This window comes from Kaistella haifensis DSM 19056 (assembly GCF_000735695.2).
GTDB lineage: Bacteria > Bacteroidota > Bacteroidia > Flavobacteriales > Weeksellaceae > Kaistella > Kaistella haifensis.
Genome location: NZ_JASZ02000008.1, coordinates 1 through 84,355 on the forward strand (window position 1 = coordinate 1; position 84,355 = coordinate 84,355).

78 protein-coding genes are annotated in these 84,355 nt (G+C 36.5%); 46 read left to right on the top strand and 32 right to left on the bottom strand.

The genetic code is table 11. The features are described from left to right. Positions 1 to 491, bottom strand: a 491-nt coding sequence (locus AP75_RS05180) for a transposase (RefSeq protein WP_221404529.1), incomplete at its 3' end; no start/stop codon positions are given. A gap of 225 nt (positions 492 to 716) precedes the next feature. Between AP75_RS05180 and AP75_RS05185 the strand changes: the two genes are divergently transcribed. Further along, positions 717 to 1,505, top strand: a complete 789-nt coding sequence (locus AP75_RS05185) for a DUF5655 domain-containing protein (protein ID WP_185116474.1) — start codon at positions 717 to 719, stop codon at positions 1,503 to 1,505. 295 nt (positions 1,506 to 1,800) lie between these two features. Here AP75_RS05185 and AP75_RS05195 read toward each other — a convergent pair whose 3' ends face one another. Further along, positions 1,801 to 3,273, bottom strand: a complete 1,473-nt coding sequence (locus AP75_RS05195; RefSeq protein ID WP_088263758.1) for a Fic family protein — start codon at positions 3,271 to 3,273, stop codon at positions 1,801 to 1,803. Between the two features lie 901 nt (positions 3,274 to 4,174). Here AP75_RS05195 and AP75_RS05200 point away from each other — a divergent pair. From AP75_RS05200 to apaG, 5 genes are all read left to right on the top strand, one after another. Further along, entirely contained in the window at positions 4,175 to 5,443 is a 1,269-nt protein-coding gene (locus AP75_RS05200; RefSeq protein WP_031502217.1) for a glucose-1-phosphate adenylyltransferase, read from the top strand. A gap of 80 nt (positions 5,444 to 5,523) precedes the next feature. Then, on the top strand, positions 5,524 to 6,561 hold the full coding sequence (locus AP75_RS05205) for an SRPBCC family protein (protein WP_031502215.1): 1,038 nt from the start codon (positions 5,524 to 5,526) through the stop codon (positions 6,559 to 6,561). Between the two features lie 98 nt (positions 6,562 to 6,659). Further along, the gene (locus AP75_RS05210) at positions 6,660 to 9,470 is read left to right on the top strand and encodes a 2-oxoglutarate dehydrogenase E1 component (RefSeq protein WP_088263759.1); all 2,811 of its coding nucleotides are present in this window, start codon (positions 6,660 to 6,662) and stop codon (positions 9,468 to 9,470) included. A 34-nt stretch (positions 9,471 to 9,504) separates the two neighbouring features. Continuing rightward, on the top strand, positions 9,505 to 10,761 hold the full coding sequence (gene odhB, locus AP75_RS05215) for a 2-oxoglutarate dehydrogenase complex dihydrolipoyllysine-residue succinyltransferase (RefSeq protein ID WP_088263760.1): 1,257 nt from the start codon (positions 9,505 to 9,507) through the stop codon (positions 10,759 to 10,761). A gap of 86 nt (positions 10,762 to 10,847) precedes the next feature. Further along, the gene (gene apaG / locus AP75_RS05220; protein WP_031504062.1) at positions 10,848 to 11,234 is read left to right on the top strand and encodes a Co2+/Mg2+ efflux protein ApaG; all 387 of its coding nucleotides are present in this window, start codon (positions 10,848 to 10,850) and stop codon (positions 11,232 to 11,234) included. A 9-nt stretch (positions 11,235 to 11,243) separates the two neighbouring features. Here the strand turns inward: apaG and AP75_RS05225 are convergent, their stop codons facing one another. From AP75_RS05225 to AP75_RS05235, 3 genes are read right to left on the bottom strand one after another with little or no spacing between them, the layout of a single operon-like run. Continuing rightward, positions 11,244 to 11,801 carry a 3'-5' exonuclease gene (locus tag AP75_RS05225; protein ID WP_088263761.1) on the bottom strand — a complete coding sequence of 186 codons (558 nt, stop codon included), beginning with the start codon at positions 11,799 to 11,801 and terminating at the stop codon, positions 11,244 to 11,246. A gap of 18 nt (positions 11,802 to 11,819) precedes the next feature. Beyond that, positions 11,820 to 12,782: a glycosyltransferase family 2 protein gene (locus AP75_RS05230; RefSeq protein ID WP_031504064.1), complete on the bottom strand. Its 963-nt coding sequence runs from the start codon at positions 12,780 to 12,782 to the stop codon at positions 11,820 to 11,822. Positions 12,783 to 12,793: 11 nt separating this feature from the next. After that, positions 12,794 to 13,675 (bottom strand): lysophospholipid acyltransferase family protein, encoded by an 882-nt coding sequence (locus tag AP75_RS05235; RefSeq protein ID WP_031504066.1) that lies wholly within the window; start codon positions 13,673 to 13,675, stop codon positions 12,794 to 12,796. Between the two features lie 85 nt (positions 13,676 to 13,760). Between AP75_RS05235 and AP75_RS05240 the strand changes: the two genes are divergently transcribed. After that, positions 13,761 to 14,348 (top strand): thioredoxin family protein, encoded by a 588-nt coding sequence (locus AP75_RS05240; protein WP_242589765.1) that lies wholly within the window; start codon positions 13,761 to 13,763, stop codon positions 14,346 to 14,348. 35 nt (positions 14,349 to 14,383) lie between these two features. On the opposite strand, the gene AP75_RS05245 is transcribed toward AP75_RS05240, so the two are convergent. Beyond that, positions 14,384 to 15,745 (bottom strand): aldehyde dehydrogenase, encoded by a 1,362-nt coding sequence (locus AP75_RS05245; RefSeq protein ID WP_088263762.1) that lies wholly within the window; start codon positions 15,743 to 15,745, stop codon positions 14,384 to 14,386. A 56-nt stretch (positions 15,746 to 15,801) separates the two neighbouring features. Here AP75_RS05245 and AP75_RS05250 point away from each other — a divergent pair, with 56 nt between their 5' ends. The 7 genes from AP75_RS05250 to purF all read left to right on the top strand — a co-directional run bounded on the left by AP75_RS05250 (position 15,802) and on the right by purF (position 25,604). Then, positions 15,802 to 16,617, top strand: a complete 816-nt coding sequence (locus tag AP75_RS05250) for an SDR family oxidoreductase (protein ID WP_031504070.1) — start codon at positions 15,802 to 15,804, stop codon at positions 16,615 to 16,617. A 93-nt stretch (positions 16,618 to 16,710) separates the two neighbouring features. Continuing rightward, positions 16,711 to 18,138 carry an adenylosuccinate lyase gene (gene purB, locus AP75_RS05255; RefSeq protein ID WP_031504071.1) on the top strand — a complete coding sequence of 476 codons (1,428 nt, stop codon included), beginning with the start codon at positions 16,711 to 16,713 and terminating at the stop codon, positions 18,136 to 18,138. A 62-nt stretch (positions 18,139 to 18,200) separates the two neighbouring features. Next, a complete protein-coding gene (locus AP75_RS05260; protein ID WP_088263763.1) occupies positions 18,201 to 21,896 on the top strand; it encodes a phosphoribosylformylglycinamidine synthase in 3,696 nt (1,231 codons plus the stop codon). Positions 21,897 to 22,027: 131 nt separating this feature from the next. Further along, positions 22,028 to 22,633, top strand: a complete 606-nt coding sequence (locus AP75_RS05265) for a SatD family protein (RefSeq protein WP_031504072.1) — start codon at positions 22,028 to 22,030, stop codon at positions 22,631 to 22,633. Then, positions 22,633 to 23,334, top strand: a complete 702-nt coding sequence (locus AP75_RS05270; RefSeq protein WP_031504073.1) for a DUF3307 domain-containing protein — start codon at positions 22,633 to 22,635, stop codon at positions 23,332 to 23,334. Before AP75_RS05265 ends, AP75_RS05270 begins: the two co-directional genes overlap by 1 nt. Before the next feature lie 37 nt (positions 23,335 to 23,371). Beyond that, entirely contained in the window at positions 23,372 to 24,091 is a 720-nt protein-coding gene (gene purC / locus AP75_RS05275; RefSeq protein ID WP_031504074.1) for a phosphoribosylaminoimidazolesuccinocarboxamide synthase, read from the top strand. Positions 24,092 to 24,113: 22 nt separating this feature from the next. Next, positions 24,114 to 25,604: an amidophosphoribosyltransferase gene (gene purF, locus AP75_RS05280; RefSeq protein ID WP_088263764.1), complete on the top strand. Its 1,491-nt coding sequence runs from the start codon at positions 24,114 to 24,116 to the stop codon at positions 25,602 to 25,604. A 73-nt stretch (positions 25,605 to 25,677) separates the two neighbouring features. Here purF and AP75_RS05285 read toward each other — a convergent pair whose 3' ends face one another. Then, positions 25,678 to 26,298: a porin family protein gene (locus AP75_RS05285; RefSeq protein ID WP_031504075.1), complete on the bottom strand. Its 621-nt coding sequence runs from the start codon at positions 26,296 to 26,298 to the stop codon at positions 25,678 to 25,680. Positions 26,299 to 26,609: 311 nt separating this feature from the next. After that, positions 26,610 to 27,650 (bottom strand): 3-dehydroquinate synthase, encoded by a 1,041-nt coding sequence (gene aroB, locus AP75_RS05290; RefSeq protein ID WP_088263765.1) that lies wholly within the window; start codon positions 27,648 to 27,650, stop codon positions 26,610 to 26,612. A gap of 90 nt (positions 27,651 to 27,740) precedes the next feature. On the opposite strand from aroB, the gene AP75_RS05295 reads away from it, so the two are divergent. The 5 genes from AP75_RS05295 to kbl all read left to right on the top strand — a co-directional run bounded on the left by AP75_RS05295 (position 27,741) and on the right by kbl (position 36,383). After that, the gene (locus tag AP75_RS05295) at positions 27,741 to 28,910 is read left to right on the top strand and encodes a proline dehydrogenase family protein (protein WP_088263766.1); all 1,170 of its coding nucleotides are present in this window, start codon (positions 27,741 to 27,743) and stop codon (positions 28,908 to 28,910) included. A 106-nt stretch (positions 28,911 to 29,016) separates the two neighbouring features. After that, positions 29,017 to 31,464, top strand: a complete 2,448-nt coding sequence (gene priA, locus AP75_RS05300) for a replication restart helicase PriA (RefSeq protein WP_031504076.1) — start codon at positions 29,017 to 29,019, stop codon at positions 31,462 to 31,464. A 117-nt stretch (positions 31,465 to 31,581) separates the two neighbouring features. Continuing rightward, positions 31,582 to 33,030, top strand: coding sequence for a D-alanyl-D-alanine carboxypeptidase/D-alanyl-D-alanine endopeptidase (gene dacB, locus AP75_RS05305; RefSeq protein WP_088263767.1), 1,449 nt, complete (start codon positions 31,582 to 31,584; stop codon positions 33,028 to 33,030). Positions 33,031 to 33,111: 81 nt separating this feature from the next. Then, the gene (locus tag AP75_RS05310) at positions 33,112 to 35,046 is read left to right on the top strand and encodes a M1 family aminopeptidase (protein ID WP_088263768.1); all 1,935 of its coding nucleotides are present in this window, start codon (positions 33,112 to 33,114) and stop codon (positions 35,044 to 35,046) included. A 143-nt stretch (positions 35,047 to 35,189) separates the two neighbouring features. Continuing rightward, positions 35,190 to 36,383, top strand: coding sequence for a glycine C-acetyltransferase (gene kbl / locus AP75_RS05315; RefSeq protein WP_088263769.1), 1,194 nt, complete (start codon positions 35,190 to 35,192; stop codon positions 36,381 to 36,383). A 51-nt stretch (positions 36,384 to 36,434) separates the two neighbouring features. Here the strand turns inward: kbl and AP75_RS05320 are convergent, their stop codons facing one another. The 5 genes from AP75_RS05320 to AP75_RS05340 all read right to left on the bottom strand — a co-directional run bounded on the left by AP75_RS05320 (position 36,435) and on the right by AP75_RS05340 (position 41,230). Continuing rightward, positions 36,435 to 37,742, bottom strand: a complete 1,308-nt coding sequence (locus AP75_RS05320) for a TSUP family transporter (RefSeq protein WP_088263770.1) — start codon at positions 37,740 to 37,742, stop codon at positions 36,435 to 36,437. A 27-nt stretch (positions 37,743 to 37,769) separates the two neighbouring features. Continuing rightward, positions 37,770 to 39,011 (bottom strand): sulfate adenylyltransferase subunit 1, encoded by a 1,242-nt coding sequence (locus tag AP75_RS05325; protein ID WP_031501929.1) that lies wholly within the window; start codon positions 39,009 to 39,011, stop codon positions 37,770 to 37,772. Between the two features lie 58 nt (positions 39,012 to 39,069). Beyond that, positions 39,070 to 39,978, bottom strand: a complete 909-nt coding sequence (cysD, locus tag AP75_RS05330; RefSeq protein ID WP_031501928.1) for a sulfate adenylyltransferase subunit CysD — start codon at positions 39,976 to 39,978, stop codon at positions 39,070 to 39,072. A gap of 66 nt (positions 39,979 to 40,044) precedes the next feature. After that, a complete protein-coding gene (locus AP75_RS05335) occupies positions 40,045 to 40,737 on the bottom strand; it encodes a phosphoadenylyl-sulfate reductase (RefSeq protein ID WP_031501927.1) in 693 nt (230 codons plus the stop codon). Positions 40,738 to 40,822: 85 nt separating this feature from the next. Beyond that, positions 40,823 to 41,230 carry an RrF2 family transcriptional regulator gene (locus AP75_RS05340; RefSeq protein WP_031501695.1) on the bottom strand — a complete coding sequence of 136 codons (408 nt, stop codon included), beginning with the start codon at positions 41,228 to 41,230 and terminating at the stop codon, positions 40,823 to 40,825. Between the two features lie 84 nt (positions 41,231 to 41,314). Between AP75_RS05340 and AP75_RS05345 the strand changes: the two genes are divergently transcribed. Next, positions 41,315 to 41,743, top strand: a complete 429-nt coding sequence (locus AP75_RS05345; RefSeq protein ID WP_031501694.1) for a DUF4268 domain-containing protein — start codon at positions 41,315 to 41,317, stop codon at positions 41,741 to 41,743. Between the two features lie 50 nt (positions 41,744 to 41,793). On the opposite strand, the gene gldG is transcribed toward AP75_RS05345, so the two are convergent. Genes gldG through AP75_RS05360 form a run of 3 tightly spaced genes read right to left on the bottom strand, consistent with a single transcriptional unit; the run spans position 41,794 to position 44,776 of the window. After that, entirely contained in the window at positions 41,794 to 43,449 is a 1,656-nt protein-coding gene (gldG, locus tag AP75_RS05350; protein ID WP_031501693.1) for a gliding motility-associated ABC transporter substrate-binding protein GldG, read from the bottom strand. 24 nt (positions 43,450 to 43,473) lie between these two features. Then, a complete protein-coding gene (locus AP75_RS05355) occupies positions 43,474 to 44,202 on the bottom strand; it encodes an ABC transporter permease subunit (RefSeq protein ID WP_031501692.1) in 729 nt (242 codons plus the stop codon). A gap of 31 nt (positions 44,203 to 44,233) precedes the next feature. Beyond that, positions 44,234 to 44,776 (bottom strand): CopD family protein, encoded by a 543-nt coding sequence (locus AP75_RS05360; RefSeq protein ID WP_031501691.1) that lies wholly within the window; start codon positions 44,774 to 44,776, stop codon positions 44,234 to 44,236. 150 nt (positions 44,777 to 44,926) lie between these two features. On the opposite strand from AP75_RS05360, the gene AP75_RS14645 reads away from it, so the two are divergent. Further along, positions 44,927 to 45,319 (top strand): hypothetical protein, encoded by a 393-nt coding sequence (locus AP75_RS14645; RefSeq protein ID WP_242589766.1) that lies wholly within the window; start codon positions 44,927 to 44,929, stop codon positions 45,317 to 45,319. Next, a complete protein-coding gene (locus tag AP75_RS05365; RefSeq protein ID WP_242589767.1) occupies positions 45,298 to 47,085 on the top strand; it encodes a M12 family metallo-peptidase in 1,788 nt (595 codons plus the stop codon). The genes AP75_RS14645 and AP75_RS05365 overlap by 22 nt, the downstream gene beginning before the upstream one ends. Before the next feature lie 70 nt (positions 47,086 to 47,155). Here the strand turns inward: AP75_RS05365 and AP75_RS05370 are convergent, their stop codons facing one another. Beyond that, entirely contained in the window at positions 47,156 to 47,983 is an 828-nt protein-coding gene (locus AP75_RS05370) for an SAM hydrolase/SAM-dependent halogenase family protein (RefSeq protein ID WP_088263771.1), read from the bottom strand. Positions 47,984 to 48,112: 129 nt separating this feature from the next. Between AP75_RS05370 and AP75_RS05375 the strand changes: the two genes are divergently transcribed. From AP75_RS05375 to AP75_RS05395, 5 genes are all read left to right on the top strand, one after another. Beyond that, positions 48,113 to 49,072, top strand: a complete 960-nt coding sequence (locus AP75_RS05375; RefSeq protein WP_088263772.1) for a PhoH family protein — start codon at positions 48,113 to 48,115, stop codon at positions 49,070 to 49,072. Positions 49,073 to 49,218: 146 nt separating this feature from the next. Beyond that, on the top strand, positions 49,219 to 49,785 hold the full coding sequence (locus tag AP75_RS05380; protein WP_088263773.1) for a porin family protein: 567 nt from the start codon (positions 49,219 to 49,221) through the stop codon (positions 49,783 to 49,785). Positions 49,786 to 49,890: 105 nt separating this feature from the next. Further along, complete coding sequence (locus AP75_RS05385; RefSeq protein WP_088263774.1) at positions 49,891 to 50,598, top strand: porin family protein; 708 nt, start codon at positions 49,891 to 49,893, stop codon at positions 50,596 to 50,598. Between the two features lie 123 nt (positions 50,599 to 50,721). Further along, entirely contained in the window at positions 50,722 to 51,315 is a 594-nt protein-coding gene (locus AP75_RS05390; RefSeq protein ID WP_031503220.1) for an outer membrane beta-barrel protein, read from the top strand. 136 nt (positions 51,316 to 51,451) lie between these two features. After that, entirely contained in the window at positions 51,452 to 51,943 is a 492-nt protein-coding gene (locus tag AP75_RS05395; RefSeq protein WP_088263775.1) for a porin family protein, read from the top strand. A gap of 83 nt (positions 51,944 to 52,026) precedes the next feature. On the opposite strand, the gene ffh is transcribed toward AP75_RS05395, so the two are convergent. Next, the gene (ffh, locus tag AP75_RS05400; protein WP_031503224.1) at positions 52,027 to 53,394 is read right to left on the bottom strand and encodes a signal recognition particle protein; all 1,368 of its coding nucleotides are present in this window, start codon (positions 53,392 to 53,394) and stop codon (positions 52,027 to 52,029) included. Positions 53,395 to 53,499: 105 nt separating this feature from the next. Here ffh and AP75_RS05405 point away from each other — a divergent pair, with 105 nt between their 5' ends. From AP75_RS05405 to AP75_RS05455, 11 genes are all read left to right on the top strand, one after another. Beyond that, complete coding sequence (locus AP75_RS05405; protein ID WP_088263776.1) at positions 53,500 to 53,778, top strand: AtpZ/AtpI family protein; 279 nt, start codon at positions 53,500 to 53,502, stop codon at positions 53,776 to 53,778. Between the two features lie 100 nt (positions 53,779 to 53,878). Continuing rightward, positions 53,879 to 54,160, top strand: coding sequence for a hypothetical protein (locus AP75_RS05410; RefSeq protein ID WP_143755817.1), 282 nt, complete (start codon positions 53,879 to 53,881; stop codon positions 54,158 to 54,160). A 64-nt stretch (positions 54,161 to 54,224) separates the two neighbouring features. Then, on the top strand, positions 54,225 to 55,367 hold the full coding sequence (gene atpB / locus AP75_RS05415) for a F0F1 ATP synthase subunit A (protein ID WP_034767217.1): 1,143 nt from the start codon (positions 54,225 to 54,227) through the stop codon (positions 55,365 to 55,367). A gap of 24 nt (positions 55,368 to 55,391) precedes the next feature. Further along, positions 55,392 to 55,580, top strand: coding sequence for an ATP synthase F0 subunit C (atpE, locus tag AP75_RS05420; RefSeq protein WP_031503230.1), 189 nt, complete (start codon positions 55,392 to 55,394; stop codon positions 55,578 to 55,580). Between the two features lie 104 nt (positions 55,581 to 55,684). Then, positions 55,685 to 56,182, top strand: a complete 498-nt coding sequence (gene atpF, locus AP75_RS05425; RefSeq protein WP_088263778.1) for a F0F1 ATP synthase subunit B — start codon at positions 55,685 to 55,687, stop codon at positions 56,180 to 56,182. Position 56,183: 1 nt separating this feature from the next. Further along, entirely contained in the window at positions 56,184 to 56,723 is a 540-nt protein-coding gene (atpH, locus tag AP75_RS05430; protein ID WP_088263779.1) for an ATP synthase F1 subunit delta, read from the top strand. Between the two features lie 17 nt (positions 56,724 to 56,740). Continuing rightward, positions 56,741 to 58,318: a F0F1 ATP synthase subunit alpha gene (gene atpA / locus AP75_RS05435; protein WP_031502125.1), complete on the top strand. Its 1,578-nt coding sequence runs from the start codon at positions 56,741 to 56,743 to the stop codon at positions 58,316 to 58,318. Positions 58,319 to 58,387: 69 nt separating this feature from the next. After that, complete coding sequence (gene atpG, locus AP75_RS05440; protein ID WP_088263780.1) at positions 58,388 to 59,245, top strand: ATP synthase F1 subunit gamma; 858 nt, start codon at positions 58,388 to 58,390, stop codon at positions 59,243 to 59,245. 138 nt (positions 59,246 to 59,383) lie between these two features. Further along, positions 59,384 to 60,742 (top strand): hemolysin family protein, encoded by a 1,359-nt coding sequence (locus tag AP75_RS05445; RefSeq protein WP_031502124.1) that lies wholly within the window; start codon positions 59,384 to 59,386, stop codon positions 60,740 to 60,742. Between the two features lie 18 nt (positions 60,743 to 60,760). Beyond that, positions 60,761 to 61,078: an ATP-dependent Clp protease adaptor ClpS gene (locus tag AP75_RS05450; RefSeq protein WP_031502123.1), complete on the top strand. Its 318-nt coding sequence runs from the start codon at positions 60,761 to 60,763 to the stop codon at positions 61,076 to 61,078. A 40-nt stretch (positions 61,079 to 61,118) separates the two neighbouring features. Beyond that, complete coding sequence (locus tag AP75_RS05455) at positions 61,119 to 61,775, top strand: rhomboid family intramembrane serine protease (protein WP_088263781.1); 657 nt, start codon at positions 61,119 to 61,121, stop codon at positions 61,773 to 61,775. 4 nt (positions 61,776 to 61,779) lie between these two features. On the opposite strand, the gene prmC is transcribed toward AP75_RS05455, so the two are convergent. Further along, positions 61,780 to 62,628, bottom strand: a complete 849-nt coding sequence (gene prmC / locus AP75_RS05460; RefSeq protein ID WP_088263782.1) for a peptide chain release factor N(5)-glutamine methyltransferase — start codon at positions 62,626 to 62,628, stop codon at positions 61,780 to 61,782. A 164-nt stretch (positions 62,629 to 62,792) separates the two neighbouring features. On the opposite strand from prmC, the gene AP75_RS05465 reads away from it, so the two are divergent. The 4 genes from AP75_RS05465 to AP75_RS05480 are packed head-to-tail and all read left to right on the top strand — an operon-like array spanning position 62,793 to position 65,965. After that, on the top strand, positions 62,793 to 63,329 hold the full coding sequence (locus AP75_RS05465; protein ID WP_088263783.1) for a C40 family peptidase: 537 nt from the start codon (positions 62,793 to 62,795) through the stop codon (positions 63,327 to 63,329). Between the two features lie 34 nt (positions 63,330 to 63,363). Continuing rightward, the gene (locus AP75_RS05470) at positions 63,364 to 64,176 is read left to right on the top strand and encodes a 2,3,4,5-tetrahydropyridine-2,6-dicarboxylate N-succinyltransferase (RefSeq protein ID WP_031503946.1); all 813 of its coding nucleotides are present in this window, start codon (positions 63,364 to 63,366) and stop codon (positions 64,174 to 64,176) included. 32 nt (positions 64,177 to 64,208) lie between these two features. Next, complete coding sequence (locus tag AP75_RS05475; RefSeq protein ID WP_031503945.1) at positions 64,209 to 64,859, top strand: glycosyltransferase family 32 protein; 651 nt, start codon at positions 64,209 to 64,211, stop codon at positions 64,857 to 64,859. Continuing rightward, entirely contained in the window at positions 64,859 to 65,965 is a 1,107-nt protein-coding gene (locus AP75_RS05480) for a glycosyltransferase family 4 protein (protein ID WP_031503943.1), read from the top strand. Before AP75_RS05475 ends, AP75_RS05480 begins: the two co-directional genes overlap by 1 nt. 8 nt (positions 65,966 to 65,973) lie before the next feature. Here the strand turns inward: AP75_RS05480 and AP75_RS05485 are convergent, their stop codons facing one another. From AP75_RS05485 to AP75_RS05530, 10 genes are all read right to left on the bottom strand, one after another. Then, entirely contained in the window at positions 65,974 to 67,149 is a 1,176-nt protein-coding gene (locus tag AP75_RS05485) for a M28 family peptidase (protein WP_088263784.1), read from the bottom strand. 84 nt (positions 67,150 to 67,233) lie between these two features. Further along, complete coding sequence (gene rplT / locus AP75_RS05490; RefSeq protein WP_055042814.1) at positions 67,234 to 67,578, bottom strand: 50S ribosomal protein L20; 345 nt, start codon at positions 67,576 to 67,578, stop codon at positions 67,234 to 67,236. Positions 67,579 to 67,697: 119 nt separating this feature from the next. After that, complete coding sequence (gene rpmI, locus AP75_RS05495; protein ID WP_031503941.1) at positions 67,698 to 67,895, bottom strand: 50S ribosomal protein L35; 198 nt, start codon at positions 67,893 to 67,895, stop codon at positions 67,698 to 67,700. Positions 67,896 to 67,966: 71 nt separating this feature from the next. After that, entirely contained in the window at positions 67,967 to 68,473 is a 507-nt protein-coding gene (gene infC / locus AP75_RS05500; protein WP_123247979.1) for a translation initiation factor IF-3, read from the bottom strand. Between the two features lie 81 nt (positions 68,474 to 68,554). Beyond that, positions 68,555 to 70,474 (bottom strand): threonine--tRNA ligase, encoded by a 1,920-nt coding sequence (gene thrS, locus AP75_RS05505; RefSeq protein WP_031503939.1) that lies wholly within the window; start codon positions 70,472 to 70,474, stop codon positions 68,555 to 68,557. Positions 70,475 to 70,663: 189 nt separating this feature from the next. Further along, positions 70,664 to 70,843 (bottom strand): hypothetical protein, encoded by a 180-nt coding sequence (locus tag AP75_RS05510; RefSeq protein WP_031503937.1) that lies wholly within the window; start codon positions 70,841 to 70,843, stop codon positions 70,664 to 70,666. Between the two features lie 10 nt (positions 70,844 to 70,853). After that, positions 70,854 to 71,465: a DUF4230 domain-containing protein gene (locus tag AP75_RS05515; protein ID WP_088263785.1), complete on the bottom strand. Its 612-nt coding sequence runs from the start codon at positions 71,463 to 71,465 to the stop codon at positions 70,854 to 70,856. Between the two features lies 1 nt (position 71,466). Then, positions 71,467 to 72,027 (bottom strand): TlpA family protein disulfide reductase, encoded by a 561-nt coding sequence (locus AP75_RS05520; RefSeq protein ID WP_031503936.1) that lies wholly within the window; start codon positions 72,025 to 72,027, stop codon positions 71,467 to 71,469. 47 nt (positions 72,028 to 72,074) lie between these two features. Then, entirely contained in the window at positions 72,075 to 72,542 is a 468-nt protein-coding gene (locus AP75_RS05525; RefSeq protein WP_031503934.1) for a pyrophosphohydrolase domain-containing protein, read from the bottom strand. 130 nt (positions 72,543 to 72,672) lie between these two features. Then, positions 72,673 to 73,797, bottom strand: coding sequence for an acyl-CoA dehydrogenase family protein (locus AP75_RS05530; RefSeq protein ID WP_394335369.1), 1,125 nt, complete (start codon positions 73,795 to 73,797; stop codon positions 72,673 to 72,675). A gap of 202 nt (positions 73,798 to 73,999) precedes the next feature. On the opposite strand from AP75_RS05530, the gene AP75_RS05535 reads away from it, so the two are divergent. Next, positions 74,000 to 75,871, top strand: a complete 1,872-nt coding sequence (locus AP75_RS05535; protein WP_031503930.1) for an endonuclease — start codon at positions 74,000 to 74,002, stop codon at positions 75,869 to 75,871. A 63-nt stretch (positions 75,872 to 75,934) separates the two neighbouring features. Here the strand turns inward: AP75_RS05535 and AP75_RS05540 are convergent, their stop codons facing one another. The 3 genes from AP75_RS05540 to AP75_RS05550 form a co-directional block, all read right to left on the bottom strand. Next, entirely contained in the window at positions 75,935 to 77,332 is a 1,398-nt protein-coding gene (locus tag AP75_RS05540) for a helix-hairpin-helix domain-containing protein (protein WP_088263786.1), read from the bottom strand. A gap of 87 nt (positions 77,333 to 77,419) precedes the next feature. Further along, complete coding sequence (locus tag AP75_RS05545; protein WP_031503928.1) at positions 77,420 to 77,761, bottom strand: MerR family transcriptional regulator; 342 nt, start codon at positions 77,759 to 77,761, stop codon at positions 77,420 to 77,422. Between the two features lie 55 nt (positions 77,762 to 77,816). Continuing rightward, positions 77,817 to 79,124 (bottom strand): DEAD/DEAH box helicase, encoded by a 1,308-nt coding sequence (locus AP75_RS05550; protein WP_088263787.1) that lies wholly within the window; start codon positions 79,122 to 79,124, stop codon positions 77,817 to 77,819. 226 nt (positions 79,125 to 79,350) lie between these two features. Between AP75_RS05550 and rpsA the strand changes: the two genes are divergently transcribed. The 3 genes from rpsA to AP75_RS05570 all read left to right on the top strand — a co-directional run. Then, positions 79,351 to 81,135 (top strand): 30S ribosomal protein S1, encoded by a 1,785-nt coding sequence (gene rpsA, locus AP75_RS05560; protein ID WP_088263790.1) that lies wholly within the window; start codon positions 79,351 to 79,353, stop codon positions 81,133 to 81,135. A gap of 204 nt (positions 81,136 to 81,339) precedes the next feature. Further along, positions 81,340 to 83,955, top strand: coding sequence for a T9SS-dependent M36 family metallopeptidase (locus tag AP75_RS05565; protein WP_242589768.1), 2,616 nt, complete (start codon positions 81,340 to 81,342; stop codon positions 83,953 to 83,955). Positions 83,956 to 84,168: 213 nt separating this feature from the next. Beyond that, positions 84,169 to 84,355, top strand: a 187-nt coding sequence (locus AP75_RS05570) for a transposase (protein ID WP_143755819.1), incomplete at its 3' end; no start/stop codon positions are given.

The window sequence follows — 84,355 nt, forward strand, 5'->3', positions numbered from 1 at the left end:
ATCACTTTTTTGCACAATTTTGCATCGGTAGGAAAAGAGGTATTATTCTCCTGAACGGTAGTATCGGACAAAACAAAATTTGAGGTGTTCGTCTTGGCATCGTGCATTCTTACGCTGTAGGCAAAGATTTTTTCGATACCTTTTTCGCCAATTCTTTTTCGGAAATGAACAAAATTACTCGGGTCACAAGGAAATTCGTGTTCAAAGAAAACCCTGCCACAAAAATACTGCATATAAGGATTCATGATCCAGGCTTTTTCCAACGTCTCATCGCCCAAATTATACAAATGTTTCAGTAGCAAACAACCCACCATAAACCGAATCGGATGGCTCGGATTGCCCACTTTGGAATACAAGGGCGAAAATTCTTTCTCAAAATAATTCCAATCTATTTTTTCTGAAAGTAGAACAAGTTCATGCTCGTGGTCAATAAAATCCACCAACATTGGGCGGAATAATTCTGGCTTCTTTTCTGGATTTTTCCCCAACATATTTGCAAGGTTTTAAAGCTCTAAGATACAAATTCTTGCAATAAAAAACAAGCTATTTTAAACCCAAAATACTAATAATCAGTAAATTATAGGTGGTTTAAGGAGAGACTATATATTGCGTTGGAGCATTTAGAGCCAAATTTTCTGCTGTTGTCATTTTGTAATATAAAGGAAATCCAAGCAATATTTGAGAAGAACATCTTTTCAATTACAGGATTTCATTTTGTGAAATCTGAATTCACAATAAAAAGTAACAGGATTTATACTTTGGCTTTTGATGAGGATAGTAATTCATTCGTGATCATCAAATATAAGAGGAATCAGAATTATAGTGTGGTTGACCAAGGTGTTTCATACCTCAATCTAATGCTGGAATACAAAGCGGAGTTTATTGTGGAATACAATGAAACACAAAAGAAAAATTTAAAACGTTCTGATGTTGATTGGTCTCAAAGCAAAATTATTTTCGTTTCTCCATCTTTTAATGATTTTCAGAAGCAATCCTCGAATTTCAAAGATTTGGCAATAGAATTATGGGAAATAAAGCAGTTTGAAAATGATGTTTTAGTCATTAATCCTGTGAAAAAATCAAAATCTGCTCCAAGTATCAAACAGGTTCAGAAAAATGATAATTCAGAAATCAGTAAGGTCATTCAGCAAACTAAAGTTTATACGGAAGATGATCATCTGCAAGGTAAACCCGATTATACTATTGAACTTTATGAAATTTTCAAAACAGCAATTCTCAATTTAGGAAATGACCTTGATATAAAGCCTAAAAAACAAGAAATTGGCTTTATTTCGAAAGGAAAAATGTTTGCCGATGTTTGTATTCTTAAAAACAGTTTAAAATTTTGGATTAATCTTAAGCGCGGTCAATTGGATGACCCGAAAAAAATTTCGCGTGATGTTTCATCCGTTGGACATTGGGGAAATGGTGATTATGAAGTTGTTGTAGATGATACACAAAATTTGAAGTATGTGATGAGTTTAATAAAACAAGCCATACAATAAACACATATCGATGGCAGAATTTCTAAATAAAAAGAAACTATTAGAGTGGGTCCCAAAACTTATTGAGACCGCTGGAAAAGAATTGGTTATCATCAGTCCTTATATACAAATTTCAGAGAAGATTTTTAAACTTTTAAAAGAATCTGAAAAAAGAGGAGTTGAAATAACCTTGATCTATAAGACCTCTCGTTTCATATCCAATTCCAAAACTTTCTCTTAGATAATTAATATTGAATCCTCTGTACACCTTTTATTTATAATTTTAATATGAATTTTGCCTTATAATTTGATTTTTCTAAAATTTCAAAACCGCTTCATCAGACTCCTTAAAAGCATTCGTCTTCTCAAGTTGTGTTTCTAAATTCAAAAAATCGGAAGCATCCAATTGACTTGAAAATTTCTGGGCTCTTTGAAGCATTTTGATATAAACAGATGGATCGCTGCTTCTTGTAAGTTTTCGTAAAGCTCCCAAATAATCCTCTCGGTAAACAGTAGGAATCATTATCCTACTTTGACCTGCATGGACGAATTCGGCATTCATCATTACTCTGGCAATTCTGCCATTCCCATCTAAAAAAGGGTGAACCTCGCTAATTAAGAACATTATAAATGCAGCACGGGAGAAGGCATCTGTAAGAGCCTGATAAAACTCAAAGCCTTTTTTGAGAGTTCCTCTAACCATTGTGAAGTCCACAAAATGTGTTTCACCAGCCCGATTATTTTTATCCTTAAATTCTCCTGGTTTTTTAGATTGCCGGGCATCTAATAAAACTTTGTGGCGATAAGAGAGGATATCGAATAGTTCATCAACATTAGCCGGAATCAGCGACATTTCTTTTTTGCTGCTCACTAATTTATAGGTTCCGATAATATCGTGCGAATCTTCGCTACGGTTTTTGATGGGTATTTGACTGTCAACAATTTGTTTTGCTTCCTCAATTTCAAAGACCGTTCCTTCAATGTAATTTGAAAAGTAAGCCTCAAAAAAAGCAAAATTTCTGAATGATTCAGGAGAAAGGTTTTTATCTTCAATATTCTCAAAAATATCTTGTTTAAGATGAATAAATAGCTTTTCAAAAAGTTTCAACCTTCCTTCATCATAAGGCTCACCAAGGGCTCTTGCTTTTGCGATAGGAGAGGATAGAAGATTGGAAGGGCGTGTTTTTAATAATGCCCCAATAATTTTATTAAGCTTTGCATACTCACTTTGCATCCCTGTTTTTACTGATATTTCTCTTGCATTATCTCTAAAGTCATTTAAGCCATTTTCGCCTTTGATTAAAAAAATCTTTTCCAGTTTATTTTCTAATTCCTCAACTGGGAGATTTTTGGGAAGTCTTCCTGTCTTTCTGGCAGATTGAAGATTCTCAAGAAATGCTCGTCCCTGGCTTGCGACATAGAGCTCACCAACAAATTTGGAATCTCCCTCAACAGGCTGTTCTCCCTTGAAAAAATTTAAAGTAATACCAGGTAATTCAATTTTTTTTGAATAAGAATAAGTTAGAAATATTTGTGAATCTTCAGTCGGTTTAAATTCCAAAGCAGATCGATGGCTTAATACTGCTCCGGGATACAAGTTTCCCAAAATTTGAAAAATATTTCTCTGAATAATTTTTGCAGCAGACTCCTCAAGATTAGATGTGTAAATACGTGGGGCAATTTTTCTGATAATGCCCTTATTTTCCATTTTGGAAATTTCTCTGCTAACTTCCGGATTACTTGAAGAAAAAATAAGTTCTTGTAGTCTCAACTGCATATTTTTTTCCATTAAAAAGTAAAATATTATTCAAATTTACAAATATTTTCTATTAAAATATAAAAAATAGCATTTTTTTTATATTAATAAATTTTATTTGCTATTAAGACGGGATAGGAAGTAAAAACTTTATGATCCACGATTTGAAGGTAATACAATCACTTGTTCAAAAAATAAAAATGTTTGTTTGGAAATAACCAAAAAAACAATATATTTGAACCATTGAAAACGACGCTCTTATTGGTATATTTTCAGTGACCTATTTAGTGACCTGTCAAAAGCCAAAGCAGCATAAAGATGATGGATAGGGCATTTACGAAAATAAATTAAGTCCCGTCCGGATCGCAACCGCAATATCAAAGTAGTATAAAAGCTTTAAAACGTTTGTTTTAAAGCTTTTTTCGTTTTATATTTATATCGAACAGGAGCAGAATCTCGCACGCAATCCGAAAAAATTCAGCAACACTAGTTTCATTGATCGATATCATTCATCTCGAAAACTATATTATTACTTGCCGGTTTTGTCTCAGTTACGATGATAGTTTAATATAGATGGATTAAAAATTTATTATTTCTCCGATAATCTATTGGACTTCTATTGGACTTATAATGGGATAACTAAAAATGAGATATAAACCAAAATAAATACTGAGCTTTGCTAAAAACACAGTTCAAGACTCTGCATATTGATAAGCATTTCTTCGATGTTAAGTGAGAGAGCGTGTCATATATTGTTTCGTCAATTTCAAGCAGCTTTTGAGAAAGGTTGCTTTTTCTATTTAAAGATTTTGCTGGGTTTGTTAAAATTTCTTTAAACTAACAATCATCATCAAATAATATTTTGTGGGATGCATAAAAAATGCTAATATTGTTATGAAACCCAACTCATTAAAAATATTAAAAAATACCCAAAATGAAACCCAGTGTGATCTCTATAGTTCTAGGTGGTGGCAGGGGAACCCGGCTGTTTCCATTAACTTATACTCGTTCGAAACCCGCGGTGCCTATCGCCGGAAAATACAGGTTGGTGGATATTCCGATTTCCAACTGCCTGAATTCGGGATATAACAGGATTTTGGTACTAACCCAATTCAATTCTGCTTCGCTTAATTCACATATCAAAAATTCTTATCATTTTGATATTTTCAGCAAGGGCTTTGTGGATATCCTCGCCGCCGAACAAAATGTGGAAAATGACCAATGGTACCAAGGTACTGCAGATGCGGTCCGACAGTCGATGAAGCATTTGGAAAAATATGAATATGATTATATTTTAATTCTTTCTGGTGATCAGCTTTATCAAATGGATTTCCGCGAAATGATTGATTTCCATTGCAAAAATGAAGGGGATATCACCATTGCAACCATTCCGGTTAACTGCAAAGATGCGCCTGGATTCGGGATTTTGAAGTCAGATGATCAGGGAAATATTACCTCATTCGTAGAGAAACCATCTCATGATATCCTCGAAGATTGGAAATCGGAAGTGTCAGAAAAAAGTAAATCTGAAGGGAAAGAATACCTCGCTTCTATGGGAATTTATGTTTTTAGTAAGAACGTTCTTAAAAAAATGTTTGAAAACATGCCAGGCGATGATTTCGGAGGAGAATTAATTCCCAATGCCCTGGGAACTTATAAAACACTCAGCTTTCAGTACGACGGCTATTGGACGGATATCGGTACCATTGATTCTTTCTTTGATGCCAATATTGACTTGACCAGAGACTTTCCTCATTTTAATCTTTTTAGCAATGCTCCAATCTACACAAGAGCGAGAATGTTGCCTCCTTCTAAAATCCTTGGTTCTTATGTGAGCAAAGCGATTTTCGGGGACGGATGTATCGTGATGGCCGATAAAATAGAAAATTCTATTGTAGGAAACCGAAGCCGCATCGATAAAGGAAGTACGTTGATGAATACCTACATGATGGGGGCGGATTACTACCAAGACACCAAAGATATCGTGGCGAATGATCAAAGCGGAACGCCTAACCTTGGCGTTGGGAAATATTGCTACATCGAGCGAGCAATTCTCGATAAAAACTGCTACATCGGTGATAATGTAAGAATTATCGGTGGAAAACATCTTCAAGATGGCGATTTCGAAAATTATTCTATTAAAGACGGAGTTGTGGTGGTGAAGAAAAATGCAGTCATTCATCCCGGTACGATTATTCCATAGAATTTCATTCAAAAACATAGTGCACGGCAATATTTTTATTGTCGTGTTTTTTTTGCAGTGGTTTTTTGTATTTTTGCCCCATGCGTTGGTTAAAATTAGGGAGTTTATTGATACTTTTTGCGGTGGCGGTTTATGCGATTGCGATGACTTTTGTGGAGGATGCAAAAAGTTTTACCATTCAAAAAGAAATTTCATATCCTGTAGATCGGGTTTTTCCGCAGTTTAATAATTTGCAGAATTTCACCCGTTGGAATGCCTTTTTCTCCGAAGATCCGGATTTTACCTTCGATTATTTCACTCCGTATGAAGGGCAGGGAAGTTCAATGAGTTATCACGACAAAAAAGATCCGGATCAATTCGGAGATCTCTTCATCCGTTACGAAAATCCGAACCGAACGCTTCGTTACCAGCTTTTTGAAGGCAAAAAAAATACTCCATACTTAATTGATGTGAAGTTTCGTTCCCTAAACGATAAAACATCCATTACATGGTTTATTCATACTCCGAAACAACCTTTCCTGAAGCGATCTTTAAACTTAATAACCGAAGATTTGGTTGCCGAGAAGATTGATTTAAGCATGAAAAATCTCATGGAGGTTCTTGGAAATAAAGTGCAGAAAGAGCAGTTATTGGAGAATTTGAAGTTTGATAGTTTGATGGTAGAAGAACAGGAAGGTCAGCTCCTTCTGGGCGTAAATGTAAATTCTAAAAACACCAAAGACGCGCTCTTCAAAAACATCGTCATGAATCACAACAAAACCCTGAATTACATCAAAATGGATTTGGGAAAAAGAAATGACGAATACGGAGAACCAGTCCTCATCACCGATGCAGACAATTTCAAGGATAAGGAAGTTTCTTATTACTACGGAATTCCGCTTTCGAAAAGAATCGCAGTTTCCGATAATAATTTCAGTTTCAGAACTGTCAATGCTTCCCGAAATTATGTGATTTACTATCGAGGCAACTATTCCGGACGCGTTAAGGCCATTCAACAGCTGCTTTTGAAAGCAAAACGCGATACAATGAGAACGGGAGATTTACAGCAAACTTTCTTAGAAGAGCCAACTTCCGAGGCAAATACTTTACTGAAATTATCGTTGCCGGTTTTCCGATAAATATTTAACTAATTTTTAAAGAGTTTTCGGCTTTAGTACTTCACTTTTTTTTGCTAAATTTGTCTTTTAAATAAAAACCAACAGTTAATCTGTAAATAATGGACAAATTTTCATTTCTGAATGCTGCGCATTCGCAGTTAATAGAAGACTTATACCAACAATATTTAAAATATCCCGACAGTTTAGAGCCTTCCTGGAAAGCATTTTTCCAGGGATTTGATTTTGCGCTGGAGAACTATGGCGATGAAATTCCGGGAGATAACAACTTTGCAGCTTCTGCTCCGTGTGCAGTGCAATTGGCAAATAATGCTGCAGCTAACGGACAAATTCCGGATGATATTCAAAAGGAGTTCAAGGTGCTTAACCTTATTGAAGCTTACAGACAAAGAGGTCACCTCTTTACCAAAACCAATCCGGTAAGGGAAAGAAGACATCACGAACCTACCTTGGCAATTGAAAATTTCGGGCTTTCTAAAGAAGATTTGAATAAAAAATTCAATTCTGCTACCGAAACCGGAATGCCTGCAGCGGCAACATTGCAAGAAATTATCAATCACTTAGAAAAAATTTATTGCGAGTCTATCGGGGTAGAGTACATGCACATTAATAATGTTAATGAGAAAACATTCATCAGAGAATGGATTCAAGTTAACGAAAATCATCCAAAGCTGAATGCTGCCGAGAAAACTGAAATCTTAGGAAAGCTTAATCAGGCAGTTGCTTTTGAAAATTATCTTCATACCAAATTTGTTGGGCAAAAAAGATTTTCCCTTGAAGGCGGTGAGTCTTTGATTCCTGCTTTGGACCAGTTGATTACCCGTTCATCTCAATTGGGTGTTGATGAGGTTGTGCTTGGAATGGCTCACAGAGGCCGATTGAATGTTTTAACCAATATTTTCGGGAAATCGTACAAACAGATTTTCTCTGAATTTGAAGGGAAAGAATTTGAAGAAGATGTATTCTCCGGTGATGTGAAGTATCACTTGGGTTCATCTAAAAAAATAAAAACTGCTTCCGGCGAAGAAGTATCTATCAATTTAACACCAAACCCGTCTCACCTGGAAACGGTTGGTGCTTTGGTGGAAGGAATTTGTCGCGCGAAAGTGGATAATAAGTATAAAGATTACAAAAAAGTCTTGCCAATCGTTATTCATGGTGATGGAGCAATTGCCGGACAGGGAATTGTGTATGAAATTGCACAAATGATGACTCTGGAAGGCTATAAAACCGGTGGAACTGTTCATATCGTGGTTAATAACCAAGTTTCGTTTACCACCAATTATTTGGATGCACGATCTTCAACTTATTGTACTGACATCGCAAAAGTAACCGAATCTCCTGTGATGCATGTGAATGCAGATGATGTGGAAGCGGTAGTTCATGCAATAAGATTTGCTGCTGATTTCCGTGCGGAATTTGGTAAAGATGTATACATCGATCTTTTGGGTTACAGAAAATATGGTCACAACGAAGGTGATGAACCCAGATTCACTCAACCGAATTTGTATAAACTCATCTCTAAACATAAAAACCCGAGAGAAATTTACAAAGAACAACTTATCAAAGAAGGAATAGTTTCCGATGAGGTGTTGAAGAAAATGGAAACCGAATTCAAAACTCTTCTAGATGCTGATTTCGATGCTTCCAAAGAAATTGAAAAAAATACCATGGACATCTTCATGGCGGAAGATTGGAAGCAATATCCACTTTGTCCAAGAGGAGCTATGCAAAAGACGGTAGATACAGGATTTGATCTTGATAAACTGAAAAAACTGGCAGTGGAAATGAGCACTTTGCCGGCTGATAAAAAGTTTATAAATAAGATTACCCGACTTTTCGAAAACCGTTTGAAAATGATCGAAGGCAATTCTTTGGATTGGGCTTTGGGTGAATGGTTGGCTTATGCAACCTTATTGGTAGAAGGCAATAATGTGAGGATTTCCGGGGAAGATGTGGAAAGAGGAACTTTCTCTCACCGCCATGCCGTTATAAAAACGGAAGATACGGAGGAAGAATACATTCCGTTAAGACATATTTCTGATAGTCGTTTTGATGTTTACAATTCTCATCTTTCCGAATACGGAGTTTTAGGGTTCGATTATGGTTATGCAATGGCTTCACCGAATACATTGACGATTTGGGAAGCTCAGTTTGGTGATTTTGTGAATGGTGCGCAAGTTATTGTAGATCAATATTTAGCGGCTGCAGAAGAAAAATGGAAAATCCAAAACGGATTGGTAATGCTTCTTCCTCACGGTTTCGAAGGACAAGGTGCAGAACACTCTTCCGCAAGACTCGAAAGATTCTTGGAGCTTTGCGCTAATGAAAATATGACAGTAGCCAATGCGACTACTCCTGCGAACTTTTTCCATCTTCTGAGAAGACAAATGAAATGGAATTTCAGAAAACCTCTTATTGTAATGTCTCCAAAATCATTGCTAAGACATCCGCAAGTAATTTCACCTCTTGAAGATTTTGCAAATGGAAGCTTCCAACCAATTTTGGATGATGTCGCTGCAAACCCTGAAAAAATTGAAAAGTTGGTGCTCTGTTCTGGTAAAATTTACTACGAACTTTTAGCCAAAAAAGAAGAATTAGGTTGCGAAAACATCGCTTTGGTAAGATTTGAGCAATTGTATCCACTTCAGCAAGATAAGATAGAGGAAATTTTTAACAAATACAGCAACAGAAAACAATTGCTTTGGGTACAGGAAGAACCGGAAAATATGGGCGCATGGAGTTATATTTTACGTAATTTCAGAAAGTCTGATATTGATGTAATTGCGCCAGTAGCGAGCGGATCACCAGCTCCGGGAAGTCACAAAATGTTTGAGAAAAATCAAAATAGCGTAATAAACAGAGTTTTCGACCGAGAAGATGCGCCTGCAAAAAGACCGGTTACCGCATAATTTCAATTTTAAATAATAAAAAAAAATATTCACGATGTCAATATTAGAAATGAAAGTCCCGTCTCCGGGAGAATCCATCACCGAAGTTGAAATCGCATCTTGGTTGGTAAAAGACGGCGATTATGTAGAAAAAGATCAACCGATTGCTGAAGTAGATTCCGATAAAGCAACACTAGAATTACCTGCTGAACAAAGTGGCATCATCACTTTAAAAGCTGAAGAAGGCGAAGTGGTACAAGTTGGTCAGGTGGTATGTCTTATCGATATGGATGCTGCAAAACCAGCTGGTGAGGCTGCTCCGAAAGCGGAAAATGCTGAAGCTCCTCAAGCGGAACAAAAAGTTGTTGAAAAACCGGCAATCATTCAGGAAGCTAAAAAAGAAGAACAACCTGCTGCTACTTCTTACGCTACAGGAACTCCTTCACCTGCTGCTAAAAAAATACTTGACGAAAAAGGAATACCAGCTGCACAAGTTTCAGGTACTGGAAAAGATGGAAGAATAACCAAAGAAGATGCCCAAACTGCGCAAGTTGCTGCAATGGGAACTCCTTCTTCTACTGGCGGATCCAGAGGTTCTAATACCACTAAACTTTCTGTCCTAAGAAGAAAAATTGCTGCAAGATTGGTATCTGTGAAAAACGAAACCGCTATGCTAACCACTTTCAACGAGGTGGATATGTCTGAAATCTTCAGAATTAGAAAACAATATAAAGAGGAATTCGCTGCGAAACACGGCGTTGGACTAGGTTTCATGTCATTCTTTACCAAAGCAGTTACCCGCGCATTGCAAATGTACCCAGACGTGAACGCTTCAATTGATGGGGATTACAAAATCAACTACGATTTCTGTGATATTTCTGTTGCTGTTTCCGGACCGAAAGGTTTGATGGTTCCTGTTCTTAGAAACGCTGAGAACATGACTTTCAGAGGAGTAGAAGCAAATATTAAAGATCTTGCGGAAAAAGTAAGAAGCGGAAAAATTACGGTAGACGAAATGACCGGAGGAACTTTTACCGTAACCAACGGAGGAACTTTCGGTTCCATGATGTCAACTCCAATTATTAACCCTCCACAATCCGCAATTTTAGGAATGCACAATATCCTGCAAAGACCGATGGCAATTGACGGACAAGTAGTAATTCGCCCAATGATGTATGTTGCACTTTCTTATGATCACAGAATTATCGACGGAAAAGAATCCGTAGGTTTCTTGGTTGCAGTAAAAGAAGCAATTGATAATCCGGTAGAATTCCTCATGAACGGCAACGAGAGAAAAGCTTTGGAACTTTAATTAATCTTAAAGTTTTCAAGATCAATAATATCCCGTCTAAAAAGGCGGGATTTTTGTATTATTAATTTTAATAAAATTCCAACCCTATGTTTTCTACGACTACTTTCGATATTAAGGTTTCCGTGAAACCAGAGTACGATCCAAGAAATAGTTTTCCGTCCGAAAACCGATTTGTTTTCCGCTACAATATTAAAATCGAAAATCTAAGCGAAAATCCTATTGTTTTGTTGAAAAGAAGATGGCTGATTTATGATTTAGGTTTCGGTTTTACCGAAGTTGCAGGAGAGGGAGTAATTGGGTTGACACCCGAAATTTTGCCTGGAGAGGAGTTTAGCTACTTCTCCAATGTCGTGTTGCGCTCCGGTGTAGGAAATATGACCGGACAGTATTTTTGTATGAATCCTTTAACGAAAGAAAATCTGGAAATCAATATTCCGAAATTTGATTTAATGGCGGAAGTATTGAGTAACTAATGATTAAATTTAAAGAATTTTCAAATTCTTTTTTAAAACCTCTTTCACTTCATCGTTTCTTGTAATCATTAAATTATTAAATGCCAAAAGCGAAATTTTCGCACAAACTTCCGCATCATCTCCCGCGCGGTGGTGGTTAAAGGTTAACTGATGCTGCTCTGCAAGACTTTTCAAACCATATCTAGGTAAGTTTTTCCAGGATTTTTTAGCAATTTGAATGGAACACAAATACTCCATCTTCGGTTTGAAAAATCCGTGATAATCCAGACAACTTCTCAGTACACCTGCATCAAAGGATGCATTGTGTGCAATCATCAGATTTCCGTACATCAATTCTTCGGCTTCATGCCAAACATCCTCGAATGTAGGAGCATCTTGCACATCTTCGGGGTGAATACCGTGAACTTCAATGTTTCTTCTATTAAAGTAAGGAAAACTTGGTGGTTTAATGAGCCAGGTCTGGGTTTTCACAATTTCTCCATTTTCGACCACACAAATCCCCATTTCACAAGCGGAATTTCGCTCGTGAGTTGCGGTTTCAAAATCAATGGCACAAAAATCAAGCATCTTTTTGGTTTTAAATATTTAAATAAAATGTTTGAAAATCAACCATTTTGATTGGTAATAATGATCGATCTGAAATTTTTTTCTTCGCTTTATGGTCCCGGGAAGTTGACAATAAAAACCGTAATGTGCTCTAATCACCGCCCAAAGATGAGCCGGGCCGTTTTTGTAACCAAAATACAAACCGGCAATTCCGTCCAAACATAATCTGAAAAATATCAACCAAATCAGTTTGGGAAATGGCAAGTTTTTCAACAGCATTGAAAGATTATTTCGGATGTTGAGATAAGTTTTCTGTGGATTTTCTTTGTTTAAAGTTCCTCCTCCGACGTGATAGACAGTGGATTTTCCTGTATAAAAAATCTTTTTTCCTGAGTTCTTTAAACGCCAACATAAGTCGATTTCTTCCTGATGAGCGAAAAATCTTTCATCAAAACCGTTTTCTGCCCAAAAATCTTCCGAACGAATAAACATACAGCAACCTGAAGCCCAAAAAATCTCGGTTTCATCATCGTACTGACCTTTGTCTTCTTCAATTTCGTCAAAAATTCTTCCGCGGCAATAAGGGTAACCAAGGTTATCGATCAATCCTCCACCAGCACCTGCAAATTCAAAGAAATTCTTTCGATGATAAGCCAATATTTTTGGTTGAATGGCCGCAATGTTTTGATTTTTTTCGAATAATTCAAGAACGGGATTTAACCAATTTTCAGTTACTTCAACATCGGAATTCAGAAGGCAATAAATATCTGCATCGATTTTTTTTAATCCTTCATTATAACCGCCTGCAAATCCTGTATTGGAAGGGTTTTGTACAATTTTAACTTCGGGAAAATGAGATCGTAAAAAATTTACGGAATCGTCGGTAGATGCGTTGTCGATGACGTAAATATCGGTGTTTTGGGAATGTGAAATCACATTGGGAAGAAACTTTTCTAACCAATTTTTTCCGTTCCAATTGAGAATTGCTATGACTACTTTCAAATCAATGAGAATTAAATTCGGGTTTCCATTACTTTTATTGAATCCTGATATTTCCACCTTCTGTGCGACCAAAGATAATTATCGGGTCTTTTATTAATCGTAGTTTCAAGCATTTTATGGAATTTTCTTACCACCTCATATTCCTGAAATTTTTCACCATCGGGGTAAATCCGGTGATAATTTATTTGGTAATACCCGCGTTTTACCTTTTTCATTTCGCAATATACAAATACCAAATCCATTCTAGTGGAAAGCTTGTCGTAGCCTACGAATGCTGGTGTTTTCTGGTGCAGGAATTCCAGTCCGTATGTAACTTCAGAGGAATGCGGAGTTTGATCTGCAACAAACATGTACACCGAATTTCCATCATTGGTATTTTTGAAAATATGACGAATGACTTCTTTGGCTTCTAAAGCGTGATTACCAAACCTGTTACGAATTGCTTTCACTTTTTGTTCCCAAAAACTGCTCTGAACTTTTCGGTAAACCGGAAAGCTTTTTTCCTGAGGAATAATTGTTGCCAATGCGTTAAACCATTCCCAATTGAAAATATGCCCTGCTAGAAGAATGATATTTTTGTTTTCTTTTTTGGCCTCATGAAATACATCTTGATTTAGGTGTTGCACGCGAACCCGCAATTCATGGGAAGGAATGGTGAAAGATTTCAAAGTTTCTACAAGATAATCGCAGAAATTATGATAAAACTTCTTTCTAATAATTTTCAGTTCCGAGTCGCTTTTTGCAGGAAAAGAATTTTTCAGATTTTGCAAAACCACATCTTTCCGATAACCTACCACAAAGTAAAGTATCACGAAAATAAAATCGGACAGCCCATACAAAACCTTTAATGGTAATTTTGAAAAAAGGATAATTATTTTAAATAAAAAATTCATAAATGGTTTGCAAATTTAGCAATTATAAAGTTTATTGTTGGCGTAATTTTTGTTATTTTGTGGCATTAATTTAATTGAAAAGTCAATGAGAAATAATAGAATAAAATTGATGATGTTTTCGGCACTTTGTTTTGGAGGTGCAACCTTTGCACAAACCACAGAAATTAAAACCGAAAAATCGGTAGCGATAGCTGAAGGTGCAGCAAAAGAAGATAGCGCAGCGATACTAGCGGCCAATAAAAAAAGAGCAGCCGAAGAGAAAGCAAAACTTCCGAAGCCGTATGACGCAACAGAAAATGCTGAAGCTAAAATTGCTGAATTGGTAAAAAAAGCAAAAACTGAAAATAAAAATATCATTTTACAAGCCGGAGGAAACTGGTGTATTTGGTGTTTAAGGTTCAATAATTTCGTGCAAACAACTCCGGAACTGAAAGAAATTGTGGATGCAAATTACCTTTATTACCATTTGAATTATTCGCCGGAGAACAAAAACGAGAAAGTTTTTGCGAAATATGATAATCCGGGAGCGAAATTCGGATACCCGGTTTTTGTCGTTTTGGACCAAAATGGAAAGATGATTCATACCCAGGACAGCGCAGTTCTGGAAGAGGGGAAAGGGTATAGCAAAGAAAAAGTGAAAGCGTTTTTCGAGAAGTGGGCTCCAAAATCATAAATCAAAAAAGTTCCGGAAATTTCCGGAATTTTTTTTTATAGCAATTTTTTAATCCAATTCATTTTCTTCTCCGTGTAAGGCGGGTATTTCAAATCGGGCTCGCCCCAATTTACACGCTCGAGAACGGCTTTTTGATGGGAAAAAGTTTCAAAGCCAAATTTTCCGTGGTAATTTCCAATTCCCGAATTTCCAACGCCTCCGAATGGTAAATTTTCATTGCTCAAATGCATCACCACATCGTTAATACAGCCGCCACCAAAGGAAATTTTCGAAGTGAAACTTTCTTTTTCTTCTGAATTATTGGTGAAAAGATAAGCCGCCAAAGGTTTTTCTTTTTTTGAGATTTTAAGCAAAGCTTCATTAAAATTTTTAAAAGTGAGAACCGGCAAAATCGGACCAAAAATTTCTTCCTGCATTACAGCGTCCTCCCAGCTGATTTCGTGCATAATCGTAGGTTCGATGTGAAGTTTTTGAGAATCGTGGTTTCCACCGAAATAGATCTTATCTTTTTCGATATAATTTACCAATCTGTCGAAATTTCTTCGGTTGATTATTTTTGTATAATGTTCCGAATCCGGTTGGTAATTGAATTTTTGAATATAAGATTTTAAGGTGTCCAGAAAACTGTCTTTCACTTTCTCATCCACCAAAATATAATCCGGAGCCACACAAGTTTGTCCGGCGTTGAGGAATTTTCCCCAAACAATTCTTTTTGCTGCGACCTCAAAATCAGCATTCGCAGTTACAATAGCTGGACTTTTTCCACCCAATTCCAAAGTTACCGGTGTTAAATTTTTCGCAGCAGCTTCATATACGATTTGCCCAACCTTCGTGCTTCCGGTAAAAAATATTTTGTCGAATTTGAGTTTTAAAATTTCTGTGATTTCTTCCACACCACCTTCAAGCACAAACAGATATTCTTTTGGGAAATTTTCGTTGATTATTTTTGCCATGGCTTTCATGGTGTGTTCTGCCACTTCGCTGGGTTTTACGATACACGTATTTCCGGCTGCCAACGCAGCAATCATGGGCGAAAGCGAAAGTTGGTAAGGGTAATTCCATGCACCGATCACAAGGGTACAACCGAGTGGTTCGCTGTGGATTTTACTCGTTCCAAGTTGATTCGCAAGGTTGGTTTTTACTTTTTTGGGTTTTGATAGCGAATTGAGGTTTTTCAGGTAAAAATCGATGTCTTTTAAAATGAAAGAAATTTCCGTAGTATAAGTATCAAATCTAGATTTTCCGAAATCTTTGTAAATGGCGGCATAAAGCAGTTCTTTATTTTTGATGATCAAATCTCGCAGTTTTTCCAGATACATTTTTCTGAACTTGATGCTTTTGGTTTTCTGGCTGTTAAAAAAGGTACGCTGATCTGCTAATATCTTTTCAAAATTCATTACATTTATTTTATAATTCAAACAAATTTACTCCAAATTAAACAGATAAAGACAAAATGGATTTCAGAAATAAAAAAATTCTTATTACCGGCGGATGTTCCGGAATTGGTAAAATCATGGCAAGAAAATCTCTGGAAAGAGGCGTCGAAAAACTGGTAATTTGGGATATTAATGAAGAAGCTTTGGTGAAAACTAAGCAAGAGTTTGCAAAATTTGGCCATGAAATTTTCACCTATAATGTGAATGTTTCGAATTTGGATGAAATTAAAATTGCTGCGCAGCGAGTGCGTACCGAAGTCGGTAAAATTGATATCTTAATTAATAATGCTGGAATTGTTGTCGGAAAATATTTTCATGAGCATACGCACGACCAGATTCAGAAAAGCATGGTCATTAATTCTAACGCATTTATGCATATTGCACTGGAATTTCTGCCGGGAATGATGGCGGATAATTCAGGAGCGATCTGTAATATTGCTTCATCTGCGGGATTGATTTCCAACCCCAAAATGTCTGTTTACGCCGCGTCAAAATGGGCGGTAGTTGGTTGGAGTGACAGTGTTCGGCTGGAAATGGAACAACTTGGTAAAAATATTTCTTTTACTACCATAATGCCTTTCTACATCAATACAGGAATGTTTGATGGGGTGAAATCTAAATTATTGCCCATTTTGGAACCTGAATCCACCGCTGAAAAAATCATTAAAGCCATTGAAAACAAAACAAAAATGCTTGCAATGCCTCTTCCGTATTGGTTTATTCGACTTTCTCAAGGAATTTTGCCGTTGCCGATATTTGATTGGATGATGAAAAATGTTTTCGGAGTTTACGATACCATGAAGGATTTCAAAGGAAGAAAATTATCTAAATGATTTGTTCATTTTATCATTAAAAAATACAAATGCAAGTCCTCAGATTCTTATAATTTTCTTAAATTTGTGCATCTAAAAAAGTAAAAAGAAAGAATGAATTCCTACAAAAACCCTCTTGAAGAACGCTATTCAAGTGAGGAAATGCTCTATAATTTTTCGCCGAACAACAAGTTCAGAAACTGGCGAAAATTGTGGATTGCTCTTGCCGAAATCCAAAAAGATCTTGGTTTGGATATTTCCGATGAACAAATTTCAGAACTCAAAAATAATGCAGATGACATCGATTATGTGAAAGCTGCAGAATACGAAAAAAAATTCCGTCACGATGTGATGGCGCATGTTCACACGTATGGCGATGCCGCTCCTTCCGCGAAAGGAATCATCCATTTGGGTGCGACGTCCGCATTTGTAGGTGATAATACCGATTTAATTCAAATGCGCGACGGATTGCTGATTTTGAGAAAGCAATTGGTGAATGTCATTAAAAACTTGTCGGATTTCGCTTTGAAATATAAGGATTTGCCGACTTTAGGGTTTACGCACTATCAACCGGCGCAATTGACGACCGTTGGGAAACGTGCTACACTTTGGTTGCAATCTTTGATTTTGGATTTTGAAGAACTCGAATTTTTTCTTGAAACTTTAAGATTCCGCGGTGTGAAAGGAACTACCGGAACTGCAGCTAGTTTTTTAGAGCTTTTCAACGGCGATTATTCTAAAGTAAAACATTTGGATACCGAACTTTCAAAACGTTTTGGATTTGATAAAGTTTTCGGAGTTTCCGGGCAAACCTACGATCGAAAAATCGATGCGAAAGTTTTGGCTTTATTGTCGAATATCGCTCAATCTGCTCATAAATTCACTAATGATTTACGACTATTGCAGAATTTAAAGGAAATTGAAGAACCTTTCGAGAAAAACCAAATCGGTTCCTCGGCGATGGCGTACAAAAGAAATCCGATGCGTTCCGAAAGAATCGGCTCATTAGCGAAATTCGTGATGTCGCTTTCCTCAAGTTCCGCAATGGTGGCAGCAACGCAATGGTTTGAAAGAACTTTGGATGATTCAGCGAACAAAAGACTCGCAATTCCGCAATCTTTCCTTGCTGTGGATGCTATTTTGTTGATTTGGAACAACATCATGAACGGAATTGTGGTTTACGAAAACCGAATCAAGAAACATATCATGGACGAACTTCCTTTCATGGCGACAGAATACATCATCATGGAAGAAGTAAAAGCAGGTGGCGACCGTCAGGAAATCCACGAAACTATCCGTGTTCATTCGATGGAAGCTTCCAAGAAAGTAAAAATGGAAGGCAAAGAAAACGATCTGATTGAAAGGATTTTGAACGACGATTCCCTGAAAATGGATAAAGCCAAATTCATGGAAATGCTCGATCCTAAAAACTTCATCGGATTCGCACCGATTCAAACTGAAGAATTTGTCCAGAACGAAGCACAGCCAATTCTTGATAAATATTCCGACTTAATCGGCTTAGAAGCTGACCTTAAAGTATAAAGTGATGCAGGCAATTTTGTCTGCATTTTTTAATGAATTACTCCCTTTAAAATTGACATAGAATGTCTGATAAGAAAAGAATTTTTGTAGAAAAACGTGGAATTTTCGATGTAGAAAGTCCAAAAATTTTTAGTGAAATAAAAACCATCGTTCCTCATATTCAGGATGTGAAAGTTTATAATATTTATGATCTGTTCGGGATTGAAGAAAATGAACTTAACAAAGTGATTTTCAATACTTTTGTAGATCCTGTGGTTGATATTCTTCACACCGAAAATCCTGCTAAAGACCTTCATTTTGCCACCGAATTTTTACCTGGTCAATATGATCAAAGAGCAGATTCTGCCCAACAATGTATCGCTTTGCTCACAGAAAATGAAAATTCAAAAGTGAGAAGTGGAAAACTGATCGAACTTTTTGGCATTACTGAAAATGAAGTTGAAAAAATTAAAAATCATTTAATTAATAAAGTCGAAAGTCAGGAAAAAGATTTGTCCAAACTTGAAATTCCGGCTGAAGAAACTCCAGATCCGGTTATTATTCATGAGGGTTTTATTGATTTTTCTACAGACGAACTTAAGAATTTTTATCATCAACATGGTTTTGCTTTGGGATTTGATGATTTGGAGTTTATTCAAAATTACTTCAAATCTGAAAAGCGAAATCCTACAGAAACCGAACTTAAAGTTCTCGACACTTACTGGAGCGACCATTGCCGACATACCACTTTCGAAACAGCATTAACTGATATTCAGTTTAATGATTCGTTTAAAGATACTTTAGAACGTATTTTTAATGATTATTTAGAGAAAAGAAAATTTCTCGGAAGAGAAGCAAAACCGATTTCTTTGATGGATTTGGCGACGGTTTGTGCGAGATATTTCCACAAAACCGGAAAGCTTGAAAACCTCGTTGTCTCCGATGAAATCAATGCATGTACCATAGAAATTGAAGCTGAATTTGATGGTAAAAAGGAACCTTGGTATCTTTTATTTAAAAATGAAACCCACAATCACCCTACAGAAATAGAACCTTTTGGTGGTGCTTCTACGTGTTTAGGTGGCGCAATTCGTGATCCATTGTCGGGTAGAGCGTTTGTTTATCAGGCGATGCGACTTTCCGGAGCTGCTGATGTTTTAGAACCTATTTCCGAAACTTTAGCCGGAAAACTTCCGCAAAGAACTATCTCTAAACAAGCTGCAAATGGTTATTCATCCTATGGAAACCAAATTGGTTTAGCGACTACTTTGGTGAATGAGATTTACCATGATGGCTACAAAGCAAAAAGAATGGAAGTGGGTTTTGTAGTGGGAGCTGTAAAAAAAGATTGGGTCCGACGGGAGAAACCACAACCTGGAGATTTGGTGATTTTACTCGGCGGAGCAACCGGAAGAGACGGAGTTGGAGGTGCAACTGGAAGTTCAAAAGAGCAAGATGAAACCTCTATCCATACACTTTCCACGGAAGTTCAGAAGGGGAACGCGGTGGAAGAACGTAAAATTCAGCGTTTATTCAGAAATCCTGACGTTACTACTTTAATTAAAAAATCCAACGATTTCGGTGCAGGTGGTGTTTCTGTTGCGATCGGGGAAATTGCTGATTCGTTGGAAATCAATCTTGATATTTTGCCTTTGAAATATGAAGGTCTCAACGGAACTGAACTCGCTATTTCTGAATCTCAGGAAAGAATGGCAGTCGTAATTGAAGCTAAGGACAAAGAAAAATTCATCAAATTCTGTGAAAAGGAAAATATCAAAGCTGTAGAAGTGGCGAAAGTTACCGATTCCGGAAGAATGCAGATGTTTTGGCAAGGCAATAAAATTGTGGATTTAAGCCGCGAATTTTTAGATACCAACGGTTGTGCAAAATCTCAACGTGCAGAAATTTCACATTTGCAAAAGATTAAAAATCAGAATATTGAATTCAATGAAGTAAACTTTTTGAAGGAAATTTCTAGGAAAAATAGTGCTTCGCAAAAAGGTTTGGCAGAAATGTTTGACGCATCCGTTGGCGGAACTTCCGTTGCGATGCCATTTGGCGGAAGATTTCAGGAAACGGAAATGGAAGGAAGTGTACAGACGCTTCCGGTTTTAGACGCGGAAAATATTGAAACTGTTTCTTTGGCAAGTTGGGGTTTTGATGCGGAAATTTCTTCGCAAAACTCGATGATTGGAGCTGCAAATGCGGTCGTAGAGAGCGTTGCCAAAATCGTGGCAATGGGAGGAAAATATCAAAATATCCGTTTGAGTTTCCAAGAATATTTCGAAAAATTGGGAAATCAACCTGAAAAATGGGGCAAGCCTTTAGCCTCGCTTCTGGGTGCTTACGATGCACAAATGAATTTGGAACTCGCTGCAATTGGCGGAAAAGATTCGATGAGTGGAAGTTTCCAGGATATCAATGTACCGCCAACGCTGATTTCTTTTGCTTGTGCAAATGGCGAAAAGAAAAATATCATTTCTCCGGAACTGAAAAAAGCGGGAAACAAATTGTATTTTTTCCAACATGTTCCTCAGGAAAATGGCTTGCCGAATTATGAAAATTTGAAGAAAGTTTTCAATGATATTCATGAAAATATTCAGTCAGGAAATATTGTTTCTGTGAAAACCGTGAAAGATGGCGGAGTAGCGGTGTCATTGGCAAAAATGAGTTTCGGTAATCAGTTAGGAGCGGAAATTTCTTTGCAAGAAGATTTACTTTTAAATAAAAATATTGGAAGTTTAATTATTGAATCTACCTCAGATTTGAAAAATGATTTGTTTCAATTTATTGGTGAGGTTAAAGCTGATAAAGTTTTAATGATTAATGATTTAAAAATTTCTATCTCAAGTTTATTTGAGGCTTACAAAGGAACTTTTGAAGAGCTGTTTCCTACGGTTGAAAAGGAAAAAATTGTGGTAGAACTCGATGAAAAATTCAATGCTACAAAAGCAGAAACCATAATAATTCGAAAACACGGAATTGCAAAACCTCGTGTTTTTGCACCTATTTTTCCGGGAACCAATTGTGAATATGAAACTCAAAATGCCTTCCGAAAAGAAGGTGCCGAAGTTGCCAGTTTGCCGCTGATCAATTTGAATCATCAGCTTCTTAACGAAAGTTTGGATGCGTGGATTTCGCAAATCAATCAGTCTCAAATTTTGGTGTTTTCTGGAGGTTTCTCTGCAGGTGATGAGCCGGATGGTTCTGCAAAATTCATTGTGAATGTTTTGAAAAACGAGAAAATGAAAAATGCTGTTCACGAATTATTGAACCGCGATGGTATGATTCTCGGGATTTGCAACGGGTTTCAGGCGTTGGTAAAATCCGGGCTTTTGCCTTATGGTGAGATTATCGATTTGGATGAAAATTCACCTACTTTGGCGCACAATGCGATTGGAAGACATATTTCTCAAATGGTTGATGTAAAAGTAGTCAACGATCATTCGCCTTGGTTAAAAGGGATGAAAGATCAGGTTTTTACCATTCCGATTTCTCACGGGGAAGGAAGATTTATGGCCTCTGAAGAAGTGATTAAAGAATTGTATGAAAACGGACAAATCGCGACGCAATACATTGATTTTGAAGGTAAAATTGCACACGGAATGCCTTTTAATCCAAATAATTCTTTATTCGGAATTGAAGGTATTGCAAGTAAATCCGGGAAAATTTTTGGTAGAATGGGTCATCCGGAAAGATTTTCGGAAGGTTTGTTGAAGAATATTCCGACAGCCAATTATCATAATATTTTCAAAAATGGTGTGGAATACTTCAAGTAATTAGTGTTTTTTGATTTATGAGGATTTTAAAATTTAAAAATAAATTATAAGTAAATTTCCTTATAAAATAAATTTATTAGCGATTTAGCTTATATTTATGTTTTATAAGGGTAATTGCTTATATTTGTGAAATGATTGCTATTGTTACCGGAGATATTATCAATTCTCAAAATACCGATTCCGAAGTGTGGCTTCCTAAGTTGAAAAATTTATTAGGAAGTTGGTCTGCAACTCCCGAAAACTGGGAAGTTTATCGTGGCGACGAATTTCAGTTAAAATGCAGTGTGGATGAAGTTTTTGCAAAATCATTGATGATAAAATCACTCATCAAAACTTTTGAGAATCTGGATGTAAGATTGGCAATCGGCATCGGAAATGAAGTTTTTCTGTCTGAAAAAATTACCGAATCGAACGGCTCTGCTTACGTAAATTCCGGGCGACTTTTGAATGATATAAAAATCGAAGGACGAACCTTGGCGATAAAAACCGAAAATGATAAAGTGAACCGCGATTTGAATATTCTTTTTAAATGGGCTTCGATCGATTTTGACAGTTGGTCAGTCGCCACTGCGGAAATAATTCACCGCTTGCTGATCAATCCGGAACTTACGCAAGAAGAATTAGCAAAAGAACTTAATATTACTCAATCATCAGTAAGTCAGCGAATTAAGCGATCTAATTTCGATTTGATTCAGGAAACCGATTTATTTTTCAGAAAAAAAATAGCAGAACTCTAATGATTTTTATACCTCTCATATTGGCACATTTGTTAGGAGATTTTCTTCTACAGCCCAATTCGTGGGTTGCTGATAAAGAGCGGAAAAAAGCGGGAAGCGTTTATTTGTATTTGCATATTTTGCTTCACGCGGTTTTGGCTTTTATTTTTTTATGGAATATTGAACTTTGGTGGATCGCTGTAATCATCGGGGTTTCGCATTTTTTGATCGATTGGGCAAAGCTGAATTTTCAAAATGCAAAAACTAAACGAACCTGGTTTTTTGTGGATCAATTGCTTCATGTTTTAGTTATCGTCGCGCTGTCGATGTTGCATTTTCCATATTTCCGGTTGGATGATTTCTTTAATTCTGAATCTTTAAAACTCATCACGGCCGTGGTTTTTTTAACGGTTCCATCTTCTATTTTTATCAAAACATTAATCTCGATTTGGACTCCCGTTACCATAGAACACAGCAAATTACAAACGGAATCCCTTGTTAATGCGGGGAAATACATAGGAATTCTCGAAAGACTTTTGGTTTTTGTATTCATCCTTGTCGACCATTGGGAAGGCGTAGGTTTTATGATTGCCGCAAAATCGGTTTTCAGATTTAGTGATTTGGCAGAAGCAAAACAAAGAAAACTGACCGAATATGTATTGATAGGAACTTTATTGAGTTTCGGAATCGCTGTTTTGACAGGGATCTTAGTTAAAATTTAAATTAAAAATAGTTGAAATAATCAAATAAAAAGTAAAAATGACAAAAGGAGCAATGCTTTATGAAGGAAAAGCAAAACAAGTTTTCGAAACCGATCAGCCGAATGTAGTGATTGTACGTTTCAAGGATGATGCAACCGCCTTTAACGCGCAAAAAAGAGGAAGTGTAGATTTGAAAGGTGAGATGAATAACGCCATCACCACCTTGATTTTCGAATATTTGAATGAGAAAGGAATTCCGACTCATTTCATCAAAAAAATCGATGAAAGAGAGCAATTGGTAAAAAAAGTAAACATAATTCCTTTAGAAATGGTGGTTCGAAACTATTCTGCCGGAAGTATGGCGCAAAGATTAGGGGTGGAAGAAGGTATCAAATCGCCAGTGACTATTTTCGATATTTGCTATAAAAAAGATGAGTTGGGAGATCCGCTTATCAATGATCATCACGCAGTTTTTTTAGGTGCAGCTACCTATGAAGAACTTGATGAAATGTATGAACTTACTTCAGATATCAACGAAATTTTGATCGATCTTTTCGATAAAATGAATATTATCCTGGTCGATTTTAAAATCGAATTGGGAAAAACTGCAGACGGAAAAATTGTTCTTGCCGACGAAATTTCACCAGATACTTGCAGACTTTGGGATAAAGATACCATGAAAAAATTGGATAAAGACCGTTTCAGAAGAGATTTGGGCGAGGTGACAGAAGCTTACGTTGAAATCTACGAACGATTGAAAAAGGTACTGAACAAATAATTTTTTTGGAGACAAGTAAAAAATGAAAGATTTACAACAACATAAAGTAAATTATTTAAACCAGTTCAAAGAAAGAACCTACGGAAGAAATTTGCTGAAATCAGAAGACCCTTTTGATGCACCCTCTGAAGAATGCGGAATCTTCGGGTTGTATTCCGACACCGATTTAGATACCTTTTCGCTTTCGCAGTTTGGGCTTTTTGCATTGCAACATCGCGGTCAGGAAGCTTGCGGAATTTCGGTGATGAAAAACGGAAAAATAGTCAATGTGAAAGATGAAGGTCTCGTGCTCGATGTTTACAAAAACATCCGCGAACCCGAAAATTTCATGGGAAATTCCGCGATTGGACATACCAGATATACTACCGCGGGCGACAAAAAAAAGTATAATTTTCAACCTTTCTTCGCGAAAAACGAATACGACCAAATTATCCTTTCGATTGCTCATAATGGTAATTTGACCAACGCTGAGGTACTCAAAAAAGAACTTGAAGCAGAAGGAGTTGTTTTCAAGGCAACTTCCGATTCTGAGGTAATTTTAAGACTCATTCAGAAAAACTTGGATCTCGGGTTGCGAGGAGCCATCAAAGCGACGATGGAAAAAATTGAAGGTGCTTATTCAGTGGTGGGAATGACGCGAAATAAATTTTTTGCTTTCCGAGATTTTCACGGGATTCGTCCTCTGATTTTGGGAGCGATTGACGAGAAAACCTTCGTTGCAGCATCGGAATCTGTCGCTTTAGACGCTGTTGGTGCGCAATATGTTCGAGATATTTTGCCGGGAGAAATCGTTTATACCAGCGAAAATGAAAAAGGTTTAAAATCTTTCTTGGTTAAAGAAAATTGCGAAAACAAAATCTGTGCTTTCGAATATATTTATTTTGCTAGACCCGATTCTGTCCTGGAAAACATCAATGTTCACGAGATCCGCGAAAAATCTGGGATGAAAATTTGGGAACAAGCTCCTGTAGAAGCTGATATTGTGATCGGTGTTCCCGATTCAGGAGTTCCGGCGGCGATTGGTTTTTCTATTGCTTCGGGTATTCCTTTTCGTCCGGTTTTGATTAAAAATCGGTATATCGGAAGAAGTTTCATCGTTCCAACCCAGGAAATGCGGGAAAGAATTGTGAACTTAAAACTCAACCCAATTCTTTCAGAAATCAAAGGAAAAAGGGTGGTAATCATTGATGATTCGATTGTTCGGGGAACTACTTCGAAGCGTTTGGTGAAAATTTTGAAAGATGCGGGAGTAAAGGAAATTCATTTCCGAAGCGTTTCTCCGCCGATTATTGCGCCATGTTATCTGGGGATCGATACGCCTTCGAAAGACGATTTAATTTCCGCCAATATGTCGGTAGAGGAATTGCGTGATTACTTGGGGGTAGATTCCTTGGAGTTTTTGAGTATGGATAATCTGAAAGTTATCCTAGGAAGTTCCAACCATTGTTTCGGTTGTTTTACTGAAGAATATCCGGTTCCGGCGGGGCCAAACCCTGATTATACTGATGAATAAATAAAAAAAGGTTGGGAAATTTCCCAACCTTTGTAATTTTAAGTGTAATATGAGTGTTGTGTTTTTTCAGCAATTATTTTGCAAATTTATAAGCTAAACCTACTTGGAAAACATTGTTCTTAGAGTCTTTGTAAGGTTGTCCGTAAACATTATCATCCTTTCCGATTTTAGTCATACCCGCTACATATCTAGCAGTAAGACCAAACTGAGGAGTGAAATAGTAACCAGCTCCTAATCCAAGACCAAAATCAAAGGTGTTCAGATTGTCTTTAGCTAACTTTGTCCAGTCATTCACCAAGATATTATTATTACCATCCTTCAGTTTATTATTAGCATTTACCAAAAAGCTAAACTGTGGACCTGCTTCTAAATAAAACTCTGGAGTTGCATTATACTGGAACATTACCGGTACAGAGATATAACCCAAATTAGTACTGTAGGAGTTATTGTCATTTTGTCCGTAAGTAATTTTTGAGCCAAGATCATTGTACAGAACTTCTGGCTGAATGCTGAAGTTTTCTGCAAGCGGAGCATTCATGAATACACCTGCATTAAAACCAATTTTAGAAGAGGTATCACTCAAGGTACCATCCTTGGAAATTGAAGCTACGTTCATACCTCCTTTAATACCAAATTGTTGTGCGAATGTTAATGAACTCATTGCGATTGCTGCACCTAAAAATAACTTTTTCATAATTTTTAAATTTTAATTAATTTTTTTTAAAACTTGATAATCGTTTCTTTTAAAATAAGTAAGCGGATTAATTTTTCAGGCTTACTATCAGAAACGCTTCTCAAATCTCACGTTTTTTAAATTTGTTTTACGAGAGGGATGTTTCAAATGCTGTGCCAAAAAACATAAATTTTACAAAAATTTAAACAATGGTTTAATCATGTTTTTATTTAAAGTGCTAATAATCAATACTATAAATTAATCATTTCTAAATATTTTATGGTGTAAATTTTCTTTAACATTATGTGCAAAATAATATTATTTTCTGCTTTTTACGCCAAACTTTGATAAAAATGCAATGCTGAAATGATGTTTTCTTCCGAAACCGCACAGTCAAATTGGCAATTTCCAATCTTGTCAATCAGTGCAAAACTTATTTTTCCGTCGGAATTCTTCTTATCATTTTTCATTAAAGCCAGCAATTGCTCGGTCGAGAAAGCATTAATGGGGATGAAAGGATAGAATTTTCGGATTTTTTTGATGATTTCTTCTTCAGTTTCCGCGTTGATGAGGTTTTCCAGACAAGAAAGATGCGTCTCGCAAATCATTCCTAGCGCAACGGCTTCGCCATGAGGAATTAGCTGATTGCTTTGCAAAAATAAGCTTTCCACAGCATGACCAATCGTGTGTCCGAAGTTTAATGTTTTGCGGATATTTTGTTCTTTAAAATCAATTTCGACTACATTTTGCTTAATCTTCATCGAAGTTTCTATGAAAGGATAAATGCTCTCTGGATTCAAATTTTCGATAGAACTAAGGTCTTTCCAATGTTTTTCATCCGCAATTAAACCATGTTTCATCATCTCGGCAAATCCGCTTCGAAGCTCAACGAAAGGCAACGTTCGTAGGAAATCCGGGTAAACAAAAATTTGTTGTGGTTCGGCAAAAGTTCCTACAATGTTTTTTAAAAATTGATGATCAATTCCTGTTTTTCCGCCAATAGAAGCGTCGCACATCCCCAAAAGCGTGGTTGGTACATTGATAAAAGGTATTCCACGTTTGTAAGTGGAAGCAACGAATCCTCCCAAATCGGTGATCACGCCGCCGCCAAGATTCAACATTAATGATTTTCTATCGGCCTCAAATTCGGAGAGGATTTCCCAGAGTTGTGTCGCCGTTTCGATGGTTTTCAGTTCTTCGCCTGCTTCAATTTCGATGATTTCAAACGGGATTTCGGTTTCTAAATTTCCCAAAACTGTCGGAAGGCAATATTCATGCGTATTTTCATCAACTAGAATGAAAAGTTTCGAAGGTTTTAAATTCTTTAAAAATTGATTAAGTTGAGAAAAATTCTGGTCTAAAACGGAAATCATATCGAGAAAAATTTTACGCAAAATTAAACTTTAAATTCGTTTTATCAATTCATATAGTATTATTAAATTTGCGCGTATTAAAAAGTATCAATGAGTATTTTCAACAACACAGCATTGGCATTTGCCGACAAATCAGATTATCAGTTAAAAAAAGCTTACTGGATGTTCAAATTAATCGAGCAACCGGCTTTAACCAAAATAGGAACCAGAATTTTGAATTTTACGGTCCACAATAATTTTCCACTTGCCGGTGATTTAGTGAAAGCTACGTTGTTTGAGCAATTTTGCGGTGGCGAAACTAGGGAAGAGAGCATGAAGGCCGTGATCAGAATGTTCAAGCGAGGCGTGGGAAGTATTTTCGATTATTCCATTGAAGGCAAAGAAGAGGAAGAAACTTTTGATGCGGTTTGCCAGGAAATTAAAGATATCGTACGTTTTTCTGTTGGAAATCCTGCGATTCCTTTTATTGTTTTTAAGCCCACTGCTTTTGGAAGAATTGATATTTACGAAGCCGTGGGGAAGGGAACTGAATTGACTGAAAGCCAAAAAGAAGAATGGGCGCGTGTGGTTAAAAGATTTGATGAAGTATGTGAACTTTGCCATGAAAACAACAAAAAAGTGATGGTGGATGCAGAAGAATCTTGGATGCAAGACGCAGCGGATCAGTTGGTCGAAGATATGATGGAAAAATACAACCGTGAAAAACCCATCGTTTGGAATACCATTCAAATGTACCGAACCGGACGCATCGAATATATGCAGGAAAACCTCCAACGTGCGAAAGAAAAAGGATATTATATTGGATACAAAATTGTTCGTGGTGCGTACATGGAAAAGGAAAGAGAAAGAGCCGCCGAAATGAATTATCCGGATCCAATTCAACCCAATAAAGAAGCTTCCGACAGAAATTACAATGCAGCGATCGATTTTGTGATGCAAAATATAGATCGTGTTTCAGGATTTTTCGGAACGCATAACGAGATCTCCACCGAATTGGTGATGAATAAAATGCAGGGAAAAGATCTAGAAAACAGTTCCGAAAGCATTTATTTCGGGCAACTTTACGGCATGAGCGACAATATCACGTACACCCTTGCCGACCAAAAATACAATGTGGCGAAATATTTACCTTATGGCCCGGTGAAAGATGTGGTGCCTTACCTCACGCGCCGCGCCGAAGAAAATACCTCTGTAGCAGGTCAAACCGGCCGCGAATTGTCTTTAATTAGCAAAGAATTGAAAAGAAGAAAAGGAAATTAATCTTTTTTCTTACAATTTTAAATAGATCGGAGTTGGATTTTTTTCCAACTCTTTTTCATTAAATTTGTCTTTCGATGTTGCATGAATTTTCAAAAAATCTATTGAATTGACTTTTGCCCAAATTATTTTACCGCTCAATCTTGCAGGGACTTTCACTTATAAAGTTCCTGATGATTTGGTTGAAATCTTACAACCCGGAATGCGCGTTTTGGTTTCATTTCGTGGCAAAAAAATTTATACAGGAATCGTCACGGAAATCCACGATCGCAAACCCGAAAATTTTGTACCAAAAGAAATTCTGAACATTCTTGATGATTCTCCAATTCTGCCGGAAGAGCAAATTGCTTTCTGGCAATGGATTTCGGAATATTATCTATGCAATTTGGGTGAGATTTATAGATACGCATTTCCTTCCTCATTAAAGCTGGAGAGCGAAACTTATCTAAAATTAAAACCCAATATCACGGTAGATTTTCAGAATTTGGATGTGAATGAAATGTATCTTATTCAAGCTTTGGAGGTTCGGCAATTGATCAATTTAACCGAGATTGAAGCGTTTATCCCGAAAAAAGAAATCGTGAAAACCATTAATTCTTTAATCGACCTTCAATACATTGAAATTGATGAAAAAATTGCAGAGAAATATCGGGCGAAAGAAGTTGCTTACTTGAAAATCAATGAAGTAGAAATTTCAAAACGGAAAATTCCGGAAATTCTTTTGGAGCTGAAACGTTCGCCGAAGCAACAGGAATTGTTTCTTTATTTACTTGAAAAACATACCGAAAATCCCGAAAAAGATTTAAAAAAATCTGAAGTTTTCGAAGTAGGAAATTTTTCGCAGCCACAATTGAAATCTCTGGTGGAAAAAAATTTGGTTCAGGAATATTATCTTCAAAAAGATCGTTTGGAAGTGTACGATGGCGAAATAGAAAATATTGAAAAGCTCACGGAAACCCAGTTGCAGTCGAAGAAAGAGATTGATGAAGCTTTCGAAATCGGAAAAAATGTTTTGCTCCACGGCGTGACTTCTTCGGGGAAAACGCATATCTATTTAGAGAAAATTGAAGAAACAGTTTCCGAAGGAAAAAACGTCCTTTTTTTGCTCCCGGAGATTGCACTTACCAAACAAATTGTACAGCGGTTAGAAAAAAAATATGGTAAAGAACTCGGTTTTTATCATCAAAAACTGACGGATTTTGAGAAGGTTGAAGTATGGCGAAAAATAAAGAATAATCAACTGAAAATACTTATTGGAACAAGGAATTCGTTGTTTCTTCCGTTCTCGAATTTAGGTTTGGTTGTGGTTGATGAAGAGCACGATTCTGCGTACAAACCAAGAGAAGTTTCTCCTTTTTTTAATGCAAAAGATGCGGCCCAAGTTTTGGCAAAATTGTATCATGCTCCAGTAATATTGGGTTCGGCGACTCCTTCAGTTGAATCTTACTATTTGGCCAAAACCGAAAAATTGAAATATATTTTTTTATCCGAACGTTTCGGAAAGGTGAAACTTCCTGAATTTGAATTGATTAATTTTAAAGAAGCGCAGGATTCCAAAAAAGTGATTGGGAATTTTTCTCTGCAATTAATCAGCGAAATAAAAACTGAACTAGAACGGAAAAAACAAACCATGATTCTCCACAATCGCCGTGGATACGCCAATGTAGTGGAATGTGAAAGTTGTGGCTATGTGAATTATTGCTCGAATTGTGATGTGGTGATGACGTATCACAAGTTTTCGAATGAGATGAAATGCCACTATTGCGGGCAAAAATCGGCTAAACCGAAAGTGTGTCCGAAATGTCATTCCGAAAATTTGAATGAACGTGGAGTTGGTGTGGAACAGGTTCACGAAGAGGTTTCGCGTCTTTTTCCTGATTCGGAAGTCGACCGAATGGATGTAGATTCGATGCGAAAAAAATTCGCTTATGAAAAATTATACGAAAAAATTGAAAGTGGCGAAACCGATATTTTGGTAGGAACGCAAATGATTTCCAAGGGTTTAGATTTCGATAATATAGAATTGGTTGCGATTCCGAGAGCAGATTCGATGTTGTATGTACAGGATTTTCGTGCGGAAGAAAGGGCTTTTCAGTTGATCACCCAAGTTTCCGGAAGAGCCGGGAGAATTTCCGGAGAAGGAAAGGTTTTGATTCAAACTTATAATCCACAGCATTCTGTTTTTCAATTAATTAAAGATAATAATCAGGAGAAAATCTACCGACATTTCCTGGAAGAAAGGAAAAAATTTCTCTATCCGCCTTTTGTGAAGTTAATCATGATTGAACTAAAACATCGAAAAGAAGATAAAGTGAACCGCGCCTCTCAGTTTTTAGGTTCAATTCTTAGAAAATATCTTCCTGAAGAATGCATTCTCGGTCCGGAAAAATCGCCCATTGGAAAACTGAATTTGATGTATCAATATCAAATTTTGCTCAAATTTCCACGAGGGAAAAAGTATAAGGAATTCAAAAATATTTTACTTCAAAGTTTTGATGAATTTGAGGAAATTACTGCATATCAGAGCATTAAAAAACTGATATTTGTCGACTTTTAACATTTTTTAACATAATTAACTGTGTTTTATAAGGGTGAAAACACGGTAGCTCGGTAATAATTTATATTTTTGAACGTTGAATAAAGAGCATTATTCAGATCATCAAATAAAATGTAAATGATTAGACTTAAAAATATATTGGTCTCGTCTGCTTTTGCGCTATCTGCGATGGCATTCGGACAAGGAACTTTTGCTTCTTCAAACTATCCTCAATCTTACGAAACTCACTCCTCAAATATTTCCGCACCAGAAAAATTAATGTCAGCTAAAGAATTGGTTGACATTAAAATCAATTCGTTAATGAACGATCCGGTGCTTCGAAATGCGAATTGGGGTTTTGTGATATATGATCCTAAAACCAAAAAAGTGGTCAATTCCTACAATGAAAACGCTTCTTTGGTTCCGGCATCTACCACCAAACTTCTAACTACTGAAACCGCGATGAATCTTTTGGGAGAAAAATTTCGTTGGAATACTCAGTTAGAACATTCCGGAACTATTGATGCAGACGGAGTTTTGCAAGGAAATTTGTATATCGTTGGAAGCGGCGATCCATCATTAGGAACTAATAAAGCGGGAGCTTCTTCCTATAGTGCAATCATTGCCGATTTCATGAGCGCAATTTCACAGAAAGGAATTAAGAAGGTTAATGGCGATATCATCATCCAAACTGCGGTTTTCAAAATGAATAAAATGCAAAGTTTGCCCGCGAATATCGTTTGGTTGGAAAATGGAAGCTATTATTTGCCGGTGGGTTCTACCTATGAAATTAGTCCGCAAAATGAGAAATTAATTGCCAAACAAGCCAATCCTTTTGCCGAAAACAAGAACTTTTATTATGTTTCGCCATACATCAACCAAATGGTGTATGCTGATAAGTTTAACGGATCTGGACTTACCACAAAATTGCCCGATGCACCAGCTTATCTTGCCAATAATTTAAGAACGACCATGATCAAAAGAGGTTTGCCTGTAACCGGAAATGTGGTTCCCAGAACGATCGATCTGAATCCTGAAAAAAGAGAGATCATTACCAACTATCAGTCGCCGACTTTATCCGAAATTGTTTATTATACCAATCAACACAGCGATAACGGTTTGGCAGAAGCAACTTTGCGAATGGTGGGTTTTCAGAAAAACGGAGATCAAACTTTAGAAAGCGGTAGGAAAGTAGTGGTGGATCATCTGAAGGAAATTTCTTTTGATACCAACGGCCTGAATTATATGGATGGAAGCGGTTTATCACGAAGCAATTTGGTAACACCCATTTCACAGGCGAAATTTTTAACCAATTTAATGAATGAAAAATATTATAAAACGTATTTTGAATCTTTACCGATTGGCGGACAAACCGGAACGTTGAAGAGAATGTTTTTAGGAAACGGCAACGGACAAATTTTTGCCAAAACCGGTACATTAAATAAAGTAAAAACTTTGGCAGGTTACCTGAAAACCTATAGTGGCAAAACATTGGTTTTCTCTTTGCTCATCAATAATTACGCTGGTTCCGTAGATCAGGTGAAAAGCCGAATGGAACAACTTTTGGAGCCGGCTCTTAATCTTTAGTAAATAATAAATTAATGATATCATTAACCTTTCAATAATAATTGAGAGGTTTTTTTTAACTTTAGCCAAAAATCTACCTTAATGAAAAAACTTTATTTAATTGCTTTTGCAGTATTTTTTGTGCAGGCATTTTCTCAGAAAAATGAGGAGGCCAAAAGAAAAAGCATGATTCGAAATGAGCTTCAAAAGTATTCGAAAATGGTTGACTACAATGTCAACCCGAATACGCTCAATTATGACTTAAAATATCAAAGACTGGGATTGGATTTGGATCCGGCCCAACATTTCGTGAGCGGAATGGTTACCAGCTATTTCGTTCCAAATCAGAATATTTCAAGCATTTATTTTGATCTTTCTAATGTGCTTTCTGTTTCAGAAGTGAAATATCACGGTTCTAATCTTCCTTTTACGCAACTGAGTACAAAGGAAATTAAAATAGATTTTCCGTCAAATATTCCTGCAGCGACTTTGGATTCGCTTTCCATTAAATATTCCGGCACTCCGGATACCGGCGGAAGTGCAGGCGATGCTTTCACTGTTTCTACGCAAGGTGGAACACCTGTTTTGTATACACTTTCCGAACCTTACGGAGCTCAGGAATGGTTTCCGACAAAGCAAAGTTTGAATGACAAAATTGAAAAAGTTGATATCAAAATCAATACACCATCGCAATACAGCGTGGCAGCGAATGGGAAATTGATTTCTGAAACTTCATTGACCGGAAGCAGAAAACTCACTTTTTGGCAAACCAATTATCCAATTCCTGCTTATCTAATTGCATTGGGAATAACGAATTATACGAAACTTAACGATACGATGGGAACACCGCCGTTTCCTTTCGTTAATTATTTATATCCTTCCACAGCTACCAATACAACTACGATTTCGAATATCAACTGGACAAAAACAGTGATGAATACTTTCGAAGAATATTTTGGACCTTATCCTTACCGAAACGAAAAATACGGTCATATGCAATTTAGTTGGGGAGGCGGTATGGAACATGCTACAATGTCTTCAATGGGATCGTGGGGACGCGGAATCATCGCTCACGAACTTGCGCATCAATGGTTTGGTGATAAAGTTACTTGTGGAGCATGGAATGACATTTGGCTCAACGAAGGTTTTGCGACTTTTGGGGAACATCTTGCCAACGAAAAATTATTGATGACGAATTCTCAATTTCTAAACTACCTGAGTTCTGAAATGAGTTATATTACAGGCTCTCCGGGCGGAAGTGTGTATGTAGCAGATGGTAATCTTGGAAATACAGGAACTATTTTCAGTGGAAGATTAACTTACTCTAAAGGCGGATATGTCGTACGAATGCTTAAGTGGATTTTGGGTGATGAAGCATTTTATTCAGCAATCAAAGATTATCATGCAAGACCGGAATTGGCATATGGATATGCGAAAACAGCCGATTTGAAGAACTCTCTGCTTCAATCTACCGGAAAAGATTTTACTGAATTTTTCAACGATTGGATCTACGGACAAGGTTATCCGACTTATCAAATCCGTTGGAACCAAACCTCTGATGATATGTTGAGAATTAAAGTAAGTCAAACGCAAAGTCATTCGTCTGTCAGCTTCTTTGAAATGCCATTGCCGATCAAGGTGAATGGCAACGGTGGTCAGGTTGCGTATTTAACATTAGATCATACGACAAATAATCAGAATTTTGCTAACCTGATCAACTTTCCGGTTTCTAGCATTCAGTTCAATTATGAAAATCAAATTATTCAAAGAAACTCGACAGTAACCAAAGACACGTCGATTCTTGCTGTTGATGATTCTTCTAAGGACGCCGTGAAAATTTATCCAAATCCGGTGAAAAATCAATTGTCAGTTTCAGGAATTTCTAAAGATCAAAATTTCGAAATCTTTAGCATCGACGGGAAATTGATTAAAAAAGGAAGTATTTCTTCAGGAAAACCGGTGGATGTTACATCGCTTTCGAAAGGAGTTTATATCTTCAAAATTGATATTCAGAATCTCAAATTCGTTAAACAATAAAAATCAGAAACCTTCAGCAATGAAGGTTTTTTTTATGACTTTTTTTTAAGTAACTCAAATAAATTCTTTTTTAAAAACCATTGCTTTGGTCTTTCCATCAAGGCATTTTTTTGTTAAATTAGCATTTCTAAATAAATTCTATTATGATTTCTAAAAATTATCTGGAAACCCTTCAGAACGAATTACAAAATATCAAAAACGACGGACTTTTTAAAACTGAAAGAATTATCACTTCCCAACAATCCGCCGAAATCGAGGCGAATGGGAAGAAATTGCTCAATTTTTGTGCAAACAATTATTTAGGACTTTCCAATCATCCTGAAGTGATGAAAGCTTCCCAAGATATGATCGAAAGCCATGGTTACGGAATGTCTTCGGTTCGTTTTATTTGCGGAACTCAGGATATCCATAAAGAACTTGAAGCGAAAATTTCAAAGTTTTTGGGAATGGAAGATACAATCCTTTACGCGGCTTGTTTTGATGCGAACGGCGGTGTTTTCGAACCATTATTTTCAGAAGAAGATGCCATTATTTCTGATGAACTGAATCACGCTTCCATTATTGATGGAGTTCGTCTTTGCAAAGCTGCAAGATACCGCTACAAAAATAACAATATGGAGGATTTAGAAGCACAGCTAAAGGCAGCTTCCGAAAAAAATCACCGTTTCAAAATCATCGTTACCGATGGAGTTTTCTCTATGGATGGAATTGTTGCTGACTTAAAGAGAGTTTGCGATCTTGCAGAAAAATATGACTGTCTGGTAATGGTTGACGATTCCCACGCTACCGGATTTATCGGAAAAACCGGCCGCGGAACGCACGAAGCGAACGACGTGATATGTAGAGTTGATCTTATTACTTCAACTTTAGGAAAAGCTTTAGGCGGTGCTTTGGGGGGATTTACTTCCGGAAAGAAAGAAATTATTGATATGCTGAGACAGCGCTCCAGACCGTATTTGTTCTCAAATTCATTGGCTCCGGGAATTGTTGGGGCGGCGATGAAAGTTTTGGATATGATTTCTGAAGATACATCGCTCAGAGATCGCGTGATGGAAAATGCCGAATATTTCCGAACCGAGATGAAAGCCAAAGGATTTGACATTCCCGATGGTGACGCTGCGATTGTTCCGGTAATGCTTTATGATGCTCCTTTAGCCCAAAAAATGGCAGAAAAACTGATGGATGAAGGAATTTACGTAATCGGATTTTTCTATCCCGTTGTGCCAAAAGGAAAAGCGAGAATCCGCGTTCAGCTTTCTGCGGCACATACGAAAGAACAGTTGGATAAAGCGATTGCCGCATTTGAAAAAGTGGGAAAAGAATTGAGTGTTATTTAATTTAGAGCGAAAAAAAATGCTAAAAACCTTCCGTTTCGGGAGGTTTTTTATTTAGAAAAATATTTTATAAAGATTTCTGGCACTCGAAACAATTAGTAGAAGTGCAACCAAGATCAGCGCAGTTTTTCGGGGCATTTTTCCTGCTAATCGAGCTGCAATGGGTGCAGCAAGAACTCCTCCGATAATTAATCCCAAAATGATTTCTATATTTGAAACTCCAAGGCTCGAAAAGAAAACAATCGCTGCGGCAAGAGTAACGAAAAATTCCGCCATGCTCACCGTTCCGATGACATAATTGGTTTTTCGCCCTTTGGAAAGTAGGGTGGAAGTCACAATTGGACCCCAACCTCCGCCACCGAATGCATCCATCATTCCGCCCAAAAAACCGAGTCTTCCGATATTGGTTTTCTGTTTCACTACAATTTTTTTGAAGGCCAATCGGGTGATTCTATAGCCCATAATCAGGGTATAAGTTGCCATTAAACCTTTTGCAAGATTCTCATATTCACTGCCCAAATAAATTAGTAATAATGATCCTGAAATCGCTCCAATAACGCCGGGAACAGCGAGATAAAGCAACATTTTTTTATTTACATTTCCATATTTATAATGAGAATAACCACTCATCGCGCTCGAAAACATTTCTGCGGTGTGGATTGAGCCAGAAATCGAAGGAAGTTTTACGCCCATTCCCATCATCAATGTAGAACTCGTCAAACCATAACCCATTCCCAAAGCGCCATCCACCATTTGGGCGAAAAATCCGATCGCAAGCATCCAATAAAATTCATTGGGAATTTCGTAAACAAAATCTTTCGCTTGCGTGTACGAAAAGTAATTATCAAATGCAATTCCCAAGAAAAAAGCAGCAAAAGCAAGTGATAAATAGATCACAAGTCGCCGGTATTTTTTCGCTTCTTTGGAATATTGCCATTTCAGTTTTTGTTCTTCCTGAATGGATTCTTTATTTTTTGAAATGAAATTTTCAAGTTGAAAATCACTTAATTCCGGTTGATTGGCGATACTGATAAGAATATTTTTCTTCTGAACAATATCGATGATTTCGGTGTAAAATTCGACTCCCAAATCGTTAATCAGCGCGATATGAGCATTATAAAAATCGTCTTCGAAAAACCGTCTTTCTTGAATTTTAATGGTATCTTTTCCTTCAGCGAATCGTTTAATCTCATCAGAAACCGATTCGAAAATCAAATTAATTTTAGTATTCGGAAAGCTATTAATAATTGTTTTAAGGCTTTCCAAAGCTTCTGTTCCACCGCCTACAATAAGCACTTTCAGGTTTTCCAGATTCAGGAAAACACTCAAAGATTGATGTTGAATATTGTGTTCGGACGACATTGAATTCGGTAAATATTTTGTTAGAATTTACAAAAGCATTACCGCTCCAACGGTTGAATTGCTGGTTTCATCAACCAAAATTGCACTTCCTGTTGAATTATTTTTTTCAAAAGCATCAAAAACTAATGGTGATGCTGTTTTCAAACGTACTTTTACAATTTCATTCAATTTTACTGAATCCGAAACCGGAGTTTGTTGCAATGTATTGACATCGATTTTGTATTCGATTTCTTTCACAACGGTTTTTATAAGTCTGCTTTTATGTTGAATAAAATACTTGTTTCCTTCGGTAAGTTCGCGTTTATCGAGCCAGCAAACTAAAGCTTCAAATTCATTTTCAACACGTGGTTTGTTTTCAGATTTCACAAAAAAATCGCCACGACTTACATCGATATCATCTTGTAAATGTAAAACGGCAGGTTGCAATGCGAACACTTCATCCACTTCGTTTCCGCCGGTTTCCACTTTAGAAATCGTAGTTTCTATATTTTCCGGAAGAATTGTGATTCTGTCTCCTTTTTTATAGGTTCCTGAGATAATTTGTCCGGCATATCCGCGGTAATCATGAAGTTCATCGGTTTGCGGACGAATAACATACTGAACCTGAAATCGTGCGTTTTCGTAATCTACATCTTCATTAACTTCGACATTTTCCAGGAATGTAAGCAATGGTTCGTCATTAAACCACGTCATTTTCTCGGATTTGTCTACAATATTGTCTCCATTAAAAGCGGAAATAGGGAAGTAAGCTACGTTTTTCAAACCAAGACTATTTGCGACTTGATCATAATCTTTTTTAATGCTATTGAAAACATCTTCAGAATAATCTACCAAATCCATCTTGTTTACGGCCACTACTACGCGTTTCATTTTCAAAAGTGAAGCGATGATGGAATGTCTTCGGGTTTGTTCGATAACGCCTTGTCGGGCATCAATTAAAATGATGATTAACTGCGAATTGGAAGCTCCCGTGATCATGTTTCTGGTATATTGAACATGTCCCGGAGCATCTGCGATAATAAATTTTCTATTCGGAGTGGAAAAATATCGATAAGCAACGTCGATGGTAATTCCCTGTTCTCTTTCGGCGCGTAAACCGTCGGTAAGGATTGCTAAATCTATCCCGTCTGCGTTTTTATTTTTCGATTGTTTTTCTAGGGCTTCAAGCTGGTCTACCAAAATGCTTTTGCTGTCATAAAGCAGTCTTCCGATCAAGGTGCTTTTTCCATCATCTACACTTCCGGCGGTAATAAATCTTAATATATCCATGTTGATTTTGAGTAAAAATTGGGTGAAAATGAGTTGGGTTTTGTCCTAAAGAAAAAACTTAAAAATAACCTCCTTTTTTTCGGTCTTCCATTGCAGCTTCGGTCACTTTATCATCAATTCTGGTTTCGCCACGTTCGGAAATTCTGGACGCCATAATTTCATTCACCACTTCGTCCAAAGTTGCGGCATCACTTTCTACAGCAGCGGTACAAGTCATATCACCCACAGTTCTGTAACGTACTTTTTTGTTGATAATGGTATCGTTTTCATCAATCGTAATGAAATCGGAAACGGCGATTAATTGACCATCGTATTCAATAACATCTCTTTGATGCGCAAAATAAATCGATGGCAGCTGGATTTTTTCTTTTTTAATGTAATTCCAAACATCAAGTTCAGTCCAGTTTGAAATTGGGAATACCCTCACATTTTCACCTTTTTGAATTCTTCCGTTGTAGATATTCCAAAGTTCTGGCCGTTGAAGTTTCGGTTCCCATTGCCCGAATTCATCACGAACAGAGAAAAATCGTTCTTTTGCTCTGGCTTTTTCTTCATCTCGACGCGCTCCGCCGATACAAGCATCAAATTTGAATTCCTCAATCGTGTCCAAAAGTGTATGGGTTTGAAGCCAGTTTCTGGAAGCAAATTTGCCTTTCGGTTCGGTCAGTTTTTTCTCGCGAATCGTATTTTCAACTTTTCTTACGATCAGTTCAGCACCGATTTCTTGGGCCAAATGATCACGATATGCTAATGCTTCCGGGAAATTGTGTCCGGTGTCAATATGTACCAACGGAAATGGAATTTTCATTGGTGCGAAAGCTTTTTTTGCCAAATGAACCAGCGTGATGGAATCCTTACCACCACTGAAAAGCAATGCTGGATTTTCAAATTGTGCTGCTACTTCGCGCATAATGAAAATACTTTCGGCTTCTAATTGTTCCAGATAGTCTAATTGATATTTGCTCATATTGATCACTAAAAATTTTTTGAAAATTTAATTAAATAAAAAAAATAAAGAAGTTTGGCCAGCGATTTATTTCGAGTGCAGTCCACATTCCTTCTGGGATTCTTCCCAAAACCACCGGCCGGCTCTCGGGTTTTCACCTTCTGCTATGGCTCTGGTACACGGTTTACAGCCAACGCTGATAAATCCTTTTTTATGAAGAGGCAAATCCTGAACATTATGCTGTTCGATATAATCTAAAACATCCTGATAGGTCCAGTGAATCAACGGATTGAATTTGAAAAGCTTTCTATCCTCGTCCCATTCGATCATTTTCATGTTTTCGCGGTTTTCAGATTGTTCACTGCGCAATCCGGTAATCCAAATTTTTGCACCTTCCAAAGCTCGATTCAATGGTTTCACTTTGCGGATGTAGCAACATTCTTTTCGATTTTCCACGGAATGAAAAAAAGCGTTGATTCCTTTTTCATTCACATATTTTTCTACATCATTTGCATCGGGAAAATAAACTTCAGTTTTGGTTTTATAGCGTGAATTGTTCTGAGAAAGCAATTCGTAATGTTCATAAAATAGTCTTCCCGTATCCAAAGTGAAAACTTTAATATTCAGTTTATTTCGAAAAATCATATCCGTAATTACCTGATCTTCTTGCCCTAACGACGTCGAAAAAACCACTCCTTCAGATATTTTTTCGGTGATGAAGAGAAGACTTTCCTCGGTGGATAAATTTTCGAGATGTACAATATCGTCGGTTGAAAGCATATTGAATTCTTTGTTTATGGGGGCAAATTTACTTTAATAATATTTAATCTACAAAATTGGTAGACTTATATTGCACAAAAAAAGCTTAGTCTTTTAATTCTAGAAGCGATTTTTTTTCCAAAATAGCCAGCGTCGCATCGCGAACTTCGATCAAAACATCGTGTAGCGAACAGTGATCTTCCGTACAATTGGTGCACTTTTCATAGAAATTAAGACTTACACAAGGCAACATTGCAATCGGACCATTTACCAATCGAATGATTCTCGCTAAGGAAATATCTCGTGGATTTTTACTGAAAAAATAGCCGCCACCTTTCCCTTTTTTACTGTCAAGAATTTCTGCTTTTTTGAGTTCTAAAAGTATGTTTTCTAAAAATTTAAGAGGAATTTTCTTTTTTTCTGCAATTTCGGAAATCAAAATCGGACCTTCACTTTGCTTTTCAACAAGATATGAAAGTGCCTTCAGTGCGTATTGCGATTTTTTGGATAACATTTAGCAAAAGTAATAAAAATAGAAAATATAAAATTTCGACTTCCATTTAAAATTGATTAAGTTCGCATAAATTTACTTTAGATTATGTTCAGTAAACAGGAAGCACAACAACTAAAAAAAGATTTTTGGATCGCATTTGGGAAAAGTTTTCCTAGAAAATGGTTATTGTATGACACGAAAATTAAAGATTTTTCTTTTAAATTTTACGCAGACAACAAGAAAGCTGAAGTTTCTATCGATATCGAAATGAAAGATGAACTCTTCCGAAATGCTTATTACGAGAAGATTTGGTCGCTGGAGGAAATGCTCAGAGAAGAAGTTGGCGATTTTTATAAAGACGAATTTTACACTTTGGAAAACGGTAAAGTAATTTCCAGAATTTGGGTTTCCAAAGAAAATGTTTCGATTTTCAACAAAAATTCCTGGCAAGAAATTTTCGAGTTTTTTGTGGAGAAAATGGCCGGTTTCGAAAGGTTTTTTTACGATTACGAAAATTTTATCAAAGATGTTTGAATAATAAAAAGGTTTCAAATTTTGAAACCGTTTTTAATTTAAATGAATTTTTAAGCAAATTTCTTTTTTCTAAGCCAGAAGAAAAAACCTCCTAGAAGTCCGATCAATGAAATAGGAATCAGTAAATTAATCCATTGCCATTTCGATCTTTCTTCGTCAATTCTTTGTCGGTCGAGCAAGCGTGCTTCGATATTTCGGTTTCGGAGTTCCATTAAATTAGAATCATCCAAAAGAAAATCGAGTGCGTTTCTCAGGAATTGTTCGTTTCCGTAGGTTTGTTTAGTGAGCAAATCTTCGCCCAAAGGCAGTGCTTTTCCTTTGTAAACCTGGTTTCTTCCGATATCGCCGTCGGCAATTACGATCATTTTATTGTCTGCACTTTGCGCTTTAAAATTTGGGAAATTTGTTCTTTCAATTCTCGAAGCGTACGCAGAATTGAATTTTCCTTCTAAACTTACCGCGAAAATTTTTGGACTGCTTGGTTGGTCGAACTCACTAAGGGAATCTGTACGTACAATCTCGCTTAAAGCAATATAATTCGGGACTTGTTTCACATTGGTTCTTTCGCTGGATTCGAAAAGAACATTTGTTTTAATATTTTTTCTTCCCAAAGTGTCGATGGAAGTCGGAAATTCGAATTTTACAGGATTGATATTTTTGGTAATCGGGTTTTTGTTTTCAGCAATTCCGAGTGGGAAATAAGGCCAAAGAAAACTACTGAATTGTGGATTTCCTGCCACTTCACCTGAAACAATTCTGATCAGTGCGGATTTCTGCATATCCTTCACCAATCCTGGATTGATGCGGATTCCGTAATTGAAAAAAAAATCCGTAAGATTGGTATCCATCGGGTAAGCCATGATTTTTTTTGATTGAAAAAGAGTGTCCATTTCAGTATTTACGGCATCAATCATCCACAAAGTTTTTCCGCCATTCATGATGTATTGATCAAGGATTACTTTTTCGTTTTCGGTGAATGGTTTTCGTGGTTTTGCGATTACTAAAGCGTCCATATTTTTCAATTTAGGAACGTCGGCTAAGGTTAATTCTTTTTCGTTTGCCGGGATTATCGGACCTGCGTTGTAATTTTCGAGCGCCATTTCCATAAAACCTTGAAATTGTTCCGGCCCCAATTCGTCTTGATTGATCAGAATTCCGATATTTTTCTTTTTTTCTTCGGTAATGGCTTTAATATTTGAAGCAAAATTATATTCCAAATTTTCGATCGAGCGGGTGAGTTGTTCGGAAGCATCGATTCCTGTTTGGTTGATGATTAAAGGAATTGATGTGCCGTAAGAATTATATTTAATGGCAGCAAACGGAAACATCACGATTTCCGAGATTTTCCCGTCTTTCATGTCCGGAAGGATCGAAGGTTGCATTCCCATTGCGGCCAAAGTATCTTTCGACATTTTGGTTTTAATCGGATCGATGAATTTGTAATCGATTTTCGGATTGATTTTTCGAAATTCTTCTAACATAAATTTCGTTTCATTCTGCAATTGACGGAAACTTGCCGGGAAATCACCTTCCAGATAAACATCGACTGTTAAAGGTTTTTCAACCGATTCCAAAATCTTAATGGTAGCATCGGAGAGGGTGTATCTTTTTTCCTGAGTAAGATCCAGTCGTTTCGAGAAAATTCCGAAAACTCCGGCCAATAAAACGAGTGCGAGAATGCTATATATAATGTTCTTTTTATTCATTTTTAAATGTCTAAACGGTTCAGATTATTTTTTCTTTTCTACAAAAATTTTTGCCAAAAACAAACAAATTCCTATTACTAAAATGAAATAGAAAACATCTTTGGTATCGATTAAACCGCGTGTGAAAGCTAGAAAATGCTGATAAAATCCAAGTTTGGAAAGCACATAATCTGCACCGCCCAATAATTTATAACTTGCCAATTGCTCGATCCCGAAATAGAAAATAAAACATAGGAAAACGCCGAGTAAATAAGCCATAATTTGGTTCTGAGAAAGGGAAGAAGCCAAGATTCCGACAGCCGAAAATGCTGCGGTAAGAATGACTAATCCAAAATAACTTCCGAAAGTTGCTCCCAAATCGATATTGCCTTCCGGAACGCCCAAAACGTAAACCGTGTATAAGTAAAACAGCGAAGGAATTAGGCAAAAAATCCCAACCAGCCATACGGAAAGAAATTTTCCGACGATGATTTCGGAGATTTTAATTGGTTGTGAGAAAAGCCAGTTCAAAGTTCCGTATTGTTGCTCTTCTGCCAAAGTTTTCATCGAAATTGCGGGAATGATGAACATGAGCAACCAAGGAACCAAAACGAAATAACTTTGAAGAGAAGCAGTTCCGATATCGAAAATATTGGAATCGTTTTCGAAGAAAAACAGAAAAAGGGTTCCGATTAAACTGAATGCTGCGATAATCAGCCACGCGCTCCAATTTCCGAAATAACTCCAAAGTTCTTTTTTAAATATTGCGATCATTTTTTATAATGAATTTATTTGAAAATAAAATTTATTTTTTCTTGTTGACCAATTTTACCGTCGTCATAATGAGCACAACCAAAACGATAAATCCTACAATTAATTGCCACCAATATTCGATGATCATTGATTTGAGAATTACCGTAAACACTACTAGAAATAAAATGAAAGTAGCAATTTCATTAGCTTGCCGAAGTTTGATGTTTGCTATAGGAAGAGTTTTTCCGGCGAGAGTTTTCATTTGTAAAACTTTTTTCCAGCACCAGAAATGATAAAATGCAAGTCCAATCAAAAAGGTCAGTTTTAGGTGGAACCAGGGCGTTTTCATTAACCCGAAATTTAGAATAATCATCGTTAAACCACTTGCAAGCATGATGATTCCTGCCGGAACGGTGATGATATTCCATAATCTTCTCGCCATGAAAATGTATTGTTCTCGTAGGATTTGTTTTTTTTGATCCTCAAAACTATCGGTGTCTTTATAATAGACGAACAGCCGAACCAGGTAAAAAATTCCTGAAAAATAACTCACCATGAAAATGATGTGAATGGCTTTGATAATGGTATAAAGCATCTGAAAAATTTATGTGCAAAGATAAAAGATTTATGTTTAGGAAATGGTATGGATACGATTGTCTTATTATTAATGTTAAAATTGCCTTTTTAAGGGAGAATTCCATTTTTTTTAGTTTTTTTGTAAACTAATAATGTTTAAAATATCAATATGAAAAGAATTTTCCAATTGTGTTTTGGTTTGGCCTTTTTCTCATTCGGTTTTTCTCAGGAATTAAAACCGGTTGCTGAAAAAGTGAAAAACGCGCACGTTGCCAACAAAACTTTTGTAAAGTACAGTCCCTTCACTGTGGATTCGTCACCGAATAAGCAGATTGCTTACCGCACTGCAGCAGAAGGTATTACAGTAATGAAACTGCAAAACGCTGAATTGCTGAGGATTAATACTGAAAAACCCGAAGCTTTAGAAATGGATTTTCCTTTTGAAGGGAAAAACATCACTGTAGAATTGGTGAAAAACAATTTTTTCACACATGTTTCAAAGTTAATACCGATAAAGGCTACATCAATTACACGCCGGGAGTGTACTATCAGGGAATTGTGAAAGGTGATCAGGAATCGCTTGTAGCAATTAGTTTTTTCAAAGATGATGTGGTTGGCGTAACTTCCATTAAAAATATTGGGAACATTGTTATCGGTAAATCCAAAAACGCGGATGAATTTGTTTCTTATAATGACCAAAAACTGAAAGGCGAAAATCCTTTTTCGTGCTCCGCAGATGAGTTGGTTGAAAATAAAAAATTGGCAGCTCCATCTTACGATCCGAAAACGATGACGGCAAAGAAAACCGATAACTGTGTGAGAATTTATTACGAAGCAGGTTACGGTCCTTACACCCAAAATGGTTCTAACGTTACTACAACGACCAACTGGGTTACTTCAATGCACAATAATATTTCGACATTATATGCAAATGACGGAATTACCGTCGCTTTGAGTGAAATTATGGTTTGGACAAGTACCGATCCTTATTCAGGAACTCCATCGAATATCTTGAATCAGTTCCGAACTACAAGAACTTCATTTAATGGAGATGTTGCACAATTGTTGAGAAACCCAGCTACAACAAGTATCGCATGGGTGAATGCTTTATGTAGTTCTTACAAATATTCTTACTCAGGAGTGAATTTCAGCTATCAGGATGTTCCTACTTATTCATGGAATATCGAAGCAATGACCCATGAAATTGGACATAATTTAGGATCTCCCCATACGCATGCCTGTAACTGGAACGGAAACAATACCGCGATTGATGGTTGTGGACCTGCTTCCGGAAATAATGAAGGTTGTGACGCTCCACTTCCAACAGAAACCGGAGGTACAATCATGAGTTATTGCCATTTGGTTTCCTCTGTCGGAATAAATTTTGCCAACGGATTTGGTCCTCAACCGGGTGCTTTGATTAGAGCCACTGTGAACTCTAAAGAATGTCTAGGTACAGATTGTGTGGCATCTTGCGAATCTACCATTACTGGACTTACTTTGAGCAATGTTACAACCAATTCAGCTACAGCTACAATTGTGGATAATGTAGCAACAAGTTGGAAATATAAACTTTCTAAAATGGACGGAACTGTAATTTCTTCCGGGACAACTACAAATAAAGTGTTGCAATTCAGTAATTTAAGTGCGGGAACTTATTATAACGTTGCTGTGGGAACCGAATGTTCAGGGCCGCAAGCTTTTGCTTATGAACAACTTATTCTTACCGATGCAAACTGGTGTAGTGGTGTTGCATTTACCGATCCGGGAGGTGCGGATACCAATTACGGAGATAGTCAAATTATTACCAAAACTTTCTATCCATCAAATTCAAATGAAAAATTGAAACTTACTTTCTCTTTATTTGATACCGAAGCCGATTATGATTTTATGAATGTTTATAACGGACCAACGACTGGCTCCCCAAGATTTAGCGGAGGTACACAACTTTCCGGAACTACAATTCCAGGTCCATTTACTTCTACCCATGCAACCGGCGCGATTACCGTAAGATTTATTTCGGATGCCGGAGCTACTGCAGCAGGTTGGAACGCTACTTTTGAATGTACTACTTTGGCTACAGGCGAAACTACGGCTGCAAATTCCGTAAGCATCACTCAATCATCAGTAAAAGGAATTTTCGACATCAAATCTAAAGATAAAATTCTTTCTTACTCGGTGTTTGATACATCAGGAAAATTGGTGAAAAATAACTTGAAATCTAATTCAACTGATAAAAAAGTAGATCTTTCCACTTTCCCAAAAGGAACTTATGTGGTAAGTGTGACCACTTCAAAAGAAACGGTTACCAAAAAATTAATCAGATAAAAGAACTGAAATCAATGAAAAAGCCGTCTCGAAAGAGGCGGCTTTTTTTATTTTTAATAATTAAATTTAATTAAAAAAATTCAATATAAATACTTTCGCCAACCTTCATGCCGAATAATGTTTTTGCACCATTTTGGTTATTCCCTTTGTAAATAGTAAGCTCCAGTAAACCCGCATCATTGAAGATTGCTACAGATTTGCCATGATATTCGTGCTCATTTTGCCAATCGCTGACAAACTCGGTATATTGATTGTAAATTCTAGAAAGTGCCAAATTTCTGAACTTCACGATGAAATTTTCATAACCAACGCCGTTTTTTTCGAAGAATTTTTTGCTGATGTTTGAAATTACATTCCCGAAATTATCGATATACATGATTTCACCGATGATCATTCTTTCACTTTCATTGTACACCGCTCTCGGAAACGAAAGTTGCTTCGGATTTTTGTACTTTCTACCGATAACTTCTGGTAAACCACCATTTTTTAAATGCACCGCTGCAGGCGCAAAAATATCGGTTGAGGTGAAATTAACTTCGTCATCAAATCGATTGTTAAAAGTAATTTCGTACACAGCTTCCGGCTTGATGTCGTAGAAAATTAAACTTAAAACTCCATTATCTGCCGCGATAAAATAATGCCCATCTGCTTGATAAAGAATGCATTTTCTGTCTTTGGTATAAAAACTATCTACGGCAATGATATGAACAGTGCCTTTCGGGAAAAAAGAATAGGCATTTCTTACGATGTACGCGGTTTGAAGAAGGTTATAGGCTTGGATTTCATGGGAAATATCTGCAATTTTTACATTTTCATTTAAGCTCAGGATTTTTCCCTTCACAGAAGGAACCCTGTGATCTACCAACCCATAATCTGATGTGAATGTAATAATAGACATGATGATTTGTAAAGAATCGCAAATTTAGTTTAAAAAAATATTTTTCTTCTCATTGTGGAAAATAAAAATGCCGTATTTGAAATTATTTCGATAATTTTAGGGAAAATATTAATATTAAAGAACACTTAAATGTTTGAACTGAACTACGAAATTACAGGCATCGATTCCAAAACTTTTTACGGAGTTAATAATCAGTATTTCAATCTTTTAAAATCGACTTTTCCGACCCTTAAAATTACAGGAAGAGATCATTTTATCTTTGCTTTAGGAAACAATGAAGCACTCGATGTACTGAAAAATAAGCTGGATGATCTCGTCAGTTTCATCTCTAAACACAATTCAATTACTTTAAAAGATGTTGAAAATATCTTGAATATTAAGAACGAAACCGAAAAACAACTGGTTTTTGATCAAGATATTATTGTAAAAGGCGTGAACGGCAAGATTATTAAGGCGAAGACGACTAATTTGAAAAAACTCGTAAAAGAATGCGAGAAAAAAGATATGGTTTTCGCGATAGGACCTGCGGGAACCGGAAAAACTTATACCAGTGTGGCGTTGGCAGCGAAAGCCCTGCGCGATAAGGAAGTGAAAAGAATTATTTTAACCCGTCCGGCTGTAGAAGCCGGCGAAAGTTTGGGATTTCTTCCCGGAGATTTAAAAGAAAAACTCGATCCTTATTTACAGCCACTTTACGATGCACTTCGCGATATGATTCCTCACGAAAAACTGGAAGGATTTATTGAGAAAAAAGTAATTGAGGTTGCTCCGTTGGCTTTTATGCGTGGGCGTACTCTGGACGAAGCATTCGTAATCCTTGACGAAGCACAGAATACAACGCATTCTCAAATGAAAATGTTCCTTACAAGAATGGGAATGAATGCGAAATTCATCATCACCGGGGATCCGAGTCAGGTGGATTTACCATTACGACAAAAATCCGGTTTGAAGGAAGCGATGAGAATCTTGAAAGATGTGCAGGAAATCGGTTTTGTGCACCTTACCGAAGAAGATGTGGTAAGACATCCAGTGGTTCGGAAGATTATTAATGCGTATGGGAATGAAGAAAAAAGACAGAGAGAAGAGTAGTTACTAACATTTTCACATTAAGTTAAATTATAAATAATGTGATTGATTATTAGATAATTAGATGAAATGTTAATAAAAATTGTTAATAACTTGGTAATTAAGAAAATATTTTTATATTTGTTTGACTAATTTAAAAATATTTAATCATGAAGAAAATTTTTTTAGTAGGTGCTGTTGCACTTTTTGGTGCTTTAAATGCACAGTCTTTTGGTGTAAAAGCCGGAATGAACATTTCAAGTGTATCTAATTTGGAGGAAGCAAGCTCTAAAGTAGGTCTTAACGCAGGCGTTTTTATGAATGCGCCAATTGCCGAAAATTTCAGTATCCAGCCAGAATTGCTGTATAACTCAAAAGGAGTAAAGTGGGACTTTGGTAGCGAGGGTAGTGGTTCTACAGTTGAGAATTATCTCTCTATTCCTGTGATGTTTCAGTACAATGCAATGCCCAATTTTTATTTAGAAGCTGGTCCTGAATTTAGTTTCTTGGTTAGCGCTAAAGATAAATGGGAAGGTGAAAGTGAAGATGTAAAAGATGAATTTAATGGTTTCGACTTAGGAATTGGCTTAGGTCTGGGTTATTATTTTACTCCTAATGTAGGTGTGAACGCAAGATATGTTGCTGGTTTCACAGATATTATGAAAAACAAAGATACCGATGACACATATAAAAATAATGTTTTCCAGATAGGTTTATCTTATAAATTTGGAAAATAATTTTTCCCTTTATATCTATTAATCCCGCTTTATCATGGGATTTTTTTTGGAATTGTTTCAAAGAACTATAAAATAAATATTAATAAACAACTTACTTAAAATTTTATGAAAAAAGTATTATTGGTTGGTGCATTAGCACTTTTTGCAGCGGTAAACGCACAACAAACAAAATTTGGTTTGAAGGCAGGTTACGCACTTTCAAGCATTAATTCAAAAGTATTGGAAGAGAGTCTAGAAGACGAGTTTGGTGTAAATGGCGACAACAAATCCAAATCTGGATTTTTTGTAGGAGCTTTTGTAGAGCATAAATTGAATGAAAAATTTGCATTGCAAGGAGAAGTTCAGTACGCAAATTTAGGAGGTCAAGTTGAAGCGAAATATGATGAAACGGTTGATGGTGAAAATATCAAATTTACCATTCAAGATAAGATGAATTTTAATCAAATTTTGATTCCAATTTCTGCTAAATATTTCGTTACGCCTCAATTTGCATTGTTTGGTGGGCCTTCTATTGCGTTTAATGCACGATATAAAAGTGATTTTAAATTAAAGGATCATAATATTCCTTCGGAATTTATGGGGGAAATTAATGACGAACTTTCAGATCTTGAAAATACTCAAGATGAAGTATTTGAAGATGAACTTAAGTCAACTAATTTTAATATTTTCTTTGGTGGTGAATACACTTTTTACAAAGAATTATCCCTTGATGTAAGATATACTGTTGGTTTGACGAATTATATTAAGAAACCAGTAGATAACGAAGAATTAAAAATGAATTATCTTCAAATTGGTTTAGGTTACAAATTCTAATAAAGGAAATTAAATACTAACAAATATTCCCGTTTCGCAAGAAGCGGGATTTTTTTATGACAAAAGTCATGTTAAGAGAATGTTAAATAAACTTATCTTTGCAGCCAAATTAAATTAAAATTTATGAAAAAATTAATGTTAGTTGGTGCATTAGCACTTTTCGCAGCGGTAAACGCACAAGTATCTACTTCAACAGAAGGTTTCGCACAAGGTAGTACTTTCATTACAGGTGCTGTGGGTTTTGCTTCAGAGTCAATAGCTGAGGAAAAAACAAGCGGATTTACTATTGCTCCAAGTGTTGGTTATTTTGTTACTCCAAACATTGCGATAGGTGCGAAATTGGGATACACAAGTCTCAAAAATGAAGAAGGTTCTTACGAAGAAACTACAGATCTTTTGACTGCCGGTGTTTTTGGTAGATATTACTGGATGCCTGCTTCTAAATTCTCTATTTTTGCTGAATTAGGTGCAGATTACAGAAGTCTTACTGAAGATGATAATACAACATCTAATGAGTATAAAACTAATGGTTTTGCTATTCAACTTGCTCCAGGTATGAACTATTTCCTAAACAACAACTTTGCTCTTGAAGCTAAAGTAGGAGTTCTTGGATATAGCTCTGACAAACCAGATTACACAGGTGCTGAAGCTACAGATAACTTCAATATTGGTTTAAACTTAAATGATATTACTTTAGGATTGGTTTACAAATTCTAATCATATATTTAAATCACATAAAAGACCCGATTCTCCCGAATCGGGATTTTTTTTGCGGTAAAGCTTTAAGAGAAAGTTTCCTTATCATTTTCGGGTCGGGAATTAAAATGATATTTTTGGTGAAAATTAAAAATTTATGAAAAGAGTAGTATTGGCTTTCGCCATGATGATGTTTGGGCTTACAAATGCTCAGGTTAAATTTGGGATCAACGGTGGATTTTCGTCGGCTGTAGTTTCTGATGATTTTGATGAGCTTACTGCAGGTTATTATGCGGGAGTTTTTACAGAATTCGGAATTCCTGGATTTGCCAAAATGCAACCGGCCGTTAATTATGTGAATTTCAAAGATCATTCTTACCTGCAGATTCCGGTGATTATGAAGTTCTATTTCCTTCCCAAAGTTAATGTTCAGCTGGGTCCGCAATTCGCTTTCAGATTAGGTGAAGTTCCAGATACGATCAACAAAACGAATTTTGGCGCAGCAGTTGGTTTAGGAGCTGATTTGTTTTCCGGTTTGCTCATCGAAGCGCGATACGCCTTTCAGTTGAATAATGCTTTTAAAAGCCCTGCAGCAGGCGAGAAATTGCATTTCAACTTATTTAATGTAGGTTTAGGTTTGCGACTTTAATTATTTAAAAATATTCCAAAAAAAATCCCGAATTATTACAATTCGGGACTTTTCTTTATTTATTAATACCAGAAATTTAATGGTTATCTTCCGAACAGGTTGCCTCCCATTCCTGGCATTTTTGGCATTCCTTTGCTCATCATTTCCATCATTTGTTTTCCTTGTGGACCTTGCATCATTTTCATCATTTTTCCCATTTGGTCAAATTGTTTCATTAAGGCATTTACGTCTTCAATTTTTCTTCCGGAACCTTTTGCAATTCGGTTTTTTCTTTGGGTATTGATGATGGATGGTCGTCTTCTTTCCTCCGGCGTCATCGAGTAGATGATGGCTTCGATGTATTTGAAAGCATCATCTTGAATGTCCACATCCTTGATCGCTTTCCCAACTCCCGGAATCATTCCCATCAAATCTTTCATATTTCCCATTTTTTTAATCTGGTTGATCTGTTTTAGGAAATCATCAAAACCGAATTCGTTTTTAGCGATTTTTTTGTGAAGTTTTTTTGCTTCTTCTTCATCAAATTGTTCCTGAGCTCTTTCTACGAGGGAAACAACGTCACCCATTCCCAAAATTCTGTCCGCCATTCTTTCAGGATAGAAAACATCAAGTGCTTCCATTTTTTCACCGGTAGAAATGAACTTAATAGGTTTTTCAACCACGGAACGAATTGTTAAAGCAGCTCCACCACGAGTATCACCATCTAATTTGGTTAAAACAACCCCGTCGAAATTTAATGCGTCGTTGAAAGCTTTTGCTGTATTCACCGCATCTTGCCCGGTCATGGAATCTACCACGAACAAAGTTTCCTGAGGTTTGATAAAGTAATGAACCGATTTTATTTCGTTCATCATCTGCTCGTCAATTGCCAATCGACCTGCGGTATCTACAATCACGACATCGTGGTTGTTTTCTTTCGCAAATTTCACGGCATTTTCAGCAATAGAAGATGGGTTTACAGCGCCTTCTTCTGTATAAACTGGGATTCCTATTTGGTTTCCTAAAACTTTCAATTGTTCTATCGCGGCAGGTCTGTACACGTCGCAAGCGACCAATAGAGGCTTTTTGTTTCTTTTTTGTTTAAGATAATTTGCCAATTTTCCCGAGAAAGTGGTTTTACCGGAACCTTGTAATCCAGCAATTAAAATTACGCTTGGTTTCCCGGAAAGATTGATTCCTTCCTGGGTTCCGCCCATTAATTCTACCAATTCATCGTGAACGATTTTGGTCATCAATTGTCCCGGAGTTAAACTGGTTAAAACATTTTGTCCTAAAGCTTTTTCCTGAACTCTCTTGGTTAAATCTTTTGCAACTTTATAATTAACATCGGCATCCACCAATGCACGGCGAATTTCCTTTACCGTTTCTGCAACGTTGATTTCAGTAATTTTTCCGCGTCCGGAAATATTATGAAGTGCTTTATCTAACTTATCCTGTAAACTATTGAACATTGTTTTTTATTTAAGATGCGCAAAAATACAGAAATTTGATGAATTTTAAAATTCTAAATTTTTCTATTGTCTTATAATCATTAGATTTGCAAAAATGTAAATAGGATGTCCGACGAAAAATCCACCGAAGAGGAGTTCAGCAAAGAAGACCAAGAAAATTTCGAAAAGAATGGTTTGCGGCAGTATGGCGTCTATTCGGCGATTGTTTTTCAGATGCTCGCAACGATGGGACTCGCGTTTTGGGGTGGCAAAAAAATTAATGATCATTTCGAAATTGAACGAAATCTTTTGACTATTGCCATCGGGTTTTTGGGAATGGGACTTGCGTTTTATAATCTTCTTCATCAGCTAAAAAATATCCGTAATAATGAAAATAAAAAGTAATACCATATATGTGATTTTGTTTTTTTTAATGTTTGCCTTGCATTTTTTTATTTGGCAAAACTTAAATATTGGTTTTGAAACCACTTTTATTAAGTATTATTTGTTTCTTACCTTACTTTTTATGATGGTAGTGACGGTGATTTCAATCATCAAAAAAATATATCCAAATTATGTGGGATTTGGATTTATGGGTTTGGTGATGTTTAAATTAATGCTGATGCTATTGGTAATGAAAAAACTTAATTTAAATGAAGTTCCTAATTATAAGGTTCATTTCATCATTCCATATTTAATCGCTTTAGTGCTGGAAACATTGTACGCGGTAAAAATTATTCAGGATGGAGAGGTTTCCGAATCCTCGAAAGATGAAAAAAATCAGTAAAAATTGATTTTTATATTATGATTATTTGTTCTATTTTTGCAAAACTTTAAAATAAGATATAGCAATGCTGAAAAGAGTAGTTCTTGTACTAGGTTTTTTATCGACATTTTCAACATCGTTTGCACAGCACGACGCTGTTGTAGTAAGCGAAACACCTGTTGCTACGGCTCCTGCACAGGCGACAGAAGTGCCTGCGGCGGTTACTGAAAAAGACAAAATTAAGAAAGAAAACAAGGACTTTATTAATCATCACCTTTTGGATGCGCACAGCTTCGATATCATGGTGACTAAAGAGGGAAAGCATATTGGTTTTCCGCTTCCTGTGATTTTTTATGATAAAGCTAATGGTTTTCATGCGATGATGAGTTCCGCTTTTCATCACGGTGAAGAAGTGGTAGAAAGTAAAGGTGGACACTACAAACTTTTCCACGAAAAAATCTATAAAACCGATGCTTCAGGAACAATTAACCTAGATGCAGAGCACCATCCAACCAATGAAAAAGTCTTGGATCTATCCATTACTAAAAGTGTACTAATGATTGTTTTGGTATCTTTATTAATGATTTTTATTTTTGGTGGAATTGCTAGAAGCTATAAAAATTCTTTAGTACCAAGTGGTGCTGGGAAACTCCTAGAACCATTGATTCTTTTTATAAGAGACGATATTGCTAAACCAAACATCGGTCCGAAATACAAGAAATACATGGGTTATTTGCTCACTATTTTCTTCTTTATTTTGTTCTTGAATATTTTGGGATTGTTGCCATTTGGGATTAACGTAACTGGAAATATAGCAGTTACTGCGGCTTTAGCAATATTTACATTCTTTATTACACAATTTACGGCAAACAAAACATACTGGCAACACATTTTCTGGATGCCGGGATTGCCTTGGCCAATGAAAATTGTAATGATGCCAATTGAAATTATTGGAATGTTCATTAAGCCATTCGCACTTTTGATACGTCTTTTTGCGAACATGACCGCGGGACACATTGTAATCATGTCACTTATCGCGATGATCTATGTTTTCAAAAATATAATCGCGGGAGTAGCATTCCCTTTCTTAACATTTGTACTTTATCTTCTTGAAATATTAGTTGCTTTCTTGCAGGCATATATCTTCACCATGCTTTCTGCCGTATATTTCGGTATGGCAAACGAAGAACATGCGCATGAAGGCGAAGAAGGAGTAGCACATCATTAATAAAACCTTTTAAATTTTTATATTATGGATCTTAAATTAGTAGGAGCAGGTTTAGTAGTAATCGGAGCAGGTCTTGGTATCGGTAAAATCGGTGCTGCGGCTCTTGAAGGTATGGCTAGACAACCAGAACAAGCTGGTAAACTTCAAACTGCAATGCTTATTGCTGCTGCACTTGTTGAAGGTCTTGCTTTTGCTGCACTTTTCGCAGTTTAATCAAGCTATTCAGCCACCAAAAATCATCTGCCGGGAACGGTTGGTTACGGCAGATGTTTTTCTAAAAAAAACAAAATCAATTACAATATATATCATAACTCATTATGGGATTATTAGAAAATTTTTCATCAGGTTTATTCATCATACAATCCGTGGTTTTTATCATTCTGTTATTGGTACTAAGAAAATTCGCATGGAAACCAATTATGGATGCTTTGAATGAAAGAGAAGTAACAATTGTTGATTCTCTTAATCAAGCTAAATTGGCAAGACAGGAAGTGCAGAATTTGAAGGCTGAAAACGAAAACATTATCCGTGAAGCTAAAATTGAGCGCGACAATATCTTGAAAGAAGCAAGAGAAATCAAAGAAAGAATTGTAGGTGATGCCAAGAATGTTGCTCAAACCGAAGCTGATAAAATTATCGAGCAGGCAAGACAATCAATCCAAGCAGAGAAAACTGCGGCAATGGCAGATATTAAAAACCAAATCGGTGCTCTTTCCGTAACCATCGCTGAGTCTATCCTGAAGCAAAAATTAGATAACGACGGTGCTCAAAACGCTTTGGTAGAAAACATTCTTAACAAATCTAATTTGAACTAAAATGCTTACAAGTAAAGTAGCAAAAAGATACGCACAAGGATTGCTTAATTTTACCCAAGAAACAGCTCAAACTGATGCTGTTTTCGGGGAAATGGGCGATATTGTGAAAACGATTAAAAAATCAAAAGAACTACAGAATTTTTTTGATTCTCCGATTATTGATAGTAAGAAAAAAGCAAACATAGCTTTAGAAGTTTTCAAGAACTTTTCTCCTGTTACCAAAAGTTTTCTTCAGTTGATCATTAAACAAGGTCGTGAAAGTCAATTGCAAAACATCGCTCAAGAATTCATCAATAAAGTGGAGGATATGAAAGGTGTTCAGCGAATTACTTTAACTTCCGCCGCACAGTTGTCTGATGAAAATATTAGCAACATCTTGAAATCATCAGATTTGGTAAATCATAACCAGACTTTCGATGTAAAATCGATCATCAACCCAAATCTTTTAGGAGGATATATCTTGAGAGTTGGCGATCAGCAAATAGATCAATCAGTGAAATCTAAACTGAGTAAGTTAAAAAAAGAATTTCAATTAAATTAAGATAAAACAACCATAAAATGGCAGAAATAAATCCGGCAGAAGTATCTGCAATTCTTAAACAGCAGCTAGCAAACTTCGATACACAATCGAATGTGGAAGAAGTAGGAACTGTATTGTCCATCGGTGATGGTATCGCTTTGGTATACGGTTTAGAAAATGTTCAGTACGGTGAATTGGTGAAGTTTGAAAGCGGTATTGAAGGTATCGTATTGAACCTTGCAGAAGACAACGTAGGTGTTGCACTTCTTGGTGAATCTAAATTAGTAAAAGAAGGTGATACCGTAAACAGAACCAAAAGAATTTCATCAATCAAAGTTGGTGAAGGGATGTTGGGTAGAGTAGTTGATACCCTTGGAAACCCAATCGATGGAAAAGGACCTATCGCTGGTGACTTATTCGAAATGCCATTGGAAAGAAAAGCTCCTGGAGTTATTTTCCGTCAACCGGTTACCGAGCCACTTCAAACGGGTATCGTAGCAATTGATTCCATGATTCCTGTAGGAAGAGGGCAAAGAGAGTTGATCATTGGTGACCGTCAAACAGGTAAAACTACTGTGGCAATCGATACAATTCTTAACCAAAAAGAGTTTTATGATGCAGGACAGCCAGTATATTGTATTTATGTTGCAGTAGGACAAAAAGCTTCTACCGTAGCACAAATCGTAAAAACTTTAGAAGATAAAGGTGCATCAGCTTATACCGTAGTAGTTGCAGCAAACGCTTCTGACCCAACTCCAATGCAAGTTTACGCGCCTATGGCGGGAGCTTCAATCGGAGAATTTTTCCGTGATACTGGTAGACCAGCTTTGATCATTTATGATGATTTATCTAAACAGGCGGTAGCATATCGTGAGCTTTCTCTATTGTTGAGAAGACCTCCGGGCCGTGAAGCTTATCCAGGGGACGTTTTCTACCTTCACTCCAGATTATTGGAAAGAGCTGCAAAAGTAATTGCTGATGATACTATTGCTGCTCAAATGAACGATTTACCTGAATCTTTGAAACCAATTGTAAAAGGTGGTGGCTCTTTAACTGCACTTCCGATTATTGAAACTCAAGCTGGTGACGTTTCTGCATATATCCCAACCAACGTAATTTCAATTACTGATGGACAGATTTTCTTGGAGTCTGATTTATTCAACTCTGGTGTTCGTCCGGCAATCAACGTAGGTATTTCTGTATCGCGTGTAGGGGGTAATGCTCAGATTAAATCAATGAAAAAAGTTTCTGGTACTTTAAAATTAGATCAAGCTCAGTACAAAGAATTGGAAGCTTTTGCTAAATTCGGTTCAGATCTTGACGCTTCAACTCTTGGGGTAATTTCTAAAGGTGAAAGAAACGTGGAAATCTTGAAACAACCGGTTAATTCACCACTTCCTGTAGATTCTCAGGTAGCAATGATTTATGCAGGTACTGAAAACTTGTTGAGAAATGTTCCGATCAATAAAGTAAGAGAATTCCAAAAAGAATATGTAGAATTCTTGAGATTTAAACATCCTGATACCATGGCTGCTATTAAAGCTGGAAAAATTGATGACAACATTACAGGAGTTTTGAAGCAAGCTGCTACAGAACTGGCTTCTAAATACAACTAAAATTAATTCAATATTCAATATTCGGAATGTATTTTCTGAATATTGAATTTTAAATTTTCAACCCATAGAATGGCAAACTTAAAGGAAATACGAGGAAGAATTACTTCAATCTCTTCGACAATGCAAATTACCAGTGCAATGAAAATGGTTTCGGCTGCGAAACTAAAAAAAGCAACGGATGCTATTGTCATGCTGAGACCTTACTCTGAAAAATTGCAGGAAATTATTGAAAATGTAAGTTCCACTACCGATCTTGAAGGGGTTTCTACTTTCACTGCTGAAAGAGAAGTGAAAAAAGTTCTTTATATTGTAGTTACTTCAAACAAAGGGCTTGCCGGAGCTTTCAATTCTTCGGTGATCAAAGAGCTTAATCATGTGATTGGAAACACCCAACACGAGGTAGAAATTCTGTCCGTAGGGAAAAAAGTATTTGACGCTGTTAGAAGAACCCGAAAAGTGTACGATAATCAAAGTGCGATTTTCGACGGAATGAGCTTTCAGGTGGTTTCCAATTTTATGGAAAACGTAATGAAAGATTATAAAGAAGAAAAATTCGATAAAGTTTTTGTGATTTATAATAAATTCATCAACGCAGCTACCCAGGAAGTTCATACAGAGCAGGTTTTACCAATAGCAATGGCTGAGAAAGAAGAAAGCGCAAATACCGATTACATTTTCGAACCAAATGCGGCAGAAATCTTAAATGTTTTGATTCCTAAATCCATCAAAACGCAGGTTTATAAAGCAATTCTCGATTCTATCGCTTCCGAACACGGAGCTAGAATGACCGCAATGCACAAAGCAACTGACAACGCACAAGCCTTGAAAAATGATCTGGTAATTTTCTACAACAAAGCGCGACAAGCAGCAATTACCAACGAAATTTTGGAAATTGTATCCGGCGCGGAAGCCTTGAAAAATTCCTAAGAAAAATTCTTTTTTTAAGATTATAAATGAAGCATCGAAACATTCGGTGCTTTTTTTTATATTTTAGTCAACGATTTTCGGATTACTTAATTATTTAATTTTGTATATCTTTGCATCAAATATTTTTTAAAAATTTAAATGGACTCAGACGTCGTCAAGCTTTTCTTAGCATTATTCTTAGTATTACTCAATGGTTTTTTCGTAGCCGCAGAATTTTCTATCGTTAAAGTTCGTTACTCCCAAATTCAGCTCAAAGCCGCCGAAGGCAACTCTATGGCAAAACAGGCGGAACATATCATCAAACATCTTGATGAATACCTTTCTGCCACTCAGCTCGGGATTACACTTGCTTCATTGGCATTAGGTTGGGTCGGCGAAAGTGCGATGCACCATATCATCGAGAAGATTTTCCATTATTTCAATTTTGAAATTGCACAAGTATCGATTACTACCATTTCTTTGGTTTTAAGTTTCCTTTTGATTACCGTGATGCATATTGTTTTCGGGGAATTAATTCCGAAATCCATTGCAATTCGAAAGTCCGAAGCCACAACAATGGCAATCGCAATGCCCTTGCGCGTTTTCTATACGATATTCAAACCTTTTATTTGGTCCATGAATCAAATGTCAAACGGCGTTTTACGTTTGATGAAAATTCATCCCGCGTCGGAACATGAGATTCATTCCACTGAAGAGTTGCAACTTTTGGTAAAGCAATCCGCAGATTCTGGTGAAATTGAAGAAGAAAATTACGAAATCATCAAAAATGCTTTCGATTTTACCGATCATTCTGCGAAGCAGATTATGGTTCCACGACAGAATATTTCTTCAATTGATATCGAAGAACCTGTAGAAGAAATTATAACGAAGATCATGGATGGAGGTTATTCACGGCTTCCAGTTTACAAAAATTCAATCGATAATATTATCGGAATTTTTTATGCAAAGGAAATTATCCGAGAATATGTGAAAAGAAAAGGTCAAATTACCCATGAAGATTTGGAAAAACTCATGCGCGAACCGTTCTTCGTTGTTGGCAGCAAGAAAATTTCGGATCTATTGAAAGTTTTCCAGCAGAAAAAGCAACACTTGGCAGTCGTAATCGATGAATTTGGCGGAACGGAAGGAATCATAACTCTGGAGGATATTTTGGAGGAATTGGTTGGCGAAATTCAAGATGAAGAAGATGACGAAGAGAAAATCGTAGACAAAGTTGGAGAAAATGTTTATTGGGTTCAGGCAACTCAGCCGTTAGATGAAATTAATGAGCATTTACCAAAGAAATTCCCGCTTTCCGAAGACGGCGAATACAACACATTGGCTGGTTATATTCTGCATGAATTGCAAGACATTCCGGAAGAAAACCAGGAGTTCAACATTAATGATTATCATGTGAAAATCCTGAAAATGCAGAATAAGAGTGTCGATTTGGTTGAATTGGTTTACGAAGAACCGAATGTTATCGATGTTTTGACCGAAGAAATCAGTGAAATTTAATTTAAAATTTAATCTTTGATGATTTTTTTTAATAGCGTTCCTGGCTTTGTAAAGGATTACGAAAAACCACAGCGTGAATACGAAGAAGATGTTGCGCTGATGGAAGATGAAGACGAAGTTTACAAATTGGTGCTTTGGAACGATGATGTCAATACTTTTGATTATGTAATTGAATGCCTGATAGAAATTTGCGGACACACCTTGGAACAAGCCGAACAATGCACCATATTGGTTCATTACAAAGGAAAATGTACCGTGAAAACAGGAAGCTTGGAACTCCTGAAGCCAATGCATGAAAAATTAATTTCCCGAAGTTTAACTTCAGAAATCGTATAACCAAAGTTTCGTCTCCGAAACTTTTCTTTTATAACAAAATATGAGTTCAGTACTTTTAATCGTGATTGTCGTAACTGCTATTATCAGTTTTATTGCTTTCAATAATCAAAATATTTTCGAGAAATATAAATTTAACGTCGGTGCAATTCTGAGAAACAAAGAATACATCAGGTTGCTTTCCGCCGGTTTTTTGCATGGCGATTTGATGCACTTGTTGTTCAATATGATGACATTGTATTTCTTTGGACCTATTGTTAATCAAGCCTTTGGAGATTTTGGGTTTTTGATGATTTATTTCGGATCTATCCTCCTTGGAAACTTATTTTCCTTGTATTTGTATAAAAACCAGTCTTGGTATTCCGCAATTGGGGCGAGTGGTGGTGTTTCCGGGATTTTGTTTGCATCTATCGCGATGATTCCGGATTTGCCAATTTATTTTTTCTTCATTCCAATTCCGATACCGGGTTATATTTTTGGATTTCTTTACTTCGCCTATTCTGTTTACAGCATGCTAAATCCCCGCCAACAAGATAATATCGGACATGCTGCGCATTTGGGAGGTGCATTTTTTGGTTTGATTTATGCAGTGGCATTACAGCCGGAACGAGCTATTGAAAACTCACTTTTCCTCGGAATTATGTCGATTCCTTTGATTTATATGGCGTTTCATGTTTTTGTGAAAAAGAGAATTGGATAAATTCTTATTTCTTTCCCCAAACAAAGCGGTCATTCCCCGAAATATCTTTCATTAAATGAACTTCCGATAAAATCTCTTGATAAAGATTTCGTGTTTCAATACCCAATTTTTGGTTAATTTCTAGGAAAATCATTCCGTTTTCTGAAAGGTATTTTCTGCAATCTTTCGCAATTTTTTCATAGAAAACCAATGCGTTTGAAGTAGGAGAGAAAAGTGCCATTTTGGGTTCAAAATCTTTTACCGAATCCGCAATTTCATTTTCCTCGTCGATTCCGATGTATGGAGGATTGGAGATGATAACATCGTATTTTTCGGTTAAATTTTCATTCAAATAATCTTGATGAATAAATTCAATTTCAACTTTATGAAAATTGGCGTTTTTCTGAGCCACTTTTAAAGCTTTTTCCGAATAATCAATCGCGGAAACCTTTGCATCAGGGAATTTCTTTTTCAAAACAATCGGAATTATTCCGCTTCCAGTTCCGATATCCAGGATTTTTAAAGCTTTATTTTGAAAGTTGTTTTTAATTTTTTCAATGGCCAATTCCAGCAATTCTTCGGTTTCCGGACGAGGAATCAGAACGTTTTCATCCATAAAAATTTTTAGTCCGTAAAATTCAGTTTCTCCTAGAATTTGCTGAAAAGGTTTCCCTGTTTTCAGTTCGGAAATGACATTTTCCAAATCTTCGATATGACTTTCCAAAAGTGGATGGTTTTCAAAACGTCTTTGACGATATTTGTCGAAACCTACCAGCTTGTTGACAAATATGGAATAAAGGGCCGCGCTTTCGGATTCCGTGTAGAATTCCGAAAGTTCTTTTTTAAAGTATATTTTAAATTCTGAAATGGTCATTTTCTTACTATTTTTCTTTCTTTAATTTTAACATTTAAATATAATTCCTTTTTTCGAAGAAGTCTGCAATATAGGTTCAAACATTTATTAAATAAGGAAAAAACAAAAATTTAATATTTTTTGAAAATAAAATTACTATTTTTGAGAAATCGCTATTTTAAAATATGAAAAACTTATTTTTCTATGTCTTTGCCAGTACGGTTTTGGTGTCTTGTGGATCTTCCAAACCGGTTGTAAAAAGGTCTGTTCCAACCAAATCTGTGGCGAAAGCTCCTGGTTTGAAAACTTTATCTTCTCACTATTCCGGAAATGTCAATGGGCAAATTAAAGAAATTTTAAAAGATGCTGAAAAATATTTAGGCGCACCCTACAAATACGCAGGAAATACTTCAGCTGGCTTCGACTGCTCCGGTCTCGTTTCCAAAGTTTTTGATGAAAATAAGATGAAACTTCCGCGAAGATCAGAGGATCAATCTAAAGAAGGCAGAGAAATCAGCATCAAAGAAGCGAAACCTGGAGATTTGGTATTTTTTGCAACTTCCGGTGGAAGTAGGGTTTCACATGTTGGGATTATTCACGATATCGGAAATAATGGAGAAGTTACTTTTATTCATTCTTCAACATCCAAGGGAGTCATTATTTCTTCTCTCAATGAAAGTTATTGGAATAAATCCTACCTATTCGCAAGAAGAGTTTTGTAAATTTGCGAAAATTATCATTCTTAAAAAAAAATAAATAATGTTACAACAAACTATTGAAAATATCTGGGAAAACCGGGAATTATTGCAAAATGAAGACAGCCAAAAAGCCATCCGTGACGTAATCCGACAATTAGATTTAGGCGAATTGCGTGTTGCGGAGCCTTCCGAAAATGGCTGGAAGGTGAATGAATGGGTGAAGAAAGCTGTCGTGATGTATTTCCCAATTCAGAAAATGGAAACCATAGAGGTTGGTCCTTTTGAATTTCACGATAAAATGCCTTTGAAAAGAAACTATGCTGAAAAAGGAGTTCGTGTAGTTCCTCACGCTGTTGCTAGAGAAGGTGCTTACATTGCTTCTGGAGTTATTTTGATGCCATCTTATGTGAACATCGGCGCTTATGTAGATTCCGGAACTATGGTTGATACTTGGGCTACCGTGGGAAGTTGTGCGCAAATCGGGAAAAACGTTCACTTAAGCGGTGGAGTAGGAATTGGCGGAGTTTTGGAACCACTTCAGGCAGCACCCGTAATTATCGAAGATGATGTTTTTGTGGGTTCAAGATGTATCGTAGTTGAAGGTGTTCACGTAGAAAAAGAAGCTGTTTTGGGCGCAAATGTAGTTCTTACCGCTTCCACAAAAATCATCGATGTAACCGGATCCGAACCAGTGGAAATTAAAGGAAGAGTTCCTGCTCGTTCTGTGGTGATTCCGGGAAGTTATACGAAACAGTTTCCGGCAGGTGAATTTCAGGTTCCATGCGCATTGATTATCGGACAAAGAAAAGAATCTACCGATAAAAAAACTTCTCTGAATGATGCTTTAAGAGAAAATAATGTTGCAGTTTAAATAATTGACTATTCACCACTGACTAAAGTAAAGTGATTCCAAAAAATATATTTCAAACTTTTAAAACTGCGGATTTACCGTGGATTACAAGGTTTTATATTTCCAGAATGAAAAAGAAAAATCCGGGATGGAACTATCATTTTTATGATGATGTGAAAATCCTGAAGTTTTTTGAAAAGGAATTTCCGCCCGAATATCTTAGAGCCTATAAAAGTTTAACCATTGGTGCTGCAAAAGCTGATTTTTTCCGTTACGCGGTGCTGTACAAATTTGGTGGATTGTACCTCGATATCGATAGTTACGACAAAACGCCTTTGGATGAATTTATATACCCGGAAGACGAATTTATTGTCACCAACGAAGGAAATCCGGGATTGTACTGTCAATGGGGATTAATTTCAAATAAAAATCATCCTTTTTTGCAGCGTACTTTGGAAAATATCCAGACGCACCGTTTTCCCCATGATGTTCACAGAACAACCGGACCAACGGTTTATACCGATGCCGTGAATGAAGTTTTGGCTGAAAATCCCGAAACTCCACATCGTTTTTTAGGAACTGATTTCGAAGGTCACCTTCGCTTTAAATACAAATTGGGCAGAATTTTCCTTTATGGTAAAAAATCCGAGCACTGGAAGAAAAAGCAACTATCACAGGATATTATTAAACCTATAGAAGATTAATGAAAATCGCTTACGACGCCAAAAGATTTTTTAACAATACTTCCGGATTAGGAAATTATTCTCGTGATTTGGTGAGGATTTTGGCTACTTACTATCCTGATAATCAATATTTGCTTTTAAATGATAAAAAAACTGAGCGCGGAAAAGAAATTGTTGCATTGCCGAGTGTTTCGTTCATGGAAACTTCGAAAGGAAAACTTTCCCGACAGTTCAAAATGGGAAAAGATGCGCAGAATGCAAATTGTGATATTTTCCACGGACTTTCCGGCGAATTACCTTTAAAATGGAATGATAAAGCGATAAAGAAAATCTTAACCATACACGATTTGATTTTCTTGAGATATCCGAAATATTATGGTTTTTTTGATCGGAAAATTCACTTTTGGAAGTTTAAAAATGCCGCCATACAAGCAGATTTAATCATTGCAATTTCTGAACAGACCAAAGCGGATATCATCAAATTTTTGAAAGTTCCGGAAAATAAAATCAGAGTTGTTTATCAAGGTTGTCATCATTCTTTTAAAGAAAATAAACCGCAAGAATTTTTGGAATCAGTTCAAGATAAATTTAAAATTCCGAAAGAATTTATCTTAAATGTTGGTACGATTGAAGAGAGAAAAAACCTTTTGAATATTGTAAAATCGATCAATAATACAGAAATTCCTTTGGTGGTTGTTGGGAAGAAAAAGGAGAAATATTTCAAAAAAGTTGAACGTTTTATTATTAAAAATAAATTGCAAAATCAAGTTTTTTTCTTGGAAAATGTTTCGATGGAAGAGTTGGCAGCAATTTATAAATTAGCGAAAATTTTCGTTTACCCGAGTGTTTTCGAGGGTTTTGGGATTCCGGTTATCGAATCACTTTTCTCCGGAACCGCGGTAATTACGAGCAATTCGAGTTCGCTTCCGGAAGCCGGTGGAAAAGATTCTCTTTACATAAATCCGGATAATATTGATGATTTAAAGTCCAAAATTTTATTTCTATGGTCCAACGAATCCGAACGAAAACGTAGAGTAGAAAAGGGTTTGTTGTATGCTCAAAAATTCAGTGATGAAAATATAGCAAAAGAATTGATGAAGGTTTACAGGGAAACGATTACGATTTGATCTTTTTCTTATTTTGAAATAATAATTTTCTTGGTGAGTTTGCGATCTTCGACATACATTGTTCCGAAATAAATTCCGGGTGAAAGTTTAGAAATATCTATTTTTTTACTGTTTTTAGTTTTAAGTAAAAGTTTTCCGGATACATCGCTAATATTGAAAGAATAATCGATGAAGTTGGAATTTAGCATTTCAATATTGATAAAATCAAAAGCCGGATTTGGATAAATTCGCAATGATTCCAACATTTTTTCAGGAGGACAATCAGCTACCGATAAGGTGCTTGTTTCTGCAGTCGTGAAATGCTGAACTGCTCCCAAAGCCGCTTTAGCAACATTGCAAACAAAAACAGGATCCATATTTGCATAGGTGTCGCCGGAGGAATGTGGTTGCAAACTTTCATTATATTCATAAAAGCCAGTAATTACCTCTCCATTCGACTGAAACGGCATATAATCCGAGCCGTATGCGTAAGATAAATTGGTTTGCAGTGGAGAATATAATGTTACGCAGTTCATTAATTCTTGTGTAGCACTATTCGAAGCAACATTATTCGTAGAAGGGGAGTTGCTGGTATCGCGTTCGCAGGTAATTGTATTGTTTACTTCTCCGGCAACACCGCCGACTTGATCAATATTGAAAACCAATTTGATGTTCATCTTTGGATTGGTGCTATTTACAACGGTATTCACGTAGTTTTGGCTTCCGCGAAGTCCTTGTTCTTCTCCGCTGAAATTAATGAATTTTATAGAATATTCCGTGGGAACATCTTTCAGAATTCTTGTCATTTCAAGAATTACAGAGATTCCGCTTCCATTATCATTCACTCCAGGTCCGGCAATTGAATCGTAATGTCCGCAAACAATGACGTACGTGTTGGGATATTTGGTTCCGGTTTTAGTGAGAATAAGATTTTTGGTTGTATTTCCGTTGTATGAAAAGGCATTTTCAGAAATCTGAGATTCGCTGTAACCAAATGCGAGATATTTATTTTTAAGCCAATTAAATGCATTATTGTTATTTGTACTTCCAGTGGTTTTCGCTCCAAAAGTTGCAAATTCAGTAAGATAACTGTTGATGTTATTTTGAGTAATTTGGTTCACTCGATCCTGATAGGCCTGTACAAAGGTTTGCGCTGAATGGAGCATTGAAATGCTTAACGCTGAAAAGATAAAAAGCTTCTTCATTTTATTATAAGTTGGTCAAAACTAATGAAAAAATCCCATACAAAATTGTACAGGATCTATAATTGATAACAAAAAATTTTACATTTATTTGATTTGATCTACAACTGCTTTGAAAGCTTCAGGGTGATTCATTGCTAAATCTGCTAAAACTTTTCTGTTCAGTTCGATATTGTTGCTTTTTAGAGCGCCCATAAATTGGGAGTAAGACATTCCGTGTTCTCTGGCACCAGCGTTGATACGGGTAATCCAAAGGCTTCTGAAATTTCTTTTCTTCTCTTTTCTACCGCGGTAAGCATATTGCATTGCTTTTTCTACGGCGTTTTTAGCTACAGTCCAAACATTTTTTCTTCTACCGAAAAAACCTTTAGCCTGCTTCATTACTTTTTTTCTGCGAGCTCTAGAAGCTACGGCATTTACTGATCTTGGCATAATTTAAATTGTTTTTTTTGAAAAGGGCGGCAAATTATTTCATTGCACTTTTTTGCTCCGTTTCAGGGTTAAAATTTCTGAATTTTTAGAATTCTTATAAACCGAAAGATTTATAAAAACTACTTTATGGCTAATTGACGTAAAACGCTTTTCTCATCCACAGTAGCAACGTAAGAAGTTTGCGTAAGATTTCTCTTTTGCTTAGTTTCTTTTTTCGTCAAGATGTGGCTTTTGTAAGCATTTTTTCTTTTAATTTTACCGGTTCCGGTAAGCTTAAAACGCTTCTTAGCACCTGATTTAGTTTTTAATTTTGGCATTTTGCTTAATTTATAATATTTGTTATCAATATCTTATTGTGTGATTTAACCTAGTTAAATTGGTAAATTTCTTATTTCGCCGGCTTTTTCGGGCTCATCATCATGATCATTCTCTTGCCTTCAAGTTTTGGCAATTGGTCAACTTTTCCGACATGTTCCAGCTCTTGAGCTAATTTTAAAAGAAGAATTTCACCCTGATCCTTGAAAATAATCGAACGGCCTTTAAAGAAAACATAGGTTTTTAGTTTTGAACCTTCTTCCAGGAACTTTTCAGCATGTTTTTTCTTGAATTCGTAATCGTGATCATCCGTTTGTGGACCAAATCTGATTTCTTTTACGACAACTTTTACCTGCTTGGCTTTCAGTTCCTTTTGCTTTTTCTTTTGCTCGTAAAGGAATTTCTTATAATCCAGAATTCTGGAAATAAATGGCTCAGCTTTGTCGGAAATTACAACCAAATCCAGTTCTTGTTCTTTAGCTATTTCTAAAGCTTTTGCTAAAGGATACACGCCTGGTTCTACGTTATCGCCAACTAAGCGTACTTCTTTCGCCCGAATCTTTTCGTTGATCTGGTGCAAATCTTCTTGTACGCGTCGCTGTGGACCTCTACCTCGGTAATTAAATTTCTGTGCTATGGTTTTATATTTTAAAGTTAATTTTTAAATTTTTGATTCTTTTTTGAAATAGGCGATGAAATCTTCAATCGTCATCGTTCCTAAATCTCCTTCGCCTCTTCTTCTAACAGAAACTGTGTTGTTAAGTTCCTCATTTTCACCTACAACCAGCATGAAGGGAAGCTTTTTCAACTCGGCATCACGAATTTTTTTACCCGTTTTCTCGTTTCTGTCGTCAATCAGCCCGCAAATATCGTGATTTTCCAGCAATTGTGAAACTTTTTTTGCATAATCAACATATTTTTCGCTAATCGGCAAAATAGTGAATTGATCCGGAGCGAGCCAAAGCGGAAAATCTCCTGCTGTGTTTTCCAACAAAATCGCGATAAATCTTTCCATAGAACCAAACGGAGCACGGTGAATCATCACAGGTCTGTGTTTTTCGTTATCGCTTCCAATGTAGTGAAGGTCAAATCTTTCTGGCAAATTATAATCAACCTGAATGGTTCCCAATTGCCAACTTCTGCCTAAAGCATCCTTCACCATGAAATCGAGTTTTGGTCCATAGAATGCAGCTTCGCCGTATTCCACAATTGTTTTTAAACCTTTCTTTTCAGCGGCTTGAATAATCGCGTCTTCCGCTTTTTTCCAGTTTTCGTCACTTCCGATATATTTTTCTTTCTTCTCCGGATCTCTGAGTGAAACTTGCGTTACGAAATCTTCGAAACCTAATGTTCTGAATACATAAAGTGTTAAATCAATCACGTTTTCAAATTCAGCCAAAAGTTGATCCGGAGTACAGAAAAGGTGTGCATCATCTTGAGTGAAACCACGAACTCTCGTTAATCCGTGAAGTTCTCCGGATTGTTCATAACGATAAACGGTTCCGAATTCTGCATATCTTTTTGGTAAATCTTTATAAGACCATTGTCCAACTTTGTATATTTCGCAGTGGTGAGGGCAGTTCATTGGTTTCAGCATGAATTCTTCACCTTCATTAGGTGTTTTAATTGGCTGGAAACTGTCTGCACCATATTTATCCCAGTGACCGGAAGTTACATACAATTCTTTCGCTCCGATGTGTGGAGTCATCACGAATTCGTAACCTGATTTTTTCTGAGCATCAGAAAGGAAGTTTTCCAATTTTTTTCTCAATGCAGTTCCTTTTGGTAACCACAACGGAAGTCCTGCTCCCACTTTTTCCGAGAATGCGTAAATGCCCAATTCCTTTCCGAGTTTTCGGTGGTCGCGGCGTTTCGCTTCTTCTAATCTTTCCAGATATTCGGTTAAATCTTTCTGTTTTGGGAAAGAAATAGCGTAAACTCGGGTAAGTTGTTTGTTTTTTTCATCACCTCTCCAATATGCTCCGGCTGCATTTAAAATTTTCACCGCTTTCACGATGCCTGTAGATGGAATGTGTCCACCGCGACATAAATCGGTAAAATTATCGTGGGAGCAGAAAGTGATTTCGCCATCATTCAAATTAGAGATGAGCTCGGTTTTATATTCATTGCCTTCATATTCCTTCAAAGCATCAGCTTTTGAAACCGAATAAAGGTTGAATGTAGAGTCTTTTTTTGCGTTTTCGAGCATTTTTTTCTCGATCTTTTCGAAATCTTTTTCAGATAAACTTTCGTCGCCGAAATCTACATCATAATAAAATCCTTGCTCAATGGCTGGACCAATGGTGAGTTTTGCTTCCGGATAAAATTCCACGATTGCCTGTGCCAAAAGGTGCGCAGAGGAATGCCAAAACGCTTTTTTCCCCATATCATCATTCCACGTCAGAAGCTGTAGCGTAGAATCGGTGGTTATAGGCGTGGTGATTTCAACCTGTGTTCCGTTTACGATTGCGGAAATGGTGTTTCTTGCCAAACCTTCACTTATTGATTTTGCTACCTCAAGCGGTGTTACAGCGCTTTCGAATTCTCTGATGCTTCCGTCGGGAAGAGTAATTTTTATCATACTGAATTAAAAATTTTAAGTGGCAAAAATACGGAATTTCTACTAATTTTTTATTTTGTTTTTGATGGAATTTTACTTCTGATCATTAATTTTCAATTATTCGTAAATCAATTTTTTGGTTGTATGAAGAAAAATCTATAATTGATGGAAAATTTAAATGAAGTTTGATGATAAAAAAAAGCAGAAAAATTAATTTCTGCTCTCGTTTTTTGTGTTATCGGTTTTGCCATCCTTATTAAGCTTAGAAGATTCCTTAATCTGCCGCTTTACTGTTTTTTCGGAGTTCACTTTCTCGGATGATGCAGGAATGTTTGGCAAATCCTGGTTTTCTTTTTTTGTTTGTGCCGGTTGTTCTTTATCTTTTTCCATAAATCGTTTTTTAAAGTTTTGATGAATCGATTTGACCGGTCTGGTCTTCAATTTTATAATTCAAAGCCTTTGCCAAAACGAAAATATGATCAAGATTTTCTAACAATTGTTTTCTTCCTTCGCTTCGTAGTCGCTCCTGATTCACGGTTTTGTAAGCATTGTCTTTCGCAGATTTGGTTATTTTTTGCAAATCTTTTTGGTCAAAGCGATCGAGGAAAGAATCATCCATTGACTGGATCTCTACACTTGGGATAATTCGTATATCGGCGTTGGGAAGCTCTTTGATGATCAGTTTTTTGTTGACAGAATCCACGTCGAGTTTCATTTTATTGAGGTCATACGAAACTTGCGCATTTGTTTTGGTAAAAGTAATAAGCTCTTTTTCCATATTAGGAAGCATTCCGCCTAAAAGTTCGGAAGTTATTTTAGTTTTCTGCATGCTCGAAAAATCCTGTTCCATGACCACCATTTTATTCATCTTTCTGATTTGATTGGTGATGATGTAGTAGTCGTTTTGCACTTGATCTTGTTTCTTTTTTGTCAAGCTGTTCCAAATCAAGAATGCGAGCAACATTGCGATTGCTCCTAATATGAAAGGTAAAATTTTTTTGTCTGTTTTCAATTTATTTTAATAGGTCTTTAAGTGTAGTATTGTCTTTTTTAAGGATTTCCAGAAGGTCTCTTTCTAGATAACCGGTTGTTGGGTATTCAATAATCCTTCCAATTTCTTTGCCATATTTTTGTACGATAATGGTTGGAACTCTTTGGATATTGTAAACGCCTTCTTCGCCGTTTGGAGCTTCTTTTTTGCGGTTCACAGCGATGATTTTCAATTTTTGTTCAGGGAAATTCATGCTTTCCAAAATTTTCATCAATCGTGGAACTTCGCGATAGCTATCTTCGCACCAAGTTCCCATCACAACGGTGATTCCGTAAGAATTCAGTTTTTCTTTTTTAAGTTCATCAACGGTTTTTTGGTCAATGGCGTATTCATCATGTTCTTTCACATACCAATCGCTGTATGGCGTTTTCAGAAGTTGGTTTTTGGTTTGAGTTCCGAGAAGCATTTTTCCGTCATTGGTAGTTTCAACTTCGCGGTTTACGACTACTTTCTGCGAATCACAAGATTGAAAAGTGAGTAGGGAAGTGGCAGTAATCAAAAGGGTTTTCGTAATTTTTTTCATTGATGAATACTTGTTTTTTTAAAATAAAAATTGGAAAAATGTGAATTTTATTTCTTCAAAATAGTTGCCAAATCTGCAGGTGAATAATATTTGTTTTTCAATACTTTATGATCAGATTTTCGGTGAACATTAATTTTGTTTCCGGAAATTTCCGAGAACGCTTCTTCGCCTTTTTCGGCATAAAACGCGATAGTTTCGTCTGCCTGTTGCTGATTGTCGCAAGCTTTCGACATGTTCGAACGGTGAACTTCATTGAACATTTCCACAAATTTTTCGCCCAATCCAAATTCTAAAACTGCGCCACTTAAAACATATTGCAAATCACAAAGTGCATCTGCGATTTCTACCATATTTTGATCAGAAATGGCTTCTTTCAACTCATTCAATTCTTCCTGAAGCAGGGAAATTCTCAATTCGCATCTTTCTTTTGATGGAATTTGAGGCGTTTCTAAAATCGGGGCATTAAAGGTTTTGTGGAATTCTGCAACTTGGTTCAGCGAATCTATTTTTTCCATTAAAATTAAATTTTAACAAATATAGAAAATCAAAAATGATTTTTGGTAAAGACTTTTTCTAAATTGATTATTAAAAAAAGCACCGAATTTCGATGCTTTATAGATTAAAAAAGAATAAAATCTGTAATTTTTATTTTGAAATTTCTCTTCCGATAACCAATCTTTGGATTTCCGAAGTTCCTTCTCCAATAGTACACAATTTGGAATCTCTGTAGAATTTTTCTACCGGGAAATCCTTTGTATAACCATAACCGCCGAAAACCTGAACGGCATTGTTAGCGATTCTTACACAAGCTTCGGAAGCGTACAATTTTGCCATTGCACCTTCTTTGGTCATTGGTTTTTTTGCGTTTTTCAAGTTGGAAGCACGTTGAATCAATAGTTCTGCAGCGTCGATTTCAGTTGCCATATCTGCAAGCATGAAATTAATTGCCTGAAATTCGTTGATGGCTTTTCCGAATTGTTTTCTTTCCAATGAATATTTCAAAGCGGCTTTGTAAGCACCTCTTGCGATTCCTAAACTAAGAGCAGCGATGGAGATTCTTCCACCGTCAAGAATTTTCATCGCTTGTTTGAAACCGGAGCCCACTTCTCCTAATCGGTGAGAATCGGGAACTCTTACATTGTCAAAGATAAGTTCGGCAGTTTCGGAAGCTCTCATTCCGAGTTTGTTTTCTTTTTTACCTGAAGAAAATCCGGGCATTCCTTTTTCCAAAACGAATGCCGTAGAATTGTTTTTTGCTCCTTTTTCGCCGGTTCTGGTCATTACTACTGCGATATCACCGGAAATTGCGTGGGTGATAAAGTTTTTAGCGCCGTTCAAAACCCATTCGTCGCCGTCTTTTACAGCTGTTGTGCTCATCCCACCTGAATCTGAACCTGTATTGTGTTCGGTAAGTCCCCATGCTCCGATTACTTTTCCGGAAGCGAGTTGGGGAAGCCATTTTTTGCGTTGTTCTTCGTTTCCGAATTCATATATATGATTGGTGCAAAGTGAGTTGTGAGCAGCAACAGACAATCCGATTGATGGATCAACCTGAGAGATTTCGTCCAAAATTGCAACATATTCATGATATCCCAGACCTGATCCTCCATATTCTTCCGGAATTACAATTCCCATAAATCCCATTTCTCCCAACTGATGGAAAAGTTCTACCGGAAATGTTTGGCTTTCGTCCCATTCCATAATATTTGGGCGGATGTTTTTTTCTGCAAAATCTTTTGCGGTTTCTGCAATCATTGCGATGTTGCTCATTGTTTCACTATTCATATTTGTTTATTTCTTATTTGTAATCAAAGATAATTAAATTGGCGAATTTTGAAAATAAAAATAATATTCATGCGAACTTCATTTTTTTTTTAATTAGAAATTTATTGTTAAAAGATTACGAAAAATTAATAATTATTACGTCTCCTAAGCAAGTAATTTGACTAAATTGCAAGCCAAATTTTAGTAAATGAGAATAATTTTATTTTTGATTTTATTGCCGTTTTTAGCCGAAGCACAAGCGCCTTCCGGATATTATGATGGTACTTCAACACTTACGGGATATGTCCTGAAATCGAAACTTCACCAGATTATTTCGGAGAAAAACATCAATTGGCATTATGGCGATTTGACCAATTTTTATAACCAAACCGATTTGGATAAATATTACGATCATGATGCATCGAACACCACAATTTTATTAGATATTTACTCTGAAATTCCCAACGGATCCGATTCGTACGAATATACCACCGCAAATATTGTAGGTTCTGCAAGCGCAGAAGGACAAGGCTGGAACCGCGAACACATGATGCCGCAAAGTACTTTCAATAGTAACTATCCAATGTATTCGGATTTGTTTTATGTAATTCCGACCGATGCGAGAATTAATCAATTGAGAAGCAATTATCCGTACGGAGTTGCGAAAACTACCACAACACCTTTTTATACTTTTTCCAACGGATCAAAAATCAATACCAATGCAACCGCCGGTTCGGGTTATACAGGAAGAGTTTACGAACCAATCGATGAATTTAAAGGTGATATCGCAAGAAGTTTGCTTTATTTTGCGGTAAGATATGAAGGGAAATTAAGCTCTTTCAATTTCTACAACGGATCTTCTGCAGCCAATGATACCAGTCCGCTAGATGGAACCGAGGAAAAATCTTTCGAAAATTGGTATTTGGCGCTGTTGCTTCAGTGGAATGCTCAGGATCCGGTTTCTCAAAGGGAAATTGATCGAAATAATGCGGTTTTTGCAATTCAGAAAAACAGAAATCCATTCATTGATCATCCCGAATGGGTGAATGCTATTTGGTCTCAAACGCCCGATGCAGCGGTTCCGCAAGCTCCAACCAATTTGAATGTGGCGAAAAACAGCGCGTATTTTGTAACTTTAAATTGGAATGCATCGCCAGATTCGGATGTAATCGGATATAAAATTTACCAAAATGGCGTTTTAGTTGCTAATACAAAAAATACTTCTGTCGATATCGAGCATCTTCTGCCTTCTACGGCTTATAAGTTTACGGTAAAAGCTTATGATAATGGTTATTTGGAATCTTCCGAAAGTAATTTGATTTCTGTGACGACTTTGCCAAATGATATTTTTGCGAAAGATTTAATGATTACCAAATATATCGAAGGAACTTCCAACAATAAAGCCATTGAAATCACCAATAAAACCGGCCATCCTGTAAATTTGAATAAATACAGATTGAGCATTCAGTTTTATAGCGGATCCAATTATTATTTTCCTGCACCGTTTGAATTAGAAGGAACGGTTCAAAACAACGAAACTTTTGTTATTTTAAATCCAAATGCACAATTATCATGTATTACCAACGATCAAGCAAGATTTGTAACTGCGGCTCCTCAAATGACTTTCTCGGGAAGCCAGTATTTGGAACTTCGCTATAATTCCGAAACAGTTGATGCAATGGGAACAAAAGATATGAGCAATTCATCGACTTTGGGGAATATTTCTTTGTATCGATCGAATTCGGTGCAGCAACCGACTGCTAATTTTGATCTTGCAGAATGGCAAAGTCACGAAACAAACTACTGCGAAAATTTAGGAATTTTAGCTGCAACAGATGTTTCTATTTTTAGTGAAAATGATTTTTCTGTCTATCCGAATCCTGTTGGCGATTGGCTTTCGGTAAAAGGAAAACAACTTGAAAAAATTCAGAAAATATCTTTGGTTGATGTTTCCGGAAGATTATTGAAACAGGAAGATAATCCTTTCAAAAATGGAAATTCATGGAATGTTCAGCATTTGAAACCGGGAGTTTATATCCTAAAAATCGATCATCGCGCGGTGAAGTTTATTAAAAAATAATCATTTGAAAATACAAAAACGAAAATCCCCGCAAACAGTTGTGGGGATTTTTGTTTAAAAACTTTAATCATTTAAGTAAAGCCTCATTCGAGCCTCGTATTCTGGTTTTAATTTCAGGAATTTCCAAATCTTTTTATCATCAGGATATGAAATTCTGTAATAAATGATTTTGTCGGCAGAATATTTAAAATAAGGATGGGCTTTTAGCCAATCTTCTGGAGCGGAAACTAAAGTGTATTTCGGAACTTTAGAATGGTCCAATCTTGCTACGGCAACCAATTTCTGCGCTAATTCTTTGTCTATATCGTAAGTGTCAACAATTTGTTGTCTGGTAACAAAACCACCAAGTTTTTTCCTGTAATTTAGGATCATTCCAGCGTTTTTTTCATCAAAGCCAAATTCTAAAAGTTGTTTGAAAGTAATTTGGTTCAAATCTGTTTTTGCGAAATCTGTTTTTGCTTCCGGAGTGTTTTCAGATTTTGAAGTGGAAACAAATGATGCATTTCCTGCCTTTTGCGGAGCATTTGCTTTGAAATTTTCAGGATTCAATACAATATAAGGTTTCATCTCCTCAAATTTTTCTTCCGAAATCACAAAACATCGGGCAATTTCTTCCAAGTTTTTGAAACTTCCTTTTAAATTTCGATCGCGATAATTGACGATCACTTGCGCCTGTTTTTCAGAAAAACCGAGTTTTCGCCAACCTTCTAAATCGGTAATATTAGGATCAAATTTTTCGTAAGAAATTTTTTCTTTTTCAGAAGAATTGGTTTTGAAATTCGTTTTTGCAACATAGTTTTCCGGAGTTTTTTCTGGAAGCAAAAGATAAGGTTCCATTTTCCGGAAATTTTCTTCGCTGATGATGAAGCAATCTTTAAATTTCTCTTTACTGATAAAGCTTCCGCCAAGATATTGTTTGTATTTCAGAATTGAATTGGCTTGTCTTTCGGTAAAGCCCATTTTCACAAAATCTGCCGAACTAAAATTATCAGGATTAAATTTTCCTGGAATTTTGAGTTCCTTTTTCTCGTAATTTCCTTGATTAGAGTTGTAAAGAGACTTGTAATTTGTGCTCTCGTAAGAATTTTCTGCTTTGTCAGGAAGTAAGATATAAGGTTCTAATTCATTGAATTTTTCCTCGGAAATCGAATAGCATTTTTTTAGTTGTGCTTTTGAGGTAAATTCTCCGCCGACGATGTTTTTGTATTTCAGAATCGTGGCTACTTGTTTTTCCGAAAATCCGAGTTTTTTCCAGCCATTTTCATCCAAATCATTTGGATCGAATTCTTGTAATTCGGTTTTTTCTACGTTTGCAAATTCAATTTTTTCAGTGGGATCAACCTCGGCTTCTTTGTTTTTATCGTAATCAAAATAGAAAAGTCCGCCCAATAGAATAGCTCCGGAAGTCGCAAAACCAAGAAAATAATTCTTGGCAGCAGAAAATTGAAATGGAGAACTCATAACAAATCTTTCTACAAACTTACTACAAATTTTCTTTTTTTTAGTAATAAAAAAATGCTATTTTTTGATGAGTGAAAACACCTTTTTTTATTCCGGTTTATCGACAAGAGAATCTTTAAGCTTCTGTAATTCAGCCTTTACAAACTCCAAACGATCGATCATGGTGATGGTTTCTGAGATTTTAGAATTGGTCGCCAAAGCGATTCTTGCGCCATCCAAAGTGTAGCCTTTTTCTTTCACCAAATGATAGATGATTTGCAAATTTTTTAGATCTTCCGGAGTGAAATACCGGTTTCCTTTTTTATTTTTCTTTGGCTTGATGATAGGGAATTCTTGTTCCCAATAGCGAATTAGGGAAGTGTTGACATTGAATGCTTTCGCAACTTCGCCAATAGAATAATAGAGCTTGTCAGGAAGATTAAGTTTCATTTGTAATCAAAAACTTTTTGAAGATGACAAATATACTATTTATGGATTAATAAACTCAATAAGCGATTTCAATTTTCACTTTTTTACCTTTCAACTTTTCGTTGGCTAATTGTTTGAGCAATTCGATGGTTTTTTTTCGGTTGACAGCCACGTAAGAAGTTGTGTCTTTTACCTCGATTAAACCAATGTCATCTTTTCCTACACCACCTTTTTTGATTAGGTAACCAACAATATCAACTTTGTTGACTTTGTCTTTTTTTCCGGCACTGATGTAGATGGTTTGATTCGGTGTTCGCTCAGGCGCTTTGTCGAAACCGGCAACGCTTTCTTCTGGCGTATTATTTTTAATGAATGGGAAATTTTCGTCTTCAGTCATTATCAAATAGGCAAAACCTTTGGCGTTCATTCTCGCGGTTCGCCCATTTCGGTGGATGAAAGCGTCTTCTTTCGGCGGAAGTTGATAATGCACAATCGATTCTACTTCCGGAATATCCAAGCCTCTTGCTGCCAAATCGGTGGTAATGAGAATTCTTGCGGAATCGTTTCGGAATTTCAGCAACGCGCGTTCTCTTTCGTCTTGTTCCATACCGCCATGGAAGGTTTCTCGTTGGATTCCTTTTTCCCGCAATAATTCAGAAATTCGATCGACTGCATCGCGGTGATTGCAGAAAATCAGGGTTCTTTTATTCCCTATTTTACATATTAAATGGAATAAAGTATCGAGTTTTTCCTCGGAAATCGTCATTACTCTTCGCAATTGGATGTCCGGTTTGGTTTCTTGAAGTTTAAGGAAATTAATGGTTTTTTCATTCTTTAAGCCCACAAAATCCGGAATTTTATCCATCGCAGTTGCCGAAGTAAGAATTCGCTGGGAATTGTTTTCTAAAGCTTCAATAATTTCATTCATATCTTCCTCGAAACCAAGTTCCAAAGCTTTGTCGAATTCATCTAAAACCAAAGTTTTAATGGTAGTAGGATCAAAATTTTGGTTTCTTAAATGATATGCGATTCTTCCCGGAGTTCCAATCAAAACCGCAGGAGCCTCTCTGAAATTGTTGATTTCGATTTTTTTATCGTGACCTCCGTAGCAAATAGAAACTTTGAAATCGGTACCCATTTGTTTGAAAACCTGCTCAATTTGCAATGCAAGTTCTCTTGCCGGAACGAGAATCATCGCCTGAATGCCGGTGTTTTCTTTTTTTAAATTTCTAAGCAAAGGGAATAGAAAAGCGAGTGTTTTCCCTGATCCTGTGGGCGATAGCAGAATGACGTCGGTTTCGTTTTCGGTCGCAGTATAGGTGGATTTCTGCATCTGATTCATGTCTTGAATCTGCAGTTTTTGGAAGATAGATTCTAAATTCATATTGCAAAGGTAAAGAAAAGGGCTTTGTTTGAGAAATCGAGTGTAGAAGAAATTTGATTTAAAGTTCTGAAAATATTGCAATTATCAAATATTTTTTTAATTTTGCACCACTTTTTGTGGGAGCATTTGGCAAAGTTAAAATATTCATAACTAACAACTTCCGTATTTTTCGTAAACCACATTGGGCCAAGCAACGAGAGAGATGGAATACAAATTTTATTAGAAAATGTCAAAAGAGACAAATTCAGCAGAGGTTTTATTAAACCAAAACGTAGCACCAGAACAATTTGATTGGGATTCTTTCGAATCAGGATTAGATGCTGATGCAAGAAAAGAGAAAAGTGATTTAGAGGAAATCTATAACGGATCTCTTAACAACCTTAGCGATAACGATGTATTGGTAGGAAAAGTTGTAAGACTTACTGATAAAGAAGCTATCGTAGATATCAACTTCAAATCTGAAGGGGTTATTTCATTAAACGAATTCCGTTATAACCAAGGATTGAAAGTTGGTGATGAAGTAGAAGTAATGGTTGACAGAAGAGAAGACAAATCTGGTCAATTGCAACTTTCTCACAAAAAAGCAAGAACTCTTAAAGCTTGGGATAAAGTAAACGAACTTCACGAAACTGGAGAAATCGTAAACGGTTTCGTAAAATCTAGAACTAAAGGTGGTATGATCGTTGACGTACACGGTATCGAAGCATTCTTACCAGGTTCTCAAATCGATGTGAAACCAATCAAAGATTACGATCAGTTCGTAGGTAAAACAATGGAGTTCAAAGTTGTGAAAATCAACCCTGAGTTCAAAAACGTTGTTGTATCTCACAAAGCGCTTATCGAAGCAGATCTTGAAGGTCAGAAGAGAGAAATCATCGGTCAGTTAGAAAAAGGACAAGTTCTTGAAGGAACTGTTAAAAATATTACTTCTTACGGAGTATTCGTAGACTTAGGTGGTGTTGATGGATTAATCCACATTACCGACCTTTCTTGGTCTAGAGTAAACCACCCATCTGAAATCCTTTCTGACGGAGAAACTGTAAAAGTAGTAATCCTTGATTTCGATGATGAGAAAACAAGAATCCAATTAGGTATGAAGCAATTGGAAGCTCACCCATGGGATGCGCTTTCTGCTGACTTGAAAGTTGGTGATAAAGTTAAAGGAAAAGTAGTTGTTCTAGCTGATTACGGTGCATTCGTAGAGGTTGCTCCAGGGGTAGAAGGATTAATCCACGTTTCTGAAATGTCTTGGTCAACTCACTTAAGAAGTGCTGGTGATTTCGTAAAAGTAGGTGATGAGGTAGAAGCTGAAGTTTTAACTCTTGATAGAGAAGACAGAAAAATCTCTTTAGGAATGAAACAACTTACTCAGGATCCTTGGGCAAATATCGAAGCTAAGTATCCTGTAGGTTCTAAACATGTAGGAACTGTAAGAAACTTCACTAACTTCGGAGTTTTCGTAGAATTGGAAGAAGGAATCGATGGTTTGATCTATATTTCTGACCTTTCTTGGACTAAGAAAATCAAGCATCCATCAGAATTCTGTGCAGTTGGTGATAAATTAGACGTAATCGTTCTAGAATTGGATACCGCTGCAAGAAGACTTTCTTTAGGTCACAAACAACTTTTTGAAAATCCTTGGGATAAATTCGAAACTAAATATGCTGAAGGTACTGTACACACAGGAAAAGCTACTGAAGTTTTCGATAAAGGAGCACAAGTTCAGTTCGAAGATGCTGAAGTTGAAGCATTCTGCCCATCAAGATTATTAGAAAAAGAAGACGGTTCTAAAATCAAGAAAGGAGAAGAAGCACAATTCAAAGTAATCGAATTCAACAAAGAATTCAAGAGAGTAGTAGTTTCACACACCGGAACCTTCAGAGACGAAGAGAAGAAAAACGTGAAAGAAGCTTCTTCCAAACCAGCTGCTTCATCTAGCAACGAAGAGAAATCTACCCTAGGTGATTTAGACGTTTTAGCTGAATTGAAAAAGAAAATGGAAGGAAACTAATTCCAATTTTTCTTTAATATATATGGCGCCTCAGTAATCTGGGGCGTCTTTTTTTTGGGGTTCATATTTTATTATTAAGTATAAAAACATTTCTCCGTACTAAACCTAAAAATGAATGTTGATAACATCTTTCTTTTTTTTTGTGTTGAAAATTGAAAACTTAGCATTATTTTTTATAAATTCGATGCCAATTAATTAATATATATGAAAAATAGAAATTTACCTTTGAAAATCGCAACAGCTTTTTTGATGTTTTCTTTTGCAAGCGTCACCGCTCAGGATTTTAAAACGATCATTAAAAATCATCTGGCAGCAAACGGAGGCACTTCGAAATCTACTACGGAAGATTTTACGGTAATTGTTGAAGATTACTCGAAAGCGATGAACGCAGATGTTGTAAAAGTGCAGCAATCTTATAACGGAATACCAATTTTTAACGCAACAGCTACAGCCCTAATTAAGGAAAAGAAAGTAAACTACTTTATCGATAGTTTTGTAAAAAATTATAAAGTTGCTGCTACCGAAAAAACAGCCCATCCTTCCGGATCTATTTTTGAAAAAGTAGGGAAGAACTTTGGTTTAAAAAACATCGCAGAATACCAGATGTTAAGTTTTAATGATGCTGATCTTGACGGAACTCCATTTGCAAAAACGCAGGTTGTTTATTTTCAGACTGAAAGAGGTGATCTTAGACTTTCTCAACAATATATGTTCGAAGAGAAAGAAACCTCCGACTATTGGAATGTGGTTGCAGACGTTTCAATAGGCGAAATCTTATATAAAGAAAACCTTAAACTTTCGTGTAATTTCCCACATGGCACTTTCCAGCACGATTATTCTTCTCACGCGTCCGGTGGGTTTGTTAACGATTTTATAGAGGAAGTAGAGCATAAAGTTGCTTCAACAGCGAAGGCTCCTTCAAATGCATCGTATAATGTATTTGCTTTGCCTGTAGAAAGTCCAATTCACGGAACCAGATCGATGATTAGTAATCCGTGGTTCTTAGATGCTTCACCTGACGGATGGCATACAATTTCCGGAGGTAGTTATTCTGGTTCTTATAATACGACTAGGGGAAACAACGTGATGGCCTACGATGATGTAGCTAAGAAAAACGCGGCAGGAATGTATGCAGACGGTGGTGCTAGCAGGATGTTTGATTTCCCGTTTTCAATTGATAATCAGTATACAGTTAATCAGAATGCAGCGATTACCAATCTATTCTATATCAACAATAAAATGCACGACATTTTTTATCGTTTAGGATTTACGGAAACTGCAAGAAATTTTCAGGCTTTCAATTTTGGTAAAGGTGGAGCTCAGGTTGATTATGTACAAGCGGAGGCACAGGATGGTTCAGGAATGGATAATGCCAATTTTGCCACAGGACCAGACGGAACAAGACCAAGGATGCAAATGTACCTTTGGAATCCGGCACTTACGGAAAGGGTATTTTATAATACTCCACCAGAAGCAATTGGTAGAAAAGTGAAAAATTATGTTTCAACAACATTTGGTCCTACTTTAACAACAACGGGCGTAACCGGAGATGTTGTTTTAACTTCGGTTGCTGACGGCTGCACGGCACTGCCTGCCGGTTCACTTACCGGTAAGATTGGCTTGATGCCAAGAGGTACTTGTTCTTTTACCGTAAAGGTGAAAAATGCACAGGAAGCCGGTGCTGCTGCTGCGATTATTTATAATATGCCAGATTCTACTCCTACAACCGGTATGGGTGGCACCGACGCATCCATTACTATTCCTTCAGTTTTGGTAGAGAATGTTGAAGGTGTTTATATGAAAGGACTTATTGATTCTGGTAAAAATGTTAATGTTACTTTAAAATATGATTCATCCACACAGATTTTCAGAGACGGAAGTTTTGATAATGGAATCATCGCCCATGAGTATGGCCACGGAATTTCTACAAGAATTATCGGGTCATTAAGTTCCAGTTTAAATAAAGAGCAGATGGGTGAAGGTTGGTCTGATATTTTCGCATTAATGCTTACTAATCGACCTGGTGACAATGCCAGCGTAGCAAGAGGAATTGGAAACTTTGCTAGCTCATTGCCAGTTACAGGTGCAGGTATCAGACCTAGACCTTATTCTCCGGATTTTGCCGTAAACGAATATACTTACGGTAAGACCAATGGTATGGAATATACTAACACATCAGGAGTAACTGTACCAGATGTGCACTCCATTGGTTTCATTTGGGCATCAATGCTGTGGGATCTTCACTGGAAATATGCCGAAAAGTACGGTTATTCGTCAGATGTTATGGCAAATACTTCCAACGGAAGCACAAGATTCTTACAGTTGGTTATTGATGCGCTGAAGTTAACCCCAACAAACCCTGGATTTATTCAGGGAAGAGACGCTATTTTAGCAGCGGAAGAGGCAACAACTCAAGGAACAGATAAATGTATGATTTGGGAAGTTTTTGCTAAGCGAGGTCTGGGAGTTAATGCAGCTTCAGGATCTACAACCAATATCAATGATCAGGTTGAAGATTTCACAAAGCCTGCAGATGATGCGCGTTGCCAAAAAGTATTGGCTTCAGGGGAAGTCAATGTAAATAAAGGTATACACATTTATCCAAATCCTGCGAAAAACGAATTTTTCTTAAAATCAGCAAACAAAACTTTAGGAAAAGTAAATGTTGAAATCTTCGATGCAACCGGAAAATTAGTTTCCAGCCAGAAAATTTCTGCTACTGACGCAGTTAATACACAATCTCTAGTAAATGGAGTATATGTAGTAAAAGTTTCAGGAATAGGAGTAAATTACTCTTCTAAATTGATGATTAAAAAATAATTGTTAGTTAATATATTTCTAGCCGTCTTGCTTTTTTAGCAAGGCGGTTTTTTATTATGAAATACCTATTTTTATTAAGAGCCTGTTTAAAAATTAAATTAGAAAAATTCGTATGGCGTTTATTTTATAAAATAATCTTATAAAAAACTGATTGTCAGTTGTTTATGTTGTTTATTTTCCGTAACTTGTTGGTTACTAATCAATTAAATTACAGTGAAAAATTACTCGACAAACATTTCTGACAATCAGTGGCAATTTATAAAAAAGACTTTGAACCTCAATGACAGAAAGCGAAAATATGGTTTAAGAACCATTTGGAACGCCATAATGTATTTGGTGAAAACCGGTTGCCAATGGAGGATGTTACCCAATGATTTTCCGAAATGGGAATTGGTCTATT

What these genes read in the sequence shown, in the direction of transcription:
- AP75_RS05525 (WP_031503934.1), bottom strand. Translation starts at nt 72,542, where the DNA reads ATGGAAAAAATAGATTCGCTGAACCAAGTTGCAGAATTCCACAAAACC.
- AP75_RS05565 (WP_242589768.1), top strand. Translation starts at nt 81,340, where the DNA reads ATGAAAAATAGAAATTTACCTTTGAAAATCGCAACAGCTTTTTTGATG.
- AP75_RS05235 (WP_031504066.1), bottom strand. Translation starts at nt 13,675, where the DNA reads ATGAATTTTTTATTTAAAATAATTATCCTTTTTTCAAAATTACCATTA.
- AP75_RS05325 (WP_031501929.1), bottom strand. Translation starts at nt 39,011, where the DNA reads ATGGATATATTAAGATTTATTACCGCCGGAAGTGTAGATGATGGAAAA.
- purC (WP_031504074.1), top strand. Translation starts at nt 23,372, where the DNA reads ATGACAAAAGGAGCAATGCTTTATGAAGGAAAAGCAAAACAAGTTTTC.
- AP75_RS05260 (WP_088263763.1), top strand. Translation starts at nt 18,201, where the DNA reads ATGTCTGATAAGAAAAGAATTTTTGTAGAAAAACGTGGAATTTTCGAT.
- prmC (WP_088263782.1), bottom strand. Translation starts at nt 62,628, where the DNA reads ATGACCATTTCAGAATTTAAAATATACTTTAAAAAAGAACTTTCGGAA.
- atpG (WP_088263780.1), top strand. Translation starts at nt 58,388, where the DNA reads ATGGCAAACTTAAAGGAAATACGAGGAAGAATTACTTCAATCTCTTCG.
- AP75_RS05445 (WP_031502124.1), top strand. Translation starts at nt 59,384, where the DNA reads ATGGACTCAGACGTCGTCAAGCTTTTCTTAGCATTATTCTTAGTATTA.
- AP75_RS05385 (WP_088263774.1), top strand. Translation starts at nt 49,891, where the DNA reads ATGAAAAAAGTATTATTGGTTGGTGCATTAGCACTTTTTGCAGCGGTA.
- AP75_RS05485 (WP_088263784.1), bottom strand. Translation starts at nt 67,149, where the DNA reads ATGAAGAAGCTTTTTATCTTTTCAGCGTTAAGCATTTCAATGCTCCAT.
- AP75_RS05210 (WP_088263759.1), top strand. Translation starts at nt 6,660, where the DNA reads ATGGACAAATTTTCATTTCTGAATGCTGCGCATTCGCAGTTAATAGAA.
- atpH (WP_088263779.1), top strand. Translation starts at nt 56,184, where the DNA reads ATGCTTACAAGTAAAGTAGCAAAAAGATACGCACAAGGATTGCTTAAT.
- AP75_RS05480 (WP_031503943.1), top strand. Translation starts at nt 64,859, where the DNA reads ATGAAAATCGCTTACGACGCCAAAAGATTTTTTAACAATACTTCCGGA.
- AP75_RS05450 (WP_031502123.1), top strand. Translation starts at nt 60,761, where the DNA reads ATGATTTTTTTTAATAGCGTTCCTGGCTTTGTAAAGGATTACGAAAAA.
- AP75_RS05455 (WP_088263781.1), top strand. Translation starts at nt 61,119, where the DNA reads ATGAGTTCAGTACTTTTAATCGTGATTGTCGTAACTGCTATTATCAGT.
- purB (WP_031504071.1), top strand. Translation starts at nt 16,711, where the DNA reads ATGAATTCCTACAAAAACCCTCTTGAAGAACGCTATTCAAGTGAGGAA.
- AP75_RS05390 (WP_031503220.1), top strand. Translation starts at nt 50,722, where the DNA reads ATGAAAAAATTAATGTTAGTTGGTGCATTAGCACTTTTCGCAGCGGTA.
- AP75_RS05245 (WP_088263762.1), bottom strand. Translation starts at nt 15,745, where the DNA reads ATGAATTTTGAAAAGATATTAGCAGATCAGCGTACCTTTTTTAACAGC.
- AP75_RS05550 (WP_088263787.1), bottom strand. Translation starts at nt 79,124, where the DNA reads ATGAATTTAGAATCTATCTTCCAAAAACTGCAGATTCAAGACATGAAT.
- AP75_RS05535 (WP_031503930.1), top strand. Translation starts at nt 74,000, where the DNA reads ATGAGAATAATTTTATTTTTGATTTTATTGCCGTTTTTAGCCGAAGCA.
- AP75_RS05395 (WP_088263775.1), top strand. Translation starts at nt 51,452, where the DNA reads ATGAAAAGAGTAGTATTGGCTTTCGCCATGATGATGTTTGGGCTTACA.
- AP75_RS05545 (WP_031503928.1), bottom strand. Translation starts at nt 77,761, where the DNA reads ATGAAACTTAATCTTCCTGACAAGCTCTATTATTCTATTGGCGAAGTT.
- AP75_RS14645 (WP_242589766.1), top strand. Translation starts at nt 44,927, where the DNA reads ATGAAAAGAATTTTCCAATTGTGTTTTGGTTTGGCCTTTTTCTCATTC.
- apaG (WP_031504062.1), top strand. Translation starts at nt 10,848, where the DNA reads ATGTTTTCTACGACTACTTTCGATATTAAGGTTTCCGTGAAACCAGAG.
- AP75_RS05205 (WP_031502215.1), top strand. Translation starts at nt 5,524, where the DNA reads ATGCGTTGGTTAAAATTAGGGAGTTTATTGATACTTTTTGCGGTGGCG.
- AP75_RS05265 (WP_031504072.1), top strand. Translation starts at nt 22,028, where the DNA reads ATGATTGCTATTGTTACCGGAGATATTATCAATTCTCAAAATACCGAT.
- AP75_RS05250 (WP_031504070.1), top strand. Translation starts at nt 15,802, where the DNA reads ATGGATTTCAGAAATAAAAAAATTCTTATTACCGGCGGATGTTCCGGA.
- atpA (WP_031502125.1), top strand. Translation starts at nt 56,741, where the DNA reads ATGGCAGAAATAAATCCGGCAGAAGTATCTGCAATTCTTAAACAGCAG.
- AP75_RS05320 (WP_088263770.1), bottom strand. Translation starts at nt 37,742, where the DNA reads ATGTCGTCCGAACACAATATTCAACATCAATCTTTGAGTGTTTTCCTG.
- thrS (WP_031503939.1), bottom strand. Translation starts at nt 70,474, where the DNA reads ATGATAAAAATTACTCTTCCCGACGGAAGCATCAGAGAATTCGAAAGC.
- AP75_RS05285 (WP_031504075.1), bottom strand. Translation starts at nt 26,298, where the DNA reads ATGAAAAAGTTATTTTTAGGTGCAGCAATCGCAATGAGTTCATTAACA.
- odhB (WP_088263760.1), top strand. Translation starts at nt 9,505, where the DNA reads ATGTCAATATTAGAAATGAAAGTCCCGTCTCCGGGAGAATCCATCACC.
- rpsA (WP_088263790.1), top strand. Translation starts at nt 79,351, where the DNA reads ATGTCAAAAGAGACAAATTCAGCAGAGGTTTTATTAAACCAAAACGTA.
- atpE (WP_031503230.1), top strand. Translation starts at nt 55,392, where the DNA reads ATGGATCTTAAATTAGTAGGAGCAGGTTTAGTAGTAATCGGAGCAGGT.
- AP75_RS05530 (WP_394335369.1), bottom strand. Translation starts at nt 73,797, where the DNA reads ATGAGCAACATCGCAATGATTGCAGAAACCGCAAAAGATTTTGCAGAA.
- AP75_RS05370 (WP_088263771.1), bottom strand. Translation starts at nt 47,983, where the DNA reads ATGTCTATTATTACATTCACATCAGATTATGGGTTGGTAGATCACAGG.
- kbl (WP_088263769.1), top strand. Translation starts at nt 35,190, where the DNA reads ATGATTTCTAAAAATTATCTGGAAACCCTTCAGAACGAATTACAAAAT.
- AP75_RS05270 (WP_031504073.1), top strand. Translation starts at nt 22,633, where the DNA reads ATGATTTTTATACCTCTCATATTGGCACATTTGTTAGGAGATTTTCTT.
- AP75_RS05195 (WP_088263758.1), bottom strand. Translation starts at nt 3,273, where the DNA reads ATGGAAAAAAATATGCAGTTGAGACTACAAGAACTTATTTTTTCTTCA.
- AP75_RS05310 (WP_088263768.1), top strand. Translation starts at nt 33,112, where the DNA reads ATGAAAAAACTTTATTTAATTGCTTTTGCAGTATTTTTTGTGCAGGCA.
- AP75_RS05360 (WP_031501691.1), bottom strand. Translation starts at nt 44,776, where the DNA reads ATGCTTTATACCATTATCAAAGCCATTCACATCATTTTCATGGTGAGT.
- AP75_RS05200 (WP_031502217.1), top strand. Translation starts at nt 4,175, where the DNA reads ATGAAACCCAGTGTGATCTCTATAGTTCTAGGTGGTGGCAGGGGAACC.
- AP75_RS05340 (WP_031501695.1), bottom strand. Translation starts at nt 41,230, where the DNA reads ATGTTATCCAAAAAATCGCAATACGCACTGAAGGCACTTTCATATCTT.
- AP75_RS05335 (WP_031501927.1), bottom strand. Translation starts at nt 40,737, where the DNA reads ATGCTTTCAACCGACGATATTGTACATCTCGAAAATTTATCCACCGAG.
- AP75_RS05225 (WP_088263761.1), bottom strand. Translation starts at nt 11,801, where the DNA reads ATGCTTGATTTTTGTGCCATTGATTTTGAAACCGCAACTCACGAGCGA.
- gldG (WP_031501693.1), bottom strand. Translation starts at nt 43,449, where the DNA reads ATGAATAAAAAGAACATTATATATAGCATTCTCGCACTCGTTTTATTG.
- AP75_RS05355 (WP_031501692.1), bottom strand. Translation starts at nt 44,202, where the DNA reads ATGATCGCAATATTTAAAAAAGAACTTTGGAGTTATTTCGGAAATTGG.
- AP75_RS05405 (WP_088263776.1), top strand. Translation starts at nt 53,500, where the DNA reads ATGTCCGACGAAAAATCCACCGAAGAGGAGTTCAGCAAAGAAGACCAA.
- aroB (WP_088263765.1), bottom strand. Translation starts at nt 27,650, where the DNA reads ATGATTTCCGTTTTAGACCAGAATTTTTCTCAACTTAATCAATTTTTA.
- AP75_RS05240 (WP_242589765.1), top strand. Translation starts at nt 13,761, where the DNA reads ATGAGAAATAATAGAATAAAATTGATGATGTTTTCGGCACTTTGTTTT.
- AP75_RS05345 (WP_031501694.1), top strand. Translation starts at nt 41,315, where the DNA reads ATGTTCAGTAAACAGGAAGCACAACAACTAAAAAAAGATTTTTGGATC.
- AP75_RS05465 (WP_088263783.1), top strand. Translation starts at nt 62,793, where the DNA reads ATGAAAAACTTATTTTTCTATGTCTTTGCCAGTACGGTTTTGGTGTCT.
- atpF (WP_088263778.1), top strand. Translation starts at nt 55,685, where the DNA reads ATGGGATTATTAGAAAATTTTTCATCAGGTTTATTCATCATACAATCC.
- rplT (WP_055042814.1), bottom strand. Translation starts at nt 67,578, where the DNA reads ATGCCAAGATCAGTAAATGCCGTAGCTTCTAGAGCTCGCAGAAAAAAA.
- AP75_RS05510 (WP_031503937.1), bottom strand. Translation starts at nt 70,843, where the DNA reads ATGGAAAAAGATAAAGAACAACCGGCACAAACAAAAAAAGAAAACCAG.
- cysD (WP_031501928.1), bottom strand. Translation starts at nt 39,978, where the DNA reads ATGAGCAAATATCAATTAGACTATCTGGAACAATTAGAAGCCGAAAGT.
- AP75_RS05520 (WP_031503936.1), bottom strand. Translation starts at nt 72,027, where the DNA reads ATGAAAAAAATTACGAAAACCCTTTTGATTACTGCCACTTCCCTACTC.
- rpmI (WP_031503941.1), bottom strand. Translation starts at nt 67,895, where the DNA reads ATGCCAAAATTAAAAACTAAATCAGGTGCTAAGAAGCGTTTTAAGCTT.
- dacB (WP_088263767.1), top strand. Translation starts at nt 31,582, where the DNA reads ATGATTAGACTTAAAAATATATTGGTCTCGTCTGCTTTTGCGCTATCT.
- AP75_RS05540 (WP_088263786.1), bottom strand. Translation starts at nt 77,332, where the DNA reads ATGAGTTCTCCATTTCAATTTTCTGCTGCCAAGAATTATTTTCTTGGT.
- purF (WP_088263764.1), top strand. Translation starts at nt 24,114, where the DNA reads ATGAAAGATTTACAACAACATAAAGTAAATTATTTAAACCAGTTCAAA.
- AP75_RS05375 (WP_088263772.1), top strand. Translation starts at nt 48,113, where the DNA reads ATGTTTGAACTGAACTACGAAATTACAGGCATCGATTCCAAAACTTTT.
- ffh (WP_031503224.1), bottom strand. Translation starts at nt 53,394, where the DNA reads ATGTTCAATAGTTTACAGGATAAGTTAGATAAAGCACTTCATAATATT.
- AP75_RS05380 (WP_088263773.1), top strand. Translation starts at nt 49,219, where the DNA reads ATGAAGAAAATTTTTTTAGTAGGTGCTGTTGCACTTTTTGGTGCTTTA.
- atpB (WP_034767217.1), top strand. Translation starts at nt 54,225, where the DNA reads ATGCTGAAAAGAGTAGTTCTTGTACTAGGTTTTTTATCGACATTTTCA.
- AP75_RS05295 (WP_088263766.1), top strand. Translation starts at nt 27,741, where the DNA reads ATGAGTATTTTCAACAACACAGCATTGGCATTTGCCGACAAATCAGAT.